Origin of the sequence: Roseinatronobacter sp. NSM, assembly GCF_052379845.1 — a bacterium.
Classification (GTDB): Bacteria; Pseudomonadota; Alphaproteobacteria; order Rhodobacterales; family Rhodobacteraceae; genus Roseinatronobacter.
In genome coordinates, this window is sequence record NZ_JBQTCF010000008.1 from 1 (window position 1) to 114,730 (window position 114,730).

Consider the following 114,730-nt stretch of genomic DNA (forward strand, 5'->3'; position numbering starts at 1 on the left):
AGGCCTGAAGCTGCCCTTCAGCTTTGGACTAAGCCCGCGCTGTCGGCGGGCCGGGGTCTGCCGATCCGACATTTTAGGAATGCACTTTATCCAGGCGGAATATTCCTGACTTCAAAGGCTTGAGGTAACCTTGGGTCATCGGCAGGCCGCGGGACGGCCCGCCGATGGCGCGGCGGCCTGCGGCCTTGATTCCGCGCCTTGGATGACTGCTTCAGGCCAAAGAACTACCGCCCCCATGGCAGCACTTCACGTCCCCTCACGGCCGCGGATCCTTTTGATCAGGGACTACAGTCAGCATGCCCTGATGGTCGTGCAACCACGGCAGGATCAGCGCGGCCACGGTTTCGGGGTATTCTTCATGCACCAGATGCCCCCCTTGGGGCAGTTCCGCATATTGCGCGCGCGCCAGTTGCTGGCTGGCCTGACGCGATACTTGCACCGGAACGGCCAGATCACCCGCAGATGCAATCAGCAGCGTGGGCACTGTAATTTGCGGCAGCCGTTCCAGCAGCGGTTCCAGATCCCATTGCGCCATCATGCCCAATGTCCCCTCAATATGGGATGTGCGGCTGACAAGGCGCTGATACAGCGCCACGCCGTCCTCATCCAGCGGCGATCCGGTGCCCGCCAGCAGCTTTTCAACCTGCTTGCGTTTGGAGGATAGCCGCGTGACAATTGCCGCAATAAACGGACTGCCCGCCATGGCGCGCGCCAGTTTGGGAAACAGCCACCCCGCGAACCCGTCAAACGGGCCAAGGGCTGCATTTATCGCCACCACAGCACGCGGCGGGCGGCGCATCATTTCAGTCATGCGCAACGCAACCGCAGCGCCTGCCGAATGGCCAATAATCGCCACCGGCCGCCAGTCCTGATCCTCGCACAGCGCGCAAAGATCATCGGCCATGGCGTCCAGCCCCAACCGCATTTGCCCGCCCGCCCGCGTGAAACCCTGACCGGGCAGGTCGGGCACAATCAGGCGACAGCCCGGCAAATAGTCCATAAGGCGGTGAAAACTGTGGCCCGAAGCGCCCGCCCCATGCAGCAGCAGCACATCCGGCCCGGTGCCCGTAATCTGCACATGCCATTCATGCGGGCGACAGCGGATAAGTTGCGAATATTCGCATAAGGGCCAATCCTGCGGAACAACTCGCATCATCTAATTCCCGAATGCAGCGGACAGCGTGGCCGATAGTGCGCGCGAATCCGCGCGTGGCAACGCAATCAGTGTGGCCCCCATATTGCGCGACAGCGCAGCAAGCTGCGGGTTCGGGCGCAGACTCGTATCAATAACCAATGCGGGAACGCCGTGTTGTGCGACCCCCTTTGCCAGCCTTTCGGCATCCGCGCCCGCTGCCGCACGGTCCGCGCGGCCATCCAGCGCGATATTGGCGCGCCCGTCGGTCAGCACCGCCAATGTGGGGGCCATGCCATGACCCCGCGCCTGCAGCGCCGTTTCCAGCGCAAGCTGCAATCCCGCCGCAAGTGGTGTGCCGCCCCCGCTGGGCAGGCCCGCCAGCTGGCGCTTGGCCTGCACCAGCGACCGTGTGGGGCCAAGGCCAAGATCGGCCCCCGTGCCACGAAAACTGACCAGCGCAACATGGTCGCGCGTGGCATAGGCATCGGCCAGCATCAATTCAATTGCACCCTTGGCTTCGGCCAGACGCGCAAGGGCGCTGGACCCTGACGCATCGACCACGAAAATCAGCACGCGGTCGGTTTGCGCACGAAACTGACGGACGCGAATATCGGACGGCATCAGCAACACTTGCCCTGCGGGCGCGTTCGGGCGGGTCTGGCGGCGCAGCTTCTGCCACGGCGCGGCCTGCCGCAAGGTGGCCACCACATCCACCCGCGCCGCCGCATCGGGGGTGCCCGCGCGCGATGGCAGGGGCCGCCCGCGCCGTTTGGACTTGCGCACAGCCCCGCCACTGGACTGGCCCTGTGCCGCGCGCGCCACGCGCCCTGCCTGCAGCTGCGCCAACAGCCCCGCAGGCAGGGCGGCGCGCGCTGCGTCAATCAGCATGTCATCAGGGATATCCTGCGCAGTGTCAGTGTCGGGCGGGGTTTGGGCCGCATCCTGTGGCGGGGGGGGCGGTGGCGGGGCGGGGTCTTCGGGGGGGGGCGCATCAGGCACCGCCATGGCCCGGTGGGCCAGCACCAGCCCGACCGCAACGGCCAGATCCTGCGCATCCACCAATGTGGCCCCGCGCAACGCGGCATGTGCCCGCGCGCAGGCCAGTGTCAGCAAGGGGGCGCGCAATGTGTCAATGCCAAGCGCAGCGGCAACGCCCGTCACCTGCCTGCGGGCGTCATCAGGAACACGCACCTGTGGCAGGCGCGCGCGCGTCAGCGCGATCTGGTCCATATCAAGGTGGAACGGCGCGGTATCCGACCATGCCAGCCCGTCCAGGTCCAGAAACAGCCCAAGGCGGTCGCGCAATGCAGGGGCCAGCCCTTCGCCGTCCTGCGCGGCCTCGTCCAAGGCAATCAGCGCCAACTCCGGCTGCGCATCAAGCGCCTGCCCCAGACGCACGGCCAACGCTGGCGGGCAGCGTTCGGCCATGGTCAGCGCCATCATGCCCCCGCCCCCCAAAAGACCAGCGTGGCGCTGCATGGCGCCAGTGGCCAGCGTGGCCGCCAGATCCAGCCCGCCGAAAAGCGCGTCATCGCTGATATTGGGGGGCAGTTTGCGCGGCTGGAATGCCGCCAGCGCATCTTGCACACGCGCGCGCACCGGCCCTGCCCGCGCGCGCAGCCACAGCCCGCGCAGGCCAGCGGGGTCCACCGCCAGCAATGTCAGCGCGGCAGTGACACGCGCCCACGGGTCCGACAGGGGATCAGGCGCTTGGCCGCGACGGTCGGGGGGACCGCTGGTGTCGTCAAAGGGTGTCAGGGCAGCACCTCGGACAATTGGCGGGCGACGCGCGCGCCGGTCCCGGCTTCGTCCAGTGGGTCGCGGCGCAAACGGTGGCGCAGGGCCATAGGGGCGGTGGCGCGGATATGGTCGCGGGTGACAGCCCCGGCCCCCGCAAAGGCCGCGATGGCCCGCGCGGCCGCCAGCAAGGTCAATTCCCCGCGCAACCCGTCAGACCCAAGCGCCAGACACACCGACGCGCAATCATGCAGCGCCACATTCGACACCTGAACGCCGCCAAGTGCGGCGCGCGCGGCCAGAATTTGCGCCCGCAAGCCCGCATCCTGTTCCTGCCAATGCGCCATGAAGGCCGCATGGTCGTTTTCATAAGCATCGCGGCGGCGCATCACTTCCACGCGGGTGTCAATATCGCGCGGGCTGCATACCTCGACCGACAGGCCGAAACGGTCCAGCAATTGCGGGCGCAATTCGCCTTCTTCGGGGTTGCCAGACCCCACCAGCACAAACCGCGCAGGGTGGCGAATGGACAACCCTTCGCGTTCGACAACATTCTCGCCCGATTGCGCGACATCCAGCAGCAAATCAACAATGTGGTCTTCCAGCAGGTTCACTTCATCAATATACAAATAGCCGCGATTGGCCCGCGCCAGAAGTCCCGCCTGAAACGCCTTTTCGCCACGCGTCAGGGCGCGTTCAATGTCCAGCGCCCCTGTCACGCGGTCCTCACTTACCCCAAGGGGCATGTCCACAACCGGCGTGGGGCGTGTGACAATTTCCGCCTGCGATATGCCCGCCCAGTCCGGGCAATCGGCCAGCGTGGCGGAATTGCACGGACACCCCGCCACCATATCAATGGGCGGCAACAAGGCAGCAAGCGCGCGCACGGCTGTTGATTTGCCGGTGCCACGGTCGCCAAACACCAGAACGCCCCCGATCCTTGGATCAATCGCGGTCAGGATCATGGCGGTTTTCATTTCATCCTGCCCGACAATGGCAGAAAAGGGGAACGGCGTCATGCGGCCTCCTGTTTAGTTGGGGCGGGGTCCAGCGGATCGCTGCCCTGCCATGTGCCCTGACGCGCGGAAATGCGGAAACGGGCGTAAAGTTCTTCGGAAAACCAGCACTCCTCGCGGACGGCGCGGATGGCGTGTTGGTGCGGGCCACGGCGGGCAAATTCGGCCATACTGTCCGCATCTGGCCAGACCGAAAACGTGACCTGACGCAGCAGCGGCATTTCGCCGATGCCAATCTTGAACATCACATTGGGATCAGCGCCAACCTTGGCGGAAATATCAGGCACCTGCCCCCAGAACCGCAGCGCCCGCGCAGGGCGCAAGGTCGCACGCGTCAGCGCGGCAACAGGACCATCCGCCCCCCCTTCGGGGCGGAACGGGGCACGACCGGACCAGCGCCCGCGCGCCGAATACGGTTCCAGAAACAGCGTATAGGTTTCATCAGCCTGCGCGCGCCAACGCGCCCATGCGCCACCCGCCACGCCCTGTTGCGCGGCCTGTTGCGTGCCCCAGACCCCCAAAATGGCCCAGACGCCCCAATTCGGGCGCGGCGTGAACCCCTGCCCTGTGCCAGAGCCGCAAATCTTCCAAAACTCCAGCCCCGGCTGGCGGGCCAGCGCCACACGCGCCGCCACCATCTGGCCCAGAACCCACAGCCGCGCGGCGGGCCGGTCAAACCGGAACAGGCTAAGCGTGATGGATTGCATGGCGATTCCCGTCCATAAGTGTCAACTTAAGTTGTCACATTCTTCGGAAGCTGTAAAGAATAAGAATGTAAACCTTGATTGACACATTGCATCTGTGTAAGCTGACATCAACACCAAAGAACGGGAAACGCACATGTCTGATTCTGACGCACCGCATCATGCCATCGTGATTGGCGCGGGATTGGGCGGGTTGGCTTCGGCCATGCGGCTGGGGGCCAAGGGCTACCGCGTCAGCGTGATTGACCGGCTGGACCAACCCGGCGGGCGCGGGTCCTCCATCACGCAGGGCGGGCACAGATTTGACCTTGGGCCAACCATTGTAACCGTGCCGCAAGGGCTGCGCGACCTGTGGGCCGCCTGCGGGCGCGATTTCAACCGCGATGTGACCCTGAAGCCGATGACCCCGTTTTATGAAATCCGCTGGCCGGACGGATCGAAATTCGCGGCCTATCAGGATAGCGACACCATGGAGGCAGAGGTTGCGCGCCTGTCGCCCGACGATGTGCCGGGCTATCGCAAATTCCTCAATGACGCGCAGGACCGCTATTGGTTCGGATATGAGGATCTGGGCCGCCGGTCCATGCACCAGCTGTGGGACCTGATCAAGGCATTGCCCCGCTTTGTGTGGCTGCGCGCTGACAGGTCGGTTTATGCCCATGCTGCCATGCGTGTGCGCGATCCGCGGCTGCGCTTTGCGCTGTCGTTCCATCCGCTGTTCATTGGCGGTGATCCGTTTCGCGTGACATCAATGTATATTCTGGTCAGCCATCTGGAAAAATCCTTCGGGGTGCATTACGCCATGGGTGGCGTGCAGGCGATTGCGCATGCCATGGCGAATGTCGTGCGCCAACAGGGCGGCACAATTCACCTGAACACCGAAATTGACGAAATTATCGTTGAAAATGGCCGCGCCGCCGGTGTGCGCCTGCTGGGCGGCAAGGCGCTGAAGGCCGATATTGTCGTGTCCAACGCCGATGCCGGACATACCTATGCGCGCCTGTTGCGCAACCGGCCGCGCAAACGCTGGACCGATGCGAAGCTGAACACCCGCCGCTGGTCGATGGGCCTGTTCGTGTGGTATTTCGGCACGCGCGGCACACGCGATATGTGGCGCGATGTGGGCCATCACACGATTGTTGTCGGCCCCCGCTACCGCGACCATATCAAGGATATCTTCATTCGCGGCCATCTGTGCGACGACATGAGCCTGTATGTCCATCGTCCCTCCGTCACCGACCCGTCTGTTGCGCCTGCTGGCGATGATACCTTCTATGTGCTTAGCCCGGTGCCCCATCTGGGACATGACAATGGCGTGGACTGGACGACCGCGCAGGAACCCTACCGCCAGAAAATGCTGGCCATGCTGGAAGACCGCCTGTTGCCGGGGCTTGCGGAACATGTGACCGAAAGCCTTGTGTTCACGCCCCAAACCTTCCGCGACCGCTATCTGTCACCGCTTGGGGCGGGGTTCTCAATCGAACCGCGTATTTTGCAAAGCGCGTGGTTCCGCCCGCATAATGTGTCCGAAGAACTGCCGGGCCTGTATCTGGCAGGGGCGGGCACCCATCCGGGCGCGGGGCTGCCCGGCGTGATCAGCAGCGCCGAGGTGTTGGGCCAACTGGTGCCCGATGCCGCCTCGCCCCTGACCCCCGCCCTGCCGATGGCCGCCGAATGACCGCCGAATCCCATATTTCCGCGCCCGACATGGACGCCTGCCGCGCCGCCATCCGCACCGGATCGCGCAGTTTTCACGCGGCCTCGCGCCTGTTGCCCACCAGTTTGCGCGACCCTGCGCTGGTGCTCTATGCGTTTTGCCGTGTGGCCGATGATGCTGTGGATGAAGGGGTTGATCCAGTGCGCGCCGTGTTGCAGTTGCAAGACCGGCTGGACCGCGCCTATGCAGGCCAGCCCCATGACGCGCCCATTGACCGCGCCTTCGCCGCGATGGTGGTGCGCCATGACCTGCCCCGCGCCCTGCCCGATGCCCTGCTTGAAGGGCTGGCATGGGACGCCGAGGGGCGCCGCTTCACCACCTTCTCGGAACTCGTGGATTATGCCGCGCGCGTGGCCGCTGTGGTGGGGGCCATGATGTGCGTGCTGATGGGCGTGCGCGACCGCGACAGGCTGGCGCGCGCCTGCGATCTGGGCGTGGCCATGCAACTGACCAATATAGCCCGCGACATAGGCGAGGATGCACGCAACGGGCGGCTGTATCTGCCGCTTGCATGGTTTGACGATGCGCAGCTTTGCCCCGAACGCTTTTTGCGCACCCCCGCAGCATGCCCCGAAATACGCACCATGACCGCACAGCTTTTGCAAGACGCCGACCGCCTGTATCAGCGCGCCAGTGCGGGTATCTCGGCGCTGCCACTGGCCTGCCGTCCGGGCATATTTGCCGCGCGCCATATCTATGGCGGGATCGGGGGGTCCATCCGCGCACAGGGCCATGACAGCATCACGCAGCGCGCCTATACAACCAAGCGCCAAAAACTTGGCTGGCTGTCCCTTTCTGCGGCGCAGGCGGCGCTTAGTATGGTGCAACCGCAAGCGGCCACATTGCACGCCCGGCCCCTGCCCGAAACCCGCTTTCTGGTCGATGCCGCCAGCCGTGACACAGACGCAACCACCCGGTCCCAAACCCTGATCGACGCCATGGCGCGCCTGCGCGCCCGCGATATTTCCGCCCGCCAAACCTATAGGGACATGTCCCGGCGCAGCGCCTGAAGTAGGTTGCTTGAAAGTGGGAACCAGTTTTGAGCTTCTCGAAGCTGTGAAATCAATAAGTTAGAGTATGTGGCATGACTGCGAATGAACGCGACATACTCTAATAGACGCGCAGCCCCACTGCCCGCGCCCACCGCGCCCGCAAGGGCGCCCAAGTAAAGGCTTGCATCCGGAAGGGATGCTCCTTTAGGTCAAACCAACCGACCAACCACAATCACGGCTGTGGCAAAAGGAATATCCCCAATGGACTGGCTACTTTTTCTGACATTTCTGGCCGCGACCGCCGCTGCCGCCACAACCGGCGCAATGTTCGAGCCGGGAAAATGGTATGATGATCTGGACAAACCCCGCTGGACCCCGCCGGGATTTGTCTTTCCGCTGGTCTGGACAAGTGTTTATCTGGCCATGTCCTATGCCGCCATGCGCATCGGGCTGATCGCGGGCACGCAACAGGCGCTTGCCTTCTGGGCGCTTCAGATTGCGTTCAACACATTGTGGTCGCCGGTATTTTTCGGCCTCAAGCGGATGCGTGCCGCGCTTGTCATTCTGGGGTTTTTGTGGCTGTCCGTGGCCGCCACCCTGATAAGTTTCTGGATGTTCGACACAATCGCGGGCGCCTTGATGGCCCCCTATCTGTTGTGGGTGACGATTGCGGGCGCATTGAACGCATCTGTCTTGCGGCGCAATCCGCAATTTGCCTGAACTGGCCTGTGTCGCGCCCGTCATAGCGTGAAAACGGGCGCGCACATGCCAGGGCGTGCCCGCGTTCATTCGCATTCACGCGACCCATGCTAACCTTATGGTGTCGCATGTCTTTTTGTGCAGCACCGGGTCCCACTTTTGCGCGACATGCTCTAGCAGGTGTCCGCCCGTTCCCGCATTTGCCCGAAAATACGGTCCGCGTGATCGCGCAAGTAGATTTTCAGCCAAGGCGTGAACCTGTCGGGGGCGCGGTCGATGACCGCGCCAAGCGCTGGCAGGCTAATCCAGTCGGTCGCGGCCACTTCATCGGGGTCGGGCGCGATTTTCAGGTCGGCCATGGCGCGCGCAGTGAACACCTGCACTACTTCATGTTCCACCAACCCCCCGCCAACATCGGCGCAATATTCAATTTCGGCCGCATATGTCAGGGGCAATCCGGTGATGCCCAATTCCTCTTGCAAGCGGCGCGTCGCGCAGGTCAGGTCATCCTCGTTCCAATGCGGATGGGTGCAGCATGTATTGGTCCACAGGCCGGGGGTGTGGTATTTCCCCAAGGCGCGGCGCTGCAGCAAAACACGGTCCCCTTCGGTGACAAATACCGAAATCGCCTTGTGCTTCAATCCGCGCTGGTGAACCTCCAGCTTGTCAACCGGCGTCAACTGCCCGTCAACCCAGGCTGGGATCAGCGCACCACTCATGTGAAGCCGGGCCGGACCAGACCCGACAGGTGCAACAGGTTCTTCACCCCGATCTTAAGATGCGCCAGCGGGCGCGCGGCCACCAGTTTCTTGTTCATATAAGCCTCGAATGTCAGGCGCTGCACATCAATGTCATGGCACAGGCTGACAAAGCGTTCGCGCCGATCGTCGGATTTGTAATAGGCGTCCTGCATGGACCGCAAGACCTTGAACACAGTCTTGTGGTCGCGCATGAACAGTTTGCGCGCCAGGGCAAGGTCGCGCGCGCGGCCACTGGCCAGCGCTGCCTGTGCCGCAGTTGCCGCCACGCGCCCGCCGACCATGGCGTAATAAATCCCCTCGCCGGAACTGGGGGCCACGACGCCCGCGGCATCCCCTGCCAGCACCACATCGCGGCCATTGTCCCAGCGGTCCATCGGGCGCAGCGGAATGGGCGCACCTTCGCGCCGGATGGTTTCGCAGCCCGTCAGGCCCGCCATGGCGCGCAGGTCCGCTGTTGCTTTCTTCAGGTCTGCGCCGTTGATTTCGGTGCCCATGCCCACGCTGGCATGTTTGCCATGCGGGAACACCCAGCCGTAAAAATCTGAACTGATGCGCCCGTCATAGATGACATCGCAGCGGTCGGGGTCATAGCGGTCATTGGCAGGCGGGGCCTTGATGATTTCGTGATAGGCAATGACATAAGGGATCTTGTCACCGCCCGGCACCTCGGCGCGCGCAACACTGGAGCGCGCGCCATCCGCGCCGATGACCAGCCGGGTGGCGCTGCGCATTTCCGCGCCACTGGCCTTGTCGCGCCAGACAACATGCGTGCCGTCCTTGTCGCGCTCGATGCGCAAATAGGTTCCTGTCAGGCGCGTGGCGCCGTTTCCAACGGCCCGCAGGCGCAGGAATTCGTCAAAATCCTCGCGGTCGACCATACCCACGAAACCGTTTTCAATGGGAATATCCACTGCCCGCCCCGTGGGCGAAATCATGCGCGCCGTGGTGATCTGCGCAACAAGCTGTGACATGGGAATTTCAAAATCCGCGATTGCGCGCGGCGGAATGGCCCCGCCACAGGGTTTGATGCGCCCTGCCCTGTCCAGCAGCGCCACCTTATGGCCCGCGCGCGCCAGATCATCGGCGGCCGTGGCCCCGGACGGGCCGCCGCCCACAACAAACACGTCATACCCCATAGCCTATTCCCCCGGAACCAGTTGCGCCGCGTCCCGCGCGGCCATGATACGCGCGGCCAACCCCGCAGCGCCTGTGAAAATTGCGGCTTGCACCAAAAAGACAGCCCCGAACGCATCTGCAACCGGCAGCATGCCGCGTGCAAGGTCCACCAATGCGGCCCCGGTCAAACCGCCAAATCCTGCCGCAATCGCCTGTGATGCGCCCCACAGGCCCACGCGGGTGCCTTCGCGCTTGTCGCGCCCTTCGCCCGCCAGTTGCATCATGGACCCGATGGCCGCGACCGCGAACATGCCATTGAAAAACCCCAAAGCCACCACCAGCGGCACCAATGGCAACGCCCACAGGCTTGCCCCCGCAATGGCCAACAGCACCAGCGCTGACCCAATGCAGCCCGAAACCACCCAAACCCGCAAAGACCCCAGCCGCAGCCCCGTCGCGGCCACGCCCACCAGCACCATGCCCAGAAACACACCGCCATTTTGCGCGCCCGACATTTGCGTGGACTGGCCCGGCGTGAACCCGAATACCAACCCGGCATAGGGTTCAAGGATCAGTTCCTGCATGAAATACGCCGTCATCGACAGGAATACGAAGAACGTGAAATGCCGCGCGCGCCGGTCGGCCCAGATGTCACGCAGACCCTCGCGGAAGCGTTGCGGCGCGGGCGCCGCGCGCGCTATAACCCGCCGTTCAATGCCCCAGACGGCCAGCACCGTCAGGGCAAACGCCCCCGAACAGATAACGGCAACAACCGCCAGCAGCCGCATATGGCTGTAGGGGTCCAGAAACCGGCCTGCAGTTATGGCCGTCAGCGCAATGCCTGCAATCATCATCAACCATGTGATGGTCGCCGCAGCAGGGCGCCGGTGTTCCGCCGTGGCGGTGGCCAGCAGCGCCAGAAGCGAGGTGCCCGAAGCGCCAACCCCCAGCCCGATGACCGCATAGGCCAGCACCGACAGCGCCAGACCCAGTGCGAAACTGCTTTCCAGCACCGGAATGGCCAGCGTCGCGCCCAAACCCCCAAGCGCCAGAAGCCCCATGCCCGCGATAATCCAGCGGGTGCGGTTGCCGCCCTGATCGGCCAGATGGCCCCAGTTGGGCCGTGTGATTTGCACCCCGTAATGCAGCGCCACCAGCGCGCCGGGCAGCACCACCGGCAGCGCCAGTTCCACCACCATCAGGCGATTGAGGGTTGATGTCATCAACACCACAATCGCGCCCAGACTGGCCTGAACCAGCCCAAGGCGGAATATCTGCACCCAGCTTAATGTCATGCGCCAATCCCCCGCAGCGCAAAGGCCGCAACCATCATGCCCAGCACATACGGGCCAACGCCCGCGCCGTTGAACCATGGCGCAAGGCGTGCGGGGTCCTGCCGCCAACGCCCCAACGCCCATATCTGCACCCCGATACCCAGCGCGATGGCCCCGGCATGCACAGGCGCGCCCCAGATCAGCAACAAGACGACAACAAGCAGTTGCGCCAGCACCATGACCGTGCCCGCAACTGTCGCGGCATCCACTGGCCCCAAGGTTACCGGCAGGGACCGAAGGCCCATCTGGCGGTCGCCCTCAATGGCTTTGAAATCATTGATTGTCATAATGCCATGCGCCCCCAGACCATACAGAACCGCAATCGCCACAATTTCAAACCGGGGGGCACCGGCGGCAATGACGGCGGCGCCTGTGAACCATGGCAACGCTTCATAGCTTAGGCCCACAAGTCCCGGTCCCCACCAGCCTGACCGTTTGGCCCGCACGGGTTCGGCGGAATAGGCCCATGCCGCCAGCACACCCACAACTGTTGCGCCAAACCCCCAAGGCCCCAATTGCCAGCCCACGACCAACGCCAAGGCCGACATGGCCAGCGCAATATACACCCCCCAGCGGCCCGGAATGCGCCCCGACGGAATGGGGCGGTGGGGTTCGTTGATGGCGTCTACATGGCGGTCGCACCAGTCATTGGCGGCCTGCGACATGCCGCAGACAATAGGACCGGCCAGCACCACGCCCAACACCACCAGCGCCCAATTGTCCGGCCAGACCCCCACGGAAATGATACCGCACAGATAGGCCCACATTGGCGGAAACCATGTGACGGGTTTGACAAGTTCCAGCATGGCGGCGGGTTTGGGCAAACGGCCCCGCCCTGACGCGGCTGGAATGTGGGTGTCTAGACTTGTTTCGCTCATACTGTAAACTTTGCCTGACATATTCATTTGCATCAAGTGTTATTTGCACCCCTGCGGCGCAATCCTGAAACGGCAGCCCGGCGCACCTGTCGCGCAGCAGCACATCTCAACCACGCGGGCATCAGGCCAGACCAGCGCCGAAAACAGCCGTTCAAACACCGCGCAATGCCAATCACATACCGGATGATCGCACGCGCGCTGCGCCAAAGGGTTCGCGGCAATTTCAAAACACAACGGCGCATGCCCGCACACAGAAAACCGGCCCGACCCCGCAAATGTCCATGAATGGCGCGCAATGGCGGCAGACAGCACCCGCGCCCCCAACAGCGCAGGCAAGGCGCGAATCAGCATTTGTGCAGGGCGGGGAATGCGGTTGGCCAAGATGTAATCCCCCGTTGCCAGCCCTGCCGCGCGGTGAATGGCGGCGGCCCGGTCGGGCACGAACAGACGCACAGCATGGTGCAGGCGCGCAACGCTGGCTTCATCCAGCATTCCGGCGGTAGCGGGGGGTTCGCGCACATCCGCCAGATGCAGCAACGCCCCCCGCCACGCCACGCCCAGTTCCGCATCCAGCACCGGAAGGTGCTGCAATACGGCATTTGGGCCAATACGGGCATGCGCGGTCATGACCAACTACTCCACCGTTTGCGGGGAAACAGTCGCACCATTGGGCATTTTGAAGGCGCGGACGGACGGGCCGGCACTATCTTCCATTTGCTGTGTGCCACCCCCGCAGGCCTTGAACGCATTGCGTTCTGCCGCACGTTCCTTGCCTTGGGCGCGCAGCGCGGCGCGGCGTTCTTCGGCCTTGGCCTTCACATCCGCGCTGGCCTGCCAATCGGCCACTTGTGCATCTGCGATGGTGCGGGTCATGTCGAACTGGAAATCAACCTTGTCCTTGGATTGCGGCCCCCAGTATCCGGCCTTGCCCAAATCATAGAAGGTGCGCCCGACACCGGCCTTCAAAAACGCCTTCAGGCAGCCCAGCAAATACCGCCGCCGGTAGCCCGTGCCGCGCCATGGGTAATGGAACAACGCCTTCTTCATGTAGAAACGGCGATAGTTTTTCATCACCCCGTCCAGCAATTCGCCACGCGTCATGGCGGCGGGTTTCATGATGGGGGTGACGAAATTATACTTGGAATAGTCGAACACCTCGACCTGATCGCGCAATTCCTGAAACAGCGGCGTGAAGGGCCAGGGGGTATACATGGCCCAATTGGCCAGATCGGGCTGCCAGTCCCACGCCATCTGATAGGTTTCTTCCAGCGTTTCGGGGGTTTCATTGTCAAGGCCCACGATAAACTGCGCTTCCACGAAAATATCAGCCTCGCGCAGCAGGCGGATGGCTTCCTTGTTTTCCGCGACCGTGGTTTCCTTGTTGAACTGGTCCAGCTTCAACTGCGCGGCGGCTTCAGTGCCAAGGCTGACATGCACCAGCCCCGCCTTGCGATACAGCGCCAGCAATTCGCGGTCGCGCATAATGTCGGTCACGCGGGTATTGATGCCCCATTGCACGCGCGCAGGCAGGTCGCGGCGGATTAGTTCTTCGCAGAATTCCACGAATTTACGGCGGTTTATGGTCGGTTCTTCATCTGCCAGAATGAAGAAACCGACACCGTGGTTTTCAACAAGGTCTTCAATCTCGTCCACCACTTTTATGGGGTCGCGCACACGGTAGTCGCGCCAGAATTTCCACTGGCTGCAAAACGAACAGGTGAAGGGACAGCCGCGCGCCATGTTGGGAATGGCCACACGCCGGTTCAACGGCACATAGATGTATTTGTCCCATTCCAGAATCGACCAGTCCGGTTTTATTCCGTCCAGATTCTTGACAGTGGACGCCGCCTGCGTGGCCACAATTTCCGTGCCTTCGGTGAAGGCCAGCCCGTGTATTTTGCGCCGGTCCGCGGGCCAGCGCCCTTGGGCTATGGCCTGCATCAGGTTGACGACAATCTCCTCACCCTCGCCGCGCACAATCACGTCGATCCACGGCGCCTCGCTCAGGACTTGGCGATACATGAATGTTGCGTGAATGCCCCCCAACACCCTGACCGCCTGCGGCGCGACCTCTTGCGCGATGCGCAACACGTCCTCGGCCATATAGATGGCGGGGGTGATGGCGGTTGTGCCCACAACATCGGGCTTCAATTCTGCCAGACGTGCGCGCAGGGCATCATTATCGATGTGATTTGTCATGGCATCGATGAAATGAATATCATCAAACCCCGCCGCCCGCAGCGAGCCGGTCAGATACGCCACCCATGCAGGGGGCCAGTTGCCAGCAATCTCTGCGCCGCCGGAATGATAGTTCGGGTGAACGAACACGATTCGCATGTCAACCTCCAGTTATGTAAACCTAGGTTGACAGTGTTTGCGTCTATTTATATTGACATAGATCAATCAGGAATGAAAAAAACCCGCGAATTTCGCGGGCCTGCGGGAACGCAGCTGCCGGGCCAAGGCGCGCAGGCACCGGCCCTGCTACCCCTCATCGCGGCTAAGGATGCCGTATTTGCGCAGCTTCACATATAGCGACTGGCGCGACAGGCCCAGCATTTCAGCAGCGGCCACGCGGTTGTTGCGTGTCAGCTCAATCGCGGTTTCGATACAGATTTTTTCAATGACATTGGTGGTTTCTGACACAATGTCCTTCAGGGTCGACGACCCGACAAGTTCCATGACGCCGCGCATATTCGCTTCGGGGGTTGCGTTATCTGCGCGCAGTGCCGCCGCATTGGACGCATTGCGGATGATCAACGCCAGAACCGGATCAACGCGGTCATCCAGCCATGTTGCCGAGATTTCGACCGTCACGCGCGCGTCAAAATCCGTCTTCAACTTGGTGGAATACATGCGCAGCTGGCCTGCGCGGCGGGCATTGTCCAGCAACACCTTCAGGTCCACCATACCCCGGCTTAGGAAATCCGCCATCGACCGCCCACGCACGGCCGTAAGGCCCGGCGCGTCGGTCAGGTTCAGGAATGTTTCGCTGGCCGCAAGGATCAAACCTTCCTTGTCGGTGAACACAATCGCATCCACGCCGCGATGGAACAACTGACGCAGGTTCGTCAGCAGCCGCCCATCTGCAGATGACCCTTGCGCAACGTCGCTCAGGCGCACCATGGCCAGTTGCTCACCTGCGGCGCGGAAAATCTTGGGCGTCAGCAACAGGCGGCGCGATTCTGCCTTCACCTCAACCTCTATGGCGGGCGATGCCTCCATCGAGGACGGAATATCAAGCGCGGCCATCAATTCATCCTTGCCGCGCCCAACAAACTGGTCGGAAAAGGGCCGCTTGATAAGATCTGCGCGCGCGCGTCCCAGCAAGGACGCGGCATTGTGGTTTATGTCCACAATCTGCCCTGACATGGCCGAAACCAGCACCACTGCATCAGTGGTGAAATCCATCAGCAAGCGGTAGCGCGTGTCGATTTCGCGCTGCGCTTCGTAATCACGCTCCAGCGCGATCTGGGCGTTCAGCAACATTTGCTGCATTTCCAGAACGGGGCGCTGGTCGGTGCCCAGCAGCAGGATTTCGCCGCTTTCCTCAATCCAGTGCATGACATAGCGCACGGGAACACTCTGGCCGGGCTTGACCAGATGCACCAATTCCACCCAGCGCGATGGCACCGCTTCGCCCTTGCGGGCGCGGCCAATCAGGTCTGCCAGTCGTTCCTGAAATTTCGGAACGCTTTCGGGGTCCAGCAGCCTGACAAAATCCTGCCCCACCCAGCGCGACGCCCCGTCAAAACTTGCGGCATCGGCCTTGACATGAACCACCTTCACAATAGCTTCATCAGAGATAAGGAAGGATATATCGGCAAGACTGGTCAGGACAGCGGAAAAAAAATCCCCGCCGAACACGGGCACCGAGCCACTTTCAAGGAATCTGGCGCCATCATTTGACACAGTAAACCTGCTCCTTCCTGGTATCCGGCTGTCCAAGTTAGCACGGATACAATTTTTTATTAGTTATCCGACATTCTTATTGTGATTTATGGCCAAACCACAGAAAGTTAAAGCCTCTGATATCTGTGTGGTGGCTATATTTGCGCCAACCATTGCAGCAATGTGCTTCAAGCTCATGTCTTTTTGCAGCAAAGTCACCAGCGCGCCCCCCAATGCCACTGGCAAATCCTGCCCGGCATACGCCCGAATCGTTTTCACAAGTTCGACACTGGGGGCCAGCGATGACCGGTTTGATGCCGAAATGAAGACGGCATGAAACCTGTGTTCTGACAGCTCTTCTTCGATCGAACGCGCTGTGGGCAGCAAACTGACGCGCACCGAAATTCCCAATCGGCGCATCTGGTTGGCCGCGACCATCGCGCCCAGACTGTGCTGTTCCCCCGATGGCAGAACCAGAAACACACGCCCGTCATGGCAATCCCCGGCCCGGTCCGCAAACCACGCCAGTGCAATTTCGCGCAACAATGATTGCAGGCGCGCCATGGCCAATGTCGCCTGAAAAATGTCCAGCTCGCCCTCATGCCAGCTGTTGCCCAATTTGGATATGGCGGCGGGCAGGTATATGTCGACAATCTGCTCTGCGGAAATACGCCTGCGTTTCATCTCGTCATATACGGCTGTGAACATGCCGGGATCGGCACTTTTGGACAGCCGGACCATCAGGTTCAGCAAATCGCGGTCCGGCTCCCCGGATTCCACGCCGGTTTTCTGCACCAGCTCGGACACCACCCGCAGGGCAAACTGGCGCACCACCGCCTGTCCCGAAGTCATATCCTCGAAATGCGCTAAGCGAAGTCCTTCCATCTCTGCCCTCCCGGCAGATTCCAAAACCACATGCACAAGCCCGTCCCCCGGCGACGCACCAAAAGCAATGGTCCTGAATGTCGACAAATAAGCAGATCCAGTCTCACAGCTACCGGGCAAATTGTCAAATTAAACTTACATCAAGTGCCCGCCACAGGCCCGCCCTGGACGGGTTGATTAATTTTTATTTTGTTTCAATTACTTACAAACACTTTCAACAATCAGCCAGAATCTGGGTGTAACCTAACATGTGCAACAATGTGTAAGTTTTAATTGACACATAATCGGCGATCACGTTAAGATTTCACATGGGAATCAAACAAAGGATGCAATCATGACGCGGGAAGCTGGTGACAGGCAACTTTACACGCCTGAACAACGCGCCCGGCGCGATGCCTCCCGCTGGACAATTGTGCAGGGCGTTCTTGCGCCGGTGCAGTTTGTCATATGCCTGATTTCGGTTGTTTTGGTCGTGCGCTATCTGGTTACAGGCGAAGGATACCTTGCCGCGACCCTGTCTGTCGTCGTCAAAACCGGCGCGCTTTATGCCATCATGGTCACGGGTGCTATCTGGGAAAAAGAAGTGTTCGGGCAATATTTGCTGGCCGATGCCTTCTTCTGGGAAGATATGGTCAGTTTCGCAGTCATCGCCCTGCACAGCTTGTATCTGGTCGCGCTGCTGGCCGGCAGCATGCACCCAGACCAGCTGATGATCCTCGCACTTGTGGCCTATGTGGCCTATGCCGTGAATGCTGCGCAATTCCTGTGGAAATTGCGGGTCGCACGATTGGGGGCCTGCTGATGACCGCGCACCCGACCACCTGCAGCTCCGCCCCTGTGCTGAAAGAACGCGGCCAACGCGAAGTGTTTTGCGGCCTGACCGGTATCATCTGGCTGCACCGCAAAATGCAGGATGCGTTCTTTCTGGTCATAGGCTCGCGCACCTGCGCGCATTTGCTGCAATCGGCAGCGGGCGTGATGATCTTTGCCGAACCCCGTTTCGGCACCGCCATTCTGGAAGAAAAAGATCTGGCCGGTATGGCCGACGCGAATGAAGAACTGGACCGCGAAGTGGGCCGCCTGCTGGCGCGCCGCCCCGACATCCGCCAGCTGTTTCTGGTGGGGTCCTGCCCGTCCGAGGTGATCAAACTCGACCTTGCGCGCGCCGCCGAACGCCTCAGCGTGCAGCACGCCCCCCATGTGCGCGTGCTGAACTTCTCCGGCTCGGGCATTGAAACCACCTTCACCCAAGGCGAAGATGCCTGCCTGGCGTCCATGGTGCCCACCCTGCCACAAACGCAGGCAAAAGAACTGCTTCTGGTGGGCGCCCTGCCGGATGTGGTGGAAGATCAGGCGCTTGATCTGCTGGCGCAAATGGGCATTGCCCCGGTGCGCTGCCTGCCTGCCCGGCGCAGCGATGACACGCCCGCCATCGGCCCCAACAGCGTATTCGCCCTGACACAACCGTTTCTGGGCGATACCCATGCCGCCTTGCTGCGCCGTGGTGCGCGCCACATCCCCGCCCCCTTCCCTTTCGGCGCAGAAGGAACGCTGCTGTGGCTGTCCGCTGTGGCGGCGGAATTCGGCATCGCGCCCGATGTGGTCGCGCGCGTCACCGCGGCCCCCCGCGCGCGCGCCGAAAAATCCATCGCCGCCGCCGCCGAAACCTTGCGCGGCAAACGCATATTCTTCATGCCCGACAGCCAGCTGGAACTGCCGCTGGCCCGTTTTCTGACCCGCGAATGCGGCATGATCGCGGTGGAAATCGGCACGCCTTATCTGCATGCCGAATTGCACGGCCCCGAACTGGACCTGATTGCCGCTGGCCCCACCCTGTCCGAAGGGCAGGATGTGGACCGCCAGCTTGACCGCGTGCGCGCCGCCCGCCCCGACCTGACCGTGTGCGGCCTTGGCCTTGCCAACCCGCTGGAAGCCGAAGGGCTGGCCACCAAATGGGCAATCGAACTGGTCTTCACGCCCGTGCATTTCTTTGAACAAGCCGGCGATCTGGCATCGCTGTTTGCCCGCCCCCTGCGCCGCCATGCCATCCTGCACCCCCCTTCTCTGGAGGCCGCGCAATGACCCCGATCTTCATCTTGCCAAAAATACTCATATCAGGACACCAGACATGAAACTTGCCGTCTGGACATATGAAGGCCCCCCCCATGTCGGCGCAATGCGCGTCGCCACAGGCATGACTGGGCTGCATATGGTCTTGCATGCCCCGCAGGGCGACACTTATGCCGATTTGCTGTTCACCATGATCGAACGGCGCAACCATCGCCCGCCGGTCAGCTATACCACCTTTCAGGCCCGCGATCTGGGCGCAGACACGGCAGGTCTGTTCAAATCCGCCTGTCAGGACGCCCATGACAGGTTCCGGCCACAGGCCATCATGGTGGCCGCATCCTGCACCGCCGAACTCATCCAGGATGATCCGGGCGGTCTGGCCGAAACCATGGGCCTGCCGGTCCCTGTCGTGGCGCTGGACCTGCCCAGCTACCAGCGCAAGGAAAATTTCGGCGCGGATGAGGCCTTCTTGCAACTCTGCCGCCACCTCGCCAAACCCATGGCCCGCACTGCGCGCGTCAGCTGCAACATCCTCGGGCCTACGGCGCTGGGGTTCCGGCACCGCGACGATCTGGCCGAAATCACGGGCCTTTTGTCGGAAATGGGCATCATGGTGAATGTGGCAGCGCCCATGGGGGCCAGCCCTGCCGACATCGCCCGCATGGGGGCTGCACATTTCAATGTGCTGCTCTATCCCGAAACAGCCGAATCCGCCGCGCGCTGGTGTGAAAAGGAACTGGGCCAGCCCTATACGAAAACCATTCCCATCGGCACCCGCGCAACGCGCGCCTTCATTGACGAACTGCGCGCGCTGTCAGGCGCAACCCTGCCCGTGGATGAAACGCGCTTGCGTCAGCCCTGGTGGGCGGCCTCGGTGGATTCAACCTACCTGACCGGCAAACGCGTATTCTTGTTTGGCGATGGCACCCATGTCATGGCTGCAGCACGGGTCGCCCGCGATGAAATGGGTTTTGATGTCTGCGGCATGGGGTGTTACAACCGCGAACAGGCCCGCCCCCTGCGCGCCCTCGCCCAGGAATTCGGGTTAACCGCGCTGATCACCGATGATTATCTGGAAGTCGAGGCCGCGATCGAGGCCGCCGCCCCCGAAATGATCCTTGGCACCCAGATGGAACGCCATATCGGCAAGCGCCTTGGCATTCCCTGCGCGGTCATTTCCGCGCCTGTCCATGTGCAGGATTTCCCCGCCCGCTATTCCCCGCAAATGGGGTTTGAAGGCGCGAATGTCTTGTTCGACACCTGGGTTCACCCGCTGGTCATGGGGCTGGAAGAACATCTGCTGCACATGTTCCGCGATGATTTCGAATTCCACGATGCGGCAGGGCCGTCCCACCACGGGGCCAAGGCGCAACCCTTGCCCCACAGCACGCCCGCCGCCCCTGCGGCCGCGGATGAAGGGGGCTCGATGCCCCCGCCATCCGCCCCCCCCTCGCTGGAAAATATCGTCTGGCTGTCCTGCGCCGAACGGGAACTGAAAAAAATTCCCTTCTTCGTGCGCGGCAAGGCGCGGCGCAACACCGAAAGCTTCGCGTTTGAAAAGGGTCTGCGCGAAATCTCTGTGGACACCCTATACGAGGCGAAGGCACATTATGCTCGATAGTCGCCATATCCAACCGCCCCCCTACCGCTTCGTCATCGTCACGCTTGACGCCCATGCCGCTGGCCCGGCCGAACGTGTGCTGCCAAAACTGCGGCAGGATTTTCCGGGGCTGGAAATCTCCATTCACGCCGCTGCCGAATGGGCCGAAGACCCTGACGCGCTGGCGCGTGCGAAAGCTGCAATAAACGCTGCCGATATTGTCGTGGCAAACCTGCTGTTCATCGAAGAACACGTCACCGCCTGCCTGCCCGAACTTCAGGCCGCGCGCGCGCGCTGCGATGCGTTTGTCGGCGTCATCGCCGACCCCCAGATTGTGAAACTCACGAAAATGGGCGATCTGGACATGGCCAAACCCGCCACAGGTCTGGCCAGGATCATGAAAAAGCTGCGCGGCGGCGGTGACAAGGGAAAACCCGCTTCGGGCGAGCGGCAGATGACCCTGCTGCGCCGGTTGCCCAAAATCCTGCGCTTCATCCCCGGCAAGGCGCAGGACCTGCGCGCGTGGTTTTTATCCATGCAATACTGGCTGGGCGGGTCTGACGACAACATTGAATCAATGATGCGTTTTCTGATCTCGCGCTATGCCGCGCGGCCGGAATGGTCGGGCATTACTGCAAAAGCGCCTGTCGATTACCCTGAACTGGGCCTGTATCATCCCGATCTGCCCGAACGCATGACCACCGACCCCGCCACCCTGCCCCACCGCAAGGATGCGCGCGGCACGGTCGGGCTGTTGCTGATGCGGTCCTATATTCTGGCGTCGGACACAGCGCATTATGACGCTGTGATTCGCGCGTTGGAAGCGCAGGGGCTCAATGTCATTGCCGCTTTTGCGGGCGGGCTGGACGGGCGCCCCGCGATCGAGGCATTCCATCAAGGGCGCATTGACACCCTCTTGTCCCTCACCGGTTTCAGCCTTGTCGGGGGGCCTGCCTATAATGACAGCCCCGCCGCTGTCTCGGTGCTCAAGGCGCTGGATGTGCCCTATATGGTCGCCCATCCACTGGAATTCCAGACACTTGGTCAATGGGCGTCCTCTGGCGGGGGCCTTGGTCCGGTGGAAACCACCATGCTGATTGCGCTGCCGGAAATTGACGGCGCGACCTGCCCCACCGTATTTGCCGGACGCCATGGCCCGGACGGGTGCACCGGGTGCAAACCCGGTTGCCTGCCCATGGCAGCCACCACCGCCAAGGCAATGGCCCCCTGCCCCGAACGCATTGCCGCGCTGGCAGACAAAACCGCGCGCATGGTGCGCCTGCGCCGCAGCGACGTTGCAAAGCGCAAGGTGGCGATTGTGCTGTATGGGTTCCCGCCCAATGCGGGCGCTGTGGGCACGGCGGCCTATCTGTCGGTATTTGAGAGCCTGTTCAACACCTTGCACGCCATGGCCCGCGACGGCTATGACCTGACACCGCCCGAAAGCGTGGACGCGCTGCGCGCCATGGTTCTGGAGGGCAACGCGCAACGCTATGGCCAGCCTGCGAATGTATGCGCCCATGTAAGCGCGGACCAGATTGTGGCAAACACCCCGTGGCTGCCCGAGATTGAGGCCGTCTGGGGCCCTGCACCCGGACGCGCGCAATCCGATGGGCGCAATGTCTTTGTGCTGGGCGCGCAATTCGGCAATGTCTTTGTCGGGGTTCAGCCCGTCTTTGGCTATGAAGGCGACCCCATGCGCCTGCTGTTCGAGAAGGGGTTTGCACCGACACATGCCTTTGCAACCTTCTATCTGTGGCTGCGCAACCAGTTCAACGCTGATGCGGTGTTGCATTTCGGGATGCATGGCGCGCTGGAATTCATGCCCGGCAAACAGGCCGGTATGGCGCGCACCTGCTGGCCGGACCGGCTGATTGGCAACCTGCCCAACATCTATCTGTATGCCGCAAACAACCCGTCCGAAGCCAGTCTGGCCAAGCGTCGTTCGGGGGCCGTGACAATCACCCATCTGACGCCCCCGGTTGCTGCAGCCGGCCTGTATAAAGGGCTGCAAGACCTGAAAGACAGCCTGCACCGCTGGCGCGCCACCGAAGCGGACGACCGCCATGACCTGAACGCGCTGATTTCCGAGCAAGCCGCAGCACTGGACCTGAGCGGGCCGCCCGAAGCGCTGTGGCTGAAGCTGCTGGAAGTCGAGGATGCCTTGATCCCCGAAGGGCTGCACATCATGGGCCGCGCGCTGGACGCCCCTGCCCGTGCCCGCCTGCTGGCCATGGTCGATGCCGATGACGCCACCCGCGCCCAGATGGATGCCCATCTTGCGGGCGATCACGAAATGCGCGGCCTGCTGCACGCGCTTGGCGCGGGCTATATTGCGCCTGTTCCCGGTGGGGACCTGATCCGCGCGCCCCAGATCGTGCCCACAGGGCGCAATATCCACGCCTTTGACCCGTTCCGCATGCCCACGGCCTTTGCGCTGCGCGAAGGGGCCATTCAGGCGCAAAAGCTGATTGATGCCCATCGCAGTATGCCGCGTTCGGTGGCAATGGTGCTGTGGGGGTCGGACAATATAAAATCCGATGGCGGGCCAATTGCACAGGCGCTTGCGCTGATGGGCGCGCGCCCGCGCTTTGATGCCTATGGCCGCCTGTCGGGCGCCGACCTGATTCCGCTGTCGGAACTGGGACGCCCGCGCATTGACGTGGTAATGACGCTTTCGGGCATTTTCCGCGACCTGCTGCCGCTGCAAACCCGCCTGCTGGCCGAAGCGGCGCTGAAAGCGGCCATGGCCGATGAGCATGACGCGCAGAATTTCATCCGCGCCAATGCCCGCGCCACAGCGGCCGAACTGGGCATTGATATGGAAACCGCCGCGTTGCGCGTGTTTTCCAATGCCGAAGGGGCCTATGGGTCCAATGTCAACCAGCTTGTGGACAGTTCCGCCTTCGGCCACGAAGACGAATTGGCCGATGCCTATCAGGCGCGCAAGGGCTTCGCTTACGGCATAAATGGCAAGGCTGCCGCGCAACCGGAATTGTTGAAAGCCACGTTGAAAACCGTCGATCTGGCCTATCAGAACCTTGAATCCGTTGAACTGGGCGTCACCAGTGTGGACCATTATTTCGACACCCTGGGCGGCATAGCACGCGCCATCAAACGTGCGCGCGGCGGGGCCGATACGCCCGTCTATATTGGCGACCAGACCAAAGGCAGCGGCAAGGTGCGCAGCCTGCGCGACCAGATCGCGCTGGAAACCCGCTCACGCAGCCTGAACCCGAAATTCTATGAGGCGCTTTTGGTGCATAAATCCGAAGGCGTGCGCCAGATCGAAGCGCATGTGACCAACACATTGGGCTGGTCGGCCACCACAGGCACAGTGGAGCCGTGGGTGTATCAGCGCCTGTCCGAGACATTCGTTCTGGATGAGGTGATGCGCAGGCGACTGGCCAAGATGAACCCGCAAGCCAGCGCGCGACTGGCGGGCCGTCTGATAGAAGCCAGCGAACGCGATTATTGGCAGCCTGACGCCGCCACGCTGGCTGCGCTGCATGATGCTGCAGATGAGATTGAGGACCGCGTGGAAGGGATTGCCGCAGAATGAGCACCCCCACCCGCATCGCCATTCCCGCAACGGGCACAGGGGGGCCAGCCCCCCGGCGGCTGCGCCGCCACCCCCCGGGATATTTTTACCAGAATGAAGGAATAACCCCATGAGCCCCAGAGATGACATACCACAGTTGAGAGGGCTGGACGGTGAAGGTTCGGTGCAGGTGCACCAGGACGAGGCGGCCCGCATTGAAGGTGCGATGGTGTTTTCCGTCTATGGCAAGGGCGGGATTGGCAAATCAACCACCAGTTCCAACCTGTCTGCGGCGTTTGCATCCATGGGCAAGCGGGTTTTGCAGATTGGCTGCGACCCCAAGCATGACAGCACTTTCACCCTGACGGGGCGGTTGCAGCCCACGGTCATTGATATTCTGAAAGAGGTGGATTTCCACCCCGAGGAATTGCGCGCCGAGGATTTCGTCACCGAAGGCTGGGGCGGGGTGATGTGTGTGGAAGCGGGCGGGCCACCTGCTGGCACAGGCTGCGGCGGCTATGTTGTGGGCCAAACGGTCAAATTGCTGAAGCAGCATCATTTGCTGGAAGAAACCGATGTGGTGATTTTTGATGTGTTGGGCGATGTTGTCTGTGGCGGGTTTGCAGCCCCCCTGCAACATGCCGACAAGGCCGTGATTGTGACCGCCAATGATTTTGACAGCATCTATGCGATGAACCGCATCATTGCAGCGGTGCAGGCTAAATCAGCCAATTACAAGGTGCGGCTGGCGGGCTGCATTGCCAACCGGTCGCGCGACACCGATGAGGTGGACCGTTTTTGCGACCGCGTGGGGTTCAAGCGCATTGGCCATATGCCTGATATTGATGCCATCCGCAGAAGCCGTCTGAAGAAGAAAACCCTGTTTGAAATGGACCCTGACGAGGATGTTCTGGCCTGTCGCGCTGAATATTTGCGGCTGGCGCATGCGCTGTATACTGGCACTGATGCGCTGAGCCCCGACCCCATGCCCGACCGCGATATATTCGAGTTGCTGGGATTTGACTGATGCGCGATCTGACCCCGCCCCCGTCCAGCTATGAGGTCACGCGCACGCGGGTTGCGCATTATTTTGACGCGACCGCGACCCGCGTTTGGGAGCGGCTGACATCGGATGCGCCGGTGTCGCGCATTCGCCAGACTGTGCGCGAGGGGCGCGATACCATGCGCGCGCTGATGCTGGCGCAGCTGCCCAGCGACCTTCGGGGCGCGCGGGTGCTGGATGCGGGCTGTGGCACAGGGACAGCCAGCGCGGAACTGGCCGCGCGCGGGGCGCAGGTCACGGCGATTGATATTTCGCCAAAGCTGGTCAAGATTGCGCGCGCGCGCCTGCCCGAGGGGATGGCAGGACAAGTGGATTTTCGCGCAGGCGACATGCTGGCGCCTGATCTGGGGCGGTTTGACCATGTTATCGCCATGGACAGCCTGATTTATTACACGCGCCGCGATCTTGAAGCCGCGCTGGACAATTTGTCGGCGCGGGCGGGGTCGGTGGTGTTTACTGTCGCGCCGCGCACGCCGCTTCTGATGGCCATGTGGCATGCCGGCCAGATGATGCCGCGCGCCGACAGGTCCCCCAGCATGATACCGCATGACTGGCGGCGCATGAACGTGGCGGGATTGTCACGGGTCGGGCGGGTATCGCGGGGCTTCTATATCTCGGAATGTTTGAAGGTGGCGGCATGATCATTCCCAAATCCATGTTCCGCACCCTGAACGCCAATTGGCTGCCCTTTGCCGATGCCGCGTCCGAGGGGTTGCCGCTGCGCCAGATCCTGCGGCTAAGCCTGTTTCAGGTGTCGGTCGGTATGGCAACGGTGCTGTTGCTGGGCACGTTAAACCGCGTGATGATCGTGGAAATGTCGCTGGCGGCCAGTATTGTGGCCATCATGATTGCGCTGCCGGTGCTGATTGCGCCGTTCCGGGCGCTGCTGGGGTTCAAGTCCGACACATACCGATCGGCCATAGGGTGGAAGCGCATTCCGTTTCTGTGGTTCGGGACATTGTGGCAATTCGGCGGGCTGGCAGTCATGCCATTTGCGCTGATTGTCCTGTCGGGCGACAATGTGCATGACGTGCCCTTCGCAGGCGAGGTGCTGGCGGCATTGGCGTTCCTGATGACAGGTCTGGGCCTGCATATGACCCAGACAGCGGGCATTGCCCTGGCCGCAGACCGTGCGGATGCGCAAACGCGCCCGCGTGTGGTGGCGCTTTTGTATGTGACATTCCTTGCAGGTATGGCGGTTTCTGCGCTGGTCGTGGGTTGGCTGTTGCGTGATTTCAGCGAATTGCAGTTAATTCAGGTGGTGCAGGGCTGTGCGGTGGCAACGCTGGCGCTGAACATCGTCGCGCTGTGGAAACAGGAAAAAGTCCGCCCCATGACGCGCGAAGAACGCGCCGCCCCCCGCCCCAGTTTCCGCGAGGCATGGGCCGATTACATGGGCGGCGGGCAGGCCGGGCGTTTGCTGGCGGTGGTGTTTGTGGGCGGGCTGGCCTTCAATATGCAAGATGTGCTGCTGGAACCTTATGGTGGCGAAATCATGGGCCTGTCAGTTGCCGCGACCACCACGCTGACCGCTGTGTGGGCCTGTGGCGCGCTGGCGGGGTTCTGGCTGGCGGCGCGCTGGTTGGGACAGGGCACCGACCATTTTCGTATGGCCGCGCGCGGTATTCTGATTGGAATCGTCGCGTTTTCGGCGGTTATTTTTGCAGCCCCGCTTGGGTCTGGCGGGGTATTTTACGTCGGCGCCTTTGGCATTGGTCTGGGCATGGGGCTGTTTGCGGTTGCGACCCTGACCGCCGCGATGGACATGCCCAAACGCGGGGTTGTCGGCGGCGGGCTGGCGCTTGGCGCATGGGGCGCAGCACAGGCCACAGCGGCCGGGCTGGCCGTGGCGCTTGGGGGCGGCATTCGTGACAGTGTTCAGGCGCTGGCCAATGCGGGACATCTGGGCACGGGCCTGATGACGCCCGATATTGGCTATTCAGTCGTCTACCACATCGAAATTGGACTGCTTTTTCTGACGCTTGTCATTCTGGGGCCGTTGGTGCGCACCCGGATTCTTGACACATCCCAAACCCGCAGCTCGCGGATCGGCCTTGCCGATTTCCCGACCTGACATATCGGAGGATAACTTATGGATACCCCTTATGGCTGGATATTCTTCGGCAATTTTGATCTGGCGCTTGTATCACTTTACATGTTCTGGATCTTCTTTGCCGGGCTGATCTACTACATTCAGCGCGAGAATATGCGCGAAGGCTACCCGCTGGAAAATGATGACGGCAGCCATGCCAATTCGTTGCTGTCCGTGCCCGAGCCAAAGACATTTAACTTGCCCCATGGGCGTGGCACCTATGATGCGCCCAATGCCGAACGCGAAACGCGCGAACTGGCGCTGGCGCCCACGGCCATGTCAGGCGGGTTTCCGTTTGCGCCCACCGGCAACGCATTGACCGATGGTGTTGGCCCCGCAGCCTATGCCATGCGCCGCGATGAACCCGAACTGGATGGCCACGGCCACGCCAAGATCCAGCCCATGGTCAAGGTCGGCGATTTTGCAGTTGCCGCAGGGCGCGACCCGCGCGGGCTGAAGGTCATGTGCCATGACATGCAGTCACCGGGCAATGTGAGCGACATGTGGGTAGATGTGCCCGAACAGATGGTGCGCTATCTGGAAGTGACCCTGCATGATGGCGGCAAGCGGCTGGTGCCGATGCCAATGGTGCGCATCAAGCAAAACCGCGTTGTCGTCAATGCGCTGGATTCCGAGAGTTTCAAGGATATTCCCGTCATCGCATCAGACGCGCAGATCACCAAACTGGAAGAAGACAAGATTTCCGGCTTTGTTGCGGGCGGCTATCTTTACACCAATGACAAGCGCGTGTCGCAATGGTCGGCGGTCAAGAAAATTCTGGCGCAGCCCGCATAAGGGCGCGGCACAGACACCCCATAAAAACAAGGAACCGGCCATATGTCACATGATGATTTCGCCTTTGAACCCGTGAAGGGCCTGCCAGAACGGCCCCCGGCACATGAACACATACTGTGGCAGGGCCGGCCCGACACATTCGCGCTGGCGCGCGAAGCCTATAAGCTGAACTGGATCAATGCCTATTTCGCGCTGATTGTGGTGTGGCGCGCAGGTGTCGGCGCAGCCGATGCGGGGGCGGCGGGGGCGTTTGCCTTCGGCCTGCCCTATGCGCTGTTATGGGCGCTCGCGGTTGCTGTGGTGCTGACGCTGGCCGTGGTGCAGGCGCGCAGCACGGTCTACACCATCACCACCGCGCGCGTGGCCATGCGCATTGGCGCGGCGCTGACTGTCACGCTGAACCTGCCGTTTCGTCAGGTGGCACAGGCCAATCTGGATTTGCGCAAATCCGGCACGGGAACTGTCGCGCTGGAAACACTGGGGGACACGAAATTTTCCTATCTGGTGCTGTGGCCCCATTGCCGCCCCGGTCATGTGCGTGTGACCAAGCCCGCCTTGCGCTGCATTCCCGATGCCGCGCGCGTGGCCAAGCTGCTGGCCGACGCCGCAGAAGCGCGCGTGTCCCAACCCGTCGTGGAACGCCGCACCGCCCCTGCCCCCACCGGCAACCTTGTCGCGGCTGAATGAGCGAGGACGCCATGACACATACCCCCGAACCCTTTACCCCCGGTTTCAAGCGCGAAGACAATAACGACATGATCCCTGTAGGGCTGGTGCGCGCCATGTTTGCGCTGGCGTTCCTGACACTCGCGCTGGTGGGCTTTGCCACGCTGACAGGCCGCGCACCCGCTGCCATTCCCGATAACGGCGCGATTGTGCAGGAATGGCACCTGCGTCTGGTCGCAGGCACTGCGCAGGCCGTCACAGTGCAAGCCGCTGATGGCATGCATATTGACCGGCTGGACCATGGCGGTTTTGTCACCGTGGTGCAAAATGGCTTGCAGACAGCCCGCCACCGTTACGGCGTTGATGCAACGCTGCCCTTGCGCATTGTCGCCTATGAAAATGGCCGCCTTAGCGCGATTGATGATCATACAAATTACCGCGTCGAACTGGATGTGTTCGGCCCTGACAACAAGGCCGCGTTCGAACGGCTGCTGACAACACTGAACAACTAAAAAAACGCCAAAAAAGGGAAAATCAAATGTCACTCTTCTCTCGGAAAGTCGAAAAAGTGCCTTGCACTGTCGAGGTCAGCCACCGTTTTGAAGCCCTGCACGCGCATGTGCGGTTCAATGACGGGTCAGTTATCCATCCCGGCGACGAGGTGCTGGTCCAAGGCCCGCCGGTTCTGGCCGCATGGGGCGAATTGATCATTGAGGACCGCATCGCCACCATCACCCGCGCAAATGCGCTGGAACGCGCTTGGACACGCCTGACGGGTGATCTGGAATTCATGGAGCTTTGTGAATTCTCTTTCTCAGAGGAGATGAGCGTATGAACGCCCACGCCACCACACATGACGAACTGCACGCCGAAATCGCGGAAAAGTTCGACACCGACGCCATGGCGCAGGAATCCACCCTGCTGAACCCGCGTTTCTATACCACTGACTTTGACGAGATGGACCGCATCGACGTAAGCCCCGTGCGCGAGGAATGGGACAAACTGATCGGCCAGATGAAGGCCGACCCCAACAAGGGCCATTTCAAGAAAAACGCGGACTGGGACCAGATCGACTGGGACGGAATGGACCCTGCCCTGAAGCGCGAATTCATCGACTTTCTGGTGTCCAGTTGCACGGCGGAATTTTCGGGCTGCGTGCTGTATAAGGAAATGAAGCGCCGCGGCACCAACAAGGACATTTGTGAACTGTTCAACTACATGGCCCGTGATGAAGCGCGCCACGCGGGGTTCATCAATGACGCGCTGCGCGAAGCGGGGGTGGCGGTGAATTTGGGCTTTTTGACCAAGGCCAAGAAATACACCTATTTCCGGCCAAAATTCATCTATTATGCCACTTACCTGTCCGAAAAGATCGGGTATGCGCGCTACATCACCATCTATCGGCACCTTGAAGCGAACCCCGAACAGCGCTTCCACCCGATTTTCAAGTGGTTCCGCGAATGGTGCAACGATGAATTCAGCCATGGCGAGGCATTCGCCCTGTTGATGCGCACAGACCCCAAGCTGACGGAAAGTTTCACCAACAAGCTGTGGATTCGCTTCTTTCTGACCGCCGTGTATTCCACCATGTATGTGCGCGATCATGCCCGCCCGGAATTCCACAAGGCGCTGGGGGTCGACATAGAATGGTATGATCAGGAAGTGTATCGCAAGACATCAGCCATCGCGCGGCAAGTGTTTCCGGTGGAACTGGATATTGATCACCCGCGCTGGCTGCCCAATCTGCGCCGCATGGAAGCGGCATTCCGCAAGATGGATGCGGGCACCAAACAGGGCGGCGTGGCGGGTCGGTTGCGCAAACTGGCGGGCACCGCGCAGGCCGCACGCGCCTTCGCGTCGCTGTATCTGATCCCCGTGAAGAAAACGACCCCCCCCGCATCTGTGCGGATGGAACCTGTCTACTGACCCCTTGGTGCCGGGCCTGCCCCGGCACCCCCACCCCCAACCGGAGGGAGCCGCAGATGTTCGAAACCCCCTGGATTGCAGCACTTGCCGCATTGTTCCTGTGGTGGTCCACCACAGGGCTGCTGCTGTGGCGCGTGCATGCTGCCGACAGGGGCGGACGGGGGCAACATTTATGGTCGGTCATCTTGTCGCTGCCGTTGCTGGTGGGCGGTGTTCTGGGCGTGAATGGCACCCTTGGTGATGGCAGCCCGCAAGGCGTGTGGTTTGCGTTCCTGTCGGCGCTGGCGCTGTGGGGCTGGGTGGAACTGGCCTTCTTGTCGGGCATCATAACTGGCCCCAATACACGCCCCTGCCCGCAGGGGTTGGCCCCGCTGGCGCGCTTTTCCGCCGCGTTTGGCACTGTGGCGTTTCATGAAATCGTGCTGGCGGGTATTTTTGCCGCGCTGGCCGTTGCGGCCTATGACAGTGCCAACCCGTTTGCCTTCTGGACGTTCTTCATCCTGTTTGCGGCGCGCATTTCCGCGAAACTGAACCTGTTTCTGGGTGTGCCGCGCATCAATACGGATTTTCTGCCAAGCCCGCTGGCGCATTTGTCCAGCTATTTCCGCGAAAGTCCGGTCAGCGGGTTTTTCCCGCTGTCCGTCACCCTGCTGACCATTGGCACAGGCTACTTTCTGGCCCGGCTGTGGCACGCGACCACGCTGGAGGATGACGGCCGGATCATCGGCTTCACGCTGCTTTCCATGCTTGCTGCACTTGCCCTTCTGGAACACTGGTTCATGGTCTGGCGGGTGCGCGATGACAAACTTTGGCGCTGGATGATCCCGGCGGCCAACACGCAAAAACCCAAAATATGACCGAGGGGACCCCATGAATTTTGACGCCCATTTCAAAACCGCCCTTGACGCGCTGCGCACCGAAGGAAACTACCGCGTCTTTGCCGAAGTGGAACGTCAATGCGGCGCCTTCCCCAAAGTCCGGCACTTTAACGGCACCAGCGTAGACGAAGTGACCGTCTGGTGTTCAAACGACTACTTGTGCATGGGCCTGCATCCTGATGTCATTCAGACAATGGTGGACGCCGTGTCCAGATGCGGCACTGGCGCGGGCGGCACGCGCAATATTTCGGGCAACAACCATTTGCACCGCATTCTGGAAGAAGAACTTGCGCAGCTTCACAGCAAGGAATCCGCGCTGCTGTTTACGTCTGGCTATGTGTCGAACTGGGCGGCGCTGTCGACATTGGGGGCCAAAATTCCAGGCGCTGTCATCTTGTCAGATGAAAAGAACCACGCCTCCATGATCGAGGGGATCCGGCATTCGCGCGCTGACAAGGTCATCTGGAAACACAATGACTGGCGCGATCTGGACCGCAAGCTGAAGGCCGTGGGCGACAGGCCCAAGATTGTGGCGTTTGAATCGGTCTATTCCATGGATGGCGACATTGCCCCCCTGCGCGAGATTGTGGAAGTCGCTGAAGCGCATGGTGCGCTGACCTACTTGGATGAGGTGCATGCCGTGGGCATGTATGGCGCCCATGGCGGCGGCATTTCCGAGCGCGAAGGGCTGGCGGATCGTATTTCCCTGATTGAGGGGACATTGGGCAAGGCATATGGCGTTGTGGGCGGGTATATCACCGGGTCAACCGCGCTGTGCGACTTCATCCGCTCCTTTGCCAGCGGGTTCATTTTCACCACCGCGCTGCCGCCTGCTGTTGCTGCGGCTGCAACCGCGTCGGTGCGGCACCTGAAACAATCCGGCACCGAACGCGCTGCACAGCGCGACCGGGTTGCGCGGTTGCGCGCCAAGCTGGATGCGCAGGGTATTCCGCATATGCAAAATGACAGTCACATCATCCCGGTCATGATTGGTGATCCCGTCAAATGCCGCATGATTTCGGATATTCTGATGCATGACTGGGGTATTTATGTTCAGCCCATCAACTACCCCACAGTGCCCAAAGGCACCGAAAGGCTGCGCATCACCCCCGGCCCCATGCACACGGATGCGGATATCGACCATCTGGTGATGGCACTTACGGCATTGTGGAAACAATGCGCCATTTCACATGCTGTTGCCTGAGTGATCCGGCAGCGTTGGCCGAACGTATCAGATGGTCAGTATAAATTCAGACAAACCGGGAGGACCCCATTATGACCAAGCTACTTCACGCGACATTCGGCGCCATGACCCTTGCCATGACCGCATTTCCTGCCTTCGCAGGGGACCCCGCCGCGGGCGAGGCTGCGTTTACCAGCCAGTGCCAGAACTGCCACAATGTGACCAACGACGCAGGCGAGGTATTGGCCGGACGTCCCAACATGCGCACAGGCCCGAACCTGTATGGCGTTATCGGGCGTCAGGCGGGCAGCGTTGACGGGTTCCGCTATGGGGCTTCGCTGGTCGATGCAGGCGCAGCCGGGCTTGTCTGGGCCGAAGACGATCTGGTGCCCTATTTGCTGGACCCGACCACGTTCCTGCGCGAAACCCTTGATGAGCGCCGCGCCCGTAGCCAGATGTCCTTCCGCGTTCGGGATGAAGCGACAGCGCGCGATATCATTGCGTTCCTGACCCAGTTTTCCGAAGCACAGGAAGAAGCAGAAGGCGAAAGCTGACGCCGGAACCTGCACCATAGCGCGCAAAACCGGCCCCCGGTTTTGCGCCACAACCCGCCCGGCTATGCGACGCGCAAAGCGCCGTCTGTCCAGACAGTGGCCACATTGGCCTTGGTCGCGCCATAGATGATTTTTTCCAGCATCTGCAGCGGCGGCGTATCGCCAATGCTGACAATCTGGCCCGCAGGGGCCGCTGGATCAATGGCAATCGCGTCAAAGCGCATGCCCGGAACAAACGCCCCGACATGCAGACCCAGCGCCTTTGCCCCGCCGCGCGTGGCAAGGTGAAATGCTGTTTCCATACTGATACGCGCCCCCGCCCGCCCCCGCAATTCTGGCGCGCGGTCGGGGTCAGTGCCGCTGTCCAGCAGGCGCGCGGCGGCCACACTCATGCGCGCCGCTTCCCATATGGTGCCGATTGGCCCGCCCGAAATATCCGTGCCAAGGCCAACGCGCAGCCCCCGCGCCAGCGCTTCGCGCAGCGGAAATACCGCATTTGCAAAATAGATATTGGACCACGGACAATGCGCAATGCCACCGCCCCGCTGCGCAATCAGGTCCATATCGGTGCCTGACAGGAAATTCGCATGGGCAAGCACAGTATATTCACGCAGCAACCCGAAATGGTCCAACGCTTCGGTATCGCTCAGGCCGGTGCGCGTGCGGACATGGGCATGTTCCCAGTCGCTTTCGGAAACATGGGTCTGAACACGGGTGCCGGTTTCGGCAGCAAGCTGGCCCAGACCATGCAGGCAAGCATCTGTGCAGGCAGGGACAAAACGCGGGGTAATGACCGGCAACACCCGCCCTGCCCCATTGTGTGGATGGGCGTTGATATACTCAATCAAGGCGCGGGTTTGGGCAATTGCCGTGTCGGCATCAGGGTCGCGGTAATATTGCGGGCAGGTTTCAGGGTGGTCCATCGCAACCTTGCCGATCAGCGCGCGCTGGCCCTTGTTGATGCACAGATCGGCCAGAATCTTGGTGGCGGGCAAGTGAACCGTGGCGAAATGCAGCGCCGTTGTGGTGCCACAGCGCAGCATGTGGTCAATCAGCGCGTCATAGGTTTCGCGGGCGAAGCCCGTGTCACTGTATTTCGCTTCCAGCGGGAATGTATAAGTTTGCAGCCAATCTTCCAGCGGTGCATCAAGCGCTGACCCCAATTGCGGGAACTGGGGCGCATGGACATGCAAATCAACAAGGCCGGGCAACAGATACTGCCCCTGCGGCAGGTAAACTGCATCATCCGGGATGTCGCGGGATACATGTTCGATCACGCCATCAGCGTCAACTGTGATCGCAATATCGGGCAGGTAATCCACGCTGCCACATTCAGGCGCATGAAACGCATTGGCGACAAGGGTTCTGCCAGTCAGGGAACAGGCGCGCGCCGACACGCGTTTCAGGCCCGCTTCGGTTCGAACGTGATCCGCGATGCAAGGTCATCGGAACTAACGCCCAACATTTCGGCGGCTTTTGACAGGTCATAATCGCATTGTTCACAAGCCTGCCGGATACACATATCTTCAAGAACGCGCGCGGTCTGGGCAAGGATTTCGGACAAAGGCAGGTGCCCTATCTCGGTCATCGCTTTTTCCAGTGTCGCGCCTGCCTGCTGTCCGCGCACTGTCGCGGGTGCCTTTGGCCGTTGCAAACCCGATGATCCCAGTTGTTGCTTCCAGCGCAGATCCTCGAAGGATTGTTCCATTTCCAGCATGGCGCGATTGAACTTCTGCTGCATGCGCACCACTGGCCGCAAGTCACGACATACCAGAATCGACCGCCCGTCCCCGGCATCCACCCGACACACCAGCAAGGGCACGCCCGCAGGTTCGGTCGCGTCAATAAAGTTCAGATGACGCCAGACGGGCGCATCTGCATCTGGCGCATCCCAAAGCAGGTCCAGCTTATGCCAGACTTCCGACCCGACGATTGCGCGAAGATGCTTGCCCACCCAATCGTCGCCGCGCAATTCTTCCAGCGCGCCACCGCGAAAAACATCCTCGACCACGCGCCCGGACGACACAATCAGGCACAAGTCACTTGCCGCCAGCACCACCTGACCCATTACAGACGGCGCGAATTCTGAAAAGTTCTTTTCAAAAGCTAGAATTTCACGCGTGGGGGTCGTCATGACAAACTCCATCTGCCGTATCGGCCATGCATCATTTGGCTTAGCAAATGCTCCGACATTTCATTTATGCGCAAACCAACCTGATCTGCTTGCAAGAAACTGTAATGTCCGAAGGGTGGCACAATCGCCGCCCCGCCAACAATCACTTCCGTGTGTTGTGACGCCTGGGCGTAACGCCATTCGCTTATCATATCTGCCAAACCTATGAAAGCGCTATCGGTGCCCACAGAAATGGCCAGCGCGTCAACCGGGCCCGCTTGCAGCAGCGGCATAATTTCCCTTGTGCTGGCCCCGTCAACAAACTGGGCATCCCAGCCCTGAAGCTGCAGGTGCTTGACCAGAACGCGCGCGCCGAAATCATGTGCATCCCCCGGCGCAACCGCCACGATGACCCGCCCCAAATGCAAGCCCCCCTGCCCCCGCCGGTTGGGCGTGTCGCTTTCGCCAAGGGTTTCGATGATCCGGTGCATCAGGCTGTAGGCGAAGGCCACATCCTCGAAACTGGCGCGGTCCTCACTCCAGTCACGGCCAAGCTGCGCAATAACGGGCAACAACAAACGCGCATAAACGCTTGCCCTGTCATGACGTTGCGCTGCCCTGAAGGCGCGGCAAATTTCAAGCGCGCGCGCCAATTCCCCCTGCAACAAGGCCAGATGCAAGTCCTCCACCGGAACGGCAGCGCTCTTTCCTGCAAGCTTGTGCAGGGCCGCTGGCTGCGCAGATGCGGCAATGTTCATGCTGGTCGCGCGCTGGCCAATGTCATGGCCAAGCGCCTGCAGGCCATGCTGCAGCCAGGACGCGCACCCCTGATACAAACTTTTATCCAACTGCCGCATCACCCTGTCTGGCAATAAAACAAACTGCCGGTTCAGCGCGCGCACGCGCCCCCCGCCTGCCTTGGCGCAGTGTAGCCCTGACTGGACGGGTTACGCAATAGCGCGCGGTGCCCGCCCCATGGGCAAGCGACCATCTGCACAGCAAAGACTGGACGCCGCGCAATGTCGCCCCATCTTGCAGAACGGACAAATTGGGCAGGGCTGACGTGACACAAAAACCTGTGACACCGCAGGGGGCTTCGGTTCCCACATCGCGCACATCCAGATTGCTGCATCTGGGGGGCATTACCGCTGGCATTGCCGGGGGTGTGGTCGCAAGTGGCGTCAGCCAATTGGCGCGCGGCAAGCGCCCTGCCCTGCCCGACCTTGTGCTGAGCCCCGCAAATATGGGGCGTCTGACCAGCGGTTTGTCACATATGCGCGGGGCCGCGCTGAAACTGGGACAGATGCTGTCCATGGATGCGGGCGCGGTTCTGTCGCCGCAACTGAGCGACATTCTTGCCACCTTGCGCGATGATGCGCGCCACATGCCCCCAAAGCAACTGCAAACTGTTCTGAATGCGGAATGGGGCGCAGGCTGGCGCGGGCGGTTCCGGCATTTCGACGTGCGCCCCTTTGCGGCGGCGTCCATAGGGCAAGTTCACCGCGCCCGCACACTGGACGGGCGCGATATTGCCATCAAGGTGCAATATCCCGGCATTCAGGCCAGTATAGACAGCGATGTGAACAATATTGCCGCGCTGCTGCGCATGACAGGGCTGGTGCCCAAGGGGATGGACATTGCCCCCCTGCTGGACAGCGCCAAACGCCAGTTGCATGCAGAAGCGGATTATACCGCCGAAGCCGCCAATCTGCGCCGGTTTGGGGATTTGCTGGCGCAATCGGACGGTTTTGTTCTGCCGCAGGTCCAGCCCGAGTTAAGCACCGCGCGCGTTCTGGCCATGAGCTATATCGAAAGCGACCCTGTCGAGGCCCTGGCACACGCCCCGCAACATATCCGCGACCGGGCAGCCATGCATCTGGTGGATCTGGTGGCGCGCGAATTGTTTGTGTTCGGGGCCATGCAGACGGACCCCAATTTCGCCAATTTTCGCGTTCAGGCCGCCACAGGCCGCATTGTGTTGCTGGATTTTGGCGCGGTTCAGGACATTCCCCCGCAGCTTGCTTCGGGGTTTCGCGTGCTGCTGAATGCCGCGCTTGATGGCGGGCAGGACCGCATCAGGCGCGCGATGCTGGATATCGGGTATTTTGGCGCCGCCACATCGCCCCATCATCAAGACCTGATCCAGCGCATGTTTGAAACAGCCGTCGCGCCGCTGCGGCAGGACACACCATATGACTTTGGCACATCCGACCTGCTGGAGCGGCTGCGTGATATGGGGCTGGCCATCGGCACAGACCGCGACCTGATGCATGTGCCCCCGGCCAGCACGCTGTTTTTACATCGCAAGATTGGCGGGATATATCTGCTTGCGGCCAGATTGCGCGCGCGCGTCAACCTGCGCCATCTGGTCGAACGCTACAGGTAACCCGACATGCGGCAGCGGGTGTCACTGCGTCAGCGGTGCGCCCGTGGCCTGTGCTGAGTCCCTGATATAGGCCAGCAAAAGGCCCTGGGCCGCAGTCGGAACCCAATCCGCGCGATAGGTCAGCCCGATGGCACGGCCGGGAAATTCTATTTGCGTGTGCAATCTGGCCAGCAGGCCACGGGACAGTTCGGCTTCTGCCTGTTGTGCGGAAATGCAGCCCAGAAGCGGGCTGCGGCTCAACAGTTCACGCATCAGCAAGATGGACCCGCATTCCACAAGGCTGTCAGGCACCGGCAGGCCGTTTTCTGTAAACAGCGCATCAAACTGCGCCCGCGCCGGAACGCCTGCGCGGGGCACCACCCAGCCAAAACGCGCCAGCACGTCCAGCGGGGGCGCGGCGGCATTTGCCAACGGGTGGGACGGGCCGCATAAAAACGCCAGCCGGTCCAGAAACAACGGTTCCTGCACCACGTCATCAATTGGCAGCGGGTCGCGCAGCGCGCCGATGATGATGTCAATATCCCCACGGCGCAGACCTGCCAGCATTTCCCCATAGGGCCCGTCATAAATCTTGATCCGATACCCCGGACGTTGCGCCCGAAACCGTGCCACCGCTTCGGGCAGAACAACTGTGCGCGACAACGGCAAGGCCCCCACCACGATATGGCCAATATCGCGGCCGTCAAATTCGGCAATATCCGCCTGGGCCTGATCAAATTCCGCAAAAGCCAGCCGCGCGGCCTGCGCAAGTTTGCGGCACGGGCGCGTCGGGACCACCCCGAAGGACGTGCGTTCAAACAGGGGCCGGCCAGCGGCGTGTTCAATCTGCGTGACAGCGCGGTGCACAGTTGGCTGTGCAAGGCCCAGATTATGGGCCGCAAGGGTGAAGTTCTGCGCCTCGCTCATGGTGATCAGGGCCTGCAGCTGCGAGAATGTGGCCGTAACCGTCAGTCTTGGGGCCACATCATGCAGCGCCGCATCCAGCCTGTCCATGGCGCGACGAATGCGCGTTTCGAATATCTGGCCGCGATCGGTCAGGAAAAACCCCTGACGGCTGCGCAGGAACAACCCGCCGCCCATATCCTGTTCCAGCTTGTTCAGCGACTGGGTTACAGCGGGTTGCGACACACGACAGCGCTGCGCCGCCGCCGTGGGGGACCGCAATTCGGCAACGGCCAGAAAAACCCGCAAATGCCGCAGGTTTGGCGCAGTCATAGCGCTGCCAGAATCCGGTCCATGCGCGCGATCAATTCGTCACTGCCGGGATCAATTGCGGGCGCTGCAAGATATGCCTGCCACTGCGCTGATGCGGCACTCATGGCGCAGGGCAGCCCAAGTGCCGCGACCGTGGCCGCCACCTCCTGCATTTCGGAAGCGCGCCTTGCGCCATGCACCACCATCCGTTCAAGGTTATAGCTGGCCCGCGCGCGCCAGTTGATGTCGGGGTCAGACCCTTCCAGCGACGCCAGAACCTGCTGTTCAACCCCTGCGCGCCGCGCCGCAAGGAAGCATTCCGCACTCAGCGCTTCCAACCCCTTGATCATGACGGACCGCAACATCTTGATCGAGGACGCTTGCCCCACCTGTTCCCCCGCCACTTGTGGACACATCGACAGCGCGTGCAGTGCCTGCAGCGCGGGCGTGGCGTGCGGGCCGGACACCAGCAGGGGCACCAGATGGCGCTTGGGGTGGACGGGTGCCATGACAGCCACATCCACATAGCGCGCGCCTGCGGATTCAATGATTTTCGCGGCCTTGACCTTGGTTTCAGGGGCGCAGGAATTGCAGTCGAACCACAACGCCCCCCCGGCCAGATGGGGGGCCGCGGAGTGCGCTGCCGCCAAGGCCTGATCGGCGGTGACCAGACTGAACACCACCCCTGCCCCGCGCAGCGCGCCAGCCACATCTTCCGCACCTGTCACGCCATGCGCGCCATACTGCGCCAACATATCCGCGCGCGATGCATCCGCCTGTGTCTTGATATCAAAAGCGGCAATACCCGCCGCGTGCGCGCCGCCCCACCCCGACACAAAGGCCCGCGCGGCTTCGCCAAAGCCAATAAAGGCAACATGATCCATCTTTGCCATCCTGTCCCCCGGTTGCTGACACCCAGATGGTATGATACTGTCACATTGCGCCAGATAGCGCCACGCCCTATAGCCAATTCTTATGCCCCCCGCGCAGCTTGCAAACACGGGATTGGCCGAATGGACAAGACTGCGGGAACCGACAGCGCCTGTCCGGCGTTACCCAGCACCACTTCCAGAAAACAGAGTGCCATGCCCCGCCTGCCGCATCGAGTCCGCCGAAAGATACGCGCAGCCGTTGCCGCTGTGCTGGCAATGCTGCTGTTTTGGTTTTTCGTCATCGCCCTTATGCCCTATCGGCGCGAATTGCGCAGGGCCGTTCCTGCGGCCACCCCGGCCTGTGACCCGCAATTCGGGCGCGATATGGCGGGGCTGTATGGCAGCCCCATTCTGGGCGGCAACACACTTGAAACGCTGCTGAACGGCGATGCCATTTTTGACGCGATGCTGGCCGAGATTGGCCGCGCGCAAGCTTCAATCACGTTTGAAACCTATATCTACTGGTCCGGAGATATTGCCACCCGTTTTTGTGACGCGCTGATTGCGCGCGCGCAAGCCGGTGTTGTCGTCAACGTGCTGATTGACTGGGCCGGTGGCCTGCCGATGGATGACGACCTGATTGACCGCATGCACGACGGCGGGATAACCCTGCGCATGTTCCGGCCCATGCGCCCCCGCACCCTGACACGGCTGAACAACCGCACCCACCGCAAAGTTCTGGTCATTGACGGCAAGACCGGCTTTATCGGTGGGGTGGGCATTGCCGATATGTGGCTGGGCAACGCGCGCAGCCCCGCCGAATGGCGCGACACCCATTACCGCGTGACAGGGCCAGTGGTGGCGCTGATGCAAAACGCCTTCGCGCATAACTGGGTCGAAGCCAGCGGCGAAGTGCTGCGCGGGCCAAAATTCTACCCACCGCTGCACCCCACCGGCGACACCAACATTCAAATGGTCAAAAGCAATACCGGCAGCCGCAATGAAATTCACCTGATGTTGATGACCGCGCTTGCCGCCGCGCAGCGCCATATTCGCATATCAACCCCCTATTTTGTGCCTGACAAAATAGCCATATCCCAGTTGCTGGAAGCGCGCGCGCGCGGCGTCACGGTTGATTTGCTGATCGCGGGCAAGCACACTGATTCCTGTCTGGTGCGGCGCGTGTCGCGGTTGTCATGGCGCGCGCTGATTGAAGCCGGGATAAGAATTCATGAATACGCCCCGACATTTCTGCACGCGAAACTTGTTATCATTGACGAATGCTGGGTTTCAGTCGGTTCGGCCAATTTTGACGAACGGTCATTCCGGCTGAATGACGAAGCCAATCTTAATGTCTATGACGCGGGTTTTGTTGCACAACAGACGCGAATTTTCGAGGCAGATTGTGCTGATGCCCGTCAGGTGACCTTGGCCGACCTTGACCGTCTGGGTTGGCTGCATCGTGCGCAGACGGCTGTTCTTGGTGTGTTAAGGCCACATCTGTAAGGCCCCCTTCCCGCGCGATGAACCGCGCCACCAACTGCATAATGTGATCAGGCAGCGGTCTGGAATTTTCTGGCGGGAACCAATCGCGCAGGCGCATGTTATAAAAACGTCCCTGTCTGAAACCTGCCTGATGTGACGCCGGGTTGTCCCGCCCGATAGGCTCAGACTGTCCGGCATATTCAGACCGACCGGCCCGCCTTGCGCTTTTCCTCCCTGCAAGGCGGGCCAACCTGCCTGATGTGAAACGCCTAGGCCCCAGCGCGTGCCGCATTCACGCGACCCGCGCTAACCTTATGGTGTCGCATGTCTTTTTGCGCAAAACCGGGTCCCAGTTTTGTGCAACATGCTTTAGGCTTCGCCCCACAGATCATGCGCAACCTTCACCACCAGTTCAAGCTTGCGCTTCTGGTCATCCTCGGTGATCTTGTTGCCATGCTCGGTTGACGCAAAGCCGCATTGTGGCGCGATCCCCAATTGGTCCATGTCCACGAATTTTGATGCGGCGTCGAACTGGCGGCGCAGGGAGTCCATGCTTTCCAGTTCAGCGGTTTTGGTGGTGATGAAACCGGGCAGAACACGCTTCTTGCCTTTGGGAAGCAATGCCAGCGGTTCCAGCCCGCCTGCGCGGTCGGTGTCATATTCCATGAAATACACATCAACACTGGTGCGGTTGAAAATGGCATCCGCAGCCGCGTCATAGCCGCCCGTCGCCACAAAAGTGGACTGGAAATTGCCGCGGCACATATGCATGCCGATGATCATGTCGGCAGGGCGGTCCTTGATGGCGTCTTCCAGCATACCGGCATAGCGTTCAATCAGCCAATCGGGGTCCTGGCCCATGGCGGCACGGATGGCGCGCTGCTTGTCGTCGCCCAGATAGGCGAAGAAAATGTCATCAAGTTGCAGATACCGGCACCCTGCCGCATAAAACGCATGCACGGCCTTGTTATAGGTTGCCGCGATGTCGGACATGAACAGGTCCTGATCGGCATAGGGGGCGTGCTTGTTGTTTTCCGGGGTCACGCGAAAATGCACCGCCGACGGGCCGGGAATGGAAATTTTCGGGCAAACCTTGGTCATCTGTGCCAGTTTGCTGAGATGTTCCAACATGGGGTGGTCGGACGGGAAATCCAACGGGGCGGTAATTTGCGGCACCTGACTGACAGTCGCGCCCTTGAACCCCAGCGCGTCGCTGCCGGTTTCAATAATGTCCAACCCGTCCAGCATGCCCATGAAGTCATAATGCCAGAAGGCGCGGCGCGCCTCGCCATCAGTGACAACTTTCAGGCCGACATCTTCTTGCATCTGGACCAATGCGGGAATTTCACGATCTTCAATCGCGGTCAGTTCCGGCCCCGTCACGCCCGCCTTGCGGGCATCAGCTATGGCGGCGGGGCGTAGCAGACTGCCGACATGATCGGCGCGGAATGGCGGGGTGGGTAATGTTGTCAAGGTTTCGTCCTTCTTTTGGTTGTAGCGGGTCATGGGCTGCAATGCAGGGCGTCTGTGACGCGCCGGCCTTGAATATGCGTATCCCCAAACCAGTGCCTGCAGTCAGGGTTATTTGCCTTGCGGCGCGCGACATGCGAACCGGCACCAACCCTTGCAGACCCTAACAGGCATAGATTGCACGGCCATGTCAATATGCTGCCCCATACCGGCAACAGGCGCGCAATGGCCCTGTGTGCAGTCCGCTTTCAAGCCTGAATCACGCGGATATTCTGAACCACCGGCGTGGCATTCCATGTGGTTTCCATGAACGCCACGTCGGCGGCATCGCGCCCGCAGGCAATGACCACCAACGCCCCGGCCCGCCCCATGCCGGTTGCATCAACGATATGCCAATCGCCATCCAGCCAGACCTGCGCGACGGCGTGAAAATCCGGTGGCTGGACATCCGCCCCATAGACAGATGTATAGCGCGCCGGAATGCCCGCTGCGCGCGCGAAACTGCACAACAGATGTGTGAAGTCCCGGCAAACCCCTTCGCGCGCCACAAAGGTGTCAATGGCCGTGGTTGCCGCGTTTGAACTGCCTATAACATAGGCCAGCCCGGATGCGACCCAATCGCGCATTGCCGCAATTTTTGCGCCCCCGTCCAGATGGCCAAACTGGCGTTGCACGAAGGGGGTGAACAGGTCGGACTGGCAAAAGCGCGACGGGCGCAGATAGGTCAGAACCTGTGGTGGTAGGGATTCCAGCGGCATTTGCGCAAGTTGTTCCAGCACGGTGTCATCGCGCGACACCTGCACACTGGCGTGATAGCGCAAGTTCAGCTTCCCGCCCGTGACCACTGCGCACACACGCCCGCCCACACCGCTTTCGCCAGTTATGCGGTGCTGGTCGACCGCGTTTACCTCAAGCCCAGCTTCCAGAACTGTTTGCCCGTCTGTCTGGGCGGCCTCCAGTGTCAGAAGGACCGTTTCCTCTTCGGACAGGGTGTAATCAAGCTTGACGTCAATAGTGATGCGCATGATCGATTGGTCCGTTTCAGGGGGGGGGTCATATTTGGTGTTTGCAGCGCCGTATCTGACATTGCGTTCCACTGAAAGCCCTTTTCTGCGCTGCCCCGTGGCGCGTGTTCCGCCATTCATCCGGCTGCGCCCCCGTCCGTGGCGTTCATGAGTGCCGCCTTCATCCGCATTCACGCGACACACACTAACTTATTGATTTCGCAGGTTAGAGAAGCTCAAAACCGGTTCCCACTTTTGAGCAACCTGGCCTAATACTGCCAGTCATAACATATTATGTCACAAAATCGCATTATTCATATGAATATTGTTATATATGATGTGAAATAGCCATCAGACAGGTGGAAAAGTGGCATGAAGCGCGACGAACGCAGGCAAGCAATCATGGATCTTTTGTTGCGCAATGGCGTGGGTATTTGCGTAAGGGTGGCCCCCTGCCCTGCCCCGCCCGACAAGACGTGACCAAATGCGCACGCACCTACGGCAAATTACATTTTCCCGCGATGCCAACCCAGAACTGTTATCATGGCGCGGGCATGGGCTATTTGTTTGTCTGTTCGCGCGCGGCGCGGTGCAGCGTTTTATCAAGTGCATCCAGAAAACGTGACCTGTCAGCTTTGGTAAAGCCACGCCCCCTGCCCGGCAGGAATGGATCAGCGGCGCGCAGGTCTGACATAAGGTCGCGCGTGGCAAGGATATTTCCAATATTCGCTGTGCTTATAATGTCGCCATTATGTTTAACGACCAGTGCCCCCGCCGCAATGCATTTTGCCGCCAAGGGAATATCGACAGTCACAACAACATCCCCAGTTTTGGCATGTTCCGCGATCCATTTATCAGCTTCGTCCGGGCCATGATCCACAATGATTGTGTCAATGAACGGATTGTCTGACGGGCGAATGCCCCCGTTCGAGACGATCTTTATGTGCACTTTGTGGCGCGTTCCCACGCGCGCAACCTCGTCCTTGACCGGGCATGCATCGGCATCAACATAGATCGTCATCAAATCAGCCTTTTGATGGTGGTGCGACTGGTTGTTTGCAGCATTTCAACATGCATTGGCAACCTTGTCCTTCCGTTTTGTCCGCGGACAAAATGTGCCAGCGCTATAATTCAGCCAAATTTTGCTGGCGCAATCGATATATCAGGCGCATTGGATCAAAATCCCCGCTTTTGTTGCCATGCGTAATTGCCCTGAAATAGGCCCCAACCTTGCCAATTCTGGTTTGCATTTGCATAAGTGCCATAACTGTGATTGCCGTTGGAACAGCGCCAAGGTGCCTTTCTGCTTGCGCATAATTTCCGGAATCTATGCCCAGCATTGGCGCCATGGTTCTAGAATGGGCAATCAGGTCGTGGAATGTGCGTATCTTATTCAATGCAAACTGCGCGGCTTCGGTGCAGGTAGCCATTACTTCGGTTACAGAAAGGGTGCGCGCACTTTCTGTGGTGCTGATAGGGGCAGGTAGTGCATTTGGTATTTTATCAATATGTTCTTTAATTGCTTTATGATGGTGTCGGACATTTTGGCCGTCATTGCCGGACGTTTTTGGTGTATCGGCCAGGACTTGGTCCTGTGGCAAAATGTCTGAACGTGTTGACTCCGTAAGTGAGTGTAGCAGGCTTTCGACCTGTGCAAGTGTCAGGTTGCGCCGCAGGTTGCGCAAAATGTCCTGCGCATGCGTGTTGTCCGGTGATGTGCGCAGGGCTTCATTTGCAGCTGCGCGCAGCTTCATGCGCAGGTAATCCAGCTGTTCGCGCTGCTGCATCGCTTTCGCGGCAATTGCGGCGATTTCCTGAAATCTGTCAAACAGCAATGACAGGTCAAAGCCGAACATCAGGGCCTTTCCTTCATGCGTGTCACGTTTCGTAAAGCGCTTCTTGTTTGGACTGTCGCAGCGCGCAAGAAGTCCTGCCTCTTGCAATATGGCGACATGCCGGCGGATTGTCCGGTCCGATATACCGTTGCGCCGGAAGGCAAGCGTCGCATTCGAGGCAAAGACTGTGTTGTGCGACCGTTTCGGCGGCAAGCATGACAGCATCGCGTCCAATGTGGCGATAACGGGCGCTTTCAACCCCAACAAGGGCGCTGCGGTGCGAAGTGTGTTCATGATGATATGCCGTTCTGGAACAATATTGTCCGCGGACAATACTTCTTGTTCCCGCGTCCCAAAGGGGGCGGATGCGTGTTTGAATGCCATGTTTTTTCACGACAACCGGATGGGAAAACGCCTGTTCCCAGAAAATATCATGGAAAAGGCCACAAATCATCGTTCAACCAAACGGGTTGTTGTTGACTAGCGCGAAGAAGCTGTTAAATCTGAAGGTGCAAAGAACAGATTGGGCTCTCCGGGGGTGACCTTGGGGGGCTCTTTCCTTTTTGGGTTGTTGGTCGTGCTCCTTTGTTGCGTTGCGATGGGGGGGTGTTTGCTTAGCCCGACGGGCGCCCTGACTTCCACGCAGAATAAAGGCGCGTCAGTTCAGTTTCTGCGTTGTCGTGCAGCCATTGGGCGAATTCTGGCAAATCAGACTTTGACAGCCGCAGCGTTACCGCGCGCGGCGTGTCCTTCACCTCGGCCAGTGGGGTGCCGTCAGGCAATTTGACCGATAGGGCAGGGGGGGGCGCTGCGGCTGATTTCCCCTTGCGCGACGCGGCATCACTGACGCGCGCAAAGCGATCATCCGAATTCAAAACACTGTCCAGTGGCAGCGCCGCGACCAGTTCCACCAAGTCTATTTTGGCGTCCCGAACCCTGTCGGCCAGATCTTCCCAACGCCGCCGCCCCACGCCATGCGCCGACCCAATTGCCTTTATCACAGGTTCAGGGATAGCGCGCGCAACCTTGGCCATGCGCGACAGCATCGGTTTGTCGATTGCAAGCGCGTCCAGAATGACGGGTTGTTCATAGCCATTGGCCAATAGCTCGGTCGCAAACAGCGCTTTTTCAATAAAGCTTGGGTCAAGGCGCTGGGAATTTTCCTGACCTTGGGCAAGGATCGCTTCCTCATCTGACAGGCTGCGCACCAGCGCTTTGGCTGGAATACCCAGTGTTTGCAACGCCCGAAGCCTGCGGCGGCCATACACAATCTGGTAATGGCCGGGCTTGTCCGCAATAGGCCGCACCATAATTGGCACTTGCTGGCCATGGTGGCGTATGCTTTCGGCCAGCGCGGCCACGTCTGCATCGCTGAAGTTAAGCCTGTCTTTTGGGCCTGCTTCCTCAATAACGTCAACCGCAAGATCCCTTACCGCGTTACTGGACAGGTCCTTGAGGGTGGATCTGACACCGCTCATTGCGCCCGTATTGGGGAAACGCGGTTTTGGGTCCTTGCTGGTGGCATCTGCCTTGGTATCCGGCGGGGCAGGGGGCTGAAACAGGTTTCTACGAGCCATCAGTCACCCTCTCTGCCCCAAGCGGATTGTATAGTCTTTTCAAACTCATCTGCGACGCCGTTTACGCTTTCAAGAATGCGGTCAAGGGTCTTTTTGACAACCTGTCCGGGGTCCAGTTCGTAAATTGTTTGTTGCGTCATGCCCGCATCTGAAATGGCAGTTGATTTCAGCATGGGGGTATTGAGGACCTGATCAAGCAGGATCGACCGCAGGAAACCCGCCATCTGGGATTGGGGAACGTCTGTGGGTTCATACCGCGCAATCAGGAATTTCAGAAATGACCAGTCGATAGGGCCTGTCGCATCTTCCAGCGTTTGAACGGTTTCCCCTGCCATTTCAAGGAATTGCGCCATGGACGCAACGTCAAGCATACTGGGAACAACAGTAATCAAAAGCCCCGTTGACGCAAGCAAGGCGGTCATTGTGGTGAACCCCAACTGGGGCGGGCAATCAATGATCACCAGATCGTAGTTTTGTTCCACTTCGTCCAGCGCGATGGCCAGCCGCTGCGTGAAGGGGGGGTCAATCTTGTGTTGCAGGGCATAGGCCGTTTCGGTTTCATACTCCGACAACAACAGCCCGGCCGGTGCCAGGTCCAGATTATGGAAATAGGTTTTGCGAATAACCTGACTAAGGGGGACAGGTTCTTGATATTTCAGCGCGTCATAGATTGTCCCGCCTTCGGAAAATTCAATTTCGGGCCGGTAGCCGAACATGGTTGTCAAGCTGGCCTGCGGGTCCATATCCACTGCCAGCACACGATAGCCGCGCAATGCATAGCGCTGCGCCAGATGGATGGCCGAGGTTGTCTTGCTGGACCCGCCTTTGAAATTCACGATTGAAATGACCTGAAGCGCATCGCCCGCGCGGCGGCCCGGCAAATAGGTTTCGCCGTTCCGGCCAGTGCGCGCCATCACATGGCGGATTTGGTCAATGTCTTCAGCGGAATACAGCCGCCTGCCACGGGAATCTGTTTCAACATCTGGAAAGTCACCTTCCTGATGGCGGGTGCGCAGGTTGGACATGCTGATGCCCGTCAGTTCCGACACTTCCGCAGGGTGAAACTTGCGCAGCGTTTTTCTGCTTTCGGGTTGAAAGCTGTTGCGCATATGAGTGTTCAAGGCTTCCGACAAGCGCGCCGCATTCGCCGCAATGGATGCCGCGATGGAGTCTGGATGTGTCGTGTCCAACGTCGAATTCATGCTGCCCTCATGACCTCTTGGCGGGTCGTTTGTGTTTCGTCGCTAAATCGCGCGATTTTCGCGTCACTGCGACAACAGAACTCATGACACGCAATTGCCCGTCAGACAACAGTTTTTTCACAAATGGTTGCCCTGCGCCCGTGTTGCGTATGTGCTGCAACCTGATGATATTTGCTTAACATACTGAAAACAATAAGAACGGCCTGTTTCCGGTGCGCGTGGTATCCAGGATATGGCGCAATATCGCGTTTTGCGCAAATGCGGGAACCGACATTGCGCATAAAAAAGCGCGACTCCAACGGGTTACATTGAGTTGTGCAAGTGCCAATGCACGCGGGTACACCCGGGCCCTGTTGCATAACGTCAAAGCTGCAATATGGGGTGTCGATTCGACTTTTGCGACATTGCTGCGTGAAACAGGCCGAAATCGGCAATATTTCTTGCGTATCGGGTGGGGCAGGGGGGCGTTATGCCGCTGGGCTGTGCTGTGGCGCGATGCGTTGCCCGTTTTCGCCATGGAAGTAATGCAAATTGGCCGGATCATAGGAAAGAAAGATGGCTTCGCCACGTTGCAAGGGAATGTCGGGTGCCAGCCGGGCACAGATTTCGTGTCCCGCAAAGTGGCAAATGGCCATTGTATCTGATCCCAGTGGTTCAAAAACGTCGACCACCGGCTTGATTTTGCTGGTTTCTTCGGCGGTCCAGATCAAATGTTCAGGGCGGAGTCCCACATCAATTTTGGCGCCGTCGGGTGCCTCAACATCGCCAATCGCCAGAAGCGCGTCCCCTACGCGCAGACGGGCCGCGCCGCCGGACCGTTCAAGTATACCTGACAGAATGTTCATTTTTGGTGACCCGATGAATTCGCCCACGAAGCGGCAGTTCGGGTGGCTATACAACGCCATTGGCGGACCTTCTTGCACGATGTGGCCACCGCGCAAAACCACAACGCGGTCTGCAAGGGTCATCGCTTCGGTCTGGTCATGTGTGACATAGACGGTGGTTGTGCCCAGCATGGCGTGCAACCGCTTGATCTGCGTGCGCATTTCGACCCGCAGCTTGGCATCAAGGTTACTTAGGGGTTCATCGAACAAAAACACCGATGGTTCGCGCACGATGGCGCGGCCCATGGCGACACGCTGTCGCTGCCCGCCCGACAACTGGCCGGGTTTGCGGTCAAGGTAATCGCCAATTTGCAAAATGCGCGCGGCCTCTTCAACCTTGGGCGCAATATCGGCCGCTTTCCAGCCCCGCATTTTCAGCCCGAAGCCGATATTCTCGCGGATGGTCATATGCGGGTATAGGGCGTAATCCTGAAACACCATCGCCACATCGCGCCCCCGTGGTTCCACTTCATTGACCACGCGGCCCCCGATGCACAGCGTGCCGCCGGAAATTTCCTCCAGCCCCGCGATCATGCGCAACATGGTGGATTTGCCACATCCCGAAGGGCCGACAAAGGCGACAAATTCGCCGTCATTTACAGCAAGGTCCACGCCATGGATTGCACGAACCCCACCATAATTTTTCACAATTTTACGAAGGCTGATGTCGGCCATGCTGCGTCTCCTGTGCGATCCCGGCAAAAAGGGGCTTGCATTATTGATAATCTGATGATTATCGTTATTGATAATACAAGGCAAGCCCGAAAGCAGACCCACGCAAAAAGGAGCGGCGCAGACATGGCCGTTGAAAGTTTCAGCATACCAACGGTGACGGACCTTGTGGCGCGCCAGTCCAGCCGACGCAGCCATGCCGTGTTTGTCGCCCTTCAGAAGGAAATCGTGCTGGGCGTGCTGCCACCGGAACAGGCGCTGACGGAACTGGACCTTGCGCAACGCTTTCAGTGCAGTCAGGGCACAGTGCGCGAAGCGCTGATGCAGTTGAATGAAGAAGGGCTGGTCAAGCGGCTGCCCAACAGGGGAACACATGTGGCCCCTTGCCACGCCGACGATGCGCGCGCCCTTCTGGGTGTGCGTCGTGCGGTGGAATGCGACCATCTGGACCGCGTGGTTGCCCGTGCCGATGACCGTTTGCGCGTCGATCTGGGTGATTTCCTGAACGCCATGCGCAATGCCGCGCGCGACGGTGATGAATACCTGTTGTCCGTCTATGACCGGGCTTTTCATGCGCGTCTGTTTGACACGGCTGATCTGCCACTGGTCGCGCCTATCCTGACACGCTGCCTGATCCACAACCACAGGTTCAAAATCCTGAACTCGCGCCCCAATCGCGCGTTGGAAGAAACGGCTGAACGGCATGTTCCCATCCTTGCGGCGCTGGATGCGCGCGATGTGGCGCAACTGCGCAATGTGCTGGCCCATCATATTGCCACAATTGTGGATTTTGGCCCCGACCTGACGGGCGCGGCCCCGCAATGAACGCCTTGTCCGACACCATGCGCGCAGTGCTGGCCCGGCTGGCCCAGGACGATGCCGGTCTGGTTGACCCCACCACACTGGACCCGCAGCAGGGCCGGACGCTGGCCGCGCTGGCCAATCTGCGCTGGAATGACGATCTGCCCGCGATGGCCGATGCCCGCACCGTGATGGTTGCGGACAGTATGCCCGCGCGCTGGGTGGTGCCGCATAATGACACAGGGCGCGATGCGATTTTGCATGCGCATGGTGGGGGCTGGGCGTTTTGTTCGCCCGCAACGCATGAAGGGGCGGCGCGGCGGCTGGCGCTGGCTTGCGGCTGTCCGGTGCTGACGTTTGACTACCGCAAAGCGCCCGAACACCCGTTTCCGGCGGGGTTGGATGACGTGATCGATGCGTGGTATGCCCGTGATCCCGCGCGCCGCTGGTCCATGGCAGGCGACAGTGCGGGGGCCAATCTGGCGCTATGTGCCATGTTGCGATTGCTTGCAGAAGGGGCTGATCTGCCTGCGCAGGCGTTGTTGTTTTATGGTGTGTATGGCGCAGATTTCACAACCCCGTCTTACACCGCCAATGCCGAAGGGCCGGGGCTGACGCGTGCAAAAATGCGCCGCTATTGGGATTGGTATGCGCCCCATGAACTGCGCGCCAATGCCCAGATTGTGCCGGTCCTGGCCGAGGATGCGGCGCTTGCAGCGCTGCCGCCGCTATACCTGAACGCCGCCGCCTGCGACCCGCTGCTTTCGGACAGTGAAAACCTTGTGGCGCGGTTGCGTGCCCTTGGGCGCGATGACCCGTTCGACCGGGTGGACGGGGTGGTGCACGGGTTCATGCAGATGGGCCTTGCCCTGCCAGAGGCGCGCGAGGCGTTCGCGCGGGCAGGCAAGGTTTTTCGTGGGAGGAGCGCCTGACAAGGGCGACAACAAGGGAGGAAAGACAATGACTTTCAAGAAAACACTGGGGTTCGCCTCGGTTCTGGCCCTGACGGCAGGGTTGGCCCATGCCGACAGCACAGTGCGGTTCTGGTATCATTTCGACAATGCCGACAATCCAATGGATGATCTGGTTGCCGCCTTCGAAGCTGAAAATCCCGGCATCAAGGTTGAGGCCGAGAATATTCCCTGGAACAGCTATTATGACCAGCTTTATACCGCCATCATTGGCGGGAATGCGCCTGATGCGGCCATGGTCAAGATGTTCGCCCAGCCCCGTCTGGTGGAAATGGGCGCGCTGGAACCCATTGGCGCGTGGATCGACGCATGGGACGGCAAGGACGGGCTGCAGGATAATTTGCTGGAACTGACGCGCGCAGCGGACGGGCAGGCCTATTATCTGCCGGTCCAGTATGTGGTGCTGTATCTGTATTACCGCCCCGACATGTTCGAGGAACTGGGCTTGTCCGTGCCCCAAACCTGTGACGAATTCCGCGATGCGGCGCGCGCGCTGACCCGTGACACCAACGGTGACGGCCAGATCGATGTTTACGGCTTCGGGTTCCGTGGCGCTGGTGGCGGGCATGACCACTGGGGCAGTTTCACCCTTGGCCGCGACGGCGTAAGCCTGACCGAAGGGTTGACTTCGGACGCGGGCATTGCGGGCACGCAATTTGTGGCGGACCTGTTCCGCGAAGACGGGGTATTCCCGCCTTCAACCCCGAATGACGGGTTTCAGGAAATCATCGGCACGTTCAAGGCCGGGCGCACGGCAATGACCATTCACCACATAGGGTCGGCCAATGGCATGGTCGAGGCATTGGGCGACAACGTTTCAGCCACAGTTGTGCCGGAATGCGGCGGCGGGCGCTGGACAGCGTTCGGCGATGAAAGCACCGCCATTCTGTCCAGCGCCGAAGATAAGGACGCGGCGTGGAAATGGATTTCCTTCCTGTCATCTGCGGGCAACAATGCCCTGTTCAACGAAGCGACGGGGCAATTGCCGGTGGTCAAGGCCGATACAGAAACCTGGTCCCTGCACCCGCAGCGTTTTGTTCAGGCCACGGTTGAGTCACTGCCCTTCGCCGAATTGCTGCCAAACGTGCCCGAAACGTCCGATTTCGTGAACACGGTCTGGGCCACAGCCATGCAGCGGGTCTTGATTGGCGATATTAGCGCCGAGCAGATGAACAAACAGATTTCCGACCTGTTTTCAAACTGATCGTGTGATGCGCGGGGCAGGGTGCCGCCTTGGCACCCTGTCCTGGCCCTGATGCCTGCCCCCGCACAGAGAGAGTGAACATGTCCCCGGCTGATCCCCCCGACAGGCCGCACCGCCGCCCGCTATCGCGGATTGTGTTGCCCTATGCGATGTTGTCGCCCGCAGTGCTGGTCACACTGGCCATTGTGTTCTTTCCCATGGTTCAGACAGTGTGGATGAGTCTGCATGATTATGTGCTGTTCCGTCCCAACGTGTTCGAATTCGTGGGCCTGAAGAATTTTCGCGCCGCCCTGAATGACGAAGTGTTCTGGATTTCGCTGCGCCATACCATCATCTGGATGGCAGCGACGATTCCGGCGCAATTGCTTCTGGGGCTGGTCACGGCGCTTTTGCTGAACCAGCAATTCCCGTGGCGCCCCGTCGCGCGGGCGCTGGTCATCATTCCGTGGGCATTGCCGTCGGTTGTGATCGCGCTGATGTGGGTGTGGATTTATGACAGCAATTACGGCATTGCGAATGAGCTGTTGTTGCGGGTCGGGCTGATCCAGCGGGCCATTCCATGGCTGGCCAATCCCGACACGGCGCTTGCCGCCATTATTCTGACGCTGACATGGCAGGGGTTTCCGTTCTTCGCGGTCATGATCCTTGCTGGCCTGCAATCCATTCCGCGCAGCTATTATGAGGCCGCAAGCATTGACGGGGCAAGTGCATGGCGGCAGTTCTGGCACATCACCTTGCCGGGCATTTCCGGTGTTGTGGTCACGGCGGTATTGCTGCGCACCATCTGGGTGGCCAACAGTTTTGATGTGATTTTCGTCATGACAGGGGGCGGGCCGGGCTATGCCACCCATACCTTGCCGCTTTATGCCTTCATCAAGGCGCGCACCAATCTGGATTTCGGCTATGGATCAGCGATTGCCACGCTGTTTACGCTGATGCTGATGGGCATTGTGCTGGTCTATCTGCGGCGCACCGCAAAGGCGGTGCAGTGATGGCACTTGGCAAACGGTCCACCCTGCGCCGCATCCTGACAGTTGACCTGCCGATGCTGGCAATCCTGACCTTCACCCTTGGGCCATATCTGTGGATGTTCATCACCTCGATCAGTCCAGAATCCACGCTGTTTACCGAAGGTCCGTCCATCTGGAACGCCACGATTGAAAACTACACCCGGCTGTTTGCCACAGTGGGGTTTGCGTCCAACATGCTGGACAGTCTGATCGTGGCACTTGGCACAGTGGCGGTGGGGTTGTCGCTGTCGGTAACGGCGGCCTATGCGTTTTCGCGGTTCAATTTCCGGGGCAAGCGTATCCTGATGGTGCAGTTTCTGCTGATCAACATGTTCCCGTTGGTGTTGTTGATCCTGCCATTGTTCATACTGATGCGGGTTCTGGGGCTGCTGGACACGCATCTTGCGCTGATCATCGCCAATTCCACTGTGGCGATTCCGTTTTCGGTGTGGATGATGGTCAGCTACATGAACGGCATTCCCAAATCGCTGGACGAAGCCGCAGTGACCGATGGCTGCACCAGAATGCAGGCGCTGCGGCGCGTCATCCTGCCGCTATGCCTGCCCGGTATCATTGCCACCGGCATTTATATCTTCATCACATCGTGGAACGAATATTTGTATGCGCTGACCCTTGGGGGCCGGAACGTGCGCCCCATCACAGTGGCCGTTCAGACCCTGATCGGCGAATACGAAGTGCAATGGGGCTTGTTGACCTCGGGGGGGATCGTCGGTGCCCTGCCAGCGACAATCCTGTTCCTGCTGGTCCAGAAACGCCTGATCTCGGGGCTGACGCAAGGCGCGGTCAAAGGCTGAGAAGGAAAGGAAATACAGTGAAAAACCCCGTTGGCATTATTTCAATGCAGTTCACCCGACCGTTCACCGGCAAGGACCTTCATTATTTCGCAAAGGCCGCCGAGATAGGGTTCGATTTCATCGAACTTCTGGTGCCTGAACCTGAAGACAAGCTGCCGCTGGCAGATGTCCGGGTGGCCGCGGCAGATGCCGGGTTGTTTGTGGTGCTGGCCGCGCGCGTAAACCCCCAGCGCAGCATCGCGTCAGATGATGCGGCGAACCGTCAGGGCGGCATCGACTACCTGAAACGGACTGTGGATGTGGCCGTGCAGCTGGGCGCGTCCATCATCGGCGGGCCGCTTTATGGCGAACCCATGGTCTTTGCGGGCCGCCCACCAGTGCCGCGCAGTGATGGCGACATTGCCGCGCGCGCTGCGCGCACTATTGACGGGCTGGCGCAACTGGCCCCCATTGCCCGCGACGCGGGCGTGGTGTTCGGGCTGGAACCGCTGAATCGCTTTGAAACCGACATCATTTCTACTACGCGGCAGGCGGTGGAGGTGGTGGATGCGGTGGGCGATAGTGGGCTGGGCATCATGCTGGATACGTTCCATATGAATATGGAAGAACGCTCCATCCCGGATGCGATCCGCCTTGCGGGCAAGCGGATCGTGCATTTTCAGGCGAATGAAAACCATCGCGGCCATGCAGGCACCGGGCATATTGACTGGCCCGCTGTCATGCGCGCGCTGCATCAGGTGGGCTATGGCGGGCCAATCGCGCTGGAACCCTTCCGCCGCGCCGATGACAGGGTGGCGCTGCCCATTGCCCATTGGCGCGCCCCCCAAGAGGATGAGAGTGACAAGCTGCGCGCCGGTCTGGGGGTCATTCGCAACGCGCTGACACTGGCAGGGGTGGACCAATGATCAATATTGGATGGATTGGCTGTGGCCGTCACGCGCGGCAGATGCTGCTGCCACAGATGGGGCGCAATGGGATGCGCATCGCGGCCCTGTGCGACCGTGACGGGGACGCAATGGCACAGGTGGCCGCTGAATATGGTGTCACCGCGCAGCATACGGATTTCCACGACCTGATTGCCACACCGGGGCTGGATGCCATCGGCATGGCCGTGGGGCCGGACCTGCACCATGCGGCCGCCCTGGCCGCGCTGGCGCGCGGGCTGCCGGTATTCATGGAAAAACCCCCCGCCGCTACAGCCGAAGGCGCGCGCGAGATTGCCCGCGCTGCGCAATCTGCCGGCAAGCCCGTGATGGTGGGGTTCATGAAACGCTATGCCACCGGCAACCGTATTGCCAAGAATGTGCTGGTGGGGGGCGGTTTTGGCCGGGTTCTGGGGATTACGGGCGCCTATATGACGGCGCCGACCTATTTTGTGGGTGAACCTGACTATACCGGGTTCTTCCTGCACCATTGCGTCCATTACATGGACCTGATCCCGTGGTTCGCAGGCGAAGATTTTGGCGACATGCAGGTGCGCAGCATATCCCCCGAAGCTGGTAAACTGCTGTTGCACCTGAATTTCACCACAGCAGGCGGGGTGATCGGCAATGTGGTCATGGGCACTGTCCAGTCGCGCGGCACCCCGATGGAGGAAATCCGCATCATGGGCGACCATGCGCGGCTACATGTGGACAATATCATCAATGTTGCGCTGTATCGTGACCCGCCCTTCAAGGCTGATGACCCAGCCGCCACATTGGACCCGGGGTGTGACACGTTAAGCTGGACCCCGAATTTCACCGCCGCCGCGAATGAAGACCACAAGGGATATGGCGCTTTGCTGGCCGATGTGGGTGCCGTGTTGGGGGGGGCGGCGCGCGACGTGCCCGACATTGCAGACGGGGTGCGTGCCATGGAACGGCTGGAACGCATGATCGCCGGGATCGACATTTAGGGCATGAGGGTTGAAACCGGTTCCCATGTTTTTCGCAACATGCCCTAATCAGGGCGCAGTGTCACAGTTTGGTTGGCGTCCCTTATCTGATGGCGGGTTTCGCGCCCGTCTGACCACTGGACATGCACATCTGCTTGTGTTGCCGCGCCCAGACCGAAATGCAGCGGCACAAGCTGCCCGCCCGCATGCCCCCCGCCGATGGTGACGTCTTGCCATTGTGTGGCGGTTTGGGTGCGCAGTGTGACCCGCGCGCCAATGCCAAAGTGGTTTGGCCCGGCTTGACGCAATGCAACCGCCAGCCAGTTGCCAACCCCTTCGGTGATGTTGCGATACAGGCGGGCAGGGGCGCGGCGGTTGACAACCACCAGATCAAGCCGCCCGTCATTGTCCAGATCCACCAGCGCCGCCCCGCGCGAGCGCGCGAAATCTGCCAGCCCCGCGCTGTGGCCCGCTTCGGAAAATCTGCCATCCACCCCTTGCAGCAACAGGTTGTTGGGGTCGGCCATGGCCAGATCGGGCATTTGGTCGACATTGCCCTTGGCGATAAACAGATCCGCGCGCGTGGTGTTGTTCACATCGCCCCATTGCGCATGCCAGCCCGTCGACGGGCGGCCATCATCGCCCATATAGGGGCGGTGGGCCGTGTGGCCCATGCTGAAGGGGGCGGTGCTGTAGGTGCCATCCCTTTGCGCCAGTTGCAGCATCTGGTCGGCCATGGAGGTCAGGTAAACATCCGCAAGCCCGTTGCCGGTTATGTCGCGGCTGGCAATGCCCATGCCCCAAAGCATCAGGTCCGGCCAGCCATCAGCGCGCCCCAGAAACCGCGCATCGGCAATGTCCCACATCTGTTCATGCCCGCCGCGCACATAATAATGCCGGTCATTGGACAGGCGCAGGGTCATGCGGTCGCGGGCATCGCGCGCGGCCAGCGCCGAAAGCGGGCAGAAGCCGGGGCCGAATGCCTGCGACACCCAGCCTGTGCCATCCGGGCGCAGCATCTGGTTTTCATCACAGGCAAAGAACGGGCCTGCGGGGTCGTCGCGGTTGACATAATTGCCAATGAACATACTGGGCCGGTCCGCGCCCGCGTCCCACCACGCGCTGAACGCCGTGGACCAGCCTGTGCCCGCCTCGATGCCAAGCGCGTGGGTCGCGTCCTCGAACTGGCAGTCCCCCAGACCGCGCAACACCACATTCGGCCCCACACGCAGCACGAACAGGTCCAGAACCCCGTCGCCGTCAATATCCAGCGGATAGGCGCCGGTCACACCCTGCAGGCCAGTATCGTGGGGCGCAAATACCATGTCCCCATGGTTGCGCAACATCAGCGCAGGCCCGTCGCCACCGGCCAGAAACAGATCGGGCAGGCCATTGTCGCTGCAATCAAACGCTGCCACACCCCCGCCCACGAAAAATTCCCAACCGCCACTATAGTGATGTTCGGGGATGGTCGCGCTTAGGTCCGCAAATAGCGGGGTTTGGGGCAGGGCAGGGGCGGCCACACTGACCAGGGCCATCAACACAGCCCCCCTCATGCGGCGCTGCCGCGTGTGACCGAACCGCCCAGCAGGTTTTCGGTCAGGGCCCCAAGCGCCAGCGCAACCGCCCCCTGTGCCCAAACCAGATCCCCCCATGCATGGATTTCGACACGGGCAGGGGGGCGTGCCCCGATCAGGGTCATGGCCTGCATCTCCGCCATCACTTCGCGCGCATACAGGTAATCATATTGCATGCGCCCACCTGACAGGATGACCACTTCGGGGTCGAACATCTGCACCACATTCGACAGCCCAAGCGCCAGATACCGGCCCGCGCGCCGAAAAATGGACAGCGCCGCTTCATTGCCACGGCGCGCTTCGGAAAACAGGTCTTCCAACAGGGCCAGCGGGCTTTCGGACAGGCTGGCATGCTGGTCAAGCGCCGTGGCTGCTTCACGCGCAAGGGCATAATCCGCAACATAGGCTTCCAGACAGCCGCGCTTGCCGCAGCGGCACAGCGCCCCGTCCAGTTGCACCTTGGTATGGCCCAGTTCAAGGCCCACACCGCGCGCGCCGCGATACAGCTGGTTGAAAATAACAAGCCCCATGCCCACACCATGTTCAATCGTGACAACCGCGAAGTCCGATTTGTGGCGCCCCCCGCCGAACCATAATTCCGCAAGCGTCAGCAGGTTGGCGTCATTGTCCAGATAGGTGGGCACGCCAAATGCGCCCTGAAATTGCGCACTTAAGGCAGTTCCCGGGGAATCCAGCATTGGCGACCATGGCACATTGCCATTGGCGTGGTCCACCATGCCCGCCATACCCACGCCAATGGAATGAATGTCGCGCAGTTGCATTCCTTGCAACGCCAGCAATTTTTCCATCAGGGCGCGGGCCTCGGCCACCAGAATGGCGGGGCTTTTGCGGTTGGGGCGGGTGGGAACGCTGGTTTCGGCAATTCTGCGGCCCGCGAAATCGCTTAACACGGCTGTGTGGCGCTGGTCGCCCAGCTTCATGCCCACCACATGATAGGCTTCGGACACGACTTCCAGTTCCACAGGGGGGCGACCGCGCCCTGTGCGGGGCTGGTCGGTGTCCAGTGGGGGCGCAATGGCGGTTTCGCGCAGGAACCCTTCGGCGATCAATTCCGCGGTCACCGCGCTGACCGATGCCGCACTGACCCCAAGGGCGCGCACCATATCGGCGCGGGTGGTTTTGCCATGGGCGCGGGTATAGTCGAACAACATCTGCCGCAACGGGCGTGGCACGGGCGCAATATTGGCCAGAACAGGCCCGCAGCCCGCTGGTGTGTCTGCGTCCGATGTAATGGCCCCGACAAGATGCGGCGTCATTTTCCTGCCCTCCCCAGCACGATAATAACTTCATGTCCTAAATTAATAACACCTGAAGCTGGCGTAAACATCAAGAAAAATCGCCGTGTAGGGGGGGTTGGGCGGTAAATAGTCAGGTTTCCTGACGTAAACTATGTTATTTTATTTGACAGTCGAAAAATATATGACATTATCCGGCTGTCTGGCCGCAGGGTGATGCTGCGCGCCAAGATCTGTTCAGGGAGGAACGCATGCAAAGAATTCTTACAGCGGCGATTGTCGCAACCCTTGGTTTCAGCACATCTGCGCTGGCGCAGTCACTGACTGTCGGTGTCAGCTGGTCCAACTTTCAGGAAGAACGTTGGCAGACAGATGAGGCGGCGATTCGTGCCGCGCTTGAAGCGGCGGGCGCGTCCTATATTTCCGCTGATGCGCAATCATCATCATCCAAACAACTGTCCGATATTGAAAGCCTGCTGGCACAAGGGGCAAATGCCCTGATCGTTCTGGCGCAAGATGCGGCTGCCATTGGCCCGGCTGTTCAGGCCGCCGCTGATGAGGGGATTCCCGTTGTCGCCTATGATCGCCTTATTGAGGACAGCCGCGCCTTTTACCTGACATTCGACAATGTCGAAGTGGGTCGTATGCAGGCACGCGCTGTTCTGGAACAAGCGCCAAGCGGCAATTACGTCATGATCAAAGGCTCGCCCACCGACCCCAACGCGGATTTCCTGCGCGGTGGCCAGCAAGAAATCCTGCAAGCGGCGATTGATGCAGGCGACATTACCATTGTTGGCGAAGCCTATACCGATGCATGGCTGCCCGCCAATGCACAGCGCAACATGGAACAGATTCTGACTGCGCAGGACAACAATGTTGATGCGGTTGTGGCGTCCAATGACGGCACCGCCGGGGGCGTTGTCGCTGCGCTGACCGCGCAGGGCATGGACGGCATTCCTGTATCCGGCCAGGACGGCGACCATGCGGCGCTGAACCGTATCGCGCTTGGCACGCAGACAGTTTCGGTCTGGAAAGATGCGCGCGATCTGGGCCGCGCAGCGGCTGAAATCGCGGTGCAACTGGCCGCTGGCACCGAAATGGCCGATATTGAGGGCGCGGGCATGTGGACATCCCCTGCCGGCACCGAAATGGTCTCCATGTTCCTGGAACCGGTTCCTGTGACTGCCGACAACCTGTCGCTGGTGGTCGATGCGGGCTGGATCAGCCTTGAAGCGCTGTGTCAGGGTGTCAGTGGCGGACCTGCGCCCTGTAACTGATCCTTGAGCCAAGACATCTGACACGGGGCGGCATGCGTGTCGCCCCACTCTCGATAGCCGCGCTTGCGCGCCTATTGGTCCTTCGCCTGCGCGCCGCGTATGGCCACGACATTCAGGACATTCCCCCATGAGCAACCCCGACACCCCCAACCGCACGCAATCCGGCGGGTCAACGGCCCATAAGAAAAGTCTGATGGACGCGTTGGAACTGGATACCCGCCTGCTGGGCATGATTGGCGCCTTTATTCTGGTGGCGGTCGTGTTCAATGTGCTGACAGACGGGCGTTTCCTGACGCCGCGCAATATATTCAACCTGACCATCCAGACCGCCAGTGTGGCCATCATGGCCACGGGCATGGTTTTCGTGATTGTCACGCGCCATATCGACCTGTCGGTGGGGGCGCTGCTGGCCACATGTTCCGCCGTGATGGCCATGATGCAAACAGCATGGCTGCCGCAAGTGCTGGACCTGCCGCTGGGCCACCCGATGATTCCCTGGCTGGCAATTGCGGCTGGCATTCTTACGGGCGGGGTGATTGGTGCGTTTCAGGGCTGGTTGACCGGGTATTTGCTGATCCCGGCGTTTATTGTCACGCTGGGCGGGCTGTTGGTCTGGCGCAATGCTGCGTGGTATCTGACCAATGGTCAAACCATTGGCCCGCTGGACCAGACATTCCAGATGTTTGGTGGCATCAACGGAACCATGGGCGAATTCTGGTCCTGGGTTGTGGGCATTGTTGCCACATTGGCGGCGCTGGCCGCACTTTGGGCGAAACGCCGCGACAAGCTGCGCCACGGCTTCCCGGTGAAACCCCTTTGGGCCGAAATTGCATTGGGGACTATCATTGCCGGTGCCATTCTGGGGCTGATTGCCATCCTGAATTCCTATCAGGTGCCCGCCGCGCGCCTAAGCCGTGAATTCGAAGCCCGCGGCGAGAGTATGCCAGAAGGGTTTACTGCCGCCTATGGCCTGCCCATTTCGGTGCTGTTGCTGATTATCGTGGCCATTGTCATGACGGTGATTGCACGGCGCACGGCCTTGGGGCGCTATATTTTTGCGACAGGTGGCAACCCGCAAGCGGCGGAATTGTCGGGCATCAATACGCGCCTGCTGACCGTCAAGGTGTTTGCCATCATGGGCGCGCTTTGTGCCATTTCGGCTGTGGTCGCGTCGGCGCGTCTGACCAACCATTCCAATGACATCGGCACATTGGACGAATTGCGCGTCATCGCCGCCGCAGTGATTGGCGGCACCGCGCTGGCAGGCGGCATTGGCACGATTTACGGCGCGATCCTTGGCGCGCTGATCATGCAATCGCTGCAATCGGGTATGGCGATGGTGGGTGTTGATGCGCCGTTGCAAAACATCGTTGTAGGCAGCGTGCTGGTTCTGGCCGTGCTGATCGACATTATCTACCGCCGCCGCACAGGAAAGGGCTAAACCATGACGCCACTTGTAGATATCCGCAATATCTCGATCGCTTTTGGCGGGGTTCAGGCGGTCGACAATGTGTCAATCGACCTTTATCCCGGCGAAGTGGTGGGGCTGCTGGGTCATAACGGCGCAGGCAAATCCACGCTGATCAAGATCCTGTCAGGGGCCTATAAGGCTGATAGCGGGGAAATCTGGATTGATGGCAAACGCGCCACGATCAACAGCCCCCGCGATGCGCGCGCGCATAATATCGAAACCATCCACCAGACCTTGGCCTTGGCCGACAACCTGCCTGCGCCTGCAAACCTGTTTCTGGGGCGCGAATTGCGCACCATGTTCGGGTTTCTGGATGACAGCCGCATGGAGGCCGAAACCACCAAAATCATGGCGCGGCTGAACCCCAATTTCAAGAAAATTGCGGAACCTGTCAGTGCCTTGTCAGGGGGTCAGCGCCAGTCTGTGGCAATTGCGCGCGCGGTCTATTTCAATGCTCGTATCCTGATCATGGACGAACCCACTGCAGCCCTTGGCGTGCATGAAACCAAGATGGTGGCCGATCTGATTATGGAACTGAAGGCCCAGGGGCTTGGCATTTTCCTGATCAGCCATGACACCCGCGAAATGATGGAATTGTGCGACCGGGTGTCTGTGATGAAAAACGGCCAGCTTATCGGCACCGAACGGGTCGAGGATGTGACCGAAGATGACATTCTGTCGATGATCATCATGGGCAAGAAAGCAGAAAAAGCGGCATGATGTATCTGGGATTGGACCTTGGCACATCCGGCCTGAAGGGGCTTGTCATTGATGACAGCGGCGCAGTGCAGGCCGAAGCCACCGCGCCCCTGAATGTCGCGCGCCCCGCGCCGGGCTGGTCCGAACAAAACCCCGCTGACTGGATCGCAGCAGCGGGAACGGTGCTGCGCGCCTTGTCGGACAAGGTGGACATGGGCGCGGTCGCGGGCATTGGCCTGTCGGGGCATATGCATGGCGCAACGGTGCTGGATGCGTCTGACAAGGTGCTGCGCCCCTGCATTTTATGGAATGACACCCGCGCCCATGCGCAGGCGGCGGCGCTGGATGCCGACCCGCAGTTTCGCGCGGTCAGTGGCAATATTGTCTTTCCGGGGTTTACCGCGCCGAAACTGGTCTGGATGGCGGATGAAGAACCCGACCTGTTCGCGCAAGCGGCCAAGGTATTGTTGCCAAAGGACTATCTGCGGCTGTGGTTGACTGGCGCGCATGTGGCCGAAATGTCGGATGCGGCGGGCACAAGCTGGCTGGATGTGGGCGCGCGCGACTGGTCTGATGATCTTCTGGCGGCCACCGGATTGACGCGCGACCATATGCCCGCCCTTGTCGAAGGGTCCGCGCCGTCTGGCGGGTTGCGGGCCAAACTTGCGCAGGACTTCGGCTTGCGCGCGGGCATTCCAGTGGCAGGCGGGGCAGGGGACAATGCCGCAACCGCCATCGGGCTGGGCATCGCGCGGGGCGGTCAGGGTTTCGTCAGCCTTGGCACATCGGGCGTGCTGTTTGCCGCAACGGACGGCTACGCACCCGCGCCTGAAACGGCCGTGCATACATTTTGCCACGCGCTTCCGGACACATGGCATCAGATGGGCGTTATTCTGGCTGCCACGGATGCGCTGAACTGGTTTGCAGGGATCGCGGGCGCAAGTGCCGCCGAGTTGACAGCCAATCTGGGCGGCTTGCAGGCCCCCGGTCAGGCGCTGTTTCTGCCCTATCTGGGCGGTGAACGCACGCCCTTGAATGATGCGGGCATTCGCGGGGCGTTCATCGGGCTGGGGCACGCGACCGACCGCGCCGCCGCCACCCGCGCCGTAATGGAAGGGGTGGTCTATGCGCTGGTCGATTGCCAGCAGGCATTGGCGGCCACGGGCACACGGCTGGACACGCTGCTGGCCGCAGGCGGGGGGGCGCGGTCCGAATACTGGCTTTCCGCCTTGGCCACCGCGCTGGACCTGCCAATTCAGGTGCCACAGGCGGGCGATTATGGTGCGGCCCTTGGGGCGGCACGGCTGGGCCTGATGGCCGCCACAGGGGCAGGGGCAGACGCCATGCCGCTGCCGCCCATTGCCCGCAGCTTTGACCCTGTAACCGACAAAACACAGGCTTTTCAGGACGGGTATGCCCGCTACTGCAAGGCCCAATCTGCAATCAAGGATCTGACATGAGCGATTTTTTCCAAGGCATCCCGCAAATCACCTATCAGGGGCCGGACAGCGACAATGATTTCGCGTTCCGCCACTATAACCCCGATGAAATCGTTCTGGGCCGCCGGATGGAGGACCATCTGCGCTTCGCCATCTGTTATTGGCACAGCTTCGCATGGCAGGGGGGCGACCCGTTTGGCGGGCAAACCTTCCTGCGGCCATGGTTTGGCGACAGCATGCAAAACGCCAAACTGAAGGCCGATGTCGCGTTTGACATGTTCCGCATTCTGAATGCGCCGTATTATTGCTTCCATGACGCCGACATGCGCCCCGAAGGCGACAGTTTCGCGCAAACCACCCGCAATCTGGAAGAAATGACCGAGTATTTCGCCGCCAAGATGGAAGCGGGCGGGCCGAAACTGCTGTGGGGCACCGCGAACCTGTTCAGTCACCGCCGTTTCATGTCGGGCGCTGCCACCAACCCTGACCCCGATGTGTTTGCCTTCTCTGCTGCGACAGTGAAAACCTGCATGGATGCGACCCAGCGTCTGGGGGGTGAAAACTATGTGCTGTGGGGCGGGCGCGAAGGGTATGAAACCCTGCTGAACACCGACCTGACCAAGGAGCTGGACCATATGGGCCGTTTCCTGTCCATGGTGGTCGAATATAAGCACAAGATCGGCTTCAAAGGGGCCATCCTGATTGAACCCAAACCGCAGGAACCCACAAAACACCAGTATGATTATGACGTGGCAACTGTGTTCGGGTTCTTGCAGCGGTTCGGGCTGGAAAAGGAAGTGAAGGTCAATATTGAACAGGGTCACGCCATTCTGGCAGGGCACAGTTTTGAACATGAACTGGCGCTTGCCGCCAGCCTGGGCATTTTTGGCTCCATCGACATGAACCGCAACGACTATCAATCAGGGTGGGACACCGACCAGTTCCCCAACAATGTGCCTGAAACTGCGCTGGCCTATTATGAGGTGTTGCGCGCGGGCGGGTTTACCACCGGCGGCACCAATTTCGACGCGAAATTGCGCCGCCAGTCCCTGGATGCCGAGGACCTGATCCTGTCGCATGTGGGGGCAATGGATGTGTGCGCGCGCGGCCTGAAAGCGGCTGCCGCAATGCTGGAAGATGGCAGGCTGGAATCTGCGCGCGCGGCGCGCTACGCCGGTTGGACCAAGCCAGAGGCACAGGCCTTGCTAAACAGCGATCTTGATACAATCACCGCGGACGTGCTGGCCCGCGGCATTGACCCGCAACCCAGTTCAGGCAAACAAGAGAAGCTGGAAAATCTGGTCAACCGGTTCATGTGACCGCGCGCAATTGAAAAACCCGCCCCTGAATGTATCAGGGGCGGATTCCTTGCAGGGGCAAGTTCCCCCATAAGCAATGTTATGTTAACGTGGCTCAGGGCGTGCGCGCGTCCCTTCGCATTCACTCCAGGCTTATGTTGTCGCATGTCTTTGGGCGCAAAACCGGTTCCCACTTTTGCGCGACATGCTTAGGGCAAGCTGCCCTCAACCCCTTCGACATAGAAATCCATCGACAACAGCATCCCGTCATCAGGCAATTCGCCATCCGCGACCTTCTCGCTGCCGTCCTGTGCGACAAGCGGCCCCTGGAACGGATGGAATGCGCCGCTGCGGATGTCTTCCATTTTCGCATCAACAACATCGCGCACATCTTGGGGCACGGCGTCATTATAGGGGGCGATGGTCATCATATCAGCGCCGATCCCTTCCCATGTGTTGGCGGTTTCCCATGTTCCGTCCAGCACCATGCGCGTGCGTTCAACGTAATATGGCCCCCAGTTATAGACCAGCGCCGTCAGATGTGAATTCTCGCCATATTGCGCCATATCGCCAAGCGCCACGACATATTTGCCCCGGTCCTCGGCGGCTTGTACCACGGCCGGGCTGTCGGTGAAATGGGCCAGCACATCAACACCCTGATCCAGCAGCGCATCAGCGGCGGTGCGTTCAAGACCGGGGTCAAACCATGATGAAATCCACACAACGCGGGTGGTGAAATCCGGGTTGACCGACCGTGCCCCCAGCGTCATGGCGTTGATCCCGCGCAGCACTTCGGGAATGGGATAGGACGCTACCACACCCAGACTGTCACCCATCAGCCCCGCAACCATGCCCACCAGATAGCGGCTTTCATAGGCGCGGGTGTGGTAGATTGCCAGATTGGTGTCTTGCGTGTAGCCGGTGGCATGTTCAAACGCGATATCGGGGAATTGTGCAGCCACACGCGCCATCGGGTTCATATGGTTGAAGGAGGTGCCGAAGATCAGCCCGAAATCCTGACTGGCAAACTGCCGGATCACGCGTTCCGCATCCGCGCCGCCGTCGATACTTTCGACATAGGCGGTTTCAACGCGGTCGCCGAATTCTTCTTCCAGCATCAGCCGGCCCAGATCATGCTGGTATGTCCAGCCCGCATCCCCGATCAGGGATGAATACACAAACCCGATTTTCAGCGGATCATCCGCCACCGCTGGCCCTGCCAGACCAAGGCCAAGCGCCGCGGCCAGAAAGATGGATGTTCTTTTTGGTGTCATGTTCACTCTCTCCTGTTGTAATTTGTTTGTCATGCGGTCGGGCGGAAGGGTTTGCCCAGACATCCGGGGGCATTCAGGCGAATGCGGGTTGCGTCGCGGCTGATCAGGACAAGCACCACAATGGTGACCAGATAGGGCAGCATGGCCAGCACATGCGACGGCACCGCCAGCCCCAGCCCCTGCCCGTGAATCTGCATCACGGACACAAGCCCGAACAGCCATGCCCCCAGCACCAGCCGCGCGGGTTTCCAGGTTGCAAACACCACCAGCGCAACTGCAATCCAGCCGCGCCCCGCGGTCATCCCCTCTATCCACAGTGGTGTGATAACACAGGACAGATACGCCCCGCCCATACCCGCCATCGCCCCCCCGAAGGCAATTGCGGCAAAGCGCACCTTCACCACGGAAAACCCCAAGGCATGCGCGCTGTCGTGGTTTTCGCCCACTGCGCGCAGGATCAGGCCAACACGGGTGCGCGTCAGCACCAGCGCGACAATGATTGTCGCGGCAATGGCCAAATAGACCGCCACATCAAGGCGGGTGAACATCGCGCCAATCACGGGCAGGTCAGACAGCACCGGCAATTCCACAGGTTGCACCCCGCGCATGTTGCGCCCCTGCCATGCCTGCCCCCAGAACGCCGACGCCCCGCCGCCAAGGATGGTCAGCGCCAGCCCTGCAGCGTATTGATTGACCTGAAACACCAGCACCAGCACGCCAAAAATCAGGCTGAACCCCGCACCGGCAACCGCGCCCACCAGAAATGCCAGCGCGAAATTGCCCGTTGTCAGGCCCACGGCAAACCCTGTCACCGCGCCCACCAGCATCATCCCCTCGACGCCCAGATTGACGCAGCCTGCCTTCTCCACAACCAACTCGCCCAAGGCGGCAAGTATCAGCGGGGTTGCGGTGCGCATGGCAGATACAAGAATGGCAACCATCAATGCTGAATCGATCATCCGCGTGCCCCCTCGCCAAGGCGGCCCACCCGCACAACGCGGTAGCGCACCAGAACATCACTGGCCAGAAGGGTGACCAGCAGCACCCCCTGGAACAATTGCGCCACGGCGACAGGCACGCCCAGCATTTGCACATTTTCCCCGCCAATCAGGATCAGCGCCAGCAAATGCGCGGCCAGCACCACGCCAACAGGGTTCAACCGGCCCAGAAACGCCACAATGATGGCGGCGAACCCATAGCCGGGGCTGATTTTCGGCAGCAATTGCCCGACAGGGCCTGCAACCTCCATCGCGCCCACCAGCCCAGCCAACCCGCCTGTCAGCAGGAATGACAGCCACACCATGCGGTTGCGCGAAAACCCCGCATAACTGGCGGCATTGGCCGCATCACCGCCCACGCGCAACCGGAACCCGGCAACCATATGGTTCATTAAAAACCACACGGCCAACGCGGCCACAGGCAGGGCCAGCCAGCCAATATGCAACCGCGTGGCAGGCCATAACAGTGGCATAAGGGCTTCGGGGCTGAACAACCGGCTTTCGGGGAATCCGAAGCCCTGCGGGTTGCGCAAGGCCCCATGCACCAGCCATCCCAACAACTGATCGGCCACATAGATCAACATCAGACTTGTCAGAATTTCATTGGCGTTGAATTTCGTGCGCAGCAAGGCCGGAATGGCCGCCCAAGCCATGCCCGCCAGCGCGCCAGCGATGCACACCAGCACGAAGGTTCCCGGCACCCCTTCGCGCCACAGCGCAAGCGCCACCGCCCCGCCCCCGATCGCGCCAAGAACCAGCTGCCCCTCGGCCCCGATATTCCAGATATTGGCGCGGAACCCCACCGCCAGCCCCAGCCCGATCAGCGCCAGCGGCAGCGCTGCCAGCAGCCATTCACTTAACCCGAAGGCGGAATTCACGGGCGCTATGAAATAGGCGTAAAGCGCCGCCCATGGGTCGCGCCCGATGCCCAGAAACAGCAAAAACCCGAAGGCCACGGTTAGCGCAATGGCCAGCACTGGCGCACCATACAGCGCCAGTGGTGACGGTTTCAGGCGCGGAACAAGCCTAAGCGGCATCCACATCTCCTTGGGTGGGGGCAGGGTCCAGCGGCGCGGCCCCACTCATCAACAAGCCCAGATTTTCGCGGGTGCAGTGATCGCGGGGAATGGGTGCGGATAACTGGCCGCGATACAGCACCGCAACACAGTCCGACAGCGACAGCAATTCGTCCAGATCCTCGGACATGACAACAACCGCCGCGCCTTTGTCGCGCAGGGCAACAAGCGCGGCATGAATGGCGGCCACCGCAGCCACATCCACCCCCCATGTCGGATAGGCCACGACCAAGGCGCGCGGGTCCGACAGGATTTCGCGCCCCACAATGAAGCGTTGCAAATTCCCGCCCGAAAGGGCCTGTGCCGCAGTGGCCTGCGACCGGGTTGCCACGCGGAATTCATCAATCACGCGCTGCGCAAAGGCATTGCGCTTGCGGGTTGAAATAACCCAGCGCCATGTCAGCGGCACGCGCCAATGCGCCGTCAGAAACCCGTTTTCCGCCAGCGACATGGGCGGCACTGCGCCGCGCCCCAACCGTTCGCCCGGCACGAACCCAAGCCCCAGTTTGCGCCGCGCCCCCGGCCCCAGGCGCCCCACGGCCTGCCCGCCCAGGGTGACCGCGCCGGCAGTGCCCGCCAGCCGTTCGCCCGACAATGCCGCCAGCAGTTCTTCCTGCCCGTTGCCTGCGATACCGGCAATGCCCAGAATTTCCCCGCCGCGCGCATGCAGGCTCAAGCCGTTTAACGCGGTCCCATGCGGGTTTGACGGGCGCAGGTGCAAATCCTGCGCGGCCAGTTGCACCGGCCCGCCCTGACCAGCGCTTCCGGCCCCGAGCGCGGGCATTTCCTGCCCGATCATCATACGCGCCAGATCGTTGACGCTGGCCCCTGCAACCGGCACGGTGCCCACAACCCGCCCCCCGCGCAGCACAGTTGCGCGGTCGCACAGCGTGCGGATTTCTTCCAGCTTGTGGGAAATGAAAATGATCGCGCGCCCTTCGCGGCGCAATTGGTTCAGGGTGTCGAACAGCCCAAGAATGGCTTGTGGCGTCAACACGGATGTAGGTTCGTCAAAGATCAGGATTGACGGGTCTTGCAACAACACGCGCACGATTTCCACGCGCTGTTGTTCGCCCACCGACAGATCAGCCACCACGCGGTCGGGGTCGATGACCAGCCCGTAGCGTTCACCGATGTCCCGAATGCGGCGCGGCAGGTCGCGCCGGCGCGCAGGATCATCCAGCCCCAAGGCGATATTCTCGGCCACGGTCAGCGACTCGAACAGGCTGAAATGCTGGAACACAACCCCGATTCCCGCCGCGCGTGCCGCTGCGGGCGAAGGGATGGCCCGTGCCTTGCCGTCAATTTCAATCAGGCCCGAATCCGGCGCGACAAGCCCGTAAATCACCTTGATCAGCGTGGATTTTCCCGCGCCATTCTCGCCCAGAAGCGCCAGAATTTCCCCCGCGCGAACATCCAGCGACACATCATCATTCGCCAGACAGCCCGGATACTGTTTGGACACGCCCGACACGCGCAAACGCGCAGGCCGGGTGTTGCCTTTTGCATCATCAGACGAAGGGGGTATATATGCGTTCATAACAACACCGGATCACGGGTTTCGCGGACCTGTCCAGCCAAAGGCAGCTGTGCGTGCCCTGCCCGCATGGTTTGCATTCGACTTGGGCGGGATGGTGCCCAAATGCCCGAAAACCGGGCATTGTCTAGTTTGTTGTCAACAGCCCGACCAGCGTTTGCGCCAGCATATCGGGCGCGGCCAGCATGGGCGCATGTCCGCAGTCCAACCGCCGCAGGCGCGCGCCCGGCCATGCGGCGCACATGGCATCCTGAACCGCCGGCACAACGGACCGGTCAGCGCCGCAGCGGAGATAGCTGCGCGGCACACGCCCAGCATTCGCGGCAGTGTGGACCACGCGCGGGGCGCGCACGGCTTCGCCTTGAAGTGTCAGGCGCATGGCAGCACTGCGCGCAGCGTCAGGGGGGCAGTCATGATAAAATATGCGGATAGCTGCATCTTGCGGCACCGATGACCCGCCCCGTTCCATGTGCAAAAACGCCCCTATGCCAATGGCCGCCGGGTCCGTGGCGACGAACGGCGCCACCATTTCGGGAAATGTTACCCCCGATGGCAGCATCATCCCCGCAACATAGATAAGCTGCGCCACCTTGTCGGGGTGGTTTTCGGCCAGTTGCGTGGCCAGCACGCCTGCGCCGCTATGGGCCACAATATGCACGGGCGCGGCTGCCGCCAGAAGGGCCGCGCGCGCATGCGCCACATGATCCGCAAAATTCACGGCGCCCGGCGCGCGCCCGTCCGCGCCGTTTCCCGGCAGATCAAGCGCAATCGCGTCAAAACCCGCGGCCTGCAGCGGCGCAATCTGGCTGTCCCAGACCCACGCGCCTTGCCATGCGCCATGCAGCAGCATGACCGGCGTTCCAAGGGGTTTACGCATAGGTGCGCGCATACATTTCGCGCAAATGCCCTTCCACTGTTGTGGGGGCATAGCGGGGCGGGTCAGTTTCGCTGGCACATCCCGGCAGGCAGGTAACCGGTTCATCCGGGTTGCCCGAGAAGAAGAACGGAACCGAATAGCGTTCCCGCCCCGACAGGTTCACCACCCGGTGCAACGTGGAACGGTAGCGGTCATTCGTCCAGCGTGCAATCATGTCGCCCAGATTCACAATGTAGCTGTCCGGCACGGGCGGCGCATCCACCCAGCCCGCTGTTTCATCCCAGACCTGCAAACCGCCCACATCATCTTGCATCAGCAAGGTCAGCGCGCCCCAGTCGGTATGCGCCCCGCAGCCCTTTTCACCGGGCAAGGGGTTGGCCGGTTGCGGGGGGTAGTGAATCAGGCGCAGATTGGCCATGGGGGACTGGCAGAATGGCGCAAAGTGATCTTGTGGCAACTCCAGCGACAGCGCCAGCCCCTGCATTAGCCGCGCACCCAGAACCTGCATTTCGTCAAAATAGCGTTCCATGACGGCGCGAAACTGGTCCATCCCTTCGGGCCATTGGTTGGGGCCATGGTTGAACTTGCCCGCAATAACGCGCGGGTCATCAAGGGGCAGATCCTCGCCTGAATAGAAGCTTTCCTTCAGGTCCGGCGGCGCGCCTGCTTCCAGTGTCTGGCCGCGCATGGGTTCATAGCCACGGTTGCAAATACTGTTCGCCATGCTGATGGCCGTCTTGCGTGCCAGCGGCTGGTCAAAGAACGCGGCCGCCTGTTCCAGCACACTGGCGCGCAGGTCCGCGTCAATTCCGTGGCCGGTCAGATACATGAAGCCCTTGTCCTGACAGGCTGCGCGAATGGCGCGCCCAACACGCGCGCGGGTGGCGGGGTCATCACTGGCAAGGCCGCTGATATCGACGATGGGAAGTGCCGGTGTTTTGTCGTGCATGGCATGATCCTTTTGCAAAAATGGGGTCAGGCGTGTTGAACGCGCGCGCTGGCGCGCTGGTGGTCACGGCGCAATGCGGCAATGTCGAACCCCGGTATCTGGCCATCCCAGACCGTCCAGCGTCCGGCAATCATAACCCTGTCGGCACGGTGCGCCCCGCAATTGACCAAGGCCGCAATCGGGTCGCCATGACCGGAAAACCGCAATTCATCCAGTGTGAAACAGGCCAGATCAGCCGCCATCCCCACCGCGATACGCCCTAGATCGTCCCCGCGCCCGATACAGGCAGCCGACCCTTCGGTGGCCCAACGCAGCGCGTCCAGATGGGTGACAGCGGACACCCCGTAATGATGGCGCTGCAGCAGAAATGCCTGCCGCACTTCCTGCATCAGGTTGGAACTGTCCTGCGCGGCGGACCCGTCCACCCCAAGGCCCACAGTCACGCCCGCCGCTTCCAGTTCGCACACCCGGCAATGCCCTGAATGGATGATCATGTTGGAACAGGGGCAATGCGTGACGCAGGTTCCCGCGCGGGCCAGCCGCGCAATGTCGGGGTCAGAAAAATGCACGCCATGTGCCAGCCACACATCCGAACCCAGCCAGCCGGTTTCATCCAGATAATCAAGTGGGCGCATCCCGAAGGTTTCCAGACACCAGGCTTCCTCGTCGCGGGTTTCGGCCAGATGGGTGTGCAGCCGTGCAGTATGCCTGCGCGCCAGATCGGCCGAGGCCGTCATCAGATCGCGCGTGACAGAAAACGGCGAACAGGGGGCCAGCGCAATCTGGATTTGCGCACCATGGGACGCGTCATGATAGGTGGACAGCAGCCTTTCGCTGTCGGCAAGAATGTCGTCACGGTCCTGCACCACACTGTCAGGGGGCAGGCCGCCATCCTTGGCCGACAGGTTCATCGACCCGCGCGTGAACACACCTCGCATGCCAAGCGCGCGCGCTTCATTCACTTCAATGTCGATGCCGTGTTCGCACCCTTTGGGGAAAACATAGTGATGGTCGGTCGTGGTGGTGCAGCCCGACAGCATAAGTTCGGCCAGCGCTACGCGCATTCCCAGCGCCAGATCTTCCGGTGTCATACGCGCCCAGACCGGATACAGGGCTTGCAACCATGGGAACAGTTCCCGGTTCAATGCGGGCGGAAACGCACGCGTCAAGGTCTGGTAGAAATGGTGATGTGTGTTGATCAGACCGGGAATAACCACATGGTCTGACATGTCCACCACCTGATCAACCGGTGTTTGCGGCATGCCGCCTGCGCGCACCAGTTCGGTAATGCGCCCGTCGTCAACCACCACGCCCCCACCCGCATCAGCGGCCAGAATGGCAAGGGGGTTCTTTAACCAGATCCTCATATTTGCAGGCCCTTTTCTGGTGGCAGGGGGCAGGCGCGGGGTCAAAGCCCGTTCCAGAACCCGTGATGGACAAGCGCGCTTTCGTCAGACAGCAGCGGACCAAGAACTTCAACGCGGCGTTGCCCTGAAGCGAACACCTGCACGCATGGCAGATCCATGGTCAGGTTCTCGGGGTCGGGGCCAATAAGGTCTTTCAGCGCGCTTTCGCTCAGGCCATGCACCACACGTCCCACCCCCGCCCAGTAGACCGATCCCGAACACATCGCGCAGGGTTCCGCAGAGGTGTACATGGTGCAGTCTGACAGGAATTCCGCACTGTAGCGTTTTGAGGCTTCGGTCATCAGGTTACGCTCTGCATGGCCGGTGCGGTCCGATTGGGTGGCGCAGGTGTTCATCGCTTCCAGAAGAACCGCCCCGTCAGGCCCTGCCAGCAGCGCGCCAAAAGGGTGGTCGCCGCGCGCGCGCGATTGCTGCGCAAGATCAATGGTGCGGCGCAGAAGCTGCAGGTCAGTTTCGGTTGGGGGACTGGGGGGCGCTGACATGGCAATGGTCCTTTCAAGGGCGACTCGGGCCTATGGGTTCAGGGTCAGATTCGGTGCAAAAAACGCAACACTGTTCCTGTGCGCAACACAGCGCTTCTGCGGCCAGCGCCCGAAATCTGTGCACAAACCCGCAAATCTGACTGAATTTTCGCCGTTTTGCCCTGCGCCCCTGCCCGCCTGTCAGTTTTTTCTGCATTGCCGCGCGAAGCTGCCGCAATTTGGTCTTGTCGCCAGGTAGAAGCGGTCAGGACAACACAGTGTTCGGGACATTGCCAGCGGCGGGAAACCAACCCGGGGTTACACCCATGATCGCTTCGTGCCGAACTGTCATATTGCCAAGCTTTCTTCATGTTGCACACGGCGGCAGTGCTTGCGCCTGCCATCTGCCCAGAACAAGGACCAGCCCATGAAACCTTCTGCTTCCACCAAATCTGTCAAACATGCTTTGTATTCTGTTGGCCTTGCCTTGGGCCTTGGCGCGTCGGCGGCCAGCGCGGCCGACCCTGTCACATTCCAGCTGGACTGGCTGCCCGGTGGTGACAAAGCGCCCATCTATGTGTGTGTGCATCAGGGCATTTGCGCCGACCACGGGCTTGATGTGACCATCAATGGCGGGCGCGGATCATCCGAGGCGATTACATTTCTGGCAACCGGCCGCGCCGATATTGGCACTGGCGGGATAGAGGCGCTGATGGCGGCAATTGCCAATGATCAGGTGCCCGTCAAGGCGGTTGCGTCTGTCTATACGCGCGCGCCCCATGCGTTCTATACGCTGAAATCGTCGGGCATCGACACATTGGAAGGGGTGGCTGGCAAACATATTGTCACATCGCCCTTCACATCGTCGAACGTGTTTTTGCCACTGGTCTTGCAGGAACTTGGCCTGAGCGAGGATGATATTGAGCTGACCCGCGCAGACCCTGGCGCGCTGGGGCCCATGTTGATGACAGGCTCTGCCGATGTCATGATCGCATGGATGACCGATGTGACCCGCTACAGCAATCAGGCCGCGGCGGCGGGCCATGAACTGAACATCATGCCATGGTCAACCGGCGGGCTGGACCTGTATGGGCTGGTCCTGATTGCGGCAGATAAGTTCATGGAAGAACGCCCCGAAGTGGCGCAGCGCTTCATTGACGCCTATCGCCAGTCGGTCCGGTTTACCTATGAAAACCCCGAACTGGCCGCGGAATCCGTGGCGGCCATGGTGCCCGAACTGGAAATGGAAAATGTCGTGGGGTCCGTGCGGGACATGCTGGTTCTGGCCTTCAATGAAGTGACCGAAGCCGACGGCCAGGGTGCATTGACGCCCGAACGGCTGGCCCAGACATGGGAATGGGTATCGCAGGCGCAGGAACTGGCCCCTGATGCGCTGGACCCTGAAACCATCGTTGACCGCCGCTTCCTGCCCGGAAACTAAGGCATGACGGGGCAAGAACCGGCCAGTATTCGCTTTTCAGGGGTTGGACAGGTTTTCGAAACCGACTCTGGCCCGCTGGAAGCCTTGCGCGGGGTGGATTTTACAGTTGCGCGGCATGAATTTGTTGCCGTGCTTGGCCCCTCGGGCTGTGGAAAATCGACATTGCTGCGCATCATCGCGGGGTTGATTGCGCCCACCTCGGGCACAGTGTCGGTGTTTGACGTGCCCGTGACCCGCCCGCGCGATGATATTGGCATTGTGTTCCAGAAACCCACCCTGCTGCCATGGGCCAATGTGGAAGATAACGTGGTGTTTCCCGCCCGGCACAAAACCGGCCGCGTCAGCCGCGCGGACCGCGAAAAAGCCCGCGAGATACTGGCCACAGTGGGACTTGCCGGTTTTGAAAAGCGCCTGCCCGACGAATTGTCGGGCGGGATGCAACAGCGCGTGGGAATTGCCCGCGCGTTGCTGATGGACCCTGACATCTTGCTGATGGACGAACCCTTTTCAGCGCTGGATGCGCTGACCCGCGAAGAAATGGGCTTTGAATTGCTGCGCCTGTGGGAAGCGCGGCCAAAAACCGTGCTGTTCATCACCCATTCCATAAGCGAGGCCGTGTTGCTGGCCGACCGTGTGCTGGTGATGGGGGCGCGTCCGGGCACGATTGTTGATGACAGCCCCGTTCCCCTGCCGCGCCCGCGCGGAATAGAAACCACAAAAAACAAGGTGATGCATGACTTTGCAGGACACCTCCGCAGCCTCCTCCTCAAGCGGGCAGCGTAGCATGAAACAGCCGTTGGGCCGCAAGATCAGCCGGGTATTGTTGCGCGTGCCGGGGGTTTTGCCCGCATTGACCTTCGTTTTGATCCTTGCTGTGTGGGAACTGTCGGTGATGGTATTTTCCATACCGTCCTATGTGTTGCCCGCCCCGTCGCGGATAGCGACCGGGTTTGATGCCGTGTCCACCCATCGCTGGTTCCAGCATATCTGGGCCACATTGCGGGTGGCACTTATCGGGTATGGCATTTCCATCATCGTGGCCCTGCCGCTTGCCATTGCGCTGACCCGGTCTGAACTTGTGAACAAGGCGCTGTATCCGATTCTGGTGGTCATCCAGTCCACGCCGGTTGTGGCCATTGCGCCCATCATCATTGTCGTTCTGGGCGCAGGCGATGCGCCGCGCGTGGTCATCACCTTCCTGATTGCATTTTTCCCGCTGGTGGTCAGCACAGCAACCGGATTGCTGGCCACCCCGCGCGAATTGATCGAACTGTCAAAATCCCTGCGCGCGCCAGTGTGGCGGGAAATCACGCAAATTCGCCTGCCCTTTGCCATTCCCTATGTGTTTTCGGCGCTGAAAATTTCCATCACGCTGGCAATTGTGGGTGCGGTGGTGGCCGAGTTTGTGGCCGCCGACAAGGGGCTTGGCTTCTTCATCCAGTTTTCGACATCCATGTTCCGCCTGCCCGAAGCATGGGCGGGGCTGGGAATTCTGGTGCTGCTGTCGCTGTCGCTGTTTCAGGCGGTGTCACTGGTGCAGCGGCTGTTCTTTCCCTGGTCGCTGCCAAAGAAACTGCTATGACAGATTTCCTGATCACCAATATTGACCATGGCCTGACGGGCGCGGACGTTGGCCCGCAGGCGCGGTTTTCGGGCGCGTTGCGGGTGCGCGGCGGGCGCATTGCCGCCATGGGCGCGCTGACCCCCGACCCGGCCGAGCGTGTGATAGACGCGCGCGGTGCCGTGGTGTGTCCGGGCATGATAAACACCCATCACCACCTGTTCCAATCCGTGCTGAAAGCGGTGCCCGCGGGCATGAACACCCCGCTTGACCCGTGGTTAATGCATGTCCCCTTCACCTGGTGGCCGCATCTGGATGAACGCGCATTTCGCACCGCTGCCACCATTGGCATGGCCGAACTGGCGCTTTCAGGCGTCACAACGGTGTGTGACCACCATTACATCTATTCCGACCGCTATGCGTTCGACCCCAATGAAATCCTGTTTGATGTGGCGGCACGTTTTGGATTGCGCTTCGTGCTGGCGCGCGGTGGCGGCACGAAGGGGCGCGTGTTTTCAGACCCGTCAGTTCCCCCGGTCCCTGTTGAACCTTTGGATAAATATCTGGACGCTGTGCTGTCCGCCGCCAGCCGCTGGCATGACCCCGCCCCTGACGCGATGACCCGCGTTGTGATGGGGCCGAATACGCCCATATTCAACTTTGCGGCTGGCGAATTGCGCGAACTGGCCCAAACCGCGCGGGCGGCGGGGTTGCGGTTGCATGCGCATTTGTCGGAAAACCACGCTTATGTCGATTATACGCTGGCGCAATACGGCCAGCGGCCCGTGCCATGGCTGGCGGGCCAGGACATGCTGGGGCCGGATGTGTGGTTTGCCCATCTGGTGGAAATTGACGCGGCGGAAATAGCGCTTCTGGCACAAACCGGCACGGGCATGGCCCATTGCCCGCAAGCCAATGCGCGGCTTGGGTCCGGTGTGGCCCCTGCCGATGCGCTGCATGATGCGGGCGGGGTTGTGTCGCTGGCTGTGGACGGGGCGGGCGCGAATGAAGCCGCCGACATGGGGTCCGCACTTTATGCCGCGTTCTGCCTGCACCGCGCGACCAAAGGGGCCACAGCCCTTGCGGCGGAAACGGTGCTGCACTGGGCGACCATGGGCGGGGCGCGGGTGCTGGGCATGGGCGCCATTGGCCAGCTTGCGCCCGGTATGGCCGCTGATATTGCCATCATCGACATTTCCGCACCGCGCTATATGGGTCAGCATGATGCGACCATTGGCCCCGTCATTTCCGGCGGCGGGCTGCATATCCGGCACAGTTTCGTTGCAGGGCGCGACATTGTGCGCGACGGCGCAATCGCCGGGCTGGACCTTGCCGCATTGTCGCAGGACGCGCGTGCCGTCACCCGCGACCTGATCACACGCCAAACAGGAGGATATGCGCCACAACGGGCCTGCGCCGCCCCAGTGTAATGCACCCGCGCGGCGCTGCCCTGCCCGCGCGTGATCTGCTTCAAACCCGGAGTAGAAGCTGTCAGCGCCCGCGCGGCGCAGGTCATTGCTCCAATACCCCCCTTGCTGCCCTGCCGGTTCGTGCAGGGCCGGAAACTGGAGAAAAGACATGAACACCCCATCAGCAACCGGATATGGACTGGCCGAACTGGACAAGGAAACCCGCATTGGCGGCACTGGAATAGAAGTGCAGCGCGACATTCCCCAGATCGACATGAGCGATTTTTTCAACCGCCGCGCGGAAATTGCAGATGCCCTGTGGGATGCGGCAACGGGTATCGGGTTCTTTCAACTGACCAACCATGCCATCCCCCAAACGCTGATCGATGAAGCCTTTGACCTGAGCGAGGCATTCTTCGACCTGCCTGCGGATGTGAAGGCGCAATATCCGCTGGCACCGGGCACCAATGCTGGCTGGGAATTCAAGGAACAGGTCCGCCCGTCCACTGGCACGGCAGACAACAAGGAAAGCTATCAGATTACCCTGCCGCGCATGTCGAAACTGTGGCCCACAGGCGAAGAACTGGCCGGGTTCAAGGCCACCATGCTGGAATTTGAACGGGCAAACTGGGCGCTTGGCATGAAAGTGTTGTCCTGCTTTGCGGACAAGCTGGGGTTCCAGACAGATTTCTTCACCCAAGCCCATGACCCGCTGCGCGCGCAGTATCAGTCCACCTTGCGGTTGATCCATTATCTGGGCATGGAAGATGCCAAGCCTGAAGATTTCAAGTTCTGGCGCGCGGGCGCGCATACGGATTTTGATTGCCTGACCTTGCTGCACCAGCGCCCCGGACAGGGCGGGTTGCAATTGTGCCCCGGCAAGGATTCCAACGGCCGCGCCATTGCCTGGACGGATGTGCCCCCCCTGCCCGGTGTGATTACCTGCAATATCGGCGACATGCTGATGCGGTGGTCCGATGACAAATTGCTGTCCAACCTGCACCGTGTGCGTATGCCAAAACCCGAAGAATACCTTGGCCCGCGCTATTCCATGGCGTTCTTCTGTCAGGCCAACACCGATGCGGTTCTGGAAGGACCAGAGCGCAAATATGACCCCATGACCGCGCATGACTATATCCAGATGCGACTGGGCGCGAATTTCAGCAAAAAGTAGCTGTGGCGAGATTGTCAGGTGGCGCGGTTATTCCGCGCCACGCTGCCACGCCCCGCGTCAGACTGTCATGCAAACGGTTTTCGTTTCCAGATAGTTTTCCAGCCCTTGAGGCCCGTTTTCGGTGCCCCAGCCGGATATGCCATGCCCGCCTTTGGGCAATTCCGGTGAAAAATAGCTGTGGCAATTCACCCAGACGGTGCCCGCGCGTATGTCAGCCGCCATGCGATGCGCCGCTGACAGGTTTTGCGTCCAGACACTGGCGGCCAGACCATACTGGGTATCATTGGCCATCTGCAGCGCGTCCTGCGCTGTATCAAAGGGGGTAATGGCCACCACTGGCCCGAACACCTCATCGCGCATAAGGCGCATGTCAGGGCGCACATCGGCCACCACTGTGGGTTGGAAAAACGCATCGCCCTGCGGGGCAATGCCGCCCCCTGTCAGCACTTGCGCGCCATCGGCGCGGGCATCGGTGACAAACCCCGCGACATGGGCGGCATGGCGGGCATGAACAAGCGGCCCAAGGTCCGACGCGGCGTCCAGCCCATGCCCCAGCCGCAGGCTTCGCGCCTGTGCGACCAGCGCATCGGCGAAGCGGTCGTAAATGCTGCGATGCACATAAACCCGCGACCCCGCCACGCAAACCTGTCCGCAATTTCCGAAAATGCCCCGTGCCACACCGGGCACCGCCAGTGACAAATCAGCATCGGCCATGACCACCGCCGGGGATTTGCCGCCCAATTCCAGCGTCAGTTTCTTCAGGTTCCCGCGTGCGGCCCCCAGCAGCACACGCCCAGTTTGCGTGGACCCCGTGAAACTGACCTTGGCCACATCCGCATGTGCGGCCAGGGCCGCGCCCACGTCATGGCCAAACCCCGTCAGCACATTCACCACGCCCGCAGGCAGGCCCGCACGCTGCAAAATATCTGCCAGCATCAGCGCGGTCAGGGGTGTTTCCTCGGCGGGTTTCAGAACCACGGTGCATCCCGCAGCCAAGGCAGGCGCAAGTTTCATGGCGGCCATCAGCAGCGGCGAATTCCACGGCACAATCGCCGCGACCACACCCACAGGTTCGCGCAGCGTAAACGCGCTCACGCGCTTGCCCGCAGGTTGATAAGTGATCGAAGGTGTGATGGTTTGCCCCATGATTTTGGTGGCAAACCCTGCATAATAGCGAAACTGCCCGATGGCGCCGGGGATTTCCCCCATCAGGCCCGTGCGAAGGGTTTTGCCCTGATCCAGTGTTTCCACTTCGGCCAGTGCCTCGGCGCTGTGTTCGATCAGATCGGCAATGCGCCACAACAACGCGCCGCGCGCCGCCGGGGTCATACCCGCCCAATCGGGGCGCGTCAGGGCTGTGCGCGCTGCGGACACGGCGGCATCGGCATCCGCTTTGGTGGCGCGCGCCACGTCAGCAAGGGGCGCGCCGGTGGCGGGGTCATATGTGGTGAAATACCCCCCTTGCGGGGTCACCCAATCGCCCCCGATCCACAGTTTCCTGGGGGTGTCCGCCAAAAATGCGCGCGCGGCGTCTGTTGTCACAGGTGGGGTTGAAACTGTCATGTGGGCCTTTCCGCGCGCAGCCTAGCGCGCGCTTGTTGCGCGCCGTGCAAAATGGACTGATAGCCCGTGCAGCGGCATATGTTCCCTTCAAGCGCGGTGATAAGTGCGGCGTCATCTGTGTTCGCCCCTGCCCCCAATGCCCCCGCCAGCGCGATGGTGACCCCCGCCGCGCAATACCCGCATTGAAAGCTGTTGGCCTGTGCCAACGCCTCCAGCACGGGCGCAAAACGGGGGTCTGCGCGCACCCCTTCAATAGTGTCTATGCGCCGACCGGCAACCTGCCATGCCATCAGCAGGCACGCATTCACTGCCACCCCGTCCAGCAGCACCATGCACGCGCCACACCGCCCGACGCCACAGGCCAGCTTGGTGCCGGTCAGTCCCAAATCTTCGCGCAGAATGGTGACAAGCGGGCGGTCGGGGGCACAGTCCAGCGCGGTTTCCTGCCCGTTCAGTATGAATGCAACATGGATCATGTCCGCCCTTCCAGCATGTTCAGGATTGTTTCGGGCGCAAAGGGCGTGGTTGCGGGCCAGCGCCCCAGCGCGGCCCCCACGGCATTGGCGATGGCCGCTGTCACGGCGCCAATGCCCAATTCGCCCACCCCGCGCGGGCCAAGCGTGTCATCCGCGTCCAGCCCTTCCAGCGCAGTGACATGAAACTGTGCAGGCACATCGCGGATACCCGGCAGGATATAGCTGTCAAGATTGCGGGTTATCATATGCCCGCCGCTGATCAGGGTGTCTTCGCTTAGCGTCATGCCAAGCCCCTGCACCACCCCGCCTTCGATCTGGCCAAGATAGGCCGAAAGGTCGATCACCGGACCGGCGGCAGTGTGCATTTCCAGGTCCGTCACCCGCACCATTCCCGCGATGCGGTCAATGCTTACCCGCGCCAGTGTCGCCCCAAAACAATGCACAAACCGCGCATTGCCGCGCGTGTAGTGTGTTTTGGGAAAGTCAAACGCAGTGGTTTCAACGGGCAGCCGGTCGCGGCCCAGATGCGCGGCCAGTTGCGTGAAATCCAGCACTGGCGGGGTGGCGCTGTTTTGCGCGATATGCGCGACGCCGCCAGCCACAATGCGCAGCTTGTCAGCGGGGGTGCCCAGAATACTGGCAGCGGCGTCCAGTAGTTTTTGCGCCAGCGCGGGGGCGGTGCGTGCGCCGATCTGCCACGCGACAAACCCCCCGCGCGATGCCGATGTGGACCCCGAATCGGGGCTGTGCGCGGTGTCGCCAACAATGGCGCGCACATCTGACCGCGCACAGCCCAGATGGGTGGCAACGGCCGCTTGTAGTGCGGGCAACAGCCCCTGCCCCATTTCATCCAGTCCGCAGGCCACTTCGATCATGCCATCTTCTGCCAGTGACAGCCGCCCTTCGGCGCTGTCATGGGGCAAGGACCCCAGCCCGTTCCCTTGATAGTTCAGCGCCATGCCGGTTGCGCGGATGTCATGCGCGGTGGCGCTGACAGGGTGCCACAGTGCACTTGCCGCCGCTGCCTGCACCATTTCGTGCAGACGTTCAGACCCTGCCACTACATGGCCCAGATACCCCGGACTGCCCGGCACGCGCAGGTTGCGCCGCCGCATTTGCGCAGGGTCCAGCCCGCAAGCAGCGGCCAGCCTGTCAATCTGGCATTCAATCGCAAACGTCATCTGGTTGGCCCCGAACCCGCGAAACGCCCCGCCGGTGCCGTTATTGGTGTACACAAGCTGGCCGTGGCTGGTGACATGGGCAATGCGGTAAGGGCCAGCGGCATGTTCCATCGCCGTTTCCACCACGGCGGGCGAGAGCGAGGCATAGGCCCCGCAATCGGCCAGCAAGCGTACCTCCTGCGCCAGCAGGTGGCCGGCTGCATCGCAGGCGGTGCGCATGGCAATGCGCATCGGGTTGCGCTTGACGCCCGCCAGTGTTGACTCCGCGCGCGACAGCTGCAACCGCACGGCGCGGCCTGCCTTGATCGCCAGCAAGGCCAGCGCGGGTTGCACGGTCAGTTCATCCTTGCCGCCGAACCCGCCGCCTGTTGGGCTGGTGATGACGCGTATTTTGGTTTCGGGCAGGGCCAGAATGCGGGCCAGTTGTTCGCGGTCGCGCGCCCCGTGCTGCCCACCCACAGCGACAACCACCCCCCCGTCAGGGGTGGGCGCGCACCACCCCCCTTCGGTTTCCATGAAGGCATGCATCTGGCGGGGCGTGACATAGGTTTCTTCCACCACATGCGCGGCGGCGGCAAATGCGGCTGCCGGGTCGCCCCGGTCCAGACGGAATTCTGCAACCAGATTGCCGCCTTCGTGCAGCGCAGGGCTGGCGGGGTCCAGTGCTTCGGCGGGGTCGGTCACGGCTGGCAGGTCGGCATAGTCCACGATGATGGCGGCCAATGCGGCATCGGCAGTGTCCGCATCAACTGCGGCCACAGCGGCCACGGCATCCCCCTGATAACGCACAATATCTGCACATAGTGCGGGCTGGTCCTGCCGCATGATCCCGAACCCGTTCAGCCCCGCAATATCGGCATGGGTAACAACAGCATACACCCCCGCCATTGCCTGCGCGGCGTGTGTGTCAATGGACAGGATGCGCGCATGGGGGCGGCCTGCGCGCAAAATGCGCCCCACCAGCATGTCGGGGGCGCGCAGATCGGTCAGATAGCCTGCATCCCCTGCCACCTTGGCGGGCATGTCAGGGCGCATATGCCAGTCAGGCGATGCAGGGTCGCGCGCCAGCGGGCGCAAGCCCGCAGGGGGCACGCTCTTTGGCAAGGGCGACTGCGCCGTTGTTGCCTGCGGCCCCTGCGAAAGGCCCAGCCCGGCAACCAGTGCACCCGCCCCCACATGTTTGCGATACGCGCCCGACCGAAACGCGCAATCGGGGGCGTCAATCTCATTTTCCAACAGGGTGCGCAGTGTGGGCATATCCGCGCCCTTGTCCAGTGCCGTGGCGGATGCTGTCAGCACCTGCGGGCGAACAGCCCCGCCGCCTGCCGCCAATCTGGTGCCATATGTGGGGCGTATAACCCCCGCAACCGCGATGATGGACGGGGTGAAGGCCGCGCGCAGCCCGACCTTGCGCCAGCACCAGCGCGCGTTACGGGCCTGAACGGGGACATCCAGCCACAGCACCAGCCCCGCAGGCGCGGCCAGCCATTGCGCCAGCGGTATGTCAAACTGCCCTGCTTGCGTGGCATGACCGACCCGCGCGCCAAGCGCCAGCAACGCTGGCAGCAAACACCCGTTGCCCCAGCCCACCTGCCCGCCAAGGGTGGCCAGCCTGCGCACGGGGGGGGCGGCCACATCGCGCAGCGCGCGCGCCAGAAGTGGCAGGTGCGCGGCAACAAGCGCGCTGTGCTCCAGCGCGTCAAGGGTGACTGTGGCCCCGATGCGCAGGCAATCCCCTTCGGTCATATGGACCGTATCCAGCCCAAGCGCCCCAAGGGTGACCAACATATCCGGCCGCGCCTTGCCCTGTGACCAGTCCACCTGAAATGCGCTGCCCCCCGCCACGGCACGCGCGCCCGGTTCGCGCAGCGCGGCCAATGCGTCAGACAGTGTGGCGGGATGAAGGATATGCATGATTACGCCGCCCCCGTTGTGCCAAAGCGCAGGCCCTTTTCCTTCAGCCAGCGCCGATAGGCGATGGACGAACTGTCCGCGCGTGTGGGCGTTTCGCGGCGCGGTTCCAGCGGCAGGCACAGTGGGCGCTGGTTTTCCACGATGATGCGGTCCTGCAGGAATATGACCTGTTCGAACCGCAACAATTCAGTCTGCGCGCTGCGGTCATCCACCAGCCACATCAACGGAATGGCGCGGCACAGCGCCTCCTCCATCGGTTGGATGAACAGCGCAATCGCATCCAGCCGGTCCGGCGCTGACGGGCAAACGCGGTATAGCATAACTGTAAACGGCGTAGGCACACGGTAGGTCAGGCGCACAAAATCCCCTGCGGATTCCGTGGCTGCAATCCGCGTCTGGAAGAAGGTGCAGTTGGTGGCCCACACCTCGTCTACATCGCGGCGGATTTCGCTGTCATAGCGGGGCACTTCAGTATGGGGTTCTGACCCCAGAATGTCTGTATGCACAAAGGGGAAATGCGCCATGTCCAGAAAATTTTCGACCACGCGCAAGCCTGATGCGCGCATGGTGACCCAGCCGCAGGGCACAAAGCGGCGGTCGCTTTCATGCGCTTCGGCAATGTCGAACAATTCCGTGGCGGGCGTTCCGAATGTCGCAAAGACCAACCCCCATTTCTGGCGTGTCGCCAGCACTGCGCCTGTATCGCTGCGCCGCACCACTGGCCCGTTTGCGCCAGCGGAAATTTCGATCTCCTGCCCCAGAAGCCGCGTGACATGCGGCGACACAGGCAGGCTGGCCACTGCATACCATTGGTTCAGGGCCACAGGGTCCGTTGTCAGTGCCATGACTGCCCCCTTTTGGCGCGATACTGCGCCATATGTTTTGCCAGAACCTGCATGTTATGCCCCCTGCGTATCGGTCCATTGCACAGACGGGTTTTGCGCCAGCCATGCCGCGCGGCGGGCAAACAGGTCGGGGGCCACTTCATGAATGCGGGCCAGTATCGCGGTCATGTCGCCGGTTTGCAGCTGGCCATCCTCGACCACAATTGCGCCATCTACCATTGTCAGCGCCACATCGGACCCCCGCACAGCATGAACGATATTATGTTGCAGGTTGAACCACGGCCCATCAGGGAAAAACGGGGTCATGCGCGGCGTGTCCTTGCGCAGGGCAATCAGGTCGGCGCGTTTTCCGGGTTCAAGTGATCCGATAACATGGTCCAGCCCCAAAGCGCGTGCGCCGCCGATTGTGGCCATGCGCAGGCATTCCCAACTGTCCATCGCGGCCGCATCCCGGTGGCGCAGCTTGCCCAGAAGGGACGCGGTTTTCATTTCCTCGAACATGTCGAAATTGTTGTTTTCCTTCTCGCCATCCGTGCCAAGGCCCACGGGCACACCGGCGGCAAGCATTTCGGCAATGGGGGCAATCCCTGATGCCAGCTTCATGTTCGAGACGGGGTTATGTGCCACCGCGACCGGGTGGCGCGAAATCAGGTCTATTTCCGCATCATCCAGCCAGACCGCATGCGCAATCAAACTGCGCGGGCATTCAAAAAAGCCCAGATCGGCCAGCACATGCATGGGCGCCTTGCCATAGCGGCGCTGGAATTCGGCCAGTTCAATTTCCGCTTCGCTGCAATGGGTATGAAAGCCGGTATTATGGCGTTTGGCCATGTCTATGGCGCGGGCCTGTCCGGCCTTATCGGCGTAAAACAAATGTTCCAGCCCGACCCAGACCTGCACGCGTCCATTCGCGCCCCCGTGCCAGGTTTCGATCAATGCCTCGTTCTGGTCCAGCCGGTCGAAATAGTCGTAATCGGGGTGTTCGCCCACATAGGGGACCGCCACCAGACGGTTGCCAAGCGCCTGCGCCGCCCGCGCAGACCCGTCCATGAAGCGCCACATGTCCAGAACTGTGGTGGTGCCCGACAGCAGCGATTCCGCATAGCACAGCCAGCTTGCGGCCTCTGCCTCATGGGGGCGCAACATGCGGTGCATGGGGTTGATATGCTGCGCCAGCCAGTCCCAGACGGGCAAATGTTCAGCCGTGCCGCGCAAAAACCCCGAATGGGCATGCGCATTGATCAGCCCCGGCATGATCACGCAATCGCCCATGTCGCGCAGGGGGGCAGCGGGATGGGCCGCGCATAAGTCCGCCTTGGTGCCGATGGCGCATAGTGTATTGCCGGAAATGGCAACCGCCCCATCCGCAATAACGCGGTTCTCGGGGTCCATGGTCACAATGGCGGCGGCAGACAGGATCAGATCAGGGTGTGTCATAGCGCATCCTTGATGAATGTTGCGGCGCGTTCGCCAATCATGGTGACGACCGCATGGGTGTTGCAGGACGGAATTTCCGGAATGACGGATGCATCCGCCACCCACAGCCCGCGCGCCCCGCGCAGGCGTAATTCAGGCGTGGTGACCGCGCCCGCATCACTGCCCATGCGCGCCGTGCCGCAGGGGTGAAAGAATGTCGAACACGCAAGGCGCATGAATTCCGCGCGCGCGGCTTGGTCAGCGTGCGCAAGCGGGGCCAGCGGGCCGTCTGTCAGTGCCCGCAAGGCCGGGCGTGACGCCAGATCCAGCACAAAATCAAGCCCGCGCATCAGGGCGGTCATGTCATCGGGGTGGGTCAGAAAACCGGGGGCCAAATGCAAGGGGGCGTCAGGGTCAGCAGATGTCAGCCGCATATACCCGCGACTTCTGGACCCCATAAGGCCCGGCGCAATGGCAAACACGCCGGTTTCGGGCAACCCGTAGCGCTGCACCACATCAGGGCCACCGCTGCGCCCGGCAATGGGGAAGGCATGCAGATCAGGGCGCGCAAGCCCCGCATCGGACCGCCAGTTCACGATTGCCCCGCCGCCATTGTCGCGCGGGGGCGGCAGGGTGTGGCGTGCCCGGAAATTGACCGCGCGCACCAAAGGATGATCTTGCAGGTTCTGGCCCAGTTCGGGCGCATCGATCACCTGCGCCACACCCAGCGCGCGCAAATCCTGCGCGCCGCCCACGCCAGACAGCATCAGCAAGCGCGGGGTTTCGAACGCGCCAGCGGCCAGCACAATGGCGTGCCGCGCGCTGACCACCTGCACCTGTCCCGCGCGCGCGATTTGCACAGCGGCGGCGCGCGCGCCTTGCCACTGAATGGCCAGGGCGCGGGTGTTTACCGCAATCGTCAGGTTGGGCGCGTCAAACACGGGGGCAAGATACCCGTCAACCGGACCAAAACGCCGCCCCGCATGGATGTTGAAATTCGACAGCGCGGCCCCTTCGTTTGAGGGGCCGTTCGCATCGTCTATGACCGGCAAACCCGCCTGATCTGCGGCTTCCATCAGCGCCAGCGCCAGCGGGTGGGGGGTGGCGGGGGGGGCCACTTTCAGCGGGCCGCCCTGCCCGCGCAACGCGCAATCATCGCCGCCCCCGTCTTCGCAGGCCCCGTCTTCGCCCGCCCAGTCTTCGCAGGCGCGAAAGGCGGGCAGACATTCCGCAAACCCCCAGCCTGTGCAGCCAAGGTCGCGCCAGCGGTCATAATCTGCAGGGTGGCCACGATACCACATCATCGCGTTGGTAGTGCCGCAGCCGCCCAGAACACGCCCCCGCGGGATTGGAATGCGCCGGTTCAGCGTGGCGGGGTGGGCGGCATAGTGATGGCCCCAGTCATGACGGCTGGCGCCAATCTGCATCCAGCGGGTGGGATCTTGCAGCATGGGGTCGCCGCGCCCGTCCCCGCCTGCTTCCAGCAGCAACACGTCATGGCCCGCATCGACCAGCCGCCGCGCCACCACCGCCCCGCCGGACCCGGACCCGACAATGATGATGTCAAACGCATCGGGGATATGGGGCGGGTCAAATGGCATCAGTTATGCTCTGACGGGCCCATAATGGTTATACCTTCGGTCGCTTCGACATGGCGCACGAAGATGTATTTGTCCTCTCGGCCGTCAGAATGTTTGCGCTTGATGCCGGGTTGCAGACCTGCGGCCACCTTGGCGACAACCAGATAGGGCACGTCTGCGGCCAGCCCTGCAGCGCAATGGGCGTCGAATTCGTCCAGGGTGCGGGCGGTATGGGCCTGCGCCACGCCCGCACCGCGGGCAATTGCGGCCAGATCTACGCGCCCGCGCGCCGTGTGGGTGGGGGGGCCGCCAATGGATTGGTAGCATTCATTGTCCCACACCACGATGAACAGATTGGCGGGTTGTTCATTGCCCAATGTGGCCAGAATGCCCAGATTGAACAACAGCCCCCCGTCGGTATCCAGGGAAATGACGCGCCGGTGCGGCAACCCTGCCGCCAGCCCGAAGGCCTGCGGTGTCACACAGCCCAGTTGCTGCTGGAACAGGGATGCGGTGCGCATATGCGGGGCGGCGTTATACCATTCATCCACACTGCCCCCCAAGGACAGGATGACAAGTTCATCTTTCAGGCGTGGCGCAAGGGCCTGCATGCAGGCGTAGCGTGTCATGGTCATCGCACCACCTCGCCACCCAGAACGACCGCACTGTGATAATAGGCGGAATAACTCCATTCATACGCATCAACGATGGCCTGTTCGATGCCCGTTTCCTCGCGGACAATGCGGTAGGGCATGCGCAGCGCCTGCATGACAGGTTCCATGGTTATGCCGTGGGGAATGGCCCACCAGTTATTCTCGCCCATCTCGCCGCGGTAGCTCATCAGCATGACAACGGGGATGCCCGCGCCAAGCCCCATCCGCGCCAGCGGTTCAACCGACGCGCGCAGGCCGGAATTTTCCATCACCAACACGGCGCGTTTGCCCGACAGGAACACACCCCCGCATATTGCAGCACCTTCGCCTTCATTCGTCACCGGGATGGTGCGCAACCCTGTGCTGGCGTCCATGGCGGGGTAAAGCGGGCGAAACAGCGAATCCGGCAGGTAGCAGGCCACCGATACCCCTGCCCGCTGCAGCCCGCGCAACACCGCATCCACGGCTGTCTGTTTCATCGCCATTGTCCCTTCATTGCGTAACTGCCTTTTGCCTTATGGATTTGTCGCCGGAATTACCGGCGGGTCAGGGCCAGTCTGGCAGGTGAAATCCTGGCCGAATAGTCCATCATTTTCGTCTTGGTTGTTGCGTCCTACGCAACACTAACCATCAGAGGCCAACGTATCGACAGCTTGGCCAAGCGCGGCACTCAGCGCGGTGGCGGCCTCCGACAGTTCTGCCTTCGGGCGCGCCATCAGCATCAGGCGGCGCAACCCGATACGGCGTTCATGCAGGGGCACAAACACCAGCGACCCCGCCGCAATTTCGCGTTCCGCGCCAAGGCGTGTTTGCATCACTGTTCCAAGCCCGCGTTCGGCCAGTTCAATCATCAGGGCAATGGAATTGGTGCGCCCACGGCGTGCAAAATCGACAAAGGCATCGCCCATCGCGGCCTCGACCGAGCGCCCCAGCGTCAGGCTGGAATCCGACAAGATGACCCGTTCGCCCGACAGGTCCGACAAGGTGGGGCCGGGGGTTATCGTTGTTAAACGGCTGCCGGGGGGCACCAGAACCCCCAGCGCCAGCCCCGCCATGGCGATTCTGCGCAGGTTGCGCGAGGGTTGCTGATCAAAACTCAGCGCCAGATCGGCGTCACCCGATGCCACCATCGCGCCCGCGTCTGCCGAACTGGTCACGCGCACATCAACGGCAATTTCAGGATTGCGCGCCCAGAACTGCGCCAGCACGCGCGGCAACAGACCGCGCGCGGCACTTTCGATCGACACAAGCGTGACTGTGCCGCGCCGCAACCCGCGCAAATCGGCAATGCCGGTGACCGCGCGGCCCAGCTCGACCGTGCTTTGGCCCAGATGATACAGCAGCATTTCCCCCGCCGAGGACAGGCGCAATTGCTGCCCGCCACGGTCAAACAACGGTGCGCGCAGATCATCTTCCAGCGCGCGAATGGACCGGCTGACCGAAGATGGCGTCATGTTCAGCGCCCGCGCCGCAGCACGGATGGACCCCAGCCGCGCGGTCAGCTGGAAGTGCTGCACGCGGGTTGAAACAAGTCCTAGTCGATGCAGGTCCATGATGCCTCAGTGATAATCCGGTATGCCCGGCATGGTGATAAAGCCGTCCAACTGCCGCACCCTGCGCGCCCATAGTCGCAAGGCAGGGAAAGCGTCATGGTCAAGGTTGAAATCACGGCACAGCGCGAAGGCAGGAAACAGCGCGATATCGGCCACAGTTGCATGCCCCCCCGCAACAAAGCCCTGCCCCCTGAACCCCTGCGCGGTCATGTGATCTTCCAGCAGGCGCAACCCGTGGCGTGCAGCGTGGTTCAGCGCGCCCGCATCGCCTGCCGCGCCCAGCATGGCGACCGCGCGCGCCTGCGATGGGGCGGCCAGATCGCGCGCGCTGAAGAAAAGCCAGTCCTGCATTCGGGCCGCGCCCGTGTCATCAGACGGCAGAAACGCCGCGCCGCGCGGGCCAATGCGCGCCAGATGCAACAGGATGGCTTCTGTCTGGCACAGGATCAGCGTGTCGTGTTCCAGCACCGGCAAGCGGCCCAGCGGGTTCAGGGCCAGCATGTCATGGCCCAGATGCTCACGTCCCGGAAAGGCATCGACCGATCGCAGGTTCAGGGTTACCCCGGCCACCGACGCCATCAGTCGCACGCCGTAGCAGGCATCATCCAGATCATAATTCCATAAGATGGGGTTGGTCATTGTGCGGCCCCCGAAATGGTGGTTTCTGCCCGCCGCCGCAATGCGGCCGTTGCGGGCACCAATGCGGCCAGCGTGTCCGGCGCGCAGGGGCCTTGCACGCCAAGGTGGGCAATGCTTGTCGCGTCGTCCACAGGGTGCAACCCCACCACCAGCCGAACCGCGCCTTGTGTCAGTCGCATGACCGGCCCATCAACCACCACATCGCGCACGCCCCCCGCGCCGGGCAACCCGGCAGTGGCAAGCAGCTGTGTCAGCGCGGGCAAGGGCGCGTCAACTTGCAGGCTTCGCAGGGCGGTTACGTCTGTTTCGTCAACAGGCGCAGGGGCTGTCACGTCCAGCGGCGCAACCCAGATCATGCCAAGCGTTTCAGCGGCCTTGTAGCGGGCCACGCGGATGGTTGCAGGCACGTCCAGTTCAGGATGGGCGGGAATATAACGACACGCGGCCGTGCTGTCATATTCCCAGCCATGATACAGGCAGGCAATCCGGTCCCCGCGCACAAACCCGAAGCTTAGCTTCATGCCGCGATGGGGGCAGCGATCTTCCCATGCATAGGCGGTGCCCGCGCTGTCGCGCCACAGGACGATTTCAGCGCCGTTCCAGACAGTTCCGGCAGATGTGGCGGTCACAATGTCACGCGCAAGGGCAAGCGGCGTCCATTGGGCATAATCACTTGGCGGGTGCTGCATCGTCTACTCCGGGGGTTTGCGGCGGTTTTCTTGTCGGCGCACATCGCGCACAACGCAGGTTTGCGGCCCAAGGCTTAGCGCCATTTCAAACGCATCAACCAGCGCTTCGGGGCCGGTCAGTTGCACCAGCGCGCGCCCCGCATCCTGTGCAATCATCGTGTGGCTTAGCGATAGCCGCGCCGCCCGATGGGCCGCAAATTCAGCGAAGCTGGCCTGTGGCAGGTCCCCCAGAAATTCAAGGGTGACAGTGGTGTTCATCACGGTTTTCGTCCAATGCGCGGGGCAGGTTTACCCGCAGCTTTTGGCGCTGCATGCGGGCCGTCAAGTGTTGTGTTCTGCGCAACAACCCCCAAAAGCTGCGGGGCAGGAAATGTATGAAAATTGAGCGCCAGCGCATCAATAATGTGCAGTGGGCATATGGGCGCGCGGGCATAGCCCCTTCAATATTTGTCATGGGCCTGCGCCAGTTGACTTTGTGCGCCACGCCCGCGCAGGCTGAAGGCACCGGCGATCACAATCAAGGCTGATACAGATGACGGACAAGGCCGCATTGAACCAATGGTATTGTCTGGACCCGCTAGATGTTGTGCCACAAGGGGACAGCAAGAATATTCTTCTGGGCCAGCCGCTTGATATTCACCGCACAGCGCAGAATTTCGCGGTGCATGCCAATGGCCAGCCCGTCCGGCACATGCTGGGTTTTGGCCATCTTTGGGCAACGCTGGGCCGCCCTGATGCCGGACTGCCCGAAATTGCGGAGGCGACTGAGCCCGACCGGCGCCATGTGCCATGCGGCGGCGTAATGGTGCGCGCATCAGGCTTGCGCATTGTCGAGAATTTTCTGGACATGGCACATTTTCCGTTTGTGCATACGGACATTCTGGGGTCGGAACCCCATACAGAAGTGTTGCACTACGCGTGCGAAATCCGGCGTGATGTTGACGAAGTGTGGGCCACGGATTGCAAATTCGTGCAACCCAAAGCCGCCCTTTCGGCCACGGATGCGATTGACACGCGCTATATGTATCGTGTTGCGCGCCCGTTGGTGGTGATGCTGTATAAAACCTGCCCGTCAGACCCCGACCGCTGGGATGTGATCTGCCTGTTTGTGCAGCCCCTGGGGCCTGAGCTGTGCCGCGCCCATGCCATGATGTTTCTGATTGACAGCACGTCGGCCCAACGCGACCTGATCGGATTTCAGCAGGTCATATTTCTGCAAGACCGCATCATTCTGGAAAACCAGCGCCCACGGTTGTTGCCGCTGGAACCGCGTCTTGAAACGCCAACCCGCGCTGATGCGTCATCCATCGCGTATCGGCGCTGGCTGAAGGAAAAGGGCTTTGTCTACGGCACCACGCTTGGCCCGGCCGAAACGACAAGTGCCGCCTGGCGGTTCGGGGCCACGCTGGAACAATAGCGGCAGGGCTGTCGCGTCTTGTGCGCCACCCTTTAGCCGTGCTGCGCCGTAGCGCGCAAGGCGGGCAGCCCTACCCCCACGGCGTCAAACCCGCCATCAACGGCCACTGTCTGGCCGGTGACATAGCTGGCCTTGTCCGAGCACAGGAAGGTGATCACCTCGGCAATCTCGGATTCCTTGCCATAGCGGTTCAGGGGGATGGCATCATGATATGCGGCGCGAATTTCGGGCGAATGCACTGCCAGCGCCAGTTTTGTGTCCACAGGGCCGGGTGCCACGCAATTGGCGCGAATGCCCCATTCCCCCAGTTCCGCCGCCTGTTGGCCCGTCAGGTGAATGACCGCCGCCTTGGATGTGCCATAGGCCACGCGCAAGGTGCTGGCGCGCAGCCCCGATATGGACGCGATGTTCACAATCGCGCCGCCCTGCTTCTTCAGATGCGGGATAACCGCTTGCGATGTCAGGAAAACCCCGTCCAGATTGGTGGCCATCACCTGTCGCCAGATCGCAAGGTCCGTGTCGCCCAACGGGCGAAAATCTGCCACGCCCGCATTATTGACCAGCGCATCAATACGCCCGAAACGCGCCAGAACCTGTGTGACCATGGTATCCACCTGTTCGGGCAGGGACACATCGCAGTCAAACGCCTGCGCGCCATCACAGCCTTGGGCGGCGTCACGCAGCGCGGGGGCGTCGCGGTCAATCATCGCCACATGCCAGCCCTGCGCCAGAAACAGCCGCGTGGTGGCCAGGCCTATGCCGCGCGCCGCACCCGTGACGATTGCTGTTTTGACAGTCATTCAGTTCCCCTTTCTGTATCGGAATTTCGTCGCGCCCTAGCGCAGCCAGTGCACCAGAATTTGCGACATGGACGGCACTGCCGCCACCACCGCAATGCCCACCAATGACGCCAGCAAGAAGGGCATGGTGCCGCGCGCGACCTGTTCAATCTTCATGCGGGTAACATTGGCCGCGACATACAGGTTTATGCCCACTGGCGGCGTGATCAGCCCGATGGCCAGATTGACCATGACCAGCACCCCGAACCACACCGGGTCCCACCCCATTTCGCGCGCCACCGGCAGGAAAATGGGCAGCGCAATGAACATGACCGTCACAGGGTCCATGAACATACCGGCCACCAGTAAGATGACCATGATGACCAGCAAGATGACCCATTCATTCTGACTAAGCCCCAGAAGCGCGCCAGAATAGCTGCGCACCAGATCATCGACTGTCACCACCCAGCCAAACAGACTGGCATAGGCCACAATCAGCATCACCACCGCAGATGACGCCGCAGCCGTGCCCAATGCATCATAAAGTTTGCGCAGCGTCAGCGTGCGGTAAGCCAGCGCGCCGACACCCAGCGCATAGACCGTGGCAACCAATGCGGCCTCGGTCGGGGTGAAAATGCCGGAATATATGCCGCCCAGAATGACCACAGGCGTCATCAGGCCCCAGAAACTGTCGCGGAAGCTTAGCCATAATTTCCGGCGGCGCGGCGCGTTTGCATAGGGTTCTGGCATCAACGCTGTCAGGCTGGGGCTTGTGTCAGGCGCGGTGCGGCGGCGCGCGAAGGGCAGCACCGCAGCCATGGTCAGCGCCATGAACACGCCCGGAATAATGGCCGCGATAAACAACCGCGAAATGGAGGTTTCCGCGATAACCCCGTAAATGACCAACCCGATGGAGGGCGGTATCACAATGGAAAACGCAGCCCCCGTGCACACCAGCCCCGCAGCAAACGCGCGGTCGTAGCCGTCTTCTTCCATACCTTTGATAATCATGGGGCCGATCGCCGCAACTGATGCCGGGCCGGACCCGCTGACCGCGCCCCAGAACAGGCACACCACCGTGCCCACAACCCCCATTCCGCCGGGCAGGCCGCCCACAGCCACGCGGAAAAACCGGATCATGCGTTCGGCAATGCCCAAGCTGCCCATCAGCGTGCCCGCCAGAATAAAGAACGGGATCGCCAGAAGCGAGAATTTGGTAATGCCCGTGGCAATCAGGTCGCCGGCAAGTTCCAGCCCGAACCCGATTTCCCACATCGCATAAAGCGCAGACAACCCCAGCGCGAAAGCCACCGGCAGGCGCAAGGCCATCAGCAGGAAAAAGATGATGATCATCTGCGTGCCCGCCGATGAGATGCCCAGGAATTCAAACATCAGGCGTGCCCCAGCTGTCCTTGCCGTGCAAAACGTCCCATGCGTGCTGCAAATACCGCAAGATGATCAGGCCAAACCCGAACGGCAATGCGGCCTGATAATACCATGCCGGAATTCCCAGCCCGTAAGACCGCATACCGACACGTTTGATATTCATCATCGCATCCCATGAAAACCATGCCGACAGCGCCAGCAACCCCACCGACAGCGCGACCGACAGCAAAAACACCGGCACCCATAACGGGCGCGGCAACATGTCATGCACCAGCGTGACGGCCAGATGCTCGCCCCGCCGTGCGGCAAGGGCCGCGCCGAAAATGGTCAGCAGCAAGAAGCCGTTGACCAGCAATTCCTCGCTGGCGGCAAAGGACAGGTTGGTGCCGTAGCGCACAACCACATTGGCAAACCCCAACAGGGTCATGCCCAGAAACAGGATTGCGCAGATGATCTTTTCTGCGTCGCGCAAAAGGAAACGTATCATCTGCAGCGCCCCCGCAAAATAAATCCCATGGCCCGGTCAGGGGCCATGGGATGGACAGACCTTAGTTTACTGCGGCAATGGCGTCCTGAAACGCGCCCACGATTTCCGGCCCGACGCGTTCGGCCCATTGGTCGAATGCGGGTTGTGTGGCGGTGCGGAATGCGTCCAGTTCATCCGCGCTGGGTTCATAGACTTCCATGCCTTGCGCGCGCAGGAATTCGATGCCCTGTGCGGTGCCTTCGCGGGTAATCTCGCGCTGGTATGCCATGGCTTCTTGCGCGGTTTCACGCAGGATGGTCTGCATGTCGGCATCGTAGCTGTCCCATTTCGCCTTGGAAATGCCAAGGAAGATGGGGTCATAGGAATAATGCCACGCCGTCAGGTGTTTTTGCACTTCATAGACCTGTTGGGGAATGATCACCGCGCCAATGGGGTTTTCCTGACCATCGACAACGCCCTGTTGCAGCGCCGACATGGTTTCGCCCCACTGCATTTGTTGCGGGTTGGCGCCCAATGCGTTCATGACGTCAATATACATGGGCCCGGCCACGCGCATGTTCAGCCCGCGCATATCTTCAGGCGTGCGGATGGGGCGGACGTTGTTTGTCACTTCACGAAAGCCGTTTTCGCCCCATGCCAGAACGACAATTCCCTTGTCCAGCAGGATATCGGCCAGCATTTCGCCGGGCGCCCCTTGGGTTGTGGCGTCCACCTGGTCATAGCTGGAATACAGATAGGGCAGCGAGAAGACGGCCATTTCCGGCACCAGTGGCGTCACGTTGATGGCAGATGTCACCACCAGATCCAGCGCGCCGCGCCCGACCATTTCGGCCTGACGCATCTGGTCCCCGCCCGAAAGCTGCGCATTGGGGAAAACGCGCACATCCAGCGCGCCATCGGTGCGTTCGGCCAGCAATTCGCCAAATTTTTCCGCGCCCTGATGCCAGGTTGTGGTGTCGCCTGTGTTATGTGACAGGCGCAGGGTTTCCGCGCCCGCCGCGCCAAGGCCCAGCATACCGGCCAATGCGGCCGCAAGTGCTGTCCCGCTTACGCGTGCAAATGTCATGTTTTCCTCCTCCTCGTGGTGTTCAGCGGCCTGCGCCATGACGTTGCACAAACCGAACCCTGTATAGCGTTCATATAGTGGACCGTTCAAATTCAAGAATGCAAGAAAAACTTGCAACTTTGAAAAGATAAATCAACAATAGGCAAATCATCACTGTGGTTTTCGCTGCGGCAATCGCTACCATTGGGTCCATAATATGAAACATGACAGGGCAGAACCCGTGATTGGCGGCGCGCAAAGCGTCGACAGGGCGCTGTCGTTGCTGGGTCTTATCGGGCGGCATTCTGTGCAGGGCCTGACGCTGACTGCGCTGGTTTCGCAATCGGGGCTGAACAAGGCCACAGTGCGCCGCCTGCTTCTGGCGTTGATGCGTGCGGGGCTGGTCGAACAGGCCGCCGAGTCCCGCGCCTATCATCTGGGCAGCGAGGCGTATTTGCTGGGGTTGATGGCGCAGGGGCGGCATGGGCTGTTGTCGCTGGCCATGGACAGTTTGCAGCAGCTTGCGCGCAGCACGGGGGACGCGGCGTTCCTGTCTGTGCGGCGCGGCGTCTATGCCGTTTGCCTGCACCGCGAGGATGGCGCGCACCCCATACGCACATATGCCCTTATGCCGGGGGGGCACCATCCGCTGGGGGTGGGGGCAGGGTCGCTGGCCATGCTGGCCGCCCTGCCCGACCCAGAAGTGGATGGTGTCCTTACCGCCACGGCGGATGAGCTGCGCGACAACTACCCGCGATTGGGCGGCGAAGGGTTGCGCGCCCATGTGGCCCGCACCCGCGCCCAAGGATATGCCCTGAACCCCGGCCTGATATTTGAGGATTCATGGGGTCTGGGCGTGGCGCTGCATGGGCCGGATGGCGGGCTTGTCGGCGCATTGTCGCTGGCCGCCATCGAAAGCAGGATGCGCGAACCGCGCCGCAGTGACATGTTGCACGCCCTGCGCACACAGGCGCGCCAAATTGAACAACGGCTGGCCCAAGGCCAAACCAACCACGCATGACAGCAAGGAAACCATGATATGACACGCGCACAGATCATTGGCTGGGGCCATACCCCGTTTGGCAAATCAGACCATCCCGACACCGAAACCCTGATGGCCGCTGCCATTGCCCCCGCGCTGGCGCATGCGGGCATTGATGCGGCTGATGTGGATGGTATTTTCGCAGGCGTTTACAATAACGGCTTTTCCAAACAGGATTTTCAGGGCGCGCTAGTGGCGATGGGCGACGCGCGCTTTGCCCATACGCCCGCAACACGGTTCGAAAACGCCTGCGCCACAGGGTCGGCGGCGCTGTTTGGCGCGATGGATTTTATCGAATCCGGGCGCGGGACTATCGCGCTGGTGGTGGGTGCCGAAAAAATGACCGCCACCCCCACCGCCGATGTGGGTGACATTTTGCTGGGTGCCAGCTACCGCGCGGAAGAAGCGGATATTGACGGCGGGTTTGCGGGTCTGTTTGGCACCATCGCCAATTCGTATTTCCAGCGCTATGGCGACCGGTCCGAAGAATTGGCCATGATTGCCGCGAAGAACCACGCCAATGGCATGGCCAACCCCTATGCCCATATGCGCAAGGATTTCGGTGTGGCGTTTTGCAACACTGTCTCGGACCGCAACCCTGTTGTGGCCGGTCCGCTGCGCCGCACCGATTGCTCGCTTATCTCGGACGGGGCGGCGGTTCTGGTGCTGGCCAGTGCCGAAGTGGCGGCCACGATGCCCCGCGCGATCGGCTTTCGTGCCCGCGCGCAGGCCAATGACATCATGGCCCTGTCACGCCGCGATGTGCTGGAATTTCGCGGCGCGCGCATGGCATGGGACAAGGCATTGATGGCAGCGGGGCTGACGCTGGAGGATCTGGACCTTGTTGAAAGCCATGATTGTTTCACCATCGCCGAAATGCTGGAATATGAGGCCATGGGGCTGGCGGAACAGGGGCAGGGCCACCGTGTTATCCGCGACGGGATCACGCGCAAGGACGGGCGGCTGCCTGTCAACCCGTCGGGCGGGCTGAAATCCAAGGGTCACCCGATTGGCGCAACGGGGGTGTCCATGCATGTCATGGCCGCAATGCAACTGATGGATGACGCGGGCGACATGCAGATCAAGGGCGCGAAGCTTGCGGGTGTGTTCAATATGGGCGGTGCGGCAGTGGCGAATTATGTGTCCATCATGGAGCGCGTGAAATGAGGGATGATCTGTCATCGGGCGTGACCCCCTATTCCACGCGGGTGATGAACCTGTCGCATTTCCTGACCGAAAGCGCGCGCAGGCTGGGAAATGCAGTGGGGTTCGTGTGGGGCGCGCGCACATGGTCATGGGCGGAACTGGACGCGCGCGCCGGGGCCTTTGCCCATGCGCTGGCCCATGATTACGGTGTGGTCAAGGGCGACCGCATTCTGGTGCAATCCGCCAATTGCAACCAGATGCTGGAAGCAATGTTTGCCTGCTGGCGCATTGGCGCGGTCTGGGTGCCTGCAAATTACCGCCTGTCGCCTGATGATCTGGCGGGGCTTGCGCAATCATCGGGCGCGCGCGGGTTGATTTGCGGCGCGCCGTTTCCCGACCATGCGGCGGCCTGCGCCACTCTGGTGGATTTCACCATTGCCATTGGTGCGGCCCCGTTCGCGCAGGAGTATGAAGCACTTGTCGCGCGTCATATGGGCCGCACGCCCACGCCGGTTGCCGTGCAACGCGATGATCCGGCGTGGTTTTTCTTCACCTCGGGGACGACGGGCAAACCAAAGGCTGCGGTGCTGACACATGGGCAACTGGCCTTTGTGGTCACAAACCACCTGTGCGACCTGATGCCCGGCACTGGCCCTGATGACGCATCGCTTGTGGTGGCGCCCCTGTCGCATGGCGCGGGTATTCACCAGCTTGCGCAGGTCGCGCATGGGGTCAAGACCATCCTTCCTGCGCGCGCCAGCTTCGACCCCGCCGAGATATGGGCCCTTGTCGCGCAGTGGCGTGTCACCAACATGTTTACAGTGCCCACAATCGTAAAACTGCTGGTTGAACATGACGCCGTGGACCAGCATGATCATTCCAGTTTGCGCCATGTCATCTATGCGGGCGCGCCGATGTACCGCGCCGATCAGGTGCGCGCATTGCAAAAGCTGGGGCCGGTTCTGGTGCAATATTTCGGGCTGGGCGAGGTGACGGGGAATATTACTGTCCTGCCCCCCTGCCACCACCACCTTGATGATACATCTATGCGTATTGGCACTTGCGGGTTTGCCCGCACGGGAATGCAGGTGCAGATACAGGATGAACACGGCGACGAACTGCCCTTCGGGCAAACCGGCGAGATTGCGGTGATTGGCCCTGCCGTGTTCGCGGGGTATTTCAACAACCCTGACGCCAACGCGAAATCCTTTCGCAATGGCTGGTTTCTGACCGGCGATCTGGGCCATATGGACGCGCAGGGCTTTGTTTACCTGACAGGGCGCGCGTCTGATATGTATATTTCCGGCGGGTCCAATATCTACCCGCGCGAGATTGAAGAAAAGCTGCTGCTGCACCCCGACCTGTCGGAAGTGGCGGTGCTGGGTATACCAGATCAGGTCTGGGGCGAGGTGGGCATGGCGGTTTGCGTGCCGCGCGCCGGTGCTGCCCCGTCCCCGGAAGCGCTGCTGGAATGGCTGGGGCCAAAACTGCCGCGCTACAAGATGCCGCGCCATATGGTGTTCTGGGACGCGCTGCCAAAATCCGGCTATGGCAAGATCACCAAGAAAATGATCCATGAAGAATTGCAAACGCGCGGCCAGTTGCCCTTGGCGCCCCCGTCATGACGCGCGCGCTGCGCCAGATCACACATCCCGGCCCGCCCGCGCTGGCGCGTGATCATGCGGTGGCCTGTTACGCGCGGCCCGTGTCGCTGACATTGCGCGCGGGTTTGGACATCACGCAGGCCGTGAAGGGCGCGCTGGCGCAGGCGGGCATTCACGCGGCCTATTTGCGGCTGGACGGGGCCATGCTGTCGGCGCTGCGGTTTGTGATTCCCGCGCCCGCGCCGGGCGACGGGCATGCCGCATGGTATAGCCGGACCTATGCCCCCGCCCAGCCCGTGCGCCTGTCGCAGGCGGGCGTGCATGCTGGCTGGCGTGACGGGGCGCGGTTTTTGCATTGTCACGGGCTGTGGAACGGGGCCGCGCCCGCAATGGGGCATGTTCTGTGTCCCGAGTCCATTCTTGCCGAACCCTGCGAAGTGACGGGTTGGGCTATAGATGGGGCAAGTTTGCATGTCGCCCATGACCCCGAAACAGAATTTTCGTTGTTCCAGCCAAAACCCACACCAATTGCCGCAGCCCCCAATGCCGTATTGGCCACCCTGCGCCCCAATCAGGATATCGGGCAGGCATTGGCGCGCGTGGCGGCCCGCCACGGCATGCAAAATGGCCGCATTCACGGCATTGGCAGTCTGATTGGCACCTGTTTTCAGGATGGCGCGCCGCTTGACAGTTACGCGACTGAAATTCTGATCCGCGATGGCAGGCTGCAAAATGGCAAGGTTGCGCTGGATGTGGCCTCGGTCGGGTTTGACGGGGTTGCGCGAATGGGGGGTCTGTGCCCTGATGTGAATGCAGTTTGTGTCACTGCAGAGGTGTTGTTGGTCGCGTCCTGACCCATGAGGCGGTTTTTGGTCTGAAGCGGACGTTTGCACCTGGATGAAGCCCGCGCTATCGGCGGGCCGGGGTCTGCCGATCCCACAGTATAGGAATGCACTTTATCCAAGCGGAATATTACTGACTTCAATCGCTTGGCACACCTTCAGGTCATCGGCAGGCCGCGGGACGGCCCGCCGATGGCGCGGCGGCCTGCGGCCTTGTCCCGCGCCTTGGGTATTCCCAATGACCGCAAAAGGCCAATAAAGCCCCGGTCAATCCCGAATGCTGAAGAATTCCCCATGCGCCACAGACTGGCCCGCGATGCGCACGGGTTCCCGCGCGCCTTCTGGCAGCACAAGCCGTAGCTTTTCGGGCGCGAACGCCGACTGACCCGTCAAAGTCACCGAAAGTCCCAACCCCGCACCCTCGCGCGACAGGTCAAACCGCGTGACGCAATGATTGCCCGTCAGCGCATCGGCATTGTCGCCGCCATCATCATAGCATTCCGAGGCATATACGCCGCCCTCGGGCGCAGGGAATACCGCCGCCACGCTGGCACCACCGCCCGACCCCGCGCCGTGCTGCGCCATGGGCAAAACCGCGCCCGCGCGCACAAACAGCGGGATGCTGTCCAGCGTCACCGCAAGGTCCAGCCATTGGCCGCCCGCGTGCCATGTGCCTGCGTGGAAATCCCACCAGCCGGTCGCGTTGCGCGGCAGGTAGACAGGGCGCGTCTGCGCGCCCTGCCTGACCACATTGGCCACCAGCAGATCGCGCCCCAGCATGAAATCATCTGTATCGGCCAGGCATTCGGCGTCATCCTCATGGTCAAGGAATGTGGGCCGCAGCATGGGTTCGCCCGTCGTCACGGCCTGCCACAGGCAGGTATACAGATAGGGCAGCAACTGATAGCGCAGCGCCATGGCATCGCGGATCAGCGGCAACATGTCGGCATGCGTCCAGGGTTCGGTCACCGACCCGTCATCATTCCAGCTGTGGATCACGAAACGCGGGTGGAAAATGCCGTTCTGCACCCAGCGCAGCAGCAATTCCCCGTCCGGCTGCGGACCGGCAAACCCGCCCACATCATGCCCGATATTGGAAATGCCCGACAGGGCCAGCCCCAGCCCCATGCGGATATTCCAGCGCAGGCTGTCCCAACTGGTGCGGTTGTCGCCGGTCCATGTCTGCGCATGGCGTTGCAACCCCGCACAGCCCGCCCGCGTAATCAAATAGGGGCGTTTGTCCGGCGCATGCGCCTTTTGCGCGGCCTCGGATGCCTGGGTCATCAGCAGCGCATGCAAGGGCCGGATCAGCCCCATATCGATGGGCGCGCCGAAGCCGTGGCATTGCGCGTGATGGTCCCAAACCTCAAATTCGTTATTGTCGTTCCATGTGCTGTCAAGGCCCATGTCCAGCAGCGCAGTTGTGACATTGCCCTGCCACCAGTCCAGCGTGTCGGGGTTGGTGAAATCCAGATGCGACCCTTTTGCATCCCAGAACATCGACAATTCCGGCGCGCCAGTGTCGCTGTCACGAATGAACAACCCCTGCCCTGCCGCTTCCGCATAGCGGGGGTGGTCCTGCAACAGGCAGGGTTTGATATTGGCGATGATGTGAATGCCTGCATCCGCATAAGCGCGCGCAAACCCCGCAATATCGGGGAATTTGTCGGTGTTCCAGTTGAACACATAGCGCTTGCCATCAATTGACGTGTAGCCCGACGACAGATGAAAACTGTCACAAGGTATGTCATGGCTGCGCAGCGCATCCAGAAAGCCCAGCATCTGCGCCTGTGCATCGGGGGCATCGGTATAGGCCATGGTCGACCCTGAATACCCCAACGACCAGCGCGGCGGGAACGCCATGCCGCCTGTCAGATATTGCTGCGCCTTGACCAGCGCCAGCATGTCGGGCGCCCAGGTGAAGTAATAGTCAAGATCGCCATCTTCCGCGCGGAAGCTTCGGTAAGGGGCGTGGTAATTGTCCAGTTCATTCCCAAGGTCGAACCAGCACCCTGCCAGCGTGTCATAAAACAGGCTGAAACTGCCCGCATCCGGCGTGCGCGTCAGGGTGAAGGGGATGTGTTTGTAAAGCGGGTCAGTCGTTTGCGCGTCATAGCCCATGGCGTCCAGATTGCGCATCTCATAGCGGCGACCGGTCCGGTCCAATGGCCCCGCCTTCTCGCCCAGCCCGAAGACATGTTCGCGTCGGTCGCGGGCCATGAAATGGGCGTTTCGGTGGTCGCGCCGCCCCAGCATATAGGCCCCTGTCGGGCGGTCCTGCGCCACATCGCGCCATTGTCCGCCAATCATGGCCTGCCAGCAAATATGCAAGGGCGTGCGGATGATGGCGCGCAGGCTGTCGGTGGCGATGGTCAGCATGCCATCGCCTTGCACCACGTCCACAGGCGGGCAGGAAAACCCGTCACGCGCATCGCGCGCGCGCCCGTCGCGCGGCAGCGGCCCCTCGGGGGCCACGGTCCAGCTGCGCGCCAGCCGCCATTGCCCATCCTTGCGCAGGCGGACACGAAACTGCGCTTGTTCCAATGCCTCTATGCTCAGGGTGTGCTGGCCTTCGACCTGCAAGGTCACGGAACAGTCATCGCGCGACAACAGGTTCCAGTTTTCCAGTGTTTTCATTTGGTTAGTACCCCAATAGCAGGCGTGGCAGGAACAGGCTGATTTCGGGCACAAAGGTGACCAGCAGCACAATCGCAATCAACACGGCGTAGAAGGGCATCATCGGGCGCAGCACCTTGGCAATGGACACCCCGCTGATGGAACAGCCCACAAACAGCGCCGACCCCACCGGCGGCGTGCAAATGCCCACGCACAGGTTTATGGTCATGATGATCCCGAAATGCACCGGATCAATGCCCAGATCATTCATGATCGGCATGAAGATGGGCGTGAAAATCAACAGCGCGGGCGTCATGTCCATGAAGGTGCCGATCACCAACAAGACAATCACAACAACCAGCAAAATCATATAGGGGTTGTCGGTCAGCCCCAGCATGAAGCTGGAGATCGCGCCGGGAATGCCCCCAAACGCCATGACCCGCGACATGGCAATCGAACAGCCGATCATCAGCAGCACAATTGACGTGGTAACCGCAGACTCGATCAGGATTTTGGGCAGGTCGCGCACCCGGATTTCGCGATACCACACCAGCGCCAGCAGCAACGCATAGGCCACCGCAATGGCCGAAGCCTCGGTCGCGGTGAAAATGCCGCCGACAATCCCGCCCATGATGATGACAATCAGCCCCAGCGGCAGAATTGCATCGCGCGCGGCAACCAAAGCTTCGGTCATGGTGGGTCTGGGCGCAACCGGATAGCCGCGTTTTTTCGAAATGATGCCGGCCACCACCATCAGCGACAGTCCCATCAGAATACCGGGCAGGTAGCCTGCCAGAAACAGGGCCGCAATAGACGTGCCGCCGGTGATCAGCGAATAGACAATCAGCGTCGTGCTGGGCGGAATCAACAACCCGGTCGGGCAGGATGCCACATTGGCGGCTGTGGTAAATGCAGGGTCATAGCCTTCGCGCTTTTGCACGGGCGCCATGACACCGCCCACCGCCGCAGCAGACGCCACGGCTGAACCCGAAATGGACCCGAACAGCATGTTGGCAATGATATTCACATGCACCAGCGCGCCCGGCAACCGCCCGCCCAGAACCTTCGCCAACTCAATCAACCGCCGCGCAATGCCGCCACGGTTCATGATATTGCCCGCAAGAATGAACAGCGGAATAGCCAGCAGCGTGAAACTGTCCAGCCCGGACGCCATTTGTTGCGCGACAATGAACATGGACTGGTCGAACCCCATGAACAACAGGAATGTCAGCGCCGCCGCAATCCCGATGGCAAAGGCAATCGGCACGCCAATCAGCATCATCAGCCCGAAGGACCCGAACAGAACGAAAATGGCGGTGGTCATGGCTGCACCTCTAGCTGGGATTCTGTTCGGCCGACCAGCACATCATCGGGGTCGCGCCACAGGCGGTGCAGGAAATGCCCGCAATAAAACAAGATCACCGCACCCGAAAACGGAATGGCCCCGTAGACATAGCCCATGGGCAGCCGCAGGGTGGGCGTGATCTGTCCTGACGCAAGGGTGCGGCTTGTCAGCGACCAGCCCCCCTTGATCATGACCAGAATCGCAAAACCCGCCACAAGGGCCAGAATCACCACATTGACGATCTGGCGCATGCGGCTGGGCAGCAGCATGGGCACAATGTCGATGGCCAGATGTTTGGCTTGCCCAAACGTATAGGCCCCGCCGATCAACGCCAGCCACATGAACAACAGCCGCGCAAATTCCCCCGTAACTGTGCTGGGGGCCTGCAGGACGTAGCGGGAAAAGACCTGCCAGACGATGCTGGCAACAATGATTGCAAATATCACCACAATGATGGATTCCAGCAATCTGTCGACAAGGCGTTTCATTTCCGTCCCTCCCTGTGGCGAAATTTACGCATATCAGCGTGGCGCCGTTGCCGGACCATACCACCAATGTCAGACCTTCTGACAAGATCCTGCAAATTGGTCAACCAATTTATGAAATGGGTTGACTAATGCATGTTTTGGTCGTCATCTTGGTGACCAGAGGGCACATGAACCCATGCGCCCCCTTCGCACGACCACCACACCACACCATCGGGAGGAAGACACCATGGCCCAATTCACACGCACCATCGCGCTTGCTACAACCGCAAGTCTGGCGCTTGGCGCAGCGGCAAATGCACAAACACTGCTGCGGCTGAACCATAACAACCCCGCCGACCACCCCACGCATATCAGCATGGAATTCATGGGCGAGCGGTTTGCCGAACTGACCGACAATGCCTACCGCATTCAGGTTTTCCCCAACGCACAGCTTGGCACGCAGCGCGAATCAATGGAACTGGTGCAGAACTGCGCGCTGGAGATGGCGCGCTCCAACGCCGCCGAACTGGAAGCGTTTGAACCCCTGTACAGCGCGATCAACCTGCCCTTCATTTTTGAAAGCGAAGACCATTTCTTCGAAGTTATCGACGGTGACGTGGGCCAGACAATCCTGAACGCATCGGCGGACAAGGGCTTTCTGGGGGTGTCCTTCCTGACCGAAGGCGCGCGGTCCTTCTATGGTGACCGCCCCATCAACAGCCCCGCTGATCTGGCTGGGGTGAATGTGCGCGTGCAACCCAGTCCGTCGGCCATTCGCATGGTGGAACTTCTGGGCGGCAACCCCACCCCCATTGACTGGGGCGAATTGTATAGCGCCTTGCAACAGGGTGTTGTCAACATGGCCGAAAACAACCCCACCGCGTTGACCACCGCGCGCCATGGCGAAGTTGCCGACTATTTCTCGCTGAATGAGCACACGATCATCCCCTCGGTTGTGGTGATTTCCAGCTGCGCATGGGACGCCATGTCCGAAGAACATCAGCAGGCCTTGCGCACCGCCGCACTTGAATCGCAAGCCTTCCACCGCGAAAGCTGGGATGCGATTGCGCAGGCATCGCTTGAAACTGCACAGGCCGAAATGGGTGTGACCATCAACACCGTGGAAAAAGGCCCCTTCATTGAAGCCGTGCTGCCCATGCATGAAGAAGTGGCTGCGCAATCGCCTGAACTGGCTGCGCTGATCGACAGCATCAAGGCACTGGCCAACTAAGGCACTTTCGGAAAGCGCCTGAGGCGGTCTGGGCAGTTCAGCGAAACGCCAGGCCGCTTCAGGCTCATGACAAAAGGTTTCGGGGGGTAACCGGCATGCTGGAACGTTCAACCATCGGAGAGAATGCGCTTCAGGCCCTGCATGATGAAGATTATGCAGCGCCCTTTGACACGCGCACCCTGACATATAAGGGGCTTCTTTTCACGGGTGGACGTGCCGCGCAATCGCTGGATGGGGACTGGAATTTCTGCGTGGACCTGCTGGATACAGGTCTGCGCCAGAAATGGTTTTCCATGCAGCCTGCCGCCCCCGAAACCCGCACCGAACCGTGGGATTATGACCCCTATATGGGCGAAACGGTCCGCGTGCCCGCCAATTGGCAAATGCTTAAGGAAAAATGGTATTTCTATGAAGGCAGCGCTTGGTATACCCGCGCGCTGGACCACAGCCCCCGCGCGGGGCGGCGCCAGATCCTGCGCATCGGGGCGGCGCAATATGACTGCAAGGTGTTTGTAAACGGCAAGTTTCTGGGCAACCACATGGGCGGGTCCACCCCGTTTTGTGTGGAGTTGACCGATGAGTTGCGCGACGGGCGCAACTGGCTGATGCTGTGTGTCAACAACACCCGCACACCGGACCGCGTGCCCATGCGCAACACCGACTGGTTCAACTATGGCGGCATATACCGCGAAACCCAGCTGTTCGACCTGCCCGCCGCGTTTATCCGTGACATGGGCCTGCGCCTTGGCGCGGATGGCGCGTCAATCGCGGTTGATCTGGAAATTGACGGCGCGGATAGTGGCGAGGTGCACTTCTCCATTCCCGAATTGGGCGTGGATCAGGCGATTCCTGTCACCGATGGGCAGGCCAGCGCAGTCATTCCCGCGCAACCCGAATTATGGTCGCCCGACACGCCCAAACTGTATGAAGTTCACGCCCGTTTCGGGGGTGACACGGTGACTGACCGCGTGGGGTTTCGCACCATCACCCGGCGCGGCACTGATATTTTGCTGAATGGCAAACCCGTCTGGCTGCGCGGCATTTCCGTTCACGAAGATGACCTGACCCTTGGCAAGGTCACCACCGAGGAAGATTTGCGCGCCCGCTTCCAGCACGCCAAGGAACTGGGCTGCAATTTCCTGCGGCTGGCGCATTACCCCCACCATGAACGCGCCGCCCAGCTTGCGGATGAGTTGGGCTTCATGCTGTGGCAGGAAATTCCGGTGTATTGGGCCATCGCCTTTGACAACCCCGCAACCTATGCCGATGCGGAAAACCAGCTTCTGGAACTGATCCGGCGCGACCGCAACCGCGCCAGCGTCGTCATATGGTCTATTGGCAATGAAAACCCCGACACGGATGCGCGCCTGTCCTTCATGCGCGCCTTGGCCGATGCCGCACGCCGCGCTGATGGCACCCGCCTGATTGCCGCCGCCTGCCTGATAAACCACACCCGCAACCGCATAGAGGACCGTCTGGCGGAATATCTGGACGTGATCGGTATCAATGAATATTACGGATGGTATGACGAAAATATTACAGACCTGATCGAAATTGGCCGCAATTCGGCCCCTGACAGGCCCGTGGTCATTTCGGAAACAGGCGCAGATGGCGCAATCGGCAATGGGGCACCTGCAACGGGGCTGTTCAGTGAAGCTTATATGACACAGGTATACCGCCAGCAAATCGAGATTCTGCGCGATCTGGACTATGTCAAAGGCATGTCCCCATGGATTTTGTATGATTTCCGCGTTGAACGGCGCCAGAACATTTTTCAGAACGGGTTTAACAAAAAGGGCCTGATTGCTGCGGACAAACGCACCAAAAAAGCGGCTTTCGGGGTGCTGGCGGCATTCTACCATGCGCGCGCCAAGGGGGAAATCTGATGGCGCGGGCGACAAAACGCTATCAGGAAGTGGCCGAAGGATTGCGCGCGCTGATCGTGCAGGGCGGCTACAGCCCTGGTGACCGCATCCTGACCGAACGCCAGATCGCCGAGCAATTGCAGGTCGGGCGTTCTGCGGCGCGCGAAGCAATCCTGTTGATGGAAATCGAAGGCATGCTGGAAGTGCGCAAGGGTTCGGGCATTTACCTGAAGGCCATGGACAGCACCCCCCCCAAGGGCGATGCCAATGACATTGGCCCGTTTGAGTTGATTCAGGCGCGGCAGTTGCTGGAAAGCGCTGTGGCGGGGCTTGCGGCGTCCACAGTGACCAAGGCCGACATTATACGCATGCGCGACGCGCTGGACCTGGAACGCAGCAGTATTGCCAGCGGCGCACAGGATTATTCGGGCGATGAATTGTTCCACCGCCTGATTGCCGAAGCGACACAGAACAGTGTTCTGGTCGACACTGTAAACGAGCTGTGGGAAAAGCGCGAAGGAAGCCGCATGTGGGCGCGCCTGCATGACCGTATTTTCGTGACCGATTACCGCTTGCGCTGGTTGGATGACCACAGCGCCATTCTGGCCGCCCTGCAACGCCGCGACCCCGAAGCGGCCAGAAGTGCCATGTGGCAGCATCTGGAAAACGTGCGCGTGACCCTGATGGACCTGTCAGATGACGAAGACCCCGGCTTTGACGGATACCTGTTCGATTCGCGCGAAGTGTCGAAAGTGTTTCGCTGACTGGTTTTGACCCAGAGGATACCTGAATATGGACTATACTTGGCGTTGGTTTGGCCCGGACGACCCTGTTTCGCTTGCGGATGTGCGGCAGGCGGGCGCAACCGGAATTGTGACCGCCCTTCATCAGATACCCAATGGTGTGCTGTGGCCTGTCAGCGCCATCATGGACCGCAAGGCCATGATTGACGCCGCCGGTTTGCGCTGGCAGGTTGTCGAAAGCATTCCCGTTCCCGAGGCGATCAAGCTGGGCCATGACGGCTGGCAGGAATTGGCGGACATATGGGCCGCATCAGCGCTGAACCTGGCGCAATGCGGAATCACGACGATCTGTTACAATTTCATGCCGGTTCTGGACTGGACGCGCACGCGCCTGCGCCATGTCATGGATGACGGGGCCGAATGCCTGCGTTTTGACCGTGTTGATCTGGCGGTTTTTGATCTGTTCATTTTGCAACGCGACGGGGCGGGTGCGGATTACAACGCCCAAACCCGCACCGAGGCGGAACGCCGCTTCGCCCTTATGGATGAAGACGCGCGCGCCGCGTTGTCGGATACTATCATTGCCGGGCTGCCCGGGTCCGAGGAAAGCTACACACTGGATGCTTTTCGTGCCCATATCGACCAGTATCAACGTATTAGCGCCCCGCAATTGCGCCAGCATTTGCACCAGTTCCTGAACCGCGTCATCCCCCAGCTTGCGGGCGCAGGCGTCCGGCTGGCCATTCACCCCGATGACCCGCCCCGTGCCTTGTTCGGGTTGCCGCGTGTCGTGTCCACATGCGATGATCTGGACGCCATTGCGCAAATGCACCCCGATGCGGCAAATGGGTTCACCTTCTGCGCCGGGTCATTGGGCGTGCGGCCAGACAATGACCTGCCCGCGATGTTGCGCAAACATGGCGCGCGGGTCTATTTCCTGCACCTGCGCAACACCCTGCGCGACCCGGTATCGCACCTAAGCGATGGTCTGGAAGGCGAGAGTTTTCAGGAAGCGGCCCATCTTGGGGGCGATACCGACATGGTGGCCCTTGTGGCCGAAGTGCTGCGACTGGAAGCCGCGCGCGGCGCCGCCCTGCCCTTCCGGCCCGACCATGGCCACGCATTGCAAAGTGACCTGCGCAGCGATTATCGCCCCGGATATTCCGCAGTTGGCCGCCTGCGCGGCATGGCCGAAATTCGCGGCATTGAACACGCGCTGCGCTGGTCGGGCGCGTCATAGCATCCGCGCAAGCGTGGCCGCTATTATGGAAATGCCTTGATGGCGCGGTGCCCTGTCACCGCGCCATCTGCATATTGGCATACGGGCCGCAGACAGCACATTCTGAAACTGCCGCGCGCCGGTGATCCCTGAAATGATGTATTGTTGCGCGTGATTGGCCGCAGAAGGATGAAAATTTCAGCGCAGTTCAAAAATTTTACCAATTGATAAATTTTTTAAGCCGTGCTTTCCTGTTGTGGCACCAGAACGTCATTCTGCCAGCCACAAGGGGCCAGCCAATGTCACATAGCATCACAACTTCCGGAATCGTCGCCGGCAGGTTGCATCCCGAAGATTACGCGCAGCATTTCGACGACCTTTACCCCGATCTTGACGCCCATGAAGCCATGGTTGCCGCCGACAGGTGCTATTTCTGCCATGACGCGCCCTGCATCACGGCCTGCCCTACGGAAATCGACATTCCGCTGTTTATTCGCCAGATACAGGCAGGCCAGCCGCAGGCGGCGGCGCGCACCATCTTTGACCAGAATATCCTTGGCGGCATGTGCGCGCGCGTCTGCCCGACCGAGACATTGTGCGAAGGGGCTTGTGTGCGCGAAGCCGCCGAGGGCAAGCCTGTCGAAATTGGCCGTTTGCAACGCTACGCCACGGACACGTTGATTGCGAAGCATTCCCACCCCTATACGCGTGCAACCCCAACTGGAAAACGCCTGGCCGTTGTCGGTGCTGGCCCGGCGGGGCTGGCCTGCGCGCACCGGCTGGCGATGCACGGCCATGACGTGATCATTTATGACCGGCGCGAAAAGCCGGGCGGGCTGAATGAATACGGCATCGCCGCCTATAAGGCGGCGCACGGGTTTGCACAGGCCGAAGTGGACTGGTTGCTGCAAATTGGTGGAATCACATTGCGGCAGGGCTGGACACTGGGCCGCGATGGCACCTTGGCGGATTTGCAGGAAACCCATGATGCGGTGTTTCTGGGTATCGGCCTTGCTGGTGTCAACGCGCTGGGACTGGACGGTGAAGACATACCAACCGCCCGCGATGCGGTGGATTTCATTTCCGAGTTGCGCCAGACAGATGACCTGTCAACCCTGCCCATCGGGCGGCATGTCGTGGTCATCGGCGGCGGCATGACGGCGGTGGATGCGGCAGTCCAATCGCGCCTGTTGGGGGCTGAACATGTGACCATGGTCTACCGGCGCGGGCGCGATGCGATGGGCGCATCGGATTATGAATTGAACCACGCTGCCAATGAGGGCGTGAAGATCATCACCAACGCCATGCCGATTGCGATTCATGCCAATGGCACCCTGCGCGAAATTGAATTCGCCTATACCCATGCAGGCGAAACCGGGCTGGAACCCACGGGCGAAACATTCCGCCTGCGGGCCGACCAGCTGTTCAAGGCCATCGGGCAAAAACTGGATGCTGCGCCCGACGGTCTGACGCTGGACAAACGCAAGATCGGCGCCGACGCAGCCGGCCGCACATCGCGCCCCGGTGTCTGGGCCGGGGGGGACTGCACCGGCAGCGGCGAGGATTTGACCGTCACCGCCGTGGCCCAAGGCCGTGACGCGGCCGAGAGCATTCATGCAAGTCTGACGGGGACTGATGCGTAAAAAAAACGCATCCATAAGGAGTTAGCAAAATGGCCAACCTGACCACGAATTTCATCGGCATCAAATCCCCCAACCCCTACTGGCTGGCCTCTGCGCCGCCGACCGACAAGGCGTATAACGTGGAACGCGCGTTCAAGGCCGGTTGGGGCGGGGTGGTCTGGAAAACGCTGGGCTCTGAGGGGCCGCCTGTCGTCAATGTGAACGGCCCGCGTTACGGGGCCATCTGGGGCGCGGACCGCCGCCTTCTGGGCCTGAACAATATTGAACTGATCACTGATCGCCCGCTGGATGTGAACCTGCGCGAAATCAAGCAGGTCAAGCGCAACTGGCCCGACCGCGCGCTTGTGGTGTCGCTGATGGTGCCCTGTGATGAGGACTCGTGGAAAGCGATCCTGAAACATGTTGAAGATACCGAGGCCGACGGGGTAGAGCTGAACTTCGGTTGCCCCCATGGCATGAGTGAACGCGGCATGGGCGCGGCTGTGGGCCAAGTGCCGGAATATATTGAAATGGTCACGCGCTGGGTCAAACAACATTCGCGCATGCCCTGCATTGTCAAACTGACGCCTAATATCGCCGATATCCGCAAACCCGCCGAGGCCGCGAAACGTGGCGGCGCTGATGCGGTGTCGCTGATCAACACCATCAATTCCATCACATCCGTCAATCTGGATACGTTCAGCCCCGAACCCATGATTGACGGCAAGGGCGCGCATGGGGGCTATTGCGGGCCAGCGGTGAAGCCCATTGCGCTGAACATGGTTGCCGAAATCGCGCGCAGTGCGGACACCCGCGATCTGCCCATTTCCGGCATTGGCGGCGTGACCACATGGCGCGATGCGGCGGAATTTCTGACCCTTGGTGCGGGCAATGTGCAGGTGTGCACGGCGGCCATGACCTACGGGTTTGGTATCATCAAGGAACTGACGGCGGGCCTGTCGCATTACATGGACCAGAAAGGGTTTACATCAGTTGACCAACTGGTGGGCCGCGCGGTGCCCAATGTGACCGACTGGCAATACCTGAACCTGAATTATGTAACCAAGGCGAAGATCGATCAGGACCTGTGCATTTCCTGCGGGCGGTGCTATGCGGCATGCGAAGACACCTCGCATCAGGCAATTTCCATGTCACCTGACCGCAAGTTCGAGGTGATCGATGCCGAATGCGTGGCCTGCAACCTGTGTATCAATGTCTGCCCTGTGCAGGATTGCATCACCATGGAACAAATGCCCAAGGGCAGCACCGACCCGCGCACAGGTGACACGGTGGGCGATTATGCGAACTGGACAACCCACCCCAACAACCCGATGGCAAAAGCGGCGGAATGATCAGGGCGCAAGAAGGCGGGTGTAAAGATGCTCCAAGAACGCCCCGGCGCCGTCCAATGGATCATGCCCGTCCCCGCGTATCATAGCGATCTGGGGGGCGAAATCGGCATAATGCTGGGTCAGCGCCCAGATCGAAAAGATCAGGTGATAGGGGTCAATGCGCGCAATGCGCCCCCCATCCGCCCATGCCTGCAACAGTCGGGCCTTG

Annotated in this window: 102 protein-coding genes (1 of these 102 cut by a window edge); 48 read left to right on the forward strand and 54 right to left on the reverse strand. The window is 61.1% G+C overall.

Translation table 11 applies throughout. The features are described from left to right. Positions 1-256 precede the first annotated feature (256 nt). From bchO to crtA, 4 genes are read right to left on the reverse strand one after another with little or no spacing between them, the layout of a single operon-like run. Entirely contained in the window at positions 257-1,156 is a 900-nt protein-coding gene (gene bchO / locus ACTZWY_RS05940) for an alpha/beta fold hydrolase BchO (protein ID WP_444789775.1), read from the reverse strand. Beyond that, on the reverse strand, positions 1,157-2,833 hold the full coding sequence (locus ACTZWY_RS05945) for a magnesium chelatase subunit D (RefSeq protein WP_444789888.1): 1,677 nt from the start codon (positions 2,831-2,833) through the stop codon (positions 1,157-1,159). A 56-nt stretch (positions 2,834-2,889) separates the two neighbouring features. Next, positions 2,890-3,891, reverse strand: coding sequence for a magnesium chelatase ATPase subunit I (gene bchI / locus ACTZWY_RS05950; RefSeq protein ID WP_444789776.1), 1,002 nt, complete (start codon positions 3,889-3,891; stop codon positions 2,890-2,892). After that, positions 3,888-4,595 carry a spheroidene monooxygenase gene (gene crtA, locus ACTZWY_RS05955; protein WP_444789777.1) on the reverse strand — a complete coding sequence of 236 codons (708 nt, stop codon included), beginning with the start codon at positions 4,593-4,595 and terminating at the stop codon, positions 3,888-3,890. Before crtA ends, bchI begins: the two co-directional genes overlap by 4 nt. Positions 4,596-4,728: 133 nt before the next feature. Here crtA and ACTZWY_RS05960 point away from each other — a divergent pair, with 133 nt between their 5' ends. The 3 genes from ACTZWY_RS05960 to tspO all read left to right on the forward strand — a co-directional run bounded on the left by ACTZWY_RS05960 (position 4,729) and on the right by tspO (position 8,021). Continuing rightward, entirely contained in the window at positions 4,729-6,270 is a 1,542-nt protein-coding gene (locus ACTZWY_RS05960; RefSeq protein WP_444789778.1) for a phytoene desaturase, read from the forward strand. Continuing rightward, entirely contained in the window at positions 6,267-7,319 is a 1,053-nt protein-coding gene (gene crtB, locus ACTZWY_RS05965) for a 15-cis-phytoene synthase (RefSeq protein ID WP_444789779.1), read from the forward strand. Before ACTZWY_RS05960 ends, crtB begins: the two co-directional genes overlap by 4 nt. Positions 7,320-7,562: 243 nt before the next feature. Then, on the forward strand, positions 7,563-8,021 hold the full coding sequence (gene tspO / locus ACTZWY_RS05970; RefSeq protein WP_444789780.1) for a tryptophan-rich sensory protein TspO: 459 nt from the start codon (positions 7,563-7,565) through the stop codon (positions 8,019-8,021). 152 nt (positions 8,022-8,173) lie between these two features. Here tspO and idi read toward each other — a convergent pair whose 3' ends face one another. From idi to ACTZWY_RS06010, 8 genes are all read right to left on the reverse strand, one after another. Next, the gene (idi, locus tag ACTZWY_RS05975; protein WP_444789781.1) at positions 8,174-8,719 is read right to left on the reverse strand and encodes an isopentenyl-diphosphate Delta-isomerase; all 546 of its coding nucleotides are present in this window, start codon (positions 8,717-8,719) and stop codon (positions 8,174-8,176) included. Beyond that, positions 8,716-9,897, reverse strand: a complete 1,182-nt coding sequence (locus tag ACTZWY_RS05980) for a geranylgeranyl diphosphate reductase (protein ID WP_444789782.1) — start codon at positions 9,895-9,897, stop codon at positions 8,716-8,718. The genes idi and ACTZWY_RS05980 overlap by 4 nt, the downstream gene beginning before the upstream one ends. Positions 9,898-9,900: 3 nt before the next feature. Continuing rightward, complete coding sequence (locus ACTZWY_RS05985; protein ID WP_444789783.1) at positions 9,901-11,172, reverse strand: BCD family MFS transporter; 1,272 nt, start codon at positions 11,170-11,172, stop codon at positions 9,901-9,903. Continuing rightward, complete coding sequence (chlG, locus tag ACTZWY_RS05990; RefSeq protein ID WP_444789784.1) at positions 11,169-12,089, reverse strand: chlorophyll synthase ChlG; 921 nt, start codon at positions 12,087-12,089, stop codon at positions 11,169-11,171. Before chlG ends, ACTZWY_RS05985 begins: the two co-directional genes overlap by 4 nt. 39 nt (positions 12,090-12,128) lie before the next feature. Next, positions 12,129-12,716 carry a bacteriochlorophyll 4-vinyl reductase gene (bchJ, locus tag ACTZWY_RS05995; protein WP_444789785.1) on the reverse strand — a complete coding sequence of 196 codons (588 nt, stop codon included), beginning with the start codon at positions 12,714-12,716 and terminating at the stop codon, positions 12,129-12,131. A 6-nt stretch (positions 12,717-12,722) separates the two neighbouring features. Further along, positions 12,723-14,426 carry a magnesium-protoporphyrin IX monomethyl ester anaerobic oxidative cyclase gene (gene bchE, locus ACTZWY_RS06000; RefSeq protein ID WP_444789786.1) on the reverse strand — a complete coding sequence of 568 codons (1,704 nt, stop codon included), beginning with the start codon at positions 14,424-14,426 and terminating at the stop codon, positions 12,723-12,725. Positions 14,427-14,573: 147 nt separating this feature from the next. Further along, positions 14,574-16,001: a transcriptional regulator PpsR gene (gene ppsR / locus ACTZWY_RS06005; RefSeq protein ID WP_444789787.1), complete on the reverse strand. Its 1,428-nt coding sequence runs from the start codon at positions 15,999-16,001 to the stop codon at positions 14,574-14,576. 63 nt (positions 16,002-16,064) lie between these two features. Further along, the gene (locus tag ACTZWY_RS06010) at positions 16,065-16,865 is read right to left on the reverse strand and encodes a cobalamin-dependent protein (RefSeq protein WP_444789788.1); all 801 of its coding nucleotides are present in this window, start codon (positions 16,863-16,865) and stop codon (positions 16,065-16,067) included. Between the two features lie 334 nt (positions 16,866-17,199). Between ACTZWY_RS06010 and bchF the strand changes: the two genes are divergently transcribed. The 15 genes from bchF (at position 17,200) to ACTZWY_RS06085 (ending at position 33,233) form a co-directional block, all read left to right on the forward strand. Continuing rightward, entirely contained in the window at positions 17,200-17,667 is a 468-nt protein-coding gene (bchF, locus tag ACTZWY_RS06015; protein ID WP_444789789.1) for a 2-vinyl bacteriochlorophyllide hydratase, read from the forward strand. After that, positions 17,667-18,947 (forward strand): ferredoxin:protochlorophyllide reductase (ATP-dependent) subunit N, encoded by a 1,281-nt coding sequence (locus tag ACTZWY_RS06020; protein WP_444789790.1) that lies wholly within the window; start codon positions 17,667-17,669, stop codon positions 18,945-18,947. Before bchF ends, ACTZWY_RS06020 begins: the two co-directional genes overlap by 1 nt. A 46-nt stretch (positions 18,948-18,993) precedes the next feature. Next, positions 18,994-20,556: a ferredoxin:protochlorophyllide reductase (ATP-dependent) subunit B gene (bchB, locus tag ACTZWY_RS06025; RefSeq protein ID WP_444789791.1), complete on the forward strand. Its 1,563-nt coding sequence runs from the start codon at positions 18,994-18,996 to the stop codon at positions 20,554-20,556. Further along, positions 20,546-24,097, forward strand: a complete 3,552-nt coding sequence (locus ACTZWY_RS06030) for a magnesium chelatase subunit H (RefSeq protein ID WP_444789792.1) — start codon at positions 20,546-20,548, stop codon at positions 24,095-24,097. The genes bchB and ACTZWY_RS06030 overlap by 11 nt, the downstream gene beginning before the upstream one ends. A gap of 109 nt (positions 24,098-24,206) precedes the next feature. Continuing rightward, complete coding sequence (gene bchL / locus ACTZWY_RS06035; RefSeq protein WP_444789793.1) at positions 24,207-25,103, forward strand: ferredoxin:protochlorophyllide reductase (ATP-dependent) iron-sulfur ATP-binding protein; 897 nt, start codon at positions 24,207-24,209, stop codon at positions 25,101-25,103. Further along, positions 25,103-25,780, forward strand: coding sequence for a magnesium protoporphyrin IX methyltransferase (bchM, locus tag ACTZWY_RS06040; RefSeq protein ID WP_444789794.1), 678 nt, complete (start codon positions 25,103-25,105; stop codon positions 25,778-25,780). Before bchL ends, bchM begins: the two co-directional genes overlap by 1 nt. Next, entirely contained in the window at positions 25,777-27,213 is a 1,437-nt protein-coding gene (locus ACTZWY_RS06045) for a PucC family protein (protein ID WP_444789795.1), read from the forward strand. Before bchM ends, ACTZWY_RS06045 begins: the two co-directional genes overlap by 4 nt. Before the next feature lie 18 nt (positions 27,214-27,231). Continuing rightward, complete coding sequence (gene puhA / locus ACTZWY_RS06050; protein WP_444789796.1) at positions 27,232-28,026, forward strand: photosynthetic reaction center subunit H; 795 nt, start codon at positions 27,232-27,234, stop codon at positions 28,024-28,026. A 42-nt stretch (positions 28,027-28,068) separates the two neighbouring features. Then, positions 28,069-28,713: a photosynthetic complex putative assembly protein PuhB gene (puhB, locus tag ACTZWY_RS06055; protein ID WP_444789797.1), complete on the forward strand. Its 645-nt coding sequence runs from the start codon at positions 28,069-28,071 to the stop codon at positions 28,711-28,713. Positions 28,714-28,724: 11 nt separating this feature from the next. Beyond that, positions 28,725-29,204 (forward strand): photosynthetic complex assembly protein PuhC, encoded by a 480-nt coding sequence (gene puhC / locus ACTZWY_RS06060; protein WP_444789798.1) that lies wholly within the window; start codon positions 28,725-28,727, stop codon positions 29,202-29,204. A 26-nt stretch (positions 29,205-29,230) separates the two neighbouring features. After that, positions 29,231-29,527 (forward strand): hypothetical protein, encoded by a 297-nt coding sequence (locus tag ACTZWY_RS06065; RefSeq protein WP_444789799.1) that lies wholly within the window; start codon positions 29,231-29,233, stop codon positions 29,525-29,527. After that, a complete protein-coding gene (gene acsF, locus ACTZWY_RS06070; protein ID WP_444789800.1) occupies positions 29,524-30,618 on the forward strand; it encodes a magnesium-protoporphyrin IX monomethyl ester (oxidative) cyclase in 1,095 nt (364 codons plus the stop codon). Before ACTZWY_RS06065 ends, acsF begins: the two co-directional genes overlap by 4 nt. A 56-nt stretch (positions 30,619-30,674) precedes the next feature. Beyond that, a complete protein-coding gene (gene puhE / locus ACTZWY_RS06075; RefSeq protein ID WP_444789801.1) occupies positions 30,675-31,475 on the forward strand; it encodes a putative photosynthetic complex assembly protein PuhE in 801 nt (266 codons plus the stop codon). 13 nt (positions 31,476-31,488) lie between these two features. Further along, complete coding sequence (gene hemA / locus ACTZWY_RS06080) at positions 31,489-32,700, forward strand: 5-aminolevulinate synthase (protein ID WP_444789802.1); 1,212 nt, start codon at positions 31,489-31,491, stop codon at positions 32,698-32,700. Between the two features lie 71 nt (positions 32,701-32,771). Beyond that, the gene (locus ACTZWY_RS06085) at positions 32,772-33,233 is read left to right on the forward strand and encodes a cytochrome C (protein WP_444789803.1); all 462 of its coding nucleotides are present in this window, start codon (positions 32,772-32,774) and stop codon (positions 33,231-33,233) included. Positions 33,234-33,295: 62 nt separating this feature from the next. Here the strand turns inward: ACTZWY_RS06085 and ACTZWY_RS06090 are convergent, their stop codons facing one another. The 3 genes from ACTZWY_RS06090 to ACTZWY_RS06100 are packed head-to-tail and all read right to left on the reverse strand — an operon-like array spanning position 33,296 to position 36,194. Beyond that, positions 33,296-34,630: an amidohydrolase family protein gene (locus ACTZWY_RS06090; protein WP_444789804.1), complete on the reverse strand. Its 1,335-nt coding sequence runs from the start codon at positions 34,628-34,630 to the stop codon at positions 33,296-33,298. A gap of 5 nt (positions 34,631-34,635) precedes the next feature. After that, positions 34,636-35,367, reverse strand: coding sequence for a hypothetical protein (locus ACTZWY_RS06095; RefSeq protein WP_444789805.1), 732 nt, complete (start codon positions 35,365-35,367; stop codon positions 34,636-34,638). Continuing rightward, on the reverse strand, positions 35,364-36,194 hold the full coding sequence (locus ACTZWY_RS06100) for a cobalamin B12-binding domain-containing protein (RefSeq protein ID WP_444789806.1): 831 nt from the start codon (positions 36,192-36,194) through the stop codon (positions 35,364-35,366). Before ACTZWY_RS06100 ends, ACTZWY_RS06095 begins: the two co-directional genes overlap by 4 nt. Positions 36,195-36,409: 215 nt before the next feature. On the opposite strand from ACTZWY_RS06100, the gene ACTZWY_RS06105 reads away from it, so the two are divergent. Continuing rightward, on the forward strand, positions 36,410-37,732 hold the full coding sequence (locus tag ACTZWY_RS06105) for an ABC1 kinase family protein (RefSeq protein ID WP_444789807.1): 1,323 nt from the start codon (positions 36,410-36,412) through the stop codon (positions 37,730-37,732). Between the two features lie 21 nt (positions 37,733-37,753). On the opposite strand, the gene ACTZWY_RS06110 is transcribed toward ACTZWY_RS06105, so the two are convergent. Then, positions 37,754-38,947, reverse strand: coding sequence for a LysR family transcriptional regulator (locus ACTZWY_RS06110; protein ID WP_444789808.1), 1,194 nt, complete (start codon positions 38,945-38,947; stop codon positions 37,754-37,756). After that, a complete protein-coding gene (locus tag ACTZWY_RS06115; RefSeq protein WP_444789809.1) occupies positions 38,944-39,810 on the reverse strand; it encodes a DUF1932 domain-containing protein in 867 nt (288 codons plus the stop codon). Before ACTZWY_RS06115 ends, ACTZWY_RS06110 begins: the two co-directional genes overlap by 4 nt. Positions 39,811-40,011: 201 nt before the next feature. Here ACTZWY_RS06115 and ACTZWY_RS06120 point away from each other — a divergent pair, with 201 nt between their 5' ends. Continuing rightward, positions 40,012-41,304, forward strand: a complete 1,293-nt coding sequence (locus tag ACTZWY_RS06120) for a phospholipase D-like domain-containing protein (protein WP_444789810.1) — start codon at positions 40,012-40,014, stop codon at positions 41,302-41,304. 348 nt (positions 41,305-41,652) lie between these two features. On the opposite strand, the gene ACTZWY_RS06125 is transcribed toward ACTZWY_RS06120, so the two are convergent. From ACTZWY_RS06125 to ACTZWY_RS06155, 7 genes are all read right to left on the reverse strand, one after another. Next, the gene (locus tag ACTZWY_RS06125) at positions 41,653-42,756 is read right to left on the reverse strand and encodes a 5-methyltetrahydropteroyltriglutamate--homocysteine S-methyltransferase (RefSeq protein WP_444789811.1); all 1,104 of its coding nucleotides are present in this window, start codon (positions 42,754-42,756) and stop codon (positions 41,653-41,655) included. Between the two features lie 245 nt (positions 42,757-43,001). After that, complete coding sequence (locus tag ACTZWY_RS06130; protein ID WP_444789812.1) at positions 43,002-43,850, reverse strand: transglutaminase-like domain-containing protein; 849 nt, start codon at positions 43,848-43,850, stop codon at positions 43,002-43,004. A gap of 466 nt (positions 43,851-44,316) precedes the next feature. Then, positions 44,317-44,778, reverse strand: a complete 462-nt coding sequence (locus ACTZWY_RS06135; RefSeq protein WP_444789813.1) for a YaiI/YqxD family protein — start codon at positions 44,776-44,778, stop codon at positions 44,317-44,319. 103 nt (positions 44,779-44,881) lie between these two features. Then, positions 44,882-45,976, reverse strand: coding sequence for a plasmid replication protein RepC (gene repC / locus ACTZWY_RS06140; protein ID WP_444789814.1), 1,095 nt, complete (start codon positions 45,974-45,976; stop codon positions 44,882-44,884). A 230-nt stretch (positions 45,977-46,206) separates the two neighbouring features. Further along, positions 46,207-47,169, reverse strand: a complete 963-nt coding sequence (gene repB / locus ACTZWY_RS06145; protein WP_444789815.1) for a plasmid partitioning protein RepB — start codon at positions 47,167-47,169, stop codon at positions 46,207-46,209. Next, positions 47,169-48,371, reverse strand: a complete 1,203-nt coding sequence (gene repA / locus ACTZWY_RS06150) for a plasmid partitioning protein RepA (RefSeq protein ID WP_444789816.1) — start codon at positions 48,369-48,371, stop codon at positions 47,169-47,171. Before repA ends, repB begins: the two co-directional genes overlap by 1 nt. Before the next feature lie 467 nt (positions 48,372-48,838). Then, positions 48,839-49,930, reverse strand: coding sequence for an ABC transporter ATP-binding protein (locus ACTZWY_RS06155; protein WP_444789817.1), 1,092 nt, complete (start codon positions 49,928-49,930; stop codon positions 48,839-48,841). Positions 49,931-50,053: 123 nt separating this feature from the next. On the opposite strand from ACTZWY_RS06155, the gene ACTZWY_RS06160 reads away from it, so the two are divergent. From ACTZWY_RS06160 to ACTZWY_RS06190, 7 genes are all read left to right on the forward strand, one after another. Then, positions 50,054-50,752, forward strand: a complete 699-nt coding sequence (locus ACTZWY_RS06160) for a GntR family transcriptional regulator (RefSeq protein ID WP_444789818.1) — start codon at positions 50,054-50,056, stop codon at positions 50,750-50,752. Further along, positions 50,749-51,660 carry an alpha/beta hydrolase gene (locus ACTZWY_RS06165; RefSeq protein WP_444789819.1) on the forward strand — a complete coding sequence of 304 codons (912 nt, stop codon included), beginning with the start codon at positions 50,749-50,751 and terminating at the stop codon, positions 51,658-51,660. The genes ACTZWY_RS06160 and ACTZWY_RS06165 overlap by 4 nt, the downstream gene beginning before the upstream one ends. A 28-nt stretch (positions 51,661-51,688) precedes the next feature. Then, the gene (locus ACTZWY_RS06170) at positions 51,689-52,903 is read left to right on the forward strand and encodes an ABC transporter substrate-binding protein (RefSeq protein ID WP_444789820.1); all 1,215 of its coding nucleotides are present in this window, start codon (positions 51,689-51,691) and stop codon (positions 52,901-52,903) included. Positions 52,904-52,983: 80 nt separating this feature from the next. Further along, complete coding sequence (locus ACTZWY_RS06175; protein WP_444789821.1) at positions 52,984-53,895, forward strand: carbohydrate ABC transporter permease; 912 nt, start codon at positions 52,984-52,986, stop codon at positions 53,893-53,895. Next, positions 53,895-54,728, forward strand: a complete 834-nt coding sequence (locus ACTZWY_RS06180) for a carbohydrate ABC transporter permease (RefSeq protein WP_444789822.1) — start codon at positions 53,895-53,897, stop codon at positions 54,726-54,728. Before ACTZWY_RS06175 ends, ACTZWY_RS06180 begins: the two co-directional genes overlap by 1 nt. Positions 54,729-54,745: 17 nt before the next feature. Beyond that, positions 54,746-55,633 carry a sugar phosphate isomerase/epimerase family protein gene (locus ACTZWY_RS06185; RefSeq protein ID WP_444789823.1) on the forward strand — a complete coding sequence of 296 codons (888 nt, stop codon included), beginning with the start codon at positions 54,746-54,748 and terminating at the stop codon, positions 55,631-55,633. Further along, complete coding sequence (locus ACTZWY_RS06190) at positions 55,630-56,625, forward strand: Gfo/Idh/MocA family protein (RefSeq protein WP_444789824.1); 996 nt, start codon at positions 55,630-55,632, stop codon at positions 56,623-56,625. Before ACTZWY_RS06185 ends, ACTZWY_RS06190 begins: the two co-directional genes overlap by 4 nt. A 44-nt stretch (positions 56,626-56,669) precedes the next feature. Here the strand turns inward: ACTZWY_RS06190 and ACTZWY_RS06195 are convergent, their stop codons facing one another. Beyond that, a complete protein-coding gene (locus ACTZWY_RS06195) occupies positions 56,670-58,142 on the reverse strand; it encodes a CRTAC1 family protein (RefSeq protein WP_444789825.1) in 1,473 nt (490 codons plus the stop codon). Positions 58,143-58,156: 14 nt separating this feature from the next. After that, positions 58,157-59,458 (reverse strand): ROK family protein, encoded by a 1,302-nt coding sequence (locus tag ACTZWY_RS06200; RefSeq protein WP_444789826.1) that lies wholly within the window; start codon positions 59,456-59,458, stop codon positions 58,157-58,159. Positions 59,459-59,688: 230 nt separating this feature from the next. On the opposite strand from ACTZWY_RS06200, the gene xylF reads away from it, so the two are divergent. The 5 genes from xylF (at position 59,689) to xylA (ending at position 65,642) form a co-directional block, all read left to right on the forward strand. Next, on the forward strand, positions 59,689-60,714 hold the full coding sequence (xylF, locus tag ACTZWY_RS06205) for a D-xylose ABC transporter substrate-binding protein (protein ID WP_444789827.1): 1,026 nt from the start codon (positions 59,689-59,691) through the stop codon (positions 60,712-60,714). Between the two features lie 193 nt (positions 60,715-60,907). Then, entirely contained in the window at positions 60,908-62,155 is a 1,248-nt protein-coding gene (locus ACTZWY_RS06210; protein ID WP_444789889.1) for a sugar ABC transporter permease, read from the forward strand. A gap of 3 nt (positions 62,156-62,158) precedes the next feature. After that, on the forward strand, positions 62,159-62,905 hold the full coding sequence (locus ACTZWY_RS06215; protein ID WP_444789828.1) for an ATP-binding cassette domain-containing protein: 747 nt from the start codon (positions 62,159-62,161) through the stop codon (positions 62,903-62,905). Further along, the gene (gene xylB / locus ACTZWY_RS06220) at positions 62,905-64,344 is read left to right on the forward strand and encodes a xylulokinase (protein WP_444789890.1); all 1,440 of its coding nucleotides are present in this window, start codon (positions 62,905-62,907) and stop codon (positions 64,342-64,344) included. The genes ACTZWY_RS06215 and xylB overlap by 1 nt, the downstream gene beginning before the upstream one ends. After that, positions 64,341-65,642, forward strand: coding sequence for a xylose isomerase (gene xylA / locus ACTZWY_RS06225; protein WP_444789829.1), 1,302 nt, complete (start codon positions 64,341-64,343; stop codon positions 65,640-65,642). The genes xylB and xylA overlap by 4 nt, the downstream gene beginning before the upstream one ends. Before the next feature lie 188 nt (positions 65,643-65,830). Here xylA and ACTZWY_RS06230 read toward each other — a convergent pair whose 3' ends face one another. From ACTZWY_RS06230 to ACTZWY_RS06265, 8 genes are all read right to left on the reverse strand, one after another. Then, complete coding sequence (locus ACTZWY_RS06230; protein WP_444789830.1) at positions 65,831-66,895, reverse strand: BMP family ABC transporter substrate-binding protein; 1,065 nt, start codon at positions 66,893-66,895, stop codon at positions 65,831-65,833. Positions 66,896-66,924: 29 nt separating this feature from the next. Then, positions 66,925-67,854, reverse strand: coding sequence for an ABC transporter permease (locus ACTZWY_RS06235; protein WP_444789831.1), 930 nt, complete (start codon positions 67,852-67,854; stop codon positions 66,925-66,927). Next, positions 67,851-68,930 (reverse strand): ABC transporter permease, encoded by a 1,080-nt coding sequence (locus tag ACTZWY_RS06240; protein WP_444789832.1) that lies wholly within the window; start codon positions 68,928-68,930, stop codon positions 67,851-67,853. Before ACTZWY_RS06240 ends, ACTZWY_RS06235 begins: the two co-directional genes overlap by 4 nt. After that, positions 68,920-70,509, reverse strand: a complete 1,590-nt coding sequence (locus ACTZWY_RS06245; RefSeq protein WP_444789833.1) for an ABC transporter ATP-binding protein — start codon at positions 70,507-70,509, stop codon at positions 68,920-68,922. The genes ACTZWY_RS06240 and ACTZWY_RS06245 overlap by 11 nt, the downstream gene beginning before the upstream one ends. A 124-nt stretch (positions 70,510-70,633) precedes the next feature. Further along, positions 70,634-71,383, reverse strand: coding sequence for an alpha/beta fold hydrolase (locus tag ACTZWY_RS06250; protein ID WP_444789834.1), 750 nt, complete (start codon positions 71,381-71,383; stop codon positions 70,634-70,636). Continuing rightward, complete coding sequence (locus tag ACTZWY_RS06255; RefSeq protein ID WP_444789835.1) at positions 71,376-72,332, reverse strand: isopenicillin N synthase family dioxygenase; 957 nt, start codon at positions 72,330-72,332, stop codon at positions 71,376-71,378. Before ACTZWY_RS06255 ends, ACTZWY_RS06250 begins: the two co-directional genes overlap by 8 nt. 26 nt (positions 72,333-72,358) lie before the next feature. Continuing rightward, on the reverse strand, positions 72,359-73,699 hold the full coding sequence (locus ACTZWY_RS06260; RefSeq protein ID WP_444789836.1) for an 8-oxoguanine deaminase: 1,341 nt from the start codon (positions 73,697-73,699) through the stop codon (positions 72,359-72,361). 41 nt (positions 73,700-73,740) lie between these two features. Next, on the reverse strand, positions 73,741-74,241 hold the full coding sequence (locus ACTZWY_RS06265; protein WP_444789837.1) for a nucleoside deaminase: 501 nt from the start codon (positions 74,239-74,241) through the stop codon (positions 73,741-73,743). A gap of 406 nt (positions 74,242-74,647) precedes the next feature. On the opposite strand from ACTZWY_RS06265, the gene ACTZWY_RS06270 reads away from it, so the two are divergent. The 5 genes from ACTZWY_RS06270 (at position 74,648) to ACTZWY_RS06290 (ending at position 79,805) form a co-directional block, all read left to right on the forward strand. Beyond that, positions 74,648-75,661, forward strand: a complete 1,014-nt coding sequence (locus tag ACTZWY_RS06270) for an ABC transporter substrate-binding protein (RefSeq protein ID WP_444789838.1) — start codon at positions 74,648-74,650, stop codon at positions 75,659-75,661. Positions 75,662-75,664: 3 nt separating this feature from the next. Beyond that, positions 75,665-76,444 (forward strand): ABC transporter ATP-binding protein, encoded by a 780-nt coding sequence (locus ACTZWY_RS06275; protein ID WP_444789839.1) that lies wholly within the window; start codon positions 75,665-75,667, stop codon positions 76,442-76,444. 1 nt (position 76,445) lies between these two features. Continuing rightward, the gene (locus ACTZWY_RS06280) at positions 76,446-77,243 is read left to right on the forward strand and encodes an ABC transporter permease (RefSeq protein ID WP_444789840.1); all 798 of its coding nucleotides are present in this window, start codon (positions 76,446-76,448) and stop codon (positions 77,241-77,243) included. Then, on the forward strand, positions 77,240-78,652 hold the full coding sequence (locus ACTZWY_RS06285) for an amidohydrolase family protein (protein ID WP_444789841.1): 1,413 nt from the start codon (positions 77,240-77,242) through the stop codon (positions 78,650-78,652). The genes ACTZWY_RS06280 and ACTZWY_RS06285 overlap by 4 nt, the downstream gene beginning before the upstream one ends. A 148-nt stretch (positions 78,653-78,800) precedes the next feature. Continuing rightward, positions 78,801-79,805, forward strand: coding sequence for an isopenicillin N synthase family dioxygenase (locus tag ACTZWY_RS06290; protein WP_444789842.1), 1,005 nt, complete (start codon positions 78,801-78,803; stop codon positions 79,803-79,805). A gap of 57 nt (positions 79,806-79,862) precedes the next feature. Here the strand turns inward: ACTZWY_RS06290 and ACTZWY_RS06295 are convergent, their stop codons facing one another. From ACTZWY_RS06295 to ACTZWY_RS06350, 12 genes are all read right to left on the reverse strand, one after another. Next, entirely contained in the window at positions 79,863-81,368 is a 1,506-nt protein-coding gene (locus ACTZWY_RS06295; protein ID WP_444789843.1) for an aldehyde dehydrogenase family protein, read from the reverse strand. Beyond that, complete coding sequence (locus ACTZWY_RS06300; RefSeq protein ID WP_444789844.1) at positions 81,365-81,844, reverse strand: (2Fe-2S)-binding protein; 480 nt, start codon at positions 81,842-81,844, stop codon at positions 81,365-81,367. The genes ACTZWY_RS06295 and ACTZWY_RS06300 overlap by 4 nt, the downstream gene beginning before the upstream one ends. Then, a complete protein-coding gene (locus tag ACTZWY_RS06305) occupies positions 81,841-84,939 on the reverse strand; it encodes a molybdopterin cofactor-binding domain-containing protein (RefSeq protein ID WP_444789845.1) in 3,099 nt (1,032 codons plus the stop codon). The genes ACTZWY_RS06300 and ACTZWY_RS06305 overlap by 4 nt, the downstream gene beginning before the upstream one ends. 2 nt (positions 84,940-84,941) lie before the next feature. After that, positions 84,942-85,784, reverse strand: coding sequence for an aromatic ring-hydroxylating dioxygenase subunit alpha (locus ACTZWY_RS06310; protein ID WP_444789846.1), 843 nt, complete (start codon positions 85,782-85,784; stop codon positions 84,942-84,944). A 54-nt stretch (positions 85,785-85,838) separates the two neighbouring features. After that, on the reverse strand, positions 85,839-87,221 hold the full coding sequence (locus ACTZWY_RS06315) for an amidohydrolase family protein (protein WP_444789847.1): 1,383 nt from the start codon (positions 87,219-87,221) through the stop codon (positions 85,839-85,841). Continuing rightward, on the reverse strand, positions 87,218-88,801 hold the full coding sequence (locus ACTZWY_RS06320; protein WP_444789848.1) for a GMC family oxidoreductase: 1,584 nt from the start codon (positions 88,799-88,801) through the stop codon (positions 87,218-87,220). Before ACTZWY_RS06320 ends, ACTZWY_RS06315 begins: the two co-directional genes overlap by 4 nt. Then, positions 88,801-89,415, reverse strand: a complete 615-nt coding sequence (locus ACTZWY_RS06325; RefSeq protein ID WP_444789849.1) for a thiamine pyrophosphate-dependent enzyme — start codon at positions 89,413-89,415, stop codon at positions 88,801-88,803. The genes ACTZWY_RS06320 and ACTZWY_RS06325 overlap by 1 nt, the downstream gene beginning before the upstream one ends. Next, a complete protein-coding gene (locus ACTZWY_RS06330; protein ID WP_444789850.1) occupies positions 89,412-89,912 on the reverse strand; it encodes a thiamine pyrophosphate-binding protein in 501 nt (166 codons plus the stop codon). Before ACTZWY_RS06330 ends, ACTZWY_RS06325 begins: the two co-directional genes overlap by 4 nt. A gap of 144 nt (positions 89,913-90,056) precedes the next feature. After that, positions 90,057-90,986: a LysR family transcriptional regulator gene (locus ACTZWY_RS06335; protein WP_444789851.1), complete on the reverse strand. Its 930-nt coding sequence runs from the start codon at positions 90,984-90,986 to the stop codon at positions 90,057-90,059. Positions 90,987-90,992: 6 nt separating this feature from the next. Beyond that, entirely contained in the window at positions 90,993-91,625 is a 633-nt protein-coding gene (locus ACTZWY_RS06340) for a glutathione S-transferase family protein (RefSeq protein WP_444789852.1), read from the reverse strand. After that, positions 91,622-92,314, reverse strand: coding sequence for a Rieske 2Fe-2S domain-containing protein (locus ACTZWY_RS06345; RefSeq protein ID WP_444789853.1), 693 nt, complete (start codon positions 92,312-92,314; stop codon positions 91,622-91,624). The genes ACTZWY_RS06340 and ACTZWY_RS06345 overlap by 4 nt, the downstream gene beginning before the upstream one ends. Positions 92,315-92,317: 3 nt before the next feature. After that, the gene (locus ACTZWY_RS06350) at positions 92,318-92,572 is read right to left on the reverse strand and encodes a hypothetical protein (RefSeq protein WP_444789854.1); all 255 of its coding nucleotides are present in this window, start codon (positions 92,570-92,572) and stop codon (positions 92,318-92,320) included. A 274-nt stretch (positions 92,573-92,846) separates the two neighbouring features. On the opposite strand from ACTZWY_RS06350, the gene ACTZWY_RS06355 reads away from it, so the two are divergent. Next, positions 92,847-93,731 (forward strand): aromatic ring-hydroxylating dioxygenase subunit alpha, encoded by an 885-nt coding sequence (locus ACTZWY_RS06355; RefSeq protein WP_444789855.1) that lies wholly within the window; start codon positions 92,847-92,849, stop codon positions 93,729-93,731. A gap of 32 nt (positions 93,732-93,763) precedes the next feature. Here the strand turns inward: ACTZWY_RS06355 and ACTZWY_RS06360 are convergent, their stop codons facing one another. The 4 genes from ACTZWY_RS06360 to ACTZWY_RS06375 all read right to left on the reverse strand — a co-directional run bounded on the left by ACTZWY_RS06360 (position 93,764) and on the right by ACTZWY_RS06375 (position 97,449). Next, positions 93,764-94,531, reverse strand: coding sequence for an SDR family NAD(P)-dependent oxidoreductase (locus tag ACTZWY_RS06360; RefSeq protein ID WP_444789856.1), 768 nt, complete (start codon positions 94,529-94,531; stop codon positions 93,764-93,766). A gap of 36 nt (positions 94,532-94,567) precedes the next feature. Then, on the reverse strand, positions 94,568-95,902 hold the full coding sequence (locus ACTZWY_RS06365) for a TRAP transporter large permease (RefSeq protein ID WP_444789857.1): 1,335 nt from the start codon (positions 95,900-95,902) through the stop codon (positions 94,568-94,570). Then, positions 95,895-96,383: a TRAP transporter small permease gene (locus ACTZWY_RS06370; protein WP_444789858.1), complete on the reverse strand. Its 489-nt coding sequence runs from the start codon at positions 96,381-96,383 to the stop codon at positions 95,895-95,897. The genes ACTZWY_RS06365 and ACTZWY_RS06370 overlap by 8 nt, the downstream gene beginning before the upstream one ends. A gap of 61 nt (positions 96,384-96,444) precedes the next feature. After that, positions 96,445-97,449 carry a DctP family TRAP transporter solute-binding subunit gene (locus tag ACTZWY_RS06375; protein WP_444789859.1) on the reverse strand — a complete coding sequence of 335 codons (1,005 nt, stop codon included), beginning with the start codon at positions 97,447-97,449 and terminating at the stop codon, positions 96,445-96,447. A gap of 196 nt (positions 97,450-97,645) precedes the next feature. Between ACTZWY_RS06375 and ACTZWY_RS06380 the strand changes: the two genes are divergently transcribed. The 4 genes from ACTZWY_RS06380 to ACTZWY_RS06395 are packed head-to-tail and all read left to right on the forward strand — an operon-like array spanning position 97,646 to position 102,074. Next, the gene (locus ACTZWY_RS06380) at positions 97,646-98,449 is read left to right on the forward strand and encodes an IclR family transcriptional regulator (protein ID WP_444789860.1); all 804 of its coding nucleotides are present in this window, start codon (positions 97,646-97,648) and stop codon (positions 98,447-98,449) included. Between the two features lie 18 nt (positions 98,450-98,467). Then, entirely contained in the window at positions 98,468-99,637 is a 1,170-nt protein-coding gene (locus ACTZWY_RS06385) for an acetyl-CoA acetyltransferase (RefSeq protein WP_444789861.1), read from the forward strand. Continuing rightward, complete coding sequence (locus ACTZWY_RS06390; RefSeq protein ID WP_444789862.1) at positions 99,634-101,241, forward strand: acyl-CoA synthetase; 1,608 nt, start codon at positions 99,634-99,636, stop codon at positions 101,239-101,241. Before ACTZWY_RS06385 ends, ACTZWY_RS06390 begins: the two co-directional genes overlap by 4 nt. Continuing rightward, positions 101,238-102,074 carry a hypothetical protein gene (locus tag ACTZWY_RS06395; protein WP_444789863.1) on the forward strand — a complete coding sequence of 279 codons (837 nt, stop codon included), beginning with the start codon at positions 101,238-101,240 and terminating at the stop codon, positions 102,072-102,074. The genes ACTZWY_RS06390 and ACTZWY_RS06395 overlap by 4 nt, the downstream gene beginning before the upstream one ends. 255 nt (positions 102,075-102,329) lie before the next feature. On the opposite strand, the gene ACTZWY_RS06400 is transcribed toward ACTZWY_RS06395, so the two are convergent. The 3 genes from ACTZWY_RS06400 to ACTZWY_RS06410 are packed head-to-tail and all read right to left on the reverse strand — an operon-like array spanning position 102,330 to position 106,511. Continuing rightward, positions 102,330-104,699: a glycoside hydrolase family 31 protein gene (locus ACTZWY_RS06400; RefSeq protein ID WP_444789864.1), complete on the reverse strand. Its 2,370-nt coding sequence runs from the start codon at positions 104,697-104,699 to the stop codon at positions 102,330-102,332. Positions 104,700-104,703: 4 nt separating this feature from the next. Continuing rightward, entirely contained in the window at positions 104,704-106,002 is a 1,299-nt protein-coding gene (locus ACTZWY_RS06405) for a TRAP transporter large permease (RefSeq protein WP_444789865.1), read from the reverse strand. Next, positions 105,999-106,511: a TRAP transporter small permease gene (locus tag ACTZWY_RS06410; RefSeq protein WP_444789866.1), complete on the reverse strand. Its 513-nt coding sequence runs from the start codon at positions 106,509-106,511 to the stop codon at positions 105,999-106,001. Before ACTZWY_RS06410 ends, ACTZWY_RS06405 begins: the two co-directional genes overlap by 4 nt. A gap of 226 nt (positions 106,512-106,737) precedes the next feature. Here ACTZWY_RS06410 and ACTZWY_RS06415 point away from each other — a divergent pair, with 226 nt between their 5' ends. From ACTZWY_RS06415 to preA, 6 genes are all read left to right on the forward strand, one after another. Then, a complete protein-coding gene (locus ACTZWY_RS06415) occupies positions 106,738-107,721 on the forward strand; it encodes a TRAP transporter substrate-binding protein (protein ID WP_444789867.1) in 984 nt (327 codons plus the stop codon). Positions 107,722-107,816: 95 nt separating this feature from the next. Then, positions 107,817-109,607 carry a glycoside hydrolase family 2 protein gene (locus ACTZWY_RS06420; RefSeq protein WP_444789868.1) on the forward strand — a complete coding sequence of 597 codons (1,791 nt, stop codon included), beginning with the start codon at positions 107,817-107,819 and terminating at the stop codon, positions 109,605-109,607. Then, positions 109,607-110,350, forward strand: coding sequence for an FCD domain-containing protein (locus tag ACTZWY_RS06425; protein ID WP_444789869.1), 744 nt, complete (start codon positions 109,607-109,609; stop codon positions 110,348-110,350). Before ACTZWY_RS06420 ends, ACTZWY_RS06425 begins: the two co-directional genes overlap by 1 nt. Positions 110,351-110,378: 28 nt before the next feature. Beyond that, the gene (gene uxuA / locus ACTZWY_RS06430; protein WP_444789870.1) at positions 110,379-111,569 is read left to right on the forward strand and encodes a mannonate dehydratase; all 1,191 of its coding nucleotides are present in this window, start codon (positions 110,379-110,381) and stop codon (positions 111,567-111,569) included. Between the two features lie 278 nt (positions 111,570-111,847). Continuing rightward, positions 111,848-113,191: an NAD(P)-dependent oxidoreductase gene (locus ACTZWY_RS06435; RefSeq protein WP_444789871.1), complete on the forward strand. Its 1,344-nt coding sequence runs from the start codon at positions 111,848-111,850 to the stop codon at positions 113,189-113,191. A gap of 29 nt (positions 113,192-113,220) precedes the next feature. Next, positions 113,221-114,522, forward strand: a complete 1,302-nt coding sequence (gene preA, locus ACTZWY_RS06440) for an NAD-dependent dihydropyrimidine dehydrogenase subunit PreA (RefSeq protein WP_444789872.1) — start codon at positions 113,221-113,223, stop codon at positions 114,520-114,522. Here preA and ACTZWY_RS06445 read toward each other — a convergent pair whose 3' ends face one another. Continuing rightward, positions 114,523-114,730, reverse strand: the final stretch of a protein-coding gene (locus ACTZWY_RS06445; RefSeq protein WP_444789873.1) for a TetR family transcriptional regulator C-terminal domain-containing protein. The gene runs 443 nt beyond the window's last position; only the last 208 of its 651 coding nucleotides appear in the window; the start codon falls outside the window, past its right edge — the gene reads right to left on this strand; it ends in the stop codon at positions 114,523-114,525.

Excerpts from the sequence above, each read along its gene's own strand:
- xylF (WP_444789827.1), top strand. The coding sequence starts at position 59,689 with ATGCAAAGAATTCTTACAGCGGCGATTGTCGCAACCCTTGGTTTCAGC.
- repC (WP_444789814.1), bottom strand. The coding sequence starts at position 45,976 with ATGGCATTCAAACACGCATCCGCCCCCTTTGGGACGCGGGAACAAGAA.
- ACTZWY_RS06370 (WP_444789858.1), bottom strand. The coding sequence starts at position 96,383 with ATGATACGTTTCCTTTTGCGCGACGCAGAAAAGATCATCTGCGCAATC.
- ACTZWY_RS06160 (WP_444789818.1), top strand. The coding sequence starts at position 50,054 with ATGGCCGTTGAAAGTTTCAGCATACCAACGGTGACGGACCTTGTGGCG.
- ACTZWY_RS06420 (WP_444789868.1), top strand. The coding sequence starts at position 107,817 with ATGCTGGAACGTTCAACCATCGGAGAGAATGCGCTTCAGGCCCTGCAT.
- ACTZWY_RS06045 (WP_444789795.1), top strand. The coding sequence starts at position 25,777 with ATGATCATTCCCAAATCCATGTTCCGCACCCTGAACGCCAATTGGCTG.
- ACTZWY_RS06275 (WP_444789839.1), top strand. The coding sequence starts at position 75,665 with ATGACGGGGCAAGAACCGGCCAGTATTCGCTTTTCAGGGGTTGGACAG.
- ACTZWY_RS06345 (WP_444789853.1), bottom strand. The coding sequence starts at position 92,314 with ATGCAGCACCCGCCAAGTGATTATGCCCAATGGACGCCGCTTGCCCTT.
- crtA (WP_444789777.1), bottom strand. The coding sequence starts at position 4,595 with ATGCAATCCATCACGCTTAGCCTGTTCCGGTTTGACCGGCCCGCCGCG.
- uxuA (WP_444789870.1), top strand. The coding sequence starts at position 110,379 with ATGGACTATACTTGGCGTTGGTTTGGCCCGGACGACCCTGTTTCGCTT.
- preA (WP_444789872.1), top strand. The coding sequence starts at position 113,221 with ATGGCCAACCTGACCACGAATTTCATCGGCATCAAATCCCCCAACCCC.
- ACTZWY_RS06115 (WP_444789809.1), bottom strand. The coding sequence starts at position 39,810 with ATGGATCATGTTGCCTTTATTGGCTTTGGCGAAGCCGCGCGGGCCTTT.
- ACTZWY_RS06010 (WP_444789788.1), bottom strand. The coding sequence starts at position 16,865 with ATGGAAGGACTTCGCTTAGCGCATTTCGAGGATATGACTTCGGGACAG.
- ACTZWY_RS06165 (WP_444789819.1), top strand. The coding sequence starts at position 50,749 with ATGAACGCCTTGTCCGACACCATGCGCGCAGTGCTGGCCCGGCTGGCC.
- ACTZWY_RS06210 (WP_444789889.1), top strand. The coding sequence starts at position 60,908 with ATGGACGCGTTGGAACTGGATACCCGCCTGCTGGGCATGATTGGCGCC.
- ACTZWY_RS06285 (WP_444789841.1), top strand. The coding sequence starts at position 77,240 with ATGACAGATTTCCTGATCACCAATATTGACCATGGCCTGACGGGCGCG.
- ACTZWY_RS06270 (WP_444789838.1), top strand. The coding sequence starts at position 74,648 with ATGAAACCTTCTGCTTCCACCAAATCTGTCAAACATGCTTTGTATTCT.
- ACTZWY_RS06280 (WP_444789840.1), top strand. The coding sequence starts at position 76,446 with ATGAAACAGCCGTTGGGCCGCAAGATCAGCCGGGTATTGTTGCGCGTG.
- ACTZWY_RS06245 (WP_444789833.1), bottom strand. The coding sequence starts at position 70,509 with ATGAACGCATATATACCCCCTTCGTCTGATGATGCAAAAGGCAACACC.
- ACTZWY_RS06095 (WP_444789805.1), bottom strand. The coding sequence starts at position 35,367 with ATGACGACCCCCACGCGTGAAATTCTAGCTTTTGAAAAGAACTTTTCA.
- ACTZWY_RS06175 (WP_444789821.1), top strand. The coding sequence starts at position 52,984 with ATGTCCCCGGCTGATCCCCCCGACAGGCCGCACCGCCGCCCGCTATCG.
- ACTZWY_RS06435 (WP_444789871.1), top strand. The coding sequence starts at position 111,848 with ATGTCACATAGCATCACAACTTCCGGAATCGTCGCCGGCAGGTTGCAT.
- puhA (WP_444789796.1), top strand. The coding sequence starts at position 27,232 with ATGGATACCCCTTATGGCTGGATATTCTTCGGCAATTTTGATCTGGCG.
- ACTZWY_RS06320 (WP_444789848.1), bottom strand. The coding sequence starts at position 88,801 with ATGCCATTTGACCCGCCCCATATCCCCGATGCGTTTGACATCATCATT.
- xylA (WP_444789829.1), top strand. The coding sequence starts at position 64,341 with ATGAGCGATTTTTTCCAAGGCATCCCGCAAATCACCTATCAGGGGCCG.
- ACTZWY_RS06255 (WP_444789835.1), bottom strand. The coding sequence starts at position 72,332 with ATGCACGACAAAACACCGGCACTTCCCATCGTCGATATCAGCGGCCTT.
- ACTZWY_RS06340 (WP_444789852.1), bottom strand. The coding sequence starts at position 91,625 with ATGACCAACCCCATCTTATGGAATTATGATCTGGATGATGCCTGCTAC.
- ACTZWY_RS06330 (WP_444789850.1), bottom strand. The coding sequence starts at position 89,912 with ATGAAACAGACAGCCGTGGATGCGGTGTTGCGCGGGCTGCAGCGGGCA.
- ACTZWY_RS06305 (WP_444789845.1), bottom strand. The coding sequence starts at position 84,939 with ATGCATATCCTTCATCCCGCCACACTGTCTGACGCATTGGCCGCGCTG.
- ACTZWY_RS06250 (WP_444789834.1), bottom strand. The coding sequence starts at position 71,383 with ATGCGTAAACCCCTTGGAACGCCGGTCATGCTGCTGCATGGCGCATGG.
- ACTZWY_RS05985 (WP_444789783.1), bottom strand. The coding sequence starts at position 11,172 with ATGACATTAAGCTGGGTGCAGATATTCCGCCTTGGGCTGGTTCAGGCC.
- ACTZWY_RS06265 (WP_444789837.1), bottom strand. The coding sequence starts at position 74,241 with ATGTCAGCGCCCCCCAGTCCCCCAACCGAAACTGACCTGCAGCTTCTG.
- bchE (WP_444789786.1), bottom strand. The coding sequence starts at position 14,426 with ATGCGAATCGTGTTCGTTCACCCGAACTATCATTCCGGCGGCGCAGAG.
- tspO (WP_444789780.1), top strand. The coding sequence starts at position 7,563 with ATGGACTGGCTACTTTTTCTGACATTTCTGGCCGCGACCGCCGCTGCC.
- ACTZWY_RS06030 (WP_444789792.1), top strand. The coding sequence starts at position 20,546 with ATGCTCGATAGTCGCCATATCCAACCGCCCCCCTACCGCTTCGTCATC.
- ACTZWY_RS06065 (WP_444789799.1), top strand. The coding sequence starts at position 29,231 with ATGTCACTCTTCTCTCGGAAAGTCGAAAAAGTGCCTTGCACTGTCGAG.
- ACTZWY_RS06375 (WP_444789859.1), bottom strand. The coding sequence starts at position 97,449 with ATGACATTTGCACGCGTAAGCGGGACAGCACTTGCGGCCGCATTGGCC.
- ACTZWY_RS05980 (WP_444789782.1), bottom strand. The coding sequence starts at position 9,897 with ATGGGGTATGACGTGTTTGTTGTGGGCGGCGGCCCGTCCGGGGCCACG.
- bchO (WP_444789775.1), bottom strand. The coding sequence starts at position 1,156 with ATGATGCGAGTTGTTCCGCAGGATTGGCCCTTATGCGAATATTCGCAA.
- bchM (WP_444789794.1), top strand. The coding sequence starts at position 25,103 with ATGCGCGATCTGACCCCGCCCCCGTCCAGCTATGAGGTCACGCGCACG.
- ACTZWY_RS06385 (WP_444789861.1), top strand. The coding sequence starts at position 98,468 with ATGACACGCGCACAGATCATTGGCTGGGGCCATACCCCGTTTGGCAAA.
- ACTZWY_RS06315 (WP_444789847.1), bottom strand. The coding sequence starts at position 87,221 with ATGACACACCCTGATCTGATCCTGTCTGCCGCCGCCATTGTGACCATG.
- ACTZWY_RS06355 (WP_444789855.1), top strand. The coding sequence starts at position 92,847 with ATGACGGACAAGGCCGCATTGAACCAATGGTATTGTCTGGACCCGCTA.
- ACTZWY_RS06230 (WP_444789830.1), bottom strand. The coding sequence starts at position 66,895 with ATGACACCAAAAAGAACATCCATCTTTCTGGCCGCGGCGCTTGGCCTT.
- ACTZWY_RS06190 (WP_444789824.1), top strand. The coding sequence starts at position 55,630 with ATGATCAATATTGGATGGATTGGCTGTGGCCGTCACGCGCGGCAGATG.
- ACTZWY_RS06380 (WP_444789860.1), top strand. The coding sequence starts at position 97,646 with ATGAAACATGACAGGGCAGAACCCGTGATTGGCGGCGCGCAAAGCGTC.
- ACTZWY_RS06180 (WP_444789822.1), top strand. The coding sequence starts at position 53,895 with ATGGCACTTGGCAAACGGTCCACCCTGCGCCGCATCCTGACAGTTGAC.
- bchI (WP_444789776.1), bottom strand. The coding sequence starts at position 3,891 with ATGACGCCGTTCCCCTTTTCTGCCATTGTCGGGCAGGATGAAATGAAA.
- ACTZWY_RS06235 (WP_444789831.1), bottom strand. The coding sequence starts at position 67,854 with ATGATCGATTCAGCATTGATGGTTGCCATTCTTGTATCTGCCATGCGC.
- ACTZWY_RS06400 (WP_444789864.1), bottom strand. The coding sequence starts at position 104,699 with ATGAAAACACTGGAAAACTGGAACCTGTTGTCGCGCGATGACTGTTCC.
- ACTZWY_RS06350 (WP_444789854.1), bottom strand. The coding sequence starts at position 92,572 with ATGAACACCACTGTCACCCTTGAATTTCTGGGGGACCTGCCACAGGCC.
- ACTZWY_RS06325 (WP_444789849.1), bottom strand. The coding sequence starts at position 89,415 with ATGACCATGACACGCTACGCCTGCATGCAGGCCCTTGCGCCACGCCTG.
- repA (WP_444789816.1), bottom strand. The coding sequence starts at position 48,371 with ATGAATTCGACGTTGGACACGACACATCCAGACTCCATCGCGGCATCC.
- puhC (WP_444789798.1), top strand. The coding sequence starts at position 28,725 with ATGACACATACCCCCGAACCCTTTACCCCCGGTTTCAAGCGCGAAGAC.
- ACTZWY_RS06120 (WP_444789810.1), top strand. The coding sequence starts at position 40,012 with ATGCCCCGCCTGCCGCATCGAGTCCGCCGAAAGATACGCGCAGCCGTT.
- ACTZWY_RS06360 (WP_444789856.1), bottom strand. The coding sequence starts at position 94,531 with ATGACTGTCAAAACAGCAATCGTCACGGGTGCGGCGCGCGGCATAGGC.
- ACTZWY_RS06135 (WP_444789813.1), bottom strand. The coding sequence starts at position 44,778 with ATGACGATCTATGTTGATGCCGATGCATGCCCGGTCAAGGACGAGGTT.
- ACTZWY_RS06425 (WP_444789869.1), top strand. The coding sequence starts at position 109,607 with ATGGCGCGGGCGACAAAACGCTATCAGGAAGTGGCCGAAGGATTGCGC.
- ACTZWY_RS06390 (WP_444789862.1), top strand. The coding sequence starts at position 99,634 with ATGAGGGATGATCTGTCATCGGGCGTGACCCCCTATTCCACGCGGGTG.
- ACTZWY_RS06260 (WP_444789836.1), bottom strand. The coding sequence starts at position 73,699 with ATGAGGATCTGGTTAAAGAACCCCCTTGCCATTCTGGCCGCTGATGCG.
- ACTZWY_RS06335 (WP_444789851.1), bottom strand. The coding sequence starts at position 90,986 with ATGGACCTGCATCGACTAGGACTTGTTTCAACCCGCGTGCAGCACTTC.
- ACTZWY_RS06110 (WP_444789808.1), bottom strand. The coding sequence starts at position 38,947 with ATGACTGCGCCAAACCTGCGGCATTTGCGGGTTTTTCTGGCCGTTGCC.
- bchB (WP_444789791.1), top strand. The coding sequence starts at position 18,994 with ATGAAACTTGCCGTCTGGACATATGAAGGCCCCCCCCATGTCGGCGCA.
- chlG (WP_444789784.1), bottom strand. The coding sequence starts at position 12,089 with ATGAGCGAAACAAGTCTAGACACCCACATTCCAGCCGCGTCAGGGCGG.
- ACTZWY_RS05960 (WP_444789778.1), top strand. The coding sequence starts at position 4,729 with ATGTCTGATTCTGACGCACCGCATCATGCCATCGTGATTGGCGCGGGA.
- acsF (WP_444789800.1), top strand. The coding sequence starts at position 29,524 with ATGAACGCCCACGCCACCACACATGACGAACTGCACGCCGAAATCGCG.
- bchJ (WP_444789785.1), bottom strand. The coding sequence starts at position 12,716 with ATGACCGCGCATGCCCGTATTGGCCCAAATGCCGTATTGCAGCACCTT.
- ACTZWY_RS06365 (WP_444789857.1), bottom strand. The coding sequence starts at position 95,902 with ATGTTTGAATTCCTGGGCATCTCATCGGCGGGCACGCAGATGATCATC.
- ACTZWY_RS06020 (WP_444789790.1), top strand. The coding sequence starts at position 17,667 with ATGACCGCGCACCCGACCACCTGCAGCTCCGCCCCTGTGCTGAAAGAA.
- xylB (WP_444789890.1), top strand. The coding sequence starts at position 62,905 with ATGTATCTGGGATTGGACCTTGGCACATCCGGCCTGAAGGGGCTTGTC.
- crtB (WP_444789779.1), top strand. The coding sequence starts at position 6,267 with ATGACCGCCGAATCCCATATTTCCGCGCCCGACATGGACGCCTGCCGC.
- ACTZWY_RS06200 (WP_444789826.1), bottom strand. The coding sequence starts at position 59,458 with ATGACGCCGCATCTTGTCGGGGCCATTACATCGGACGCAGACACACCA.
- bchL (WP_444789793.1), top strand. The coding sequence starts at position 24,207 with ATGAGCCCCAGAGATGACATACCACAGTTGAGAGGGCTGGACGGTGAA.
- puhB (WP_444789797.1), top strand. The coding sequence starts at position 28,069 with ATGTCACATGATGATTTCGCCTTTGAACCCGTGAAGGGCCTGCCAGAA.
- ACTZWY_RS06395 (WP_444789863.1), top strand. The coding sequence starts at position 101,238 with ATGACGCGCGCGCTGCGCCAGATCACACATCCCGGCCCGCCCGCGCTG.
- bchF (WP_444789789.1), top strand. The coding sequence starts at position 17,200 with ATGACGCGGGAAGCTGGTGACAGGCAACTTTACACGCCTGAACAACGC.
- ACTZWY_RS06415 (WP_444789867.1), top strand. The coding sequence starts at position 106,738 with ATGGCCCAATTCACACGCACCATCGCGCTTGCTACAACCGCAAGTCTG.
- ACTZWY_RS06310 (WP_444789846.1), bottom strand. The coding sequence starts at position 85,784 with ATGGCACTGACAACGGACCCTGTGGCCCTGAACCAATGGTATGCAGTG.
- ACTZWY_RS06195 (WP_444789825.1), bottom strand. The coding sequence starts at position 58,142 with ATGGCCCTGGTCAGTGTGGCCGCCCCTGCCCTGCCCCAAACCCCGCTA.
- ACTZWY_RS06405 (WP_444789865.1), bottom strand. The coding sequence starts at position 106,002 with ATGACCACCGCCATTTTCGTTCTGTTCGGGTCCTTCGGGCTGATGATG.
- ACTZWY_RS06300 (WP_444789844.1), bottom strand. The coding sequence starts at position 81,844 with ATGATCCATGTTGCATTCATACTGAACGGGCAGGAAACCGCGCTGGAC.
- hemA (WP_444789802.1), top strand. The coding sequence starts at position 31,489 with ATGAATTTTGACGCCCATTTCAAAACCGCCCTTGACGCGCTGCGCACC.
- ACTZWY_RS06240 (WP_444789832.1), bottom strand. The coding sequence starts at position 68,930 with ATGCCGCTTAGGCTTGTTCCGCGCCTGAAACCGTCACCACTGGCGCTG.
- ACTZWY_RS06085 (WP_444789803.1), top strand. The coding sequence starts at position 32,772 with ATGACCAAGCTACTTCACGCGACATTCGGCGCCATGACCCTTGCCATG.
- ACTZWY_RS06410 (WP_444789866.1), bottom strand. The coding sequence starts at position 106,511 with ATGAAACGCCTTGTCGACAGATTGCTGGAATCCATCATTGTGGTGATA.
- ACTZWY_RS06155 (WP_444789817.1), bottom strand. The coding sequence starts at position 49,930 with ATGGCCGACATCAGCCTTCGTAAAATTGTGAAAAATTATGGTGGGGTT.
- idi (WP_444789781.1), bottom strand. The coding sequence starts at position 8,719 with ATGAGTGGTGCGCTGATCCCAGCCTGGGTTGACGGGCAGTTGACGCCG.
- ACTZWY_RS06290 (WP_444789842.1), top strand. The coding sequence starts at position 78,801 with ATGAACACCCCATCAGCAACCGGATATGGACTGGCCGAACTGGACAAG.
- ACTZWY_RS06215 (WP_444789828.1), top strand. The coding sequence starts at position 62,159 with ATGACGCCACTTGTAGATATCCGCAATATCTCGATCGCTTTTGGCGGG.
- puhE (WP_444789801.1), top strand. The coding sequence starts at position 30,675 with ATGTTCGAAACCCCCTGGATTGCAGCACTTGCCGCATTGTTCCTGTGG.
- repB (WP_444789815.1), bottom strand. The coding sequence starts at position 47,169 with ATGGCTCGTAGAAACCTGTTTCAGCCCCCTGCCCCGCCGGATACCAAG.
- ACTZWY_RS06170 (WP_444789820.1), top strand. The coding sequence starts at position 51,689 with ATGACTTTCAAGAAAACACTGGGGTTCGCCTCGGTTCTGGCCCTGACG.
- ACTZWY_RS06295 (WP_444789843.1), bottom strand. The coding sequence starts at position 81,368 with ATGACAGTTTCAACCCCACCTGTGACAACAGACGCCGCGCGCGCATTT.